Origin of the sequence: Aliifodinibius sp. S!AR15-10, from assembly GCF_031569985.1 — a bacterium.
In the GTDB taxonomy this organism is placed as follows: Bacteria; Bacteroidota; Rhodothermia; order Balneolales; family Balneolaceae; genus JAMQKA01.
Map to the genome: position 1 here is coordinate 1 of NZ_JAMQKA010000016.1, position 115,343 is coordinate 115,343.

The following is a 115,343-nucleotide window of genomic DNA, read 5'->3' on the forward strand; positions in this document are numbered from 1 at the left end:
AAGCTGACGCTGGTCGGGAGTTAGTTCTATCGTTGGGGCAACATTCATGAGCGTTTAATTGAGGGTTGGAGGGAATATACGATGTCCCCAGCTAATAATTACTATAATTTTTGAAATTAAGTACTAGTACTGTTTTGTTCTACATCCCGCCGCACGATACTTGCAAATTCATCCGGTGAATAAGAAAGCGGTTCAATAGGCAATATTTTGAGATTCCCGTTTTCGATCATCTCGTTGACCGGCACATTGATCCCCTTTGATCTTCTCTTAATGATGTCTGCTGACTCTTCGAACGTATAGATAACAGTGCGTTCATTACGCGAGGCCGCGGCCTTGGCAAATTGTACTCCCAGGGTTGTTTTGCCAACGCCGGTGGGACCGGTAATCATGGTAATAGTACCTTTCTCAAGCCCTCCGTTTGTCATTTTATCGAGCTCTGCGATATTGAATGACAGGGTGGTATTCGTGAACTTGCGATCATAATTATGAGGCTGGAGTCTCGGAAACAGTTGTATCCCCTGGTCTGTAATTTTGAATGAATGGCTGCCTGACCTGAAATCAGAACCCCTATATTTAGTTATTTCAATATTTCTCCAGTCTTGGGCGTACGACAAATTGAGTACGCCATCGACCCAAAAGGCCTCTTGGTCATCGCTGTTTGAAACTTCAGCTTCCGATATCAACATGAAAGTGGCTCCCTGGGAGCTGATATAGCGGATAAAGGAGAGCGCCAGGTTTCTATATTGGAAGACATCCTGAAAAAGATGTTTGAGCATAGTAATGGAGTCTAGCACCACCCTGTCAGGTTTTAGCGCTTCCACTTTTTCAACAATTGATTTTACAATCGACGGCGTTTCCACCTCAGAGGGAGGAAATATTTCGTACATCTCAGCATTTTTATAGACCTCTTCCTGGGGACTCAGGTCCAGGATATCCATCTCAGACATATCGATATTTACCTTGGATGCATTATGGACTACACTCTCACTGGTTTCACCCAGGGTGATGAGGAGGGTAGTCTCTCCGTTTTGAATCCCTTTTTCAAGGAAATGATACCCCATAATCGATTTCCCGGTGCCGGGCCCGCCCTTTAGTAAATAAGCTTTTTCGGGGAGCAACCCGTCGTCAAGAATTTCATCCAGCCCATCAATGCCAGAGCTGATCTTGGGTTTAGAGACGTTCATATGCTACAGTTAAGCTTTTAATAATTATCTTTTCAAAATACCCCGGCAGGAAAGGAAAACTCGAAACCCTATGCAGATAGGGAATTCGCCTTGCTTTTTTTATCTTGTTTATAATGTAAAAAGGCTATAGTGGGCAGGAGTTGCCAGAGAGAAGTTGCCACTATGTGTACGAGATTTAATAGTGAAACATCTGCAGTTGTAACAGTATTTACTTTTAAAAAAACTGAAACCTTTGTGCTATTTGAGACAGAACTTCAAGGTTTCGTAGAAGGTATAGCGCTATAGCGAAAATGCCAAACAAGACTTCCCATAGTGTGAATTACATAGGATTAGGTATCAGAGAGTTTCGTAGATCTAAGGATTTGACTCTCAAAGATTTAGCTGAGATTATTGATACCTCGGCAGGTTATATAAGCGAAATCGAGAGAGGCCAGAAGATTCCCGGGAGTAAGCTTATAAGTTCGCTTAAGCGAAATTATGAAGGGTTGGACCTGAATAAGCTGTTTAATATCCAGGGAAAAGAAGATCCTGTTTTGAAGGATCTGACACTGGATAATGATCAGGGTAACTCAGCAAAGAATGTGACAAGTTCAAAAGAGGAGGCGCTGATAAAGCTGGTTGAAAAGATAAAACAAGGCCCTTGGTCCGATAAAAAAAAGGTCAAATTAATGGATTCACTTTTTTCAATTGTTGGTACGGATCTGGATAAAGAGTGAATAGGATTATGTAGAAATGCTCAACGCAAGTTGACCGGTGTTTTTCACAGTTGGCTGCTCGCTGCCATTGTGACCCTTGGAAAGTGAGGAACTTTCTCTTCTTCTTTTTTATTCAGCCTCTTCTAATTATAGTGAATTATAGAAGCATGACTGTCCCCCCCGATCCTGCCATAGTCTTGAGTCCGCTTGCTTAAATCCGAAAAAACAATACGGCAAGGCGAGGAAGCATTGGTTACAAATAGTGAATTAAATAAGGGAAATTACCATTTATAAAAATGTGAATATGATGGCTTGAAACTGTAACAAATCTCCAAAATAATTTTGACTATGAAAATTGCAGTAATTGGTGCAACGGGTACAATAGGGAGTGCGGTTTCCAACCTTTTGGAAGAAAAGGGGCATGAGGTGATCCGCTCATCCCGCAAAACGGAACCGAAAATAAATATCGATAAGCCGGACTCGATCGATGCCTTTTACAAAACGGTTGGCAAATTGGACGGCGCCATCTGTGCGGCGGGCAACGCCAGTTTTGGTCCTCTCAAAGGACTCACCGACAAACAGTTTGATATAAGCATTAAAAGCAAGCTGATGGGACAGGTGAACCTGGTTCGCAAGGGAATGGATTATTTAAATGATGAGGGTGTTTTTGTATTGACCAGCGGCATGCTCTCCACCCAGCCGTGGCCGAAGACATCGTCAGTGGCCATGGTGAATGCCGGGCTCGAAGGGTTTACCCGTGCTGCAGCCCTGGATCTGCCGGAGGGGCAGCGTATCTGTATCGTTTCTCCACCCCTGATTCGCGAAACTGCCGCCCGGATGGGCCGAGACACTGAGCCCTGGCCGGAAGCGCCCAAAGTGGCAGAGGCTTATCTCAAAGCGGTCACCGGTGATGCCAATGGTGAGGTGGTGTATGCCGAGGGCTATGAAATGTAGTTTCCCGCTCATTTTAGTACAATATGATTAAAAGTTGCAGCATGGGAGAAATATGTTGCTACTTGTTATTTTTTTAGTCATTTCTGAATACCAAATCATCAGTGGGTGGAAATATTGAGGAGTAAATTTAGGGAGTGAACTTGTTTGGGATATACACTAAATATAAGGTATAAGTTGTTGTTTTTGCTGATCTTGCTATAGGGTTAGATGTTTGGTCAATTCCTGTTTGCAAGTGTTGTGGGATGTAGAAATAATTGTTGATGCCGATAAGGGAGACTCTAATTTTATTCTCGTAAGCTATCTGTGCCTTCCTTGTAGTCCGACTGTTAGATATCCCAAAAGATATAACGCTTAATTTTAGTGGTATGGCCCTACCTAATATCATAGCTGGACCTATTTTAAGGAGAGTTGAGAAAGATCAGATTTCCGTTTGGATTGCCTGTACCAGGGAGTTCACATTAACTCTTAAAATTTATGAGGGGGATAATATTGAGCTTAACACGGAGTCTGGCGGGTTTCCCTCTCCGGGCACGGGAGTCGTTGAGTTGATCACCAGCTCTGCCCAGGCTCCCACCGTACAATTTGGCAAGAATTTGTGGATCGGGGTGGTGAGGGCCGAAATGCAGGTTCCATTTCAGACCGGGAAAATCTACAGCTATAATGTCCGGTTTGAAAGCAAAAGTCCGCCGACTGAAAAAGGGGATTTGAAAACTGACGGACTCCTCTCCGATGACAAGCACCTTGACCGCCCCCAAAAAGCCTTGGGCTATAAAAAGAATGTGTTGCCTTCGTTTTGCCTTCCGGCTGATGATCCAGCCAAACTGTTCATTGCACAAGCATCATGCCGAAAAATTCATGGGCACGGCCTTGATGCGCTGGCTCACCTCGACAAAGTCATCAAAGACAACCTGACCAAGCCGGATACCAGGCCACAACAGCTTTTTTTAACCGGAGACCAGGTTTATGCTGATGACGTTCCCGGTGCAACCCTCAGGCACCTCGGGGCCCTCGATGGCGTTGGATTGATTACGGGAGCGGAGGGAGAAACAGTAAAGGTAGATAACGGCAACGGAGCACAGGAGATTGAGGCAGATATCGTCTCATTTCCTCCTTATCTGAGGAAGCATTTGATGTCGCATTTTGCAGGATTCAGCAGTGGAAGCGCCCACAGTCACCTGGTTACGTTCGGGGAGTTCTGTGGACTCTACCTAAACTACTGGAGTATCCGTTCGTGGAATATCAAGCTGCTGAAAGAGGTGCAGAAAATACAGGCGGATAACAAAGAATCAGTCCTGCAGGAGGTTGCCGACAGCCTGCTGGACAGCGAAGCCGTCGAGGATGATCCGAATATGAAGGTGCTTTTTACAGATGAGTTCGGAGAGCGCCCGGATGCTTTTGATTTGGTACTTACTGAGGATACGAGGCCGATTTTTGAAGAAGATCCACCCGGGGAGAAGTTTAATGCATGGCTGGAAAAGATACGTGCTAAATTGAAAAACGAGCTCCGGGAGGTGGCGGAGTTTGCAAAGACGCTGCCGGAGGTGAGCCGAGTGCTGGCCAACGTGCCCAGCTACATGATTTTTGACGATCACGAAGTTACCGATGACTGGTTCCTCTCGAAGCGATGGAACAACCAGGTGCTCTCAAAGCCGATGGGGCGGGATGTGATCCGCAATGGGCTGATGGCGTATGCCGTATTCCAGGATTGGGGAAATGTGCCCGGCGAATATGTGCCGATTCCCCCGCAAGGCGGCGATGCGGGCGATCTTTCTGAGCGAACCAAATTTATTCGGAAGATTAAGGAATATTGTAACGTCATAGCAAACGGTCTTCCCCGCGACAATCTGCGATCCGATATCATTGGGCCCATGGAACAGATGCTCGGTTTTGGCGCCGAGCCGGCCAAGGTCAAATGGCACTACGACGTCCCAACCGGTCCTACCAAAACATTTGTGTTGGATACCCGCACCCAACGCACGTACGATTCCCTGAACAGCCCGCCTGGTCTGTTGGGGGAGGATGCCCTCCGAGATCAACTTCCCAATACCATTCCCAACGGCAACGCTCCGTTTACATTCGTGGTGTCGGCAGCGCCGGTGTTGGGGTTGGCATGTATGGAAGAGCTCGTTCAGCCGGCGGCTGCTTCCGTGGTGGGCATTAAATCCACTACTGGCAAAAACCCAGGCCTGCTTGCAGGTATGCTCAAACGTGATTTTGAGGCATGGGGATTTAACCCTGCAGCATTTGAAGGTCTGATCGAGCGTTTGAGTAACCTCAAAAAGGTGATCCTGTTATCCGGCGATGTTCACTACGGTTTTTCCTCGGTGCTCGATTATTGGAAGGGAAGTGCAGCGGTCCCCGAAGCGAGGATACTCCAGTTTACCTCCAGCTCGCTAAAGAATGAGGAGTTTGGCCTGCTGCACCTGTACCGCTCAGCTATTGTTCAGAAATTGCTCACTGGCATTGGGGATAACCTTGAAAAGCTGGGATGGAAAGACCACGTGCTTTCCGTAAGTGGCGATGTGAGTATTCGAAATCGCAACCGGCTGCGTCAAAACCCGGCTGTCATCCCTATTGCGGGCTGGGAACCGGGAGCCACCGTGAGCATTGAGCCTGACTACCGCTGGCGGTTGACGGTCATAACGGATGAAAATGTGCGGTCTGGCGATCCCATACAGAATGATATCGATCTTGAAGATGAAAATGCTGTCAAGGAGGGTTACAAAAAAGTAGTGCAGCGCCATCTCGACAATTTTATCTCCGGGGTGCACCGGCGGATGGTATGGCCCTCAAACATCGGCCTGCTGAAGTTTGTGCAGGACGGCACCGAGTGGAAAGTTAAGCACAATTTCATTTTTTCGGCTGGATCCCGCGATATCTCTGCAAAGAACGTGGGAGAACATATAAAACACGAGGCACTGCTGGTGGCCACTGGCGATGAGGCCACGCGCCCTGAACTTCCCTAAAGAGGACGAGTATGGCGGATGAAATAAAAGATCGTGACTTTTTCCAGGATCTGCTGAAAGCGGTAAAAGAGCTACTCGATCCCGCGCTCGCAATATTCAGCGACGAGGAATCAAAAACGGAGCTTCTTGGCACGCTCGGGTTGGATCCCGACACCGATCCCGGTTCCCTGCCCTCCACCACCAGCCTGGATCAATATATCCAGTCGGAGGCGGAAGAAGCCGATGCCTTTATGCTCATTGCAGCGATGGCCGACCTGACGCAGGTGACACTCGCTATTGAGGGGGTGATTCGGGCCGCGATTGCAGCAGAGGAAAATCCCGATTTTGCAGTTGATGAGCTGATGGGCTCCTTTTTCAACATCCTGTTGATGGACTATGTGCGCCGGCAGTCGCCCGGTGTATTTGCTTTTGCCAACCTGGTGACCACCTTGACGGCGCAGACTGCTGCCGAGGGGGGAACACCCAATTTTGTGGAGGGCGTCATCGTCGAGTTTTTCAAGAAGCTGGGGAAAGGTCTGGAAACCGAAGAGAGTACCAAAGCCGTTTCGGACGGGGTTTTTATATTATTTGCCGCTTCCCTGTTTGGTATTAAACTGCTGCTGGATAAATTCGATATTGATGCGCTTACTCTGAAGATGGGATACGGGTACGAGGGAATTACCGAATCGTCCACTTCGGTTGCCGATACCATCACCAATCGCACGCTTTCTTATTCCGTGACCGTGAAGCCGGTAGACGACCCCGACAACCAAGGCACGGCCTTCAATTCGTTTGCATTTATCCCAGAGGATCACGGCGGTGAGGCTTTTATCACCGACCTTTCTGGTGAGATCGATATGACAATTCCGTTGACGGACGAGCTGTCCCTCAAGTTTGACCTTTCGGGTGAAGGGATATTCCGAATCGGGACGTCGCCGGAGGCATCAGCCGGTAAAAACAACAGGATCAAAATTACATTCAACCACAAGCGCGACAAGGCCGGACTTGCCTACCTGAGTCGCAAGCCGGAGATGAAGATCGGGTTCGGCACCTATTCTATTGCTATGACCGCAACCCCGGATGACTTCGAAATCGCCTATAGCGGGAAGATGCCGTTTCAGTTCAAGCGAGATAAATCGGCCGGTTTCCCGATGAGTCTGCTGCCTGAAAAAATAGATGAGAAAATACCACTGGATTTCGGCTATTCTCTGAAGCGTGATTTCTTTTTTGGAAGCGGCGGGGGTAATGCGGGTTCTTCTGCCGATCCTCAAACGGCACAGGCCATGGCCGGCCCAGAGGAGGAACCCGACTTTATTGAGAAAATTCTGGCCAAAATTATCAATATGATCGACCTCCGGATCCCAATTCACAAGGATATCGGTGGAATATTGGGGATTCAGCTACTGAATCTTAAAACGGGCGTGGTTGGTAATTTTGAGACCATCACCCTGGAAACCTCGCTCGATTTCTGGGTCAAATTCGGGCCTGTTCTGACGATCTCTGTCAGCCGCCTCGGCATAGAATTAACAATGACTGAACGGGAAGACAGCGGGGGACTGTTCGGGTATGATCTAATGCCCGAATTCAAACCGCCCAACGGGGCGGGGGTGCGTGTCAATGCCGAGGTGATAAAAGGGGGCGGATTCCTCTATCTGGACCACGAGAAGGGCGAATATTTTGGATCACTGGAGCTGGAGTTCAAAGGACTCTTTACGCTCAAGGCGGTGGGCATCATCAATACCATAATGCCGGACGGTAGCAAGGGATTTTCAATGCTTATCCTCATTACCGCAGAATTTTCACCCATTCAGCTGGGATTTGGATTTACACTTAGTGGTGTGGGTGGGCTGTTGGGAGTGGACCGGACAACAGAGGTGGAAGCACTGCGCATCGGCATTCGCACAAATGCCATCAAAAGCATTCTGTTCCCAGAAGATGTGGTGGGAAACATCAGCAGGATTATCAATGATCTGCGAGAAATATTCCCGATCAAACAGGGTCAGTTCTTGGTTGGACTGATGGCCAAGCTGGGGTGGGGATCGCCTACGCTTATTCATATTGAGCTGGGATTGATTGTCGAAATACCCGACCCGAAAATCATGCTTCTCGGGGTTATCCGGGTCAGCCTGCCGGATGAGGATGCGGCGGTTTTGAAGCTGCAGGTGAATTTCCTGGGCGTGCTCGACTTCCAAAACCAGTTTATCTACTTTGAGGCCCATCTTTTTGATTCAATTCTGGTTGGTTTCCCGTTGACCGGCAGTCTTGCTTTTGCCGTGGCATGGGGCGAACAAAGCGTGTTTGCGATCAGCGTGGGTGGTTTCCATCCCGATTTCAAGGATTATCCGGTGGTACCGACGCTTCCTGGTGCGTTCCGGGGAATGGCGCGTATCGGTTTTAGCCTGCTGAGCGGAAAGAACCCGCGGTTCACCGTAGAATGTTATATGGCGGTTACTTCCAACTCCGTGCAGTTCGGGGCTAAAGCAGAACTGCTGGCTTCCGGTCCCATGGGATTCAACCTCTATGGCATGCTGGGATTTGATGCACTCTTCATATTTGATCCCTTTAGCTTCTCGATAAAACTGGAGGCAACGCTGGCCATCCGTAAAGGGAAAAAAGTGCTGTTCGGTATTTCATTTAAGGGTGTGCTCGAAGGGCCCACACCCTGGCATATCGAGGGCAAAGTCACCTTCTCGGTACTCTTCTTTGATGTGACGATCTCATTCTCCGAGACCTGGGGTGATCCACAAGTCCAGATAGTCACAGAAACACAAGACCTGCTTGCCCTCATGCAGGCTGAGCTGGATGACATCCGCAATTGGCAAGTGGTGTTGCCTGCTCACCAACATATGAATGTGACGCATAAAGAGCTGGAAGGCCCGGAAGAGCCGCTGATTGTGTTCCCGTTCGGGCAGCTCCAGTTCAGCCAGCGTACTATTCCACTGAACTACCAGATTGAAAAGTACGGCACGCGAAAGCCGCTGAACGAGAATAAATTCCAGGTTACTGAAGTGAAAGTGGGTGAGCGGGTAGAGGCAAAGGACGACGTCAAAGAGCTTTTTGCCCCGGAACATTACACCAAGTTGAGCGAACGAGAGAAACTGTCTCGTAAATCGTTTGAGCGAATGGACAGCGGGTTCAGCCTGAGGGATACCGGCAAGCTGCTGACTGCGCAACCCCATCTTGACCCTGTGGATCTAAATTACGAACTGAACTACACTGAGGACGATGAGCAGCTCCGGCCAGTGGCTACAACGACACATATCGTGCTCCAGGCATTTGCGCATATGTCCCGTGAAGCGGCAGTTTCAAAGTCGGATCTGGGATGGAAAAAATCCATAGCAGCATCACTGAATCAACCCGGCAAGGTGGGGCTGGCGGAAGATGGGTTCGCGATCGCCAATACCAGCAACCTGCATGAATTTGACGGCGGATTCCGCGCATCCACGTACGCCGAAGCGAAGGCACAGTACGACCAGTTGGTTAAAGAAGATCCCACGCTGGAGGACAAGATACAGGTAGTAGAGAGTTTTGAGCTTAACAATTAAATAACCAGGAAAATGAGTTTTGGCAGATATCAATTTTTGTCATGGGCGCGCAGAGGAATTGCCAGCCAGATTAGCGAAAAAGATACACTGGGGCAATCCGACGGTTCCGCAGTGGAACGAGCCCAAATCCCTATAAAAGTATCCTTGAATGCCGGCGCGCCCACTGTAAAGAATTTTACCCTGTTTGGACCGGGCGATGTTACCGGTATCCAGCAGGATATGATCATCCGGACAGAGCCGATCAACGGGGTGGGGGATTTTGAGCCGAACCTGCTCCCGTATGTTGAGTTTTATGACCAAGATTTCCCCTACCGGTATACCCCTGCGTCTCCCGCGGGATCGGGGATTACGCACCTGCGACCCTGGTTGGCGCTGATTATCCTGAAAGAAAATGAATTCCTTGAGACCAAGAGAAGAGAACCGCTCAGTTCAATCAAAATTTTGAGTGAAGGAGTGTTGCCGCCGCACAATCAGCTTCACCTGTGGTGCCACATGCATTCCAATCTGCCACACGAGGAGACCGAGTTTGAGACCTTTATCGACAACCTGGAAGAGGATGTCAAAACGGATCCCGATGGTGTCTATAGCCGGCTTCTCTGCCCTAGGAAGCTCGAGGCCAAGACGCTCTACCATGCGTTTCTTGTGCCTTCGTATGAAACGGGTCGCCTGGCGGGACTGGGGCAACCAACAAGCGAGGTGAAGGCGCAAAAGCCGGCATGGCCGGGCAGCGACAACGAGTTCCCGGTGTATTACCGCTGGTATTTCCGCACCGGCAAGAATTTTGATTTTGAGTACCTTGTCAAGCTCCTCAAGCCCCGCGTGATGGACGAGCGCGTGGGTGTCCGTCCCGTGGATTGTTCCCGTCCCGCTTTTGTAAGGGCCGATGCCGATGAGGAGGTGCGTCCACCGGAGCCGAACGTGTTGCTGCTGGAGGGAGCAATGAAAGCTCCGCATGCCAAATCCTCGGTATTTCCACCGCCGGGCGTGGTACAGCCATTTTTTGAGGATGTCGAAAAGTTGGTCAACCTGAACCGGTTCCAGCAGGAGAATTCCAATGAGGATCCCTATGTCTCCATTCCGTATTACGGCATGTTCCACGCCATGCGACTGGATAACAATAATCCCGGTAAAAAGGAGATTCCGCCGTTTGTAGCCTCCGCTTCCCAGTGGTATAACGACCTGAATCGAGATCCCCGCAACCGGATACCAGCAGGTTATGGCAAGCGCGTGGTACAGGAAAACCAGGAGAAGTTTATGGACCGCGCCTGGGAGCAGCTGCAAAACGTTCTGGAAGCCAACCGAAAGATGAAGCTCACCAGGTTTACCCTGGAATTGAACCAGCGCCTGTACCAGAAAACCCTGCTCAATGAAGCTGACGAGGCCTATCTGGCAGTCACAAAGCCGATGAGCCGCCGTATCCTGTTCGGCCAGGAAACCGTCAAGACAAGCATGGACAACAGCCTGGTGGCCAACGCTACCTTCCAGGCGGCCTTCCGGCGCATAACACGTGATAATACCTCTATTATCAAGGGTTTGACTCAGCAGAGCCAGCAAGCCACCTACTCCTATGCCACGCTTTTCCAAAAAGTAAACAGGGTCAATGGACTCAGTGGCCAGGTAGAGGTAAATTTTGAGCCTATTCCGCAATTGAAAAAACTGACTACGTTTACGCCACCCACATCGATCAAGGATATCAGCGTCTGGAGTACGAAGTCGAACCTGCAGAATGATTACCTGTACAATATGCCCGGTTATACCGGGGGGATGCCCAAAGTGGATAAGTGGAAATCCCTGTTTAAAACCACTACTGTATTCCCGATCATCGGCCGGTTAACAACGCCTCTTATACCGCTTAGTCGTACCCGCATTGACTCTCCGTTGTCGCTTTCAACAGCCAGTGTCACCAGGATCCCGTCGGTTACTACAACTATCGCCGATACGATACTGACAACCGACAAGCACACCCTTGCCGCCAAACAAGCCTACAACGATGTCTCCCGGCGATTCAGTTATGAAGAAAAGATCGAGCAAGCCCCGACACTGGCGGTCTCTGGCGTAAAACAGCAGATAGATACGGCAATTACTCCCAAGAACTCCTACCGGCGACTTATTGGAGCTAAGATTGCATGGCCCGTTGGAATGTTGAAAAATCCGGTTGAACAGCTACTCCCGGCGATGGCCTACCCGGATATTCCCGATTCTATGTACAAATACTTGCTGGAGATTGATAAAGAGTTCCTGCTCCCCAATCTAAACCTGATCGAAAACAACACACTGTCGCTGCTCAAGACCAATCAAAAATTTATTGAGTCCTATCTCGTGGGACTAAACGATGAGATGGGACGAGAGCTGCTGTGGCGTGAGTATGCCACCGATATGCGGGGCAGCTATTTCCGGCAGTTTTGGGATGTCAGCGGGTTTGTTACGCCTGACACAACGCCCAAAGATGCAGATGCGCTTAAAGATATCAGGCCGATTCACACATGGTTTAGCAGCAGCGAGCTGGGGGATCACAACGCGAGGGATCCCGAAGGAGATCCAGACCAGCTGGTATTCGTCGTTCGTGGAGATCTGTTAAAAAAATTCCCCAACACGGTGATTTATGCCCAAAAGGCGTTGAAAGAGGATGATAAAAAGGTAATTCGGCGGGATATGAATGAGCAGCAGTATGAGAAGGAAGTGCGCTTCCCGCTGTACCAGGCAGAGATCGCCCCCGATATCAAGCTGCTGGGTTTTAACCTGACCATCGAGGAGGCCTCTGGAGAAGAGGCGACACCGGGCTTTAACGACAACGACAACCTGGGTTGGTTCTTTATCCTTGCTGAAGTGCCCGGCGAACCACGATTCGGTATGGATATCACTTTTAATCCCAATGAACCTGACATACATACGTGGAACGACCTGTCATGGGAAAATTTGCCGGAGAATGTGGACTTTGTCCGATCCGAAATCAACCCGAATCTCAATCTCGCTTCGGGGATTGATGAGCAGTGGGGCCGAAGTGCCTCCGATATGGCCTCGATCCTGATGCAGCGGCCCGTGATGGTGGCTATTCACGCTACCGAAATGTTGCAGCGGGAGATCCCGGTGAATGTGGCCCTCACCGAGTTCACCACCCTGTTCCAATATGTCGCCCAATTGAAAAACCCATAATTTTTTAGCTATGCCTTCTTTCCAGGAAAACCAAAAGAATATTGCCAAGGCCCGCGCGAGACTCGAAAAGGCGGAACAACAATTGTACGAAGCGAGATTGAAGGTGCAGCGGGCCAAGAGTCCAGAAACAGTAGCCTCTATAAGTCGGGAGCTGACGGCTGTGAATCAAACTTTTGCAAATGCCCAGGCAAGCCTTTCGAAGGCTATTCTCAAGCTTTATCGGCAGCACGATTTTAAGAGTGCAGTCAGTGAGCTCGATGCCCAGATCCCGGTACTGCTGCTGCCGGTGCGCCTGGAAACCCGTTTTGTGGATACCGACGTCGGATCGGAACTATGGATCCGAATTTATCCCGATGATATCCATATTCATTCATTTGAACCGATGCTGACCGATGCGGAGTGGGAAGCGGGCACGGCTTACTGGCGGCTTTTGTTGAAAGCAAACCGGGAAGAGGGGGAAGCCAAAGAGGAGATCAAAAAAGAGGAGTGGACTAAGCTGAACGAAAAACTGGGCGTGCAGCGGTCGCTTTGGGTGACGAAGCAGACCACGCCCCAGAACTGGGAACCGGATCTGGCCGTTGAGGATGATGCGCTGGAGTTCCCTGAGCACCCGGAAACCAAAACGCACGACTGGACCCGCGCTCCCCGCACGCAGATTTTGCCTGATATGTTTGTCGTAAACATTCACCGGGATGGAAAGATTGTGCACTCCGAGATCAGTAACAACATACCCGACACCGTTTTCCTGGGCCCCGATCCGTTCCAAGCGGAAGAAGCATTTAAGGAGGAAAATAAGGAGATCAAATTTCACGAGGATTTTTCCTGGACCAGCGACTTTGAAAAGGCGGTGGAACAGGGACTTGGCGTGAAAATAACCGTTTCCGACTCATTTTTTAATGGCGGAAGGATAGAACGAATTTCGGTGATGGGGCTGATGGCGAGCACCGGTCCGGATGAGAGCAAACAAATGTTGGAAGAGCACCTGCACGCCCATCACTACTCTAGCCGGGGATTCAGCTTTTTGCCGCAGGGGAGTCCCACCAACAACACCGACCAGTCGGGCTCCGCTTACACGCAAAACCACGATTACCTGCCCAAAGGATATTATGACGGCACCCCGTTTGAAGATCTCGATTCCAAGCCTCGTGCCGATGTCCACGAGTTTGCACGCGCGCTCGGCATTGGAACAGATCTAATGGATGAAGTCAACCATGCCGGGAAAGAGGAGGTTGCAGAAGCCCAGGCGATGAACAAGGCCCTTTATCCCGCTACCATCGGGTATTACCTGGAAGTGCTGACGAATCCGGCAGTTTCCAAAAGTGCCCAGCCAAAAGTCAGGGACTTTTTTACTGAACATGTTTCGGCGACCGGTCCGCTGCCTACTATTCGCGTTGGGGATCAGCCTTACGGGATCCTGCTTGCCAGCGATATCTCCAAATGGGAGGAGCCGGCCGGCGATTCTTTTGACAAAGGGTTGACCTTGGTTTTGAAGATTCTGCAATCCAGGTGGAATACGATGATGAGGAACAAAGTAGCCCACGTCGGGAAAGCGGGAGATCCCTCCAAAATACTGCTGGAAATACTGGGTTTGAGCGCGGGCTCTGTTTCCTTCAAACAGCGGCTGGGGCACCTCCCTGATTTTCATTTTAGCCTGGCGCAGTTTGCCAATATTGAAAGCAGTGTGGTGAATAAACAGGCAACTATAGTAAATCTGCTGAAGGAGACCGGCTTTGAGGGAAGTGAAAACAGTTTCCCATTGATTAGCAATCTTCTTTTTTATGATAAAGATTCAAGCATCCCTTATAACTATATGGTCGATCGCAAACCACCGTCGCCCACGCGTTTCCTGGATAAGCTTGGAGATACGAAGAAGAATTTTATTGAGTGGCTTGCCGGTGTTACAAAAGTGAAAGACATCGATGACCACGCGGCGGGTGCCCAGCCTCCCCGGTCAGTACTCTATCTGCTATTGCGACATGCACTGCTGCTTGAACTTCAGCGGGCCGCTTCGGATTTCTATACCAAAAACGGGTATACTTTTGACAGGGGAGCCAATGAGAAAAGCTTGTACAACTTTAATACGGAAGTAAAAGATCTCACAACCTGGGAGGTTCTCTATGGCATCCCACAGAAAGTAGATCTGCAAAAGCTGAAAGTCTCATCCCCGATCGGCGATCACCTGCTCGATCCCACGCTAGCTGACACGGCAGCCGAATATATCAAGGAGATGCGGAGTGCCCTGAACCTCCTGGCCGATCTGCCCACCGCACGACTGCACCAGTTGCTTTCCGATCACATCGACCTGTGTTCCTACCGGCTGGATGCCTGGCAGACCGGGCTGTTCTACCGCCGGCTGAAACAGTCTCGTTCAGAAAAGCCGAGCGGTGTGTACCTTGGAGCGTATGGCTGGGTGGAGAATCTTAGCAAACAGCCCAAACTGAAGGCTACGGTGCCAAAATCTCTGTCACCAGAAGATGGAAAGCCGGTGTTTGAATCGGCTGCCAATGCGGGCTTTGTTCATACGCCTTCGCTTAATCACGCCACAGCTGCCGGAGTTCTTCATGCCGGGTATGTTCATCATGCTTCCCGTACCTCACCAAACTCGTTTGCCGTGAATCTTTCTTCGGAACGCGTCCGGCGCGCCCTGTTTGTTTATGAAGGGATCCAGAACAACCAGCTGATTGAAGCCTTGCTCGGGTACCAGTTTGAGCGGGCGCTGCATGATATTACCTCAAAAAAACCTGACCAAAATCTTAACCGGTATATCCTGGATTTTCGTGAAAAATACCCGATCGAGAATAATGCCATTCCTCAGCAGGGCCTTTCTGCCCAGGAGACTGTGCCGGCGCATTCGGTGGTGAACGGCCTCAAACTTGTTGATGCCAAGCCTTCTGATTTCAACTCGGTAGTGACAAACAGTGCGGATCGCGACCTAATCCTCAAGGAAAGAGATCGACTGGCGGATACCCTCGATGCGCTGGCGGACTTGCTCACCTCGGAGACCGCCTTCCAGATGGTGCAGGGAAAAACAGAGCGGACTGCAGCAGTGCTCAACAGCATGAAGGATGCCGACCTGCCACCTGAGCTCGAGGTCAATAAAACACCGCGATCCACGCATCTAACATATACCAACCGGGTCAGTATTCATTTCGATTCGGACGCCAATATAGCGGAGAATTCCGGTTGGGCACAGGATCCAACACCGCGGTCGGGGATGGAACCGGGACTGAACCACTGGCTGGCGCAACTGATCGGGGATCCTAAAAAAATTATGTGCAATGCATCCCTGGTGGATGAGGAGGGCAATGAAACCGACAAGCGGGAGATTGCGCTAGCGGCCATTGATCTTCAGCCAATAGACCTGGTGTATTCGGTGGGCATTGACGTCCAGACCGGTGCGAAGGAGCTGGAACAGCTGGTGCACAGGAATTACAAAGCGCAGGTGGATATCCCGGAAGGTGCCCGGGTCAGGATCGCCTTTGATCCCGAAGGGCTGGATTCCGATCAGATGTCTTTCGCCCAGTTGCTGCCACTATTGCAATCGCTTCGCCTGTTGATTACGACTGCCCGTCCGGCCAGTGCCAAAGACTACCTGCCCAAATCGAAAAGCATCATTGAAGATGCCGACGCCCAGTTTGGCTGGGACCATGAAGAGCTGAGGGGAAGAGTTGATTCACGCATCGTGGATTTAAAAAATGAGCTTAGCACCGTGAATGCCCAGGCGCCAAACGGCATTCAGCCCAAAACGGATACGAATCCGGCGACGCTGAAGCTGCTGTTTGAGCACTATTTTGCCGAGGGTCGACCGGTTGAGCGGCTTGAGCAGACCCGGATTATGCCTTCCGCTATAGATACTCTGTTGGCATTGGTTGCGTCGGCGCCGCGCTATGGCATCAAGTGCCTGTACCCCGAACGGGTTGATGCAGATAACCAGGCTACGGTGACCGAACTGCTGGCTACGGCAGCCGAAGTATGGCGGCAGGTCAATAAAAAGCTAGCCCAGGCAGAGCAAAAGATGGCAGCAGCAGATACGGAAAACAAAATCGATACCAAGGTGACGCGGCTGACTGATACAGCCAAGGCGATCCTGGGTGACGACTTTGTGGTGCTGCCACGCTTCCGGTTTAAAAATTCCGAAGATCTCTCCTCTTCCATCAGCGAAGCAGGAGCACAGCTGCTGAAATATTTTAATGGGAAGTACAATACGAGCAGCGAGCTTGCAGTCGAAACGTGGATGGAGTCGGTGGCGGCGGTCCGACCCAATATGGACCGGCTGGAGCGGCTCAGGATCATATCGGAGTTTCAAAGCGGCAATGAGCTGAACTTCACTGCTGCACAGGTGCCTTTCCAGGAAAACGACAGCTGGCTGGCGGTTGAGTTCCCTGCCGAGGATGAGGAGACCGGTGAACCGTTTGACATCAAGCATGATACGATTGCCCTGTGCGTGCAGGGATTGGATGCGAATTCGATCGAGGAGTCCCAGTCCGCCCTGATCATTGACGATTGGACGGAGTCTGTACCAATGGACCGTGAGATTACCGGCATTTCCTACAACTATAATCAGCCGAATGCCACTGCTCCTAATGCACTGTTGCTGGCCGTCGAGCCCACGGGTGCTGACAATTGGAATTGGGATCGCCTGGTCGACATTCTTAACGATACGTTGCAGCGGGCCAAAACGCGGGCCGTAGAGCCAGCACATCTGCTGGAGGATTCCGCGCTCGACATCCTGAGTCCCATGACCATCGCCAGCTTCGACCTGGATAACTCCAACATCTCGCTGGATTACCTGATCACCAATGATGAGCTGGTGCAGCAGATGAAAGCCCATAAATACGAGCTGTACACAAAGTTTGATCTAAAATCATGACACCATGACAAAGCTGATCGCATTATCGAATCTTAAAATGACGGCCACCCGATATACCAAGCCGAGTATCCGAAATTATAACCGGCTGGAGGGGAGTCCCCGCTCGGCCGACTTTGAACAGAATTTGAGTATGGCGTGCCACGACCCGCTCTGGTTTTTGTGCCGCCAGTGGCAGTTCGGTGAGTTCCAGGCAGAAGATGCGGCTTCTGCCTACCAGGCCAAGGTGCTGGGCACCCATTCCACGCCCGGGGAGATCCGCTTGCCCGATGGTAAGAAGATACCCTATGATATCGATCAGCCATTGGAGACGGTCGTTGAGAAAAGAGAGATTGCCCCAGCACTTCGACTGCGAGCACAGATGGGTCGCCACCTGGTCCGTATTTTCAGACAGCATGGACTGAATAAGTATGTCTCGCTGTTGTCAGTTGATTTTCCACTTGATCGCAGCAGCGTGAAGAGTGATGACGAGGAGGGCATCTATTTCGCCAAGGCACTTTCGGCAACGCTGCCGGATGGTTTTGCGGTGTACGAACGGGTTGTGAACGAGACCTTTACCGAGTGGTATGAGAATCACGATGAGATCGATGCCGTCGACCACGACGCACTGTCAGTAGTAGAGCACGATTTCAGAAGCTGGTTTGAATACCTGTACCAGCAGCCCGGCGAAGGGGAGTCGGCGTGGGTGCCCAACCATCTTGAGTACAGCTTTAGCATGGTTACGAAAGACGAGCAGGAGCAAGCGCGACACCTGGTAGCGGATCAGTTTGCGAGCGGGCACCTGGACTGGAAAGATTTTGACCAGGATTTGGAACCGGCCGGGGAGGAGGCCGCGAACTTGCAGGAGCCGGAAGAGGTGGTGCAGACTTTTATCCCCAGCGAACTAAAGTTCAGCGGGATGCCGCATCCGCGTCTCTGGCAGATGGAAGACCGGGAAGTCGATTTTGGGAAATTAAACGCATCACCGACTTCACTCATGAACGTGTTGCTTGCGGAGTATGGTCTCAATTATTCCAACGACTGGTTTGTATTGCCGTATGAGCTGCCGCTAAATACCCTGTGCCAGGTCCAGGGTATCCTGCTTACCGATGTCTTTGGGCAGCATATCCATATCAAGCCGGCTATTGACGACCCCGAGACCAACTGGCATCAATTTACGATGTTCCACCAGACCGAGCGTGAGAATGAAAGCCGGGGCAAGAGTATCTTTTACCTGGTGCCGGCTATTGGACAAAAGCAGGAGAGTGAAGACCTTGAGAAGATTAATTTTATCCGGGATGAGATGTCAAATATGGTGTGGGCTATTGAGCAGGTGGTACCCTCCGATGCGGGCCCGGGACGGATATTGAAGCGCGATATTCCCTCGACAGTGGAATTTGAGCCCGTGGGGGATGAAGCGGAGATCCGTTACGTGCTCGGCAATACGGTGCCCAACAACTGGATCCCGTTCGTGCCTGTACACAAGCCGGTGTCCCCCGGAGAAGTGCCACGAGAGATACGCCTTCAGCGTGCCCGGATGCCGCGATCGCCCGGTGCCCAGGGTCATTTGCTGACTGAAGAGCAGCCGGTGTATTTTGTGGAGGAACAGGAGATTTTGCGGGCGGGCATAATTATCACGGATCGATACCAGCGAACCCGTTGGCTGAATGGGAAGACCTTCCTTTGGCGGGGACGCCAAAAGAACGCTGGACGGGGAGAAGGCATGGCCAACCTAATGTTTGACCGCATAGTTAATATTGGTGGTGAGTAGGGACAATATTGTATCATTGTCTTCAACCCGACGACTCGTAACTTAAGATCGTTAAGCACTGGTAGTTTTGGGGAACGTTTCTTGGAAATAGGTTTCTTTCCAGAAGAGCTATGGGTACGATTGAACGCTGAGGGATTCGCTAAAAAATGTCAAAAGAAGAAAAGAGAATAGCTTTTCAGCTATATTTTTTTAAATATTAAGCGTTGATGAGCATTTTCCCTAAATATTTAGTGTGAAAATCGAGAAAGTCAGTATATCTAAATATTGTTGAGGGAAAAGTAATAGGTTGAAATCTATTCTATTGCTTAGTTAGGGATTGTTAGTGCTCTTCTTTATAACTGCCAGATAAAAGTCTACTCCACTCCAATTAATAAATGTATCCATGCCGACATATTCACTTAACATAAACGGAAGTAAGTATACTGTAGATGCCGACTCCGATACGCCCATGCTGTGGGTGTTAAGAGATCAACTGGACCTTCTGGGAACTAAATTCGGTTGCGGTATTGCCATGTGCGGAGCTTGTACCATTCACCTCAATGGGAATGCCATCAGATCTTGTTCCCTGCCGGTATCATCTGTTGGGGACGCGGAAATAACCACAATAGAAGGGCTTTCTGAGAAAGGAGATCATCCCGTACAGCAAGCGTGGCTGGAAGAAGATGTAGCGCAATGCGGATATTGCCAGGCCGGTCAAATTATGACTGCTGCCGCTTTACTGGATCGCAATCCAAATCCGACGGATGAAGAAATAGAGAGTGCCATGAATGGTAATCTTTGCCGGTGCGGTACCTACAAACGTATTAAAAAAGCAATTCAAATCGCTTCTAAAAACTCGTAATTATTATGGCTAGTGTAAAAACGCATATGGACCGACGGTCCTTTTTAAAAGTATCTATGTCGGGCGGAGCGGGATTAATGGTTGGATTCAGCTGGTTGTCTTCGTTGATTGCCGAAAACGAAACCGGGCATTATCCAGACGAATGGTTTGCTATTAATGCATACATAAATATTGCAAGTAATGGGGAAGTAACGATTTTTTCACCAAACCCGGAGATCGGGCAAAACGTGAAAACATCAATGCCGCTGATTGTAGCAGAAGAGCTGGATGTCGATTGGAACGATGTGAAAGTAGAACAGGCGACGCTGGATACCGAAAAATACACGCGACAGCTGGCCGGGGGGAGTCAATCCATCAGGCAGGGTTGGGAAAGTTTGCGTATGGCCGGGGCTACAGCAAAGTATCTTCTTGTTGCAGCAGCTGCCCAAAAATGGAATGCCGATATGAATGATCTCTCCACCGAGAAAGGCATGATAACCAACACCAAAACAGGAGAACGTATTGGGTATGGTGATATCGCAACCGATGCGGCATCCATCCCGGTTCCCGATGAGGTAGAACTGAAAGATCCCAAAGATTTTAATCTAATTGGTGGCTATATCAAAAATGTGGATGGCCATGATATTGTGACGGGCAAACCGCTGTTTGGACTGGATTTTATGCGAGAAGGGACCAAAATCGCGATGATTGTACATCCGCCTGCTTTTGGCATGAAATTAAAGTCGTATGATGCTTCCGAAGTCAAGTCGATGTCGGGCGTTGATGATGTTTTTACGATCGATACGAGCATCAACGATCCCCAGTGGTCCGATGTGAATGCTTTTAACGAGCTGGTGGTGGTGACCGGCAAAACGACCTGGCAGGTGATGAAAGCCAAGAAGGCGTTAAACGTTGAATGGGAGACGGTCGATAACCTGGAAAGTAGTGAAACACACCGGCAGCGCCTGGTAGAAGCTATTACCAATCGATCCGGTGAGGTTGAACGGCAGGACGGAGATCCCGATAAGGTTTCGGGTCAGGCCACGAAAGTGATTGAACGGGTCTACACTGCTCCATTTTTGGCGCATAATACCCTGGAGCCCATGAACTTTTTTGCCAACGTAACCGACAATTCTGCTGAGCTGATTGGTCCTATCCAAACACCGGAGCAACTTAGAACATCAGCGGCAGCATTGCTTGGAATGCCAGAGTCTGCTGTTTCAGTAGACATGACCAGGATGGGCGGTGGATTTGGAAGGCGTCTTTATGGTAATTTCGGATTGGAAGCGGCAGCTATTTCCCAAAAGATAGGAGCTCCGGTGAAACTAATTTATACCCGGGAAGATGATATGACGCAAGGTACCTATCGACCAGCCTATGCCATCCGGTATAGGGCGTCGCTGGACGATGATGGAAATCTGCTCTCCTTTGAAGCAAAGGGAACAGGTATCCCGTCAAGCCCGCTGTTTGCCAACCGGTTTCCGGCCGGTACGCTGGATCACTACAAAAGTGAGAATGTTGAAATTGAAACCAGTATTACAACCGGTGCCTGGCGGGCACCCCGGTCAAATTTCGTAGCGGGTGCCGAGCAGTCTTTTATAGATGAAGTGGCTGCAGAGGCAGGAAAAGACCCGATTGAGTTCAGGCTTGAGCTTTTTGACAGGGCGATCGAAGATCCCGTGGGAACTGATAATGACTACGATCCCGAGCGATATGCCGGTGTATTAGAACTGGTCCGTGACAAATCGAACTGGGGTAAAGAGATGCCGGGTGTGTATCGTGGGGTCTCAGCCTACTACTGCCATAATTCCTACGTAGCCCAGGTGGTAGATGTGGTTATGGAAGAGGGAACGCCGAAAATCAAGAAGGTTTGGTGCGCCGTTGATTGCGGCATCGTTGTAAATATGGAGGGAGCTCTTAACCAGGTTGAAGGTGGTATTATCGATGGTATCGGACACTCCATGTATAGCCAGTTGACTTTTAAAGATGGAACGCCTGATCAGAATAATTTCGACCAATACCGCCTTATCAGGCATAGGGAAGCCCCTGACGAGATTGAAGTCTTCTTTGCGGATAACAACATCGATCCAACAGGACTGGGCGAGCCGACCCTGCCCCCGATTTCAGCCGCTGTGGCTAATGCGATGTACAAGGCAACCGGTACAAGATGGTACAATCAACCGTTTATGGACGCTGATCAAGAATTGATCGTGAGTTAACAGGCCCTAATCCTTAACCGAAGTAGTTATCGGCTGTTTTTGAGAGGTATGTAAAGGGAGTGTTGAAAATAGGATTTGGTCTACATGATTTAACGTCAGTTCAATATAAAATCTGTCATTGCGATGGATTCAGGAAAATTCGGAAGTAATCCCGCAGCAATCTCCCAGGGGCGGAACAGGATATTCGTGAGGAGATCGCCGCGTCGACTTCCTCGTTGAGCCAATAAGATTTACCAAGGCCTCCTCGCGATGACAGTTACTATTTTGAGTAATTTCTTACATCGAACTCAGGTTTATTTAGTTGCTCGAATATTCTACTGGTAGCTCATCAAGCATCCACTCGGGAAATCCTTCATCCAGTCGCTTGGCATTAAACCCTTTTTTACTGAGCAGTTCGACAGCATCGTCAGCAAATACACAAAACGGGCCTCGGCAGTATGCCACGATCTCCCGGTCCTCCGGGAGAGCATCTATCTTGTCGGAAAGCTGATCGACCGGGATATTTAGGGCGCCGGCAATATGTCCAGCGCTGAACTCTTTCTGTGGACGCACATCTATGATTGTGACCTGTTCATGCTTCATCTTATCTGCCAGTTGGGAACTTGAGAGGGTCTCAACTGATTGGCGAGATTCCCGAAACTGGCGCAATACGCGTTCGACTTCGGCTACCCGTTCTATTCCTAAATCTCGTAGCGACTTCCATGCCTTATATACACTTTCACCGGCCAGCTCGTAATATACGTGATTACCCTCACGCTGGGTACTGACCAGTTGCGCCTGTTTAAGCACTTGAAGGTGTTGGGAGGCATTGGCCCCGGACATGTCGGTTTCTTCGGCAATCTCTGCCACCGAGAATCGCCCCTGGGCCAGCAGCTCCAGGATCTCCAGGCGGTGCGGATTCGACATCCCCTTTACAATATTGGCCAGTTGCTGATAGACTTTATTTTTAAATGTCCGTTTTTCCATGTCGCAATGTTGTTTTTCCTGAATGATGAGACGTCAATATATAGATATCTATTCAACTAATCAATAAGCCTATTGAATAGTTGTTTTTAATCTGTTATACTAACAATGAATAGAAATTTCGATCATTAAAACGCTATCGATATGAGTACCCGACCACCTATCGCTTGTGACCTTTCAGCAATTGATGAGAATGAGCTTGAAGACCACCGCGAGAACGGCCAGGCGGTCTTCGATGCGATCAACAAAATTCGTGAGATACCGGACGGATATGCGTTCAGGATTCCGGCACAGACGGATACCATTCGACGAGCCGGGGCGTTCATTGCCAGGGAGCGACTGTGCTGCCCTTTCTTCGATTTTACTTTAACGATTCCGTCCGACCACCAGCCGGTATGGCTGAAGCTTACCGGACGGGAAGGTGTGAAGCCATACATAAAGGAAATGCTGCTGCCCCAATTGGATGCACCGATTGCCGGTTAACTAAAATACCCAGTTGCTATGAATACTATCGATTCTGACCAAAAAGTGGCCGACCTGGTAGAACAGCATCCCCAGACATGGGAAGTATTCAAAAGCTACGGGTGTCCGGATATGCGCCGGGGATTTTTTTCGCTTATGGCCCGCATCATGAGTATACACAATGCGGCCCGTATCCATCGTATACCGTTGGATGAGCTCATTGAAGATCTGGAAGTTGTCATTTCAGAAACGGAACCATTAACCAATAACGAATAACCAAACTGCCATGGAATCGTTACTAGCCGCTCTTCAACAATCGCAGGTGATTGCCATGCTGGCCGGCCTGCTCCTGCTATTCTTGTGGGAAAGCCTGCACCCGTTCTATGAACACTTTCGTGGGTCGTTTAAAGAAAGGGGCCGACATGCAGTGCGCAATCTGATTATGGGGGCACTCAATTCTGCTCTAATCGCTATTGTTTTTGTAGGGCTCTGGTTTGCCGCATCCGTCTGGGCCGACCAGTACCGGTTTGGCCTGATGCACTGGCTGCAGGACGGGCTCAACCTGCCCGCATGGTTCCACGCGGTCGGAGCAGTGCTGTTATTTGATGCCTGGAGTTACCTGTGGCACCGCATGAACCATGAAATTCCGTTCTTCTGGCGTTTTCACCGGGTTCATCACTCCGATTCAAAAATGGACGTTACCACTGCCAACCGGTTTCATATCGGGGAAATTTTCTTCTCTTCCCTGTTCCGTATCCCACTGATCGCATTGCTGGGCATCTATCTGTGGGAGCTGGTGCTATATGAGACGCTGATGTTTGCGGTGGTCCAGTTCCACCACTCCGATATTGACATACCGGCCAAGATTGATCGTGCTTTAAGGGCGGTCATCGTCTCTCCCAACATGCACCGGGTGCACCACTCCCGTTGGCAGCCGGAGACCGATTCCAACTACAGTTCCCTGTTTTCGTTCTGGGACCGCCTGGCCCGTACGTTCCGGCTGAATCCCAACCCGAGAAGTATTCGTCTCGGACTGGATGAGTTCGACCGTGAGGAGGATCAGACGCTTGGAGGTATGTTGAAAACACCTATCGAAAAACAGAAAAGGGATGGATAAGCATCTTGCTATTAAAAAGGGCTGCCTTTCAGGCTTGGATTGAGCAAATAGGGCTAATTAGGGCATTCTCATGAGAATTTATCCGATTGTATGCCAATGAGTTATAAGGGAGGATATAATGCGGATCAAATACAAAGATATTTTGCAAATTCTGCCTATTTACCTTGCATTTGATCCAGTTGATTCAACCCTTACTTTTTTTGGGGTCCTTTTCACTTATGGTAGTGTTCATTTTTTCAATGAGGAAAAAACGAACCAAAAAAATCAGAGAATCCCAGATGTTGATCTATCTCGTCTCCAAAAAGCCGGCTGTTTTGGAACTTTAGTCGCTTTTTCCTGAACGGATTGCAAGGATTCTCTGGACTTAGGGCAATGGCCATAGCTATCTTGGTTCATGCCACAGGCCTTGGATTTATGATCCGCCGGGCAAATGCAGCGAAGTGCTGCTAAGAGGAAAATCTAATGCAGGTGACTTTTTGGGCAAACCCTAATTACCACGTTCGTCCTACCGACAAGTAATGTACGTCATCCTGACACGTAATGTCCGCCATCCGAACCTAATAAGGTACGCCGAACCGACACGTAATGTACATCGAACGTACATAGTAAGGTTTGTCGGTCGTACGTAGTAAGGGTACGTCCTCCGTACGTAGTAGGAAAATACAGGTTAGAGGCCCTGGGAGTCTGTCGGGCTTAGGGAATTGTTAAGAGAATCAGCCAAATCCGGATGGTTCGCAGTGGATTAGGCTAAGTCCGAAACCTCAGTCAAGTCAATTTGATGTAAATGATGTCGCGTGAAGGATTCAGCTACCATCGTGTGCAAGTCCGGGGGTATTTCGGCAGGTTGAAAAGAAAATGGTGCAGCATCACCTCGATCTATCTTATGTTGAACTATGCTACAATGCAGGAATTTTAACCCGTTCGCCGCGTCCCTTCTTGGTCAACACAATCTGCCACTGGTTGTTTTTGCGTGCACGGAAGCCGCCTGCCGCCATCAGCAGGTAGTAGTCCCACATCCGCCGGAAGCGTTCCGAGTACTGGTCCTTAATTCGATCCCAGCCCTCACTGAAATTTTGGTGCCAGGCCATCAGTGTTTTGTCGTAGTCGGGGCCGTGGTTACTCCAGTCCTCCATTACAAAAAGATCCTCAATAGCCAGCCCGATATGCCGGATCGAAGGGATCCTGGAATTGGGGAATATATATTTCTCCGTCCAGGGGTCGGTCCGTCGGTTCGAGTGGTTCGCCCCGATGGTATGGAGTACAAAAATGCCCTCTTCGTCCAGGCAGCGGTCTACTACCTGGAAGTAGGTCCGGTAATTCTTGGGGCCCACATGCTCAAACATTCCCAGGGAGATGATGTGGTCAAACTTTTCATCTACTTCGCGGTAATCCTGCAGGCGAATTTCAACAGGCAACCCCTGGCACCGCTCGCGTGCCAGCTCCGCCTGCTTCTTTGAGATCGTAATCCCGACCACTTCCACCTCATATTTTTCGGCGGCAAACTGTGCAAAACTACCCCATCCGCAACCAATATCCAGGACCTTGTCGCCCGGTTGCAGGTCCAGTATGCGGCATACATGGTCCAGTTTGTTTTCCTGCGCCTCGGCCAGCGTATCCGCACCGTTCCAATAGCCACAGGTGTAGACCATCCGTGGATCCAGCATCACCTGGTAGAGGTCGTTGCCGGCATCGTAGTGGCGTTCACCCACCTCATAGGCTTTTTTGCTGTTTTGAGGGTTGCGGAACAGTGAGGTGACATTCTTCAGGATTTTAGCCAGGGTCCCGGTAAAATGCCGGTCCAGCTCAGTTCGTAAAATGCGGTTGCAAAACTCATCCAGCTTGCCGGCCTCCCACCAGCCATCCATGTAAGCTTCTCCCAGCCCTATCGAGCCTTCCTTCATGACCCGGTCAAACAGTTTATCATTATGGATCTGCATGTCCCAGGGCTCCGGTCCGTTGATGCGAACCCCCGCCTCACCCAACAGTCTCTCAACTTCAGCTCGTAATGACGTCGCCATATCTACCTCCCTCATGAATTAAGAGTAAGACTTTTCGAGAAACAGAAACATACTAGAATTTTAGTAGTTTATGGCTCGATATCCAATTTATTTCCATTGGTTGGTAAAAAACGGATGGTATCCCAGGATGTGAGCACGAAAGGGAAAGGAGGAAAGTTAAAATGCTGGTCGGAATGATGAAGCTACATATTTCAGAGCTGATGAATTGAGGAACGATTTACCTGGTGAGGTTCCTAGAATGATAAACCGAGTACGAGCAGCCGAGGAAAATGTTTGGGGGCAAACAGTTTCCTCACGCCCACCGCGGCTAAAAGAAGGGGGGGGCAGAAGTAGAATTCAGAACTCATTAATCAAAAGTTAGCTAAGATTAAGCCTCTTCAAGGCAAGGCTCATCCGTGGTAGCACCACATTGGGGACATTCAATTACTTCTCTTGCACAGTAATCCTTTTCAGGCTCTTTATGACAAGCTTCCAAGGAAGTAGCACCGCATTCAGGACACTCATCTCGTTTGCACATAACATTCCCTCCATTAATTATCGTTTATGTATTCAATTTGTTTAGAAATGATCTGAATTTCCAGATTTATAAAATAAATTTGAATGAGAGGGCTTTGCAAAGCCCTAATGAGTTAACCGGGATCTATGATTTTAGCTAGCATCAACTGCACTACTCTCTATTATTGTGCAAGGGGATCGGGGCGAAGCTGAAACTTGAAAACCTTGCTTGTTGTCCCTTTACCGCCTTCCATGTGAAAAGGGGCCCGGGTACTGACTGTTGCCCACAGTCCTCGTCCTTTCCAGCCGGCATCCGGATCATCAATCCGGCCATCCATCCATTTTGTGTAGAAGCCGAGAGGGTAGGGAACGCGCAGTACGATCCATTCCCCATCATTCAAGACCAACAGCCCCTCAGATTCATTACCGGTATTGATAGGTACATTTTCACCCAGTCCCAGCGTATTGAACTGATCCACCCACGTGTAATAGCTGGATTCAGCACTACCCGAATCTGTCACACCGCTAAGCTGGGGCAGGGGCTCCGTATAAAATGTCCACCCTTCGGGGCAATGCTGACCAGTTGCTTCCGGGCCGTTGAGCGGTCCCTCGCATTTTCGCCGGTCAAAGCTACCAAGGTGTCCACTGGCTAATGCAACCCAGGCTACCCCGTTCCGATCAATATCCATTCCACGCGGTGAGAACCCTTCAATCGGTTCCCCGTTTTCATCCAACGGTAGTTCATAAAGTTCTGTCAATGCAGTCGTCGACGGATCGGTTCCCGGTTCGAGACGGACCACGGCGCCGGGATAGCCCAACGATGATCCCCAAACCGAACCATCCGGTGCCGGGGCTACCGCATAAAGTCCATTCGTAATACGCTTGTCCATCGTCGGATCAACAGGTTCTCCCGGCTCTACATACTCGTCCCGTTGGCCGTTCCCGTTGGTATCGAGAATGAGCGGAGTCCAGCCCTGGGAGGCCTGTTCATCGCCGGTTGTATCGAACATCCTGGTGTTCAACCATCCCACAACTTCTCCACCTCCACTCGTCCAAAGGGTATTGTTGTCGTCTTCGGCAAACATCAGGTGGTGCGTACTGAAGCACGTGCTGATATGGGTATATTCCTCCGATTCCGGATTATAGACACCAAGGTGGCGATAGGCTCGATCTACAGGAAATACCTGGGCTGACGGGTGATCAGATCCTTCCCTGCAAAAACCTGGATTCTCGGGTGGTCGTACGGTAGCCGTGATCCAGACCCGTCCCTGCCCGTCAAGCATGGGATTATGCACATTCGCTTTGCTGTCCCATATAAGTTCAGTCCCCCAGTAGGGAGAAGGCTGGGGCATTGATTGTGCAGCGGCCGGCTGTGTATCCGGATCACGCACTGTCAAAGGAACACGGCTTGTATCGTGTTGTACGGGATCGAGGACGGGCAGATAATCGGCACTGAGTTCCAGGGCGCCATAGAGAGGGCCGTTGGCATTGACGGTCGGATCCCGCCGGTCGGTTGAAACCAGATCGTGCAGGTAGGCCTTTGGATCAGCCCAGTCCCACTGCGTAATGACCACGTTTCGCTCCAATCCCTGCGGCCGAGGCGGCTCAGGCGGTACCGCACCTTCTGCAATCTTGTCGGTCCAGTCGGCAAACATTTCTAGTACGCCCTCCCGGCCCATGCGATGGATACTCGAAATCATGCTGCCACCGGCCTGCCCGGATTGAACACGGCGCTCCCATGCATCTTCCGATGTAGCAAAGCTATCCAGATCAAAAGAATCGTGGAACTTCCGTGTTCCTATGCTGCCAAGTTGATGGCAGGCCATACAATTCCCCGATTTTATATTTCTCAGAAAATCGGCCTGTGTTTTGATGTCAGGTGATATTCCGTTCCCCTCTGACCCAGTACCCGGGAATTCATTCTTACCCGGTACATCGATTAGTGAAAACCAGTAACCGCCCGGATAGTATTCCGCTGCTGCACTCTCACTGGGCGCTTCCACCGCCGACAAATCCAAAACGGTTCCGGGCTTAGCCTCCTCTTTCGGAGAATCCACCAGGCCGTAGCCGCGCACCCAGACACTATAATTTGCTTCCGGAAGATCAGGCACCAGGTATCGCCCCTCGTCATCGGTAACCACAATTTTAGCGTAACGGGTGGGCAGGTCGTGTGTTTCGGCAATTACCCAGACCCCCGCCTCCGGACCTTCAGGGCCGGTAACCACACCACCAATGGCATTGTTGCCAACCTGGTTCGATTCGTCACCGGGATCACATGCACTTAATCCAGCCATTAAAAAAAATATTATCAGCAACGCCACCGGACCTCTTGAAGAGACTATTGATTTCATGGAATTGAAATTATCGTGTTCACCGATTAGTTAGAAACATCAATATATAAAAGGTCCGTATAAGTATTTGATAATATTCATCTTATAGTCAGTCATTACAGAGGGTTTGAAGTGCGCAGGATCCAAAAGGATCGGTTGCTAACATTGTATGATGTTCCCCTTAAGCACTTCTGTCCTTTCAATGTGATACCTATAATTATTCTCACTGCGTTAAGCGTGTAAAGTTCTCAATCGCATTGCGAAAACATACTGCTATTTATCTAAACGAGGAGAGAGTGTGGATTGCTGCATCTTTTGTAAATTATATTTACAAGTGATAAATAAATTTGAGTATTGATGTGCTCACCTAAAGCAGTCTTATCGGATAGCTTTGGAGTGAGTTGATATTTAATCGCCTAACCTGTCATCTAATTATTAAAGGGTATGAAAATGAAAGAGGGAGTGATGGATGAATGGTTGCATGCACTTGAGGTGATGCATATTGGCCATCACAAAGCGGCATCGTACTATTCCAAATGGCACATTTGGATGGGTATATCAGTTATTGTTATTTCTACCTTTGTAGGAACATCAATCATAACCAGTGTAGCGGAAATTTATACAGTTGCTTATGTAGAGTTGATTGCCGGGATCCTAAGCTTTATTGCTGCTTCACTTGCCGGGATACAAACATTTTTAAATTTAGAATCCAGAATACAAAAGCATCACAGTGCTGCGGCTGGTTTTGGTAAAGTGAGAAGACAGCTTGAACAGCTTGTTCATTTATCATTGCATGATGTTGATATCCAGGAGAAACTTGATGAGATAAGGAGTAGCTGGGATGAGGTATTGGGTAATGCCCCTAACCTTCCTGCCCATATACATGATCCTTTGAAGGCTGAAAAAAAGAAAGATCAGTAAATTAACGTGAACTCTATAAGCAGTAGTTAATAGGGGATCCATAAACCGGCCTTTCGAAATTTTTGTTGCTCAAGTGAGCCAAACTGGAGCGTGAAGAAACCATTTGTGTTTGAGATCCGTGTTTTCCAGCGGATCGAGTTAAATGGTTTTTCCCGACAGTTGTCGGGAGCAGCGAACGCAACAAAAATTTCAGCAGCCCGCCTACGCATAAAGCTTCGGTATATAAACCTTGTGCGTAGTAGTACGATTTTTTGGTGGAAGTTCGCTAGTCCCGACCGCCGTCGGGGTTTTCATCGTTGAAAAAATGAACACCCCTAAGTCCTCAAATTCAGTAATGAAGTGCCATTTTAGCTATCCCGTAAACCGAGTTGACGTCAAATTAGTTATTAAGGGAATATTATCTTTAAGGAATCTCGTGCAAGCCAGTGACTTACAAGGGTCGGTGCGGCATAGTGACAGCAGGTATAACTAGGACTTGCTCAAAAGTCCCGTTAACCTTTTCCGTGGTCAGAGGTGTTCCTTTTTGTGTGAACAAATCCGCCGGCAGGCGGACTAAAGAAATGTCAACCCAAAAAATCACCGTCGGGGGATTTCTTCGCCTGACTGCCCTCCACTCCGACTAAAAGAAATCAAGATATTCACGGTTTGTGCCTTTTCTGGTGAAAGCGGTTTTCCACATTCATGATCCTAAAAAATAGTTGAGAAAGATTTCTTTCTTCACACCTTCGCTACGGTTGCCCGGGACGGCTCATAAATCCCAGGCCGGACAGAGAAGGATAAATTCAGATGCTACTGGCAATTTCCCCAAGTCCAGAAAATCCTTGCGGCAGATGGGAGCAAAGATTAGTAACGGGCCAAAGCGAGCTTCATTTTACAGCAGGTCAGAACAACATCTGGGATTTTCTGGTGAGTTTCTTAGTGGAAATTCTTTAGTCCCGACCCCTGTCGGGGTTTTCCTCACCGAAAAAATGAACGCCCCCTCCAGCGGGAAAAACTCCGGGATAGGGGATGCCATTGACCCGCGGTTCAAATGCAAGGCAAATGGGCACCTTCACTAAATACCTTTGCATTTCATTCGCTTTTTTACTCTTCTAAACCATTGGTACACAATTGGTTAAAACCCTCCTGAGGACGCCCTAACTAGGTTGGGTATTAAAAAAAGCACCGAGGGGTACCCCGATGCTTTATAATTGTAAGTAGTAGGCTAAGAATCTTATCCAGTAGGTTTAAGTCTTACAGTTAGCTGAGATTCCTTGGTAACCGTTAACGTTTTTGTCCAGGTTTCATACCCATCTGCATAAATTTTGAACGTATGAGGGTCGGTCTCAATTTCTTCAAACACCAGTAGGCCTTCAGGATTGGTGGTATTGGGTTCATATATACCCAGGATTTCAATTGTGGCATTCGGTAATGCTTCTCCGGATTCAGCATCCACTACTTTCAGTGTAAGTTTATATGTTTCGGTATTTTGGTTGCTGTCCTGTGCATAGGCAGTGGACAGGCCTAAACCGAGAATAAGTGCAAAAAATGTGGTAAGACGTGTTAACTTTTTAAAATTAAACATAACAATATCTCTATTGGGTTAAATGTCTGTGAAACTATACGTTTATTATTATTTATGATGAAATCATAAAGTTGTTCCGTAATAAGTGTAAAATCACAAATACCATGCTTCCCGGGCACTCATTTATGTCAAAAACAGTGACATGAAAACAATTAAATCGATAAGTAGACTCAAGATATCACTGTGGCTGTCTCTGGCCATCAGTATTCTGGTACACTTCATTTCATCGGTGAATCAAATCCTAGCGATTGATTCAGAAACCATCACCGCCTTACCACAGTCTCTTATTTTTTGAACGGTGAGAGTGAGATCAAGCTTTTCGGGCTGTACGAATTTCTACCGGAAATTAACGAAAGCTGGACGTTCTACAGCCGCTTGCAGTTCATCGTCAATCAAAATTTAAGTGAGAAGACGCACAACAAAAGCTACCTGTACCTGCGGGCCAGAGCTCAAAAAGGGCCCGTTATTTTTGGGCTTGCAGCCAACTTCAACTGGTCCGGGCCGAATAAAATATTTGGAGAGAATTACGGACCGTTTGTGAGGTGGGAGTTTTGAACCAACTGTTACAAGTAGTTACCCGAAAAAAATCGAGATCTAAAAGGGAGTGTAGGTTGCTGCATTCCCTTTTGTGTATTAAAAAGCAACCCAATGACTTAAAGAATTAAAGTACGCCCGAAGAGATTCGAATCCTAAACCTTTTTGATCCTAAGACAGTATCGCGTTTTTAATTTTTAAAGATCAATATCTTAAAGCTTGCCTTGTGGTTCCATGAAATAAGCAACCTTTTTTGTATTAGCAGTTTCGAGATGAGTGGATCGTACAAAAATTTCTTTATCATCCATTATTTGGATAAATATTTTACCCAATGATTCCCTTTCTAAATATTCAAAAGTACCCTCACCTGTTCTTGGTCTATACTCGTCCATTACAACAGTTCCATCCCAGTCATTTTTAGTTTTGTCTTTGGATCGAGTTTTAATTGAAAGAATATTAGGAGGTTCAAACTCAATGACAGAGTAATTTTCTATTGGCTCTCCCTTTACACTTTTGTGGTCGTAGACGCCAACTATTTTATCAAATACGAAACACTTGTTATAAATTTCATTCCCTTTTCTTAAGGCGAAATACCAAGCAACCGAGCCGATTAAACTTGCTAATAATCCAACAAAAAAGCTGTCCATAATAAGTGATTCAATTAAATATAGGGGAGAATATTAAAAACAATATGAAGGTTATCGAAATGTAATAGAAATTATCACTTAGCAGTTTAGGTCAGCATTGTGTTAACCCAAGTTGGATTTCGGTGAGATGCAGGATGCAATATCTAAAAAGAATAACCCCTATGACTCATTGCGAGACATAGGGGTTATAGAAGTATACCAGAAATGATTCAGTTCAAAAGATTTACAATTAGAGTCCTAGTCGAAGAAATGTTTGCACCAATAATAGAATACTCTTGCATCCGCCAGTTGTAGGATGCAAGGGTTTGTGTGCCCAAGAGAGGACTCGAACCTCCACGGGACTAGGTCCCACTAGCTCCTGAAGCTAGCGCGTCTACCAATTCCGCCACTTGGGCAAGTAGATAATGATTGAGTGGTTGAGGGATTGAATGATGGATTTTAAATGCTCATCATGAATCATTCAACCCTTCCATCCTTCAAAACCGACTGCAAATATAGGCATCTTGTTGGTGAAAGTTCAATAGATATTCGGATAAAATTTTTCTCTTCCACCAAAACTGGTTTTCTTATCGACTGCATCTAAAATAAAATCAAACTGTTGGGATGGAAAACGGTTCATTTGGGAAACGGCATCAGTTCGGACTTTTTGCAGGTATCGCTCTTTTCATCGTTTTACTGATGATGCCGCCACCCGAGGGGCTTGCGGCCGGGGCCTGGGATACTGCCGCTGTTGCCCTGTTGATGGCCGTCTGGTGGATTACGGAGGCATTGCCAATACCCGCCACGGCGCTGCTGCCCATCGTGTTGCTCCCCCTGTTTGATGTCGCCAGCGTAGCCGATGCCACATCGCCCTACGCCAATCCACTTATCTTCCTCTTTATGGGCGGCTTTGTGATCGCCATCGCCATGGAGCGGTGGAACCTGCATCGGCGCATTGCGCTGAATATCGTGAGCTTTGTCGGCACCAGGCCCTCCTCCATCATCATCGGCTTTATTATTGCCGGCGCCTTCCTCAGCATGTGGGTCAGCAATACCGCCACCGCTCTCATGATGCTGCCGATCGGGCTGTCGGTGCTGGATCTCGTCGAACGTCGTACCTCTGGAACGGAAAAGCTGAATTTCGAGATCGTGCTGGTACTCTGCATCGCCTATGCCTGCAATATCGGCGGGATGGCCACTATCATCGGCACGCCGCCGAACGCCCTGCTTGTGGGATACATGAGCGAAAACTACGGCGTGGAGATCAGTTTCCTGCAGTGGCTGACCGTGGGGCTGCCGCTGGTGGCCGTAGCTCTCCCCGTCATGTACTTTGTGCTCACCAAGGTGGTCTACCCGATACACCTGGAGGAGCTACCCGGTGGACGAGAATTCATTACATCGGAACTACGGGACCTTGGTCCCATCACTTCGGCGGAGAAAAAAGTCGCTGCCGTGTTCTGCGTAACCGCCCTGCTCTGGGTGACACGCCCGCTGTTGACAGGTCTGCTGCCGGGGCTGTCAGATACGGGTATCGCTATCGGGGCCGCAGTTTCCCTGTTTATCATTCCAGTGGATTTTAAGGAGGGAAAGTTTCTGTTGTCGTGGTCGGATCTCACGGACCTGCCCTGGGGTGTGCTTATTCTTTTCGGCGGGGGACTAAGCCTGGCTTCGGCCATAAACGACACGGGTCTTGCAGGGTGGATAGGGCAGGGCGTAAGCGGGCTGCAGGCCTGGCCGATGGTGCTGCTCGTGGGAGCTGTTATTCTGCTGGTGGTGTTTCTTACCGAGATGACCAGCAACACCGCTACGACTGCTGCCTTCCTGCCGATCCTGGCATCGGTGGCGGTGGGAATCGGGGAAAATCCGCTGCTGTTTATCCTGCCCGCGGCGCTGGCTGCCAGCTGTGCGTTCATGCTGCCGGTCGCTACCCCGCCAAACGCCATCGTCTATGGAAGTGGCAAGATCTCCATCCCGGAGATGTCAAAAGCCGGGCTCTGGCTGAACATGATTTTTATTGTACTTTTGACTGCTTTCTCATTTACGCTGCTCAGCTGGTTTTTTGGCGTGGAGATTGGCGTGCTGCCCGAGTGGGTGAAGTAGCAAACCAGTGAACAGTGTGTCAGTGATCAGGGAACAGTGAGCAATGTGCAATTGGGAATTTTTGCCAGATCTAGGAGGGGCACTCAGGACCGATACGTAATGCGTGATACGTAAGGATAGGATTATTGTTGAAAGCTTTAAAGTTCCGCATCACGTATTACGCATTACGCAAAAGTAATCCTTGACGTGGACCTCAGAAATAAACAGCCTCTAATAACTAATAACTAATAACTAATAACTAATAACTAATAACTAATAACCCTACTGCGCTAAAGCTTCGAAGGGCAAGCTGATAACTGTCCGCTCTCCGAAGCCTTGTGCGTAGGAGAGATAACTGACACACTGATAACTGACTTAGTTCCTGCTTCGATCTGACAGCTTTTTCATCAACTTTTCGTATTCCTCTGTCATCTCCACATCGCGTCGTTTCATGACTGCTTTCATCGTTTCCACCGCCTTGTCGAACTTGTAGGGTTGCATCACGTTGGTTCCAACCCAGGTGAATGAGGAGATAAACTTGGGTGGAAAGTCGGAGGTAAAAATATTGCACGACACGCCGCAAACGGTCCCGGTGTTGAGCTGCACGTTGATCGCTGTTTTGGAATGGTCGCCCATAATGGTGCCGATAAACTGCTGGTCGGTTTCAATCTGCTGCATCGACTTCCAGTCTGTTATCCTGATGGTACTGTAGTTGTTCTTTAGGTTGGAGGTGTTGGTGTCGGCCCCAAAATTGCACCACTGCCCAATCAGCGAGTTGCCTACGAACCCTTCATGCCCTTTGTTGGAATAGGAGTGAAAGATCGAGTTGTTGATTTCACCGCCCGCCTTGCAAACCGGTCCAATAGTGGTGGCATTCGAGATCCGTGCTCCCATGTTGATCGTTGCTTTTTCACAAACAGCCACCGGCCCTTTGATGATGGCACCCGCGCTGACTGTGGCATTCGGCCCGATATAGATCGGCCCGTCATTTGCGATCAGGATGGCGCCCGGTTCAATTTTGACACCTTCTTCAATGAAAATTTGCTCCCTGTTTTCGAACATTACATCGGGTGAAATGGAATGGTTACGAGAGGTGGATATTTCAAATCGCTCAATATCAGCCCGTATCTCCTCCCCGTTCATTTTAAACAGATCCCATAAATAGCGGATCGGGGTGAATTCCTCGGTTTCCAGGACAAGAAGTGTATTAAAATCCGTAGATCCGTTGTCAAGCCATTCCCGGCTTTTTTCTCCCTCCACTTTGGCTGCAATCACTACATCCCCGCTTTTCAGGCAACTCCCCACTTCCAGGTCATTAATCTGCTCTACAAGTGATTTTTTCGGAACATAACGCGAGTTTATCCATAAACAGGGTTCTGAGGAATTGATCTCCCCCTGTGAAAATACACCCTGAAGATCATTACGCAGCAATCGTGCCGTGCCCGAAGGATTAAACCGGGCCTGCCATTTTTCTGAAATTGTGCCGATACCCACCCGCAGGTCGTCAATGGGCCGGGTTAAGGTCAGCGGATGAAAGCGCGGGAGCAGATGATCTTCAAAAAAGCTGATTTGCATATTCACTTTGGGATTTTATTAGAATATTTTATTACTAGAATTATATATTGGCGGACTAAATTTAAGTGTTTATTATATTTAAAAATAAACTAAGATAACGAGAGAATTACATGTGCGGAATTGTTGGATATATTGGAGAAAAGCAAGCTAGTGATATCATCGTAAAAGGACTGCAGCGGCTGGAATACCGGGGTTATGATTCTGCTGGCATCGCTTTGGTAAACGGTTCACTTTGCGTTGAAAAAGGCAAAGGTAAAGTTATTAATCTCAAAAAGAGACTCAAAAAAGGCCAGTTCAAAGGCACCGTGGGGATTGGGCACACACGCTGGGCGACTCACGGCCAGCCCAACGACATTAATTCACATCCTCATGTGAGCAGTTCGGGTAAAATTGCTCTTGTTCACAACGGTATCATCGAAAATTATGCTTCCCTGAAAAAAGGGCTGATGAAAGATGGTCGCGAGTTTAAATCGGATACCGATACCGAGGTTATCGTTCAGCTCATCGAAAAGATTTATGAAAACGGCGGTGGCGACGAGAAGATGACATTCGAACATGCCGTGCAGCTGGCACTGCAACAAATTGTGGGTACCTACGGGTTAGCCATTGTGAACCGGGAAGAGCCCGACCAGATTATTGTGGCCCGGCACGGGTCGCCCCTGCTGATCGGTGTGGGAGAAAACGAGATGTTCGTGGCCTCTGACGGGGCTCCGATTGTGGAATATACCAAAAAAGTGGTCTACCTTGACGACGGTGAGATGGCCGTAATCAGCAAAAATGGATATGAGGTCAAGACCATCAAGGATGTGCCACTCACAAAAGAAGTACACGAGCTGGCCCTGAGCGTTGAAGAGATCGAAAAGGCGGGGTATCCCCACTTCATGTTGAAAGAGATTTTTGAACAGCCGCGTGCTATCGCTGACTGCCTGCGCGGCCGACTGGACCCCGAAAATAATACCATCCAGCTCGGGGGACTTGTGGATGTGATGGACCAGTTTGTTAATGCGAAACGGTTAGTAATTGCCGCCTGTGGAACCAGTTGGCACTCCGGCCTGGTGGGTGAATACCTGTTTGAGAGCCTGGCTAAAATGCCGGTGGAGGTGGAGTATGCCTCGGAGTTTCGGTACCGCGAGCCACTGATTGGTGAAGGCGACGTGATGATTGTCGTTTCCCAAAGTGGGGAGACGGCGGACACGCTGGCCGCTCTTCGTGAGGCCAAAAAACGGGGCGCGCTCGTGCTTGGTGTCTGCAACGTCGTGGGCTCTACTATCGCCAGGGAGACAGATGCGGGTGTATACATTCATGCCGGACCGGAAATTGGGGTGGCTTCAACCAAGGCGTTTACCGGCCAGGTTACCGTTCTTGCCATGATGGCCTTGTTGCTGGCACAAAAGAAAGGAACCATTGATGAGGAAGAACGCCGAAAGCTTATCAAGGCGCTCAACAAAATACCCGGGAGCGTTGAAAAGATCCTGGAGCAGAGCGACAAGATCAAAGAGGTCGCCAACCTGTTTAGCTATGCCCCGAACTTTCTATACCTGGGACGAACACTGAACTTTCCCGTTGCCCTTGAAGGAGCGTTGAAGCTGAAAGAGATCTCCTACATCCATGCCGAGGGTTACCCGGCCGCTGAAATGAAGCACGGACCAATCGCCCTGATTGATGAGATGATGCCGGTTGTCGTTATTGCGCATACCGAGCACACCAACGACAAGATGATCAGCAACATTGAAGAGGTGAAGGCCCGGAAAGGTCGTATTATCTCAATTACAGGTGAGGAAAACCACGATGTCATTGACCTGGCAGAGTTTTCTATTACAATCCCGGAAACCGAAGACAGCTTTTCTCCACTGCTCACTGTCATCCCACTGCAGCTGCTCTCCTACTATATCGCTGTGAACAGGGGGTGCGATGTAGACCAGCCTCGAAACCTGGCAAAAAGCGTGACTGTGGAATAAATGTTGATAAATTTGTGGAAAACTTTTGAGAGCAGTTGAGGTGCAGCCGATTTCATCCCAAAAAGCGCCTTAGCTGTTCTAGAGTAAAGAAATGGAATCTGTTTACTCGGGTTATTTTAAGAAAAATATGTGGATAACTTGAAATTGGTTCCGCATTTAGTTACATATGGAATCCTGTCTAAAAATATAAGTAATAACGGGATTCTAATAATGAACAACTGGAAGGCATTGATTTTTAAAATAACCCTGCTGGTTCTAATTGGTATTGTAATCTTGACCGGTTGAACCCCAATGGCTCGCCGCTTCGTGAGTTAGGTTCATTTAGACTTAGAATATATATTAGTGTTATAGTTTAACCTTCTTTATGTACTTGGTACTGTAAAGAGGTGGATTTCCTGTATTTAGAAAAAGATTAATTTTGATCTAAGAAAAAATTACAGGATAATAAATTTATAACATATTGCACTGTAAAATCTATTCTAATGTCAGAGCAGCGGCTAACAAATTTATCATACCTGGAAGAAGTGGGGATGAACGATGAGGACCTTCTCATCGAGATGGTAGAGATGTTTTTAAAAAATACCCCCGACTCAATTGAGCAGCTCCGCCAGCATCACAAAGAGGATAATTGGAAGAAGTTGTCGGCGGAAGCACACAAACTAAAGCCAAATCTTTCGTACGTCGGCCTGGAACAAGCGCGTGAAATTGTCATTAATATTGAAAAGACGGCAAAAACGGAGCCGAATCCCGATGAGTTGCTTCAACAGATCGATGAGGTGGATGAAATATGTCAAATTGCTTATGAGGAATTGAAGGAACGTCTTCGGGAGTTAAAAAATTAGCCCACCGGCATAACAAAGGTCTTCTAGTCTGCGTAAAGACAGGTGTTGATAAACACTAAAAAAAGTTGAAGACCAATGATCTACACACTTCTTATTAATACTGTTGCTGTATATCTTACCGCCAAGCTGCTTGACGGTGTGGAAATAAAAAGCTTTTTCAGTGCCCTCGTTGTGGCTGTTCTCCTGGCGTTGGTAAATACCTTTATTAAACCGGTTATCGTTTTCCTGACGCTGCCGATCACAATTTTGACGCTGGGGCTTTTTATCTTTGTAATCAATGCTTTGATGCTGATGCTGGTGGATGCGATCTCTGACGGGTTGAAAATAAGAAGTTTTGGCTGGGCATTGATCTTCAGTATTGTTCTCTCAATTATTAATGGTTTGCTATTCTGGATCTTCTAGTTCTTCCGGGAATGGAACTATACGGGGCGTTAGTTTATTTAAGAACTTTTTACAAGGTCGGTAGCGCAATGTGTTGATACATTTAAAAGTATCTGGCACATTTGGCTTTATTAAAAAAAATATCAGCTAATACAACAAAATCTAATGAGATTGTATAAAAGGTCTATCTATACGGTACTATTAGTATCACTTTCAGTCAGTCTTATCGCTGGTTGTTCGGTGTTTAAACAATCTGCAAAAAAGAAAAGTGCGGGATCAGAAACCTCTCAAGCCAAATCTGAATATGAGCCCTATGATGAAGTCATAACAGATGAGGCCCAGACTGACGAAGGTCTCTTTGACGTCCACAAGATTGACGGGAAATATTACTTTGAAATACCTGACAGTCTGCTGGAGCGGGAACTTCTGCTTGTCAGCCGCATTGCCGGGAGTACCCAAAACCTGAGCTTTGGTGGCGCGGGGATGAAAGCCCGTTCTCAGCAGGTTGTTCGCTGGCAGCGCAAAGATGACAAGGTTTTACTCCGCCACGTCTCCTATGAAAATGTCGCCGATCCGGACCAGCCGATCTACAAGTCTGTTCGGAATAACAATTTTGAGCCGGTGGTCTACACGTTTGATATCGAAGCGATCGGTCCTGACAAATCTACCAAGGTGATTGAGGTTACCGACCTTTTTACCTCGGATGTAGCCTTGATTAGCGGCCTTTCCGAAAGTCAACGGCGTGAATTCCAGGTCCGCCGCCTGGACAGAGAGCGCAGCATGATTGACAGTGTGCGCAGTTATCCGAAAAATCTCGAAACCCGTCATATCCTTACCTATGATGCCAATAATCCACCGGATGACGGGGCGACCAATACGATTTCACTGGAGATGAATCAATCGATGATTTTGCTACCAGAAGAAGAGATGGATCGCCGGATTGAGGACCAGCGCGTGGGCTATTTTTCCATCCAACAGTATGATTACGGGGTGGATGCGCAAAAAGCGGCCGAGTTTAATTATGTGACACGCTGGGAACTGGTGCCGAAGGACAAAGAAGCCTACATGAACGGGGAGCTTGTGGAACCGGTAGAGCCGATTGTGTATTACGTTGATCCCGCAACGCCCCCGCGCTGGCGCAAATATATCAAGCAGGGGGTTGAAGATTGGGAAAAAGCTTTTGAAGAAGCGGGATTTAAAAACGCTATTATAGCAAAAGACCCTCCTACTGAAGAGGAAAATCCGGAGTTTAGTCCCGAGGATGTGCGGTATTCAGTGATTCGCTACATCACCACGCCGATTCAAAATGCCCAGGGACCTCACGTGCATGATCCCCGAACGGGTCAGATCCTGGAGAGTGATATCCTTTGGTATCACAATGTGATGAACCTGCTTCGAAACTGGTTTTTCGTGCAGACGGCCGCGGCGAATCCCGATGCACGCGGGGTTAAATTTGAAGAAGATGTGATGGGACGGCTGATTCGCTTTGTATCTGCACACGAGGTGGGACACACGCTAGGACTACCCCATAACTACGGCTCGAGCTATGCCTACCCCGTGGATTCTCTTCGTTCCCCGTCGTTTACCTCTACTCATGGAACGGCCCCTTCCATCATGGATTACGCCCGTTTTAACTACATTGCCCAGCCCGGCGATGGGGTGACAAGTTTTTATCCCGAAGTAGGGGAGTATGACGAATGGGCGATCAAATGGGGCTACACATGGTTCCCGGAAAGCATGAGCGAAGAAGCACGCCGCGATACGCTAAACAGCTGGATTCGAGAGCGGGCGGACGATCCGCACTATTTCTTCGGTCGTCAAACGATCAATAAAATTGACCCGCGCTCACAGAATGAAGACCTGGGCGATGACGCGATGAAAGCGGGTGAGCTGGGAATCAAAAACCTCCAGCGAATTACAAATAACCTCGTGGAGTGGACCGAGCGAAAGGGCGAGAACTTTGAAGAGCTGGAAGAGCTCCACCAGTATGTCTTGACGCAGTGGAACCGTTACGTTGGTCATGTAATCCGAAATATCGGTGGCGTTTACGAGACCCACAAAACCTATGAGCAGGAAGGTCCGGTCTATGAATTTGTACCTGAAGAGACGCAGCGACGTGCGATGAGTTGGCTCAACGAATACTCCTTTTCGACGCCTTCCTGGCTGCTCGACCGACAAGTACTGGGGCTGACGAACCAGTCGACCGCCGTGGAAACGATGCGCAACTACCAGGAAACCCAGCTTAATACGCTCCTGGATCCACAGCGCCTGGCACGACTCATCGAATTTGAGCTGCGTACTGAGGGAGATACGTATACCGCAATTGAATTTATGGACGATACCCGGCAGGGAGTCTGGAGTGAGCTCGAAGATAACACGCCCATTGACGTGCACCGGCGGAACTTGCAGCGGGTCTACCTGGAGCGCATGCACCACCTGATGACGGAAGAGCTGCCGGATATTCCTGATCAGTACAAAGAGATCTATGGCTGGACCGAAGTCGATGTGAGCCAGTCTGATATCCGGGCGCTGGTGCGCGAGCAGCTTACCATTTTGCAGGAGGATATCGATCAGAGTTTGTCGGCAATCGATGATCGAGCTACTGTAGCGCACCTGCGGGATGTGCAGTCACGCATTGATCGCATACTTGAAGCGGAAGTTGATGAGTAATGCGTGATGGTTAGTGGCAAACGCGTTCCTTTAAACTCTAAAAAACCAGTTTCTTTTCGACTCTGATGGCCTTTACGGAATTCTGTCAGATGAGGGACGGGCTAAGTATTCACGCAACAGCTTAACACTTCAACAATTCAACATTTCAACTTCAGCAAACATCGTGTCTGAATCTTCCGACCTTGGACTTTTGAACCTTTGACCTTCTGACCCTTTTTGATATCCGGTTGATTAAAAACAGGGGATTCTATAAGCTATCTAATTCTCCTCAATCAGATTCAACATAAATAAGTCGGCATGATGAATTTAGAAAGGTCAGCTACTAAGAAAGCATTGAGTATAGGTATCATGTCAGTTTTTGTGTTCCTGCCCCTTTGGGTAATGAGCCAAGAGCTCGATATGAATAAATTTAAAGAGATGAAGCCGCGCAATATCGGTCCGGCCGGTATGAGTGGACGGGTAACTGCAATCGATGTTGAACGGGACAATCCCGATGTGATTTATGCGGGGACGGCATCCGGTGGCTTGTGGAAGTCTGAGAGTGGTGGGGTTGACTGGAAACCGATCTTTGACGACCAGCAGGCAGCATCCATCGGGGCAGTGGATATTTATCAAAATAATCCCAGTATTATCTGGGTGGGGACCGGGGAAGGGAACCCGCGCAACAGCCAGACTAGTGGCGCCGGTGTCTTTAAGAGCATAGACGGTGGCCGCACTTGGACCTATATGGGACTGGAACAGACCCGGGTTATTCACCGCGTCATTGTGCATCCCAATAATCCCGATATCGTGTACGTGGGTGCCCAGGGTGATGCATGGTCGGACAGCGAGCACCGAGGGCTGTATAAAACAACAGACGGCGGTGAAACGTGGGAAAAGATTTTGTATAACAACAATCGCACCGGCATAGCCGACCTGGTGATGGATCCGAACAACCCCAACAAGCTGTTTGCCGCCATGTGGGAATTTCGGCGCTGGCCCTGGTTTTTTGAGTCCGGCGGCGAAGGATCCGGCCTGTATATGACGTTGAATGGCGGTGAAAACTGGCAGGAGATTACCCACGAGGATGGACTCACTGAAGGAGAGCTGGGACGTATCGGCCTGGCGATTGCTCGCAGTAACACCGATCGGGTATACGCCTGGGTGGAGTCGAAAGAGAATGCCATCTACCGTAGCGATGACGGGGGATATCGCTGGGAAAAAACAGTGGATGTAGAAGATGATGAGGATGCCGGGAATCGCCCGTTCTACTATGCGGATATTTATGTGGATCCCAAGAATGAAAACCGTGTGTACAGCCTGTACTCCTTTTTGTCGGTAAGCCAGGATGGAGCAAAGTCTTTTGAAAGCATATATCCCTATTACAACTATATCCATCCCGATCATCACGCTTTCTATATCCACCCAGATGATCCCTCATACATCATCGACGGCAATGACGGGGGACTGAATATTTCTCACGATCGGGGCGAAACCTGGCGCTTTGTGGAAAATCTTCCGGTGGCGCAGTACTACCACATCAATGTGGACATGGACTATCCCTACAACGTGTATGGTGGCATGCAGGACAACGGTTCCTGGCAGGGTCCGGCCTACGTGTGGCACAACGGCGGCATCCGAAACAGCTATTTCCAGGAGCTCTATTTTGGGGATGGGTTTGATGTGGTGGTCGACTCCAGTAACTCCCGCTATGCCTACGCAATGTCGCAACGTGGCAATGTGGGACGCGTTGACCTGCAAACGGGGCACGCCAATTTTATTCGGCCTGCCAATCCCACGGGCGAAGAACTGCGCTTCAACTGGAATGCCGCGATTGCCGTCAGTCCGTTTGATGATGAAACAGTCTACTTTGGCAGCCAGTTTGTACACAAGAGCACGAACCGGGGCGACAGCTGGCAGATTATTTCACCCGACCTGACGACCGACGATCCCGAAAAGCAGCGGCAGGAGGACAGTGGCGGGCTTACCATCGATGCGACTGGTGCTGAAAATTTTACCACGATCACAGCCATCGCCCCCAGCCCGCTCCAGCGGAATATTATCTGGGCAGGTACTGATGATGGGAATGTGCAGCTTACCCGCAACGGGGGAAAGAGTTGGAATAATGTGGCCGACAATATTGAAGGCGTCCCCGAAGGAAGCTGGGTGGCCCAGGTCCACGCCTCCAAATACGATCCGGCGGAAACTGTGGTGGTGATCAACAACTACCGGCGCGGCGACTGGACACCCTATATCATGCGGACCGAGAATTATGGTGAGGACTGGGAAAATGTCGTTGAGGACAAGGGACTATATGGATACGCCTTGTCCTTTGTGCAGGACCCGGTAGAGCCGAACCTGATGTTTGCGGGGACGGAGATGGGACTTTACCTAAGCATAGATCGTGGAGAGACCTGGAGCAAGTGGACCCAGGGATATCCCACTGTTTCCACCTATGATATGACGATCCATCCGCGGGAGCACGACCTGGTGATCGGCACGTTTGGGCGCTCGGCGTGGGTACTTGATGACATACGTCCCCTGCGGGAGATGGCAGTCAACGGAGTCGGGGAGCTGGATGAAACGGTTAACCTGTATCCCGCACCGGATGCCTACCTGGCGTCCATCAACGAGGCCTCGGGTACCCGGTTTGCAGCGGATGCAATTTTCAAAGGCAAGAATCGCCCTTTTGGTGCCCGCCTGACCTATTCTGTCGTAAAGCCCGAGAAAAAAGAGGATAAAGAGGGTGAAGAAGAGGATGGAGAAAAGCAGGAAGAGGAAAAGGTTAAGATTGAGATTTTCAACCAGCGTGGCGACCTGATTCGTACGCTGGAGGAAGTGCCGGAGTTCGATGGCATCAATCGTACTACCTGGGATCTTACCGAGAAAGGCGTTCGTGAGCCCAGCCGCACCAAGCCTGATCCTGATGCGCCCGAACCCTCCGGGCCTGAGGTTCTGCCAGGTACGTACAAAGTGAAGATGACCTACCGGGGCGCTTCTGATTCGGCTAATGTGGCTGTTCGCTTTGATCCCCGCATCGACGTACGGATGGCTGACCTTCGTGCCCGAAAAAGGATGATGGAAGAGCTGATGCGCTTGCAAAAATCGACAGCCGAGGCTACCAATAATTTGCTGGATGCATTGGAGATGATCGCGTCTGCTGAAAAGATGATTGAGGCTGAAAAAGGGAATGATAACGAGCGAGTCCAAAAACTGAAAGATGAGACAAAGGCCGTGAAAGATTCTGTAAACGCCCTGCTGGACTATGTGTTCGGTGAAGAGGACGAGCGGCAGGGAATTACCCTTGATCCCGACACAACGATTGCTGCACACCTGGAGCGTCCTGAATCCTACATCTCATCGGGATTGGGTGGCCCTGGTCCCACGGAACGGGCATTGATGAAAAAAGCGCGTGAAGCAGCCAGCGCGGCGATTCCCAAAATAAACCGCTTTTTCGAAACAAGGTGGCCGGAATATGTGGATTTCATTGAATCGGCTGAGTTGAGTCCGTTCAGGGATTTTGAGACTGTTCGGGTGGAGTAAGGCTAAATGCGTGATGAGTGATGCGGGACAAGGATTGCGTACTGCGTATTTCGTATTGATTCGAGTGTCTTGGGTTAACCACAAAGTCTCACAGAGAAGGCACAAAGACACACTGAGACACTCGCTTTGGGATTCTCTGTGTCTGCTTTGTGCCACTTTGTGTTAAAATATGGTGGCTATCCAATACAGATAGGTTATGATAAGGATAAATGGCAGGCTTACGATTTTATCTTCAATCCCAGTCTTGGAATCAGCATAGTAGTCTCGGTTTCAGCCATATCAAAGCGTATACCTCCATTCTCCCGAAGAATAGAATCTTTTAAAAGGTATTCAGCCTTCGATCCGTAGAGATAGCGGACATCAAGTTGTAGAAGAATTGAGGTCTGGCGTGTTTGGATACCCAACGGGCCATCAAAGAGAAGGAATTCAATGCCTGTCCCGACACCGCTGCTCAGGGAGAAAGAGTCAAAGTTGGCCGAGGTGAATAGGTGGCTAGCATCATTATCCCTGTCGAAGAAATCATTTTCAGCTAAAAATGCACTGCTCTCAATACTCGTACGGGTAGAGAAATACCGTATTCCTGCAACTGCATCCAGGTAGGGTCGAATAACTCCTTTTGAAGGCACAATCCTGGCTTTTAGATGTCCCATAAAGGAACTGTTCGTGGAGGTAACTCCGATGGACTGAACAGGTACAGTGTTATCATTGAGTCGGAGCTCGAGCAGGTCATCGGTACCGAAACTCATGAACCCAAGTTCGGTGGTTAGTTCAAGAGGCAGGTTGGGGACTTTACCACCGAAAGCGACAGTTATTCCCGGCATGGGTTGGTCCACATTTTCTTCAAAATCTCCCAGTGGTAATCCTAAAACGATATTAACTTCCGCCGCTAAATCCACCTTGTGCTGCTCATTAATCTGGCCTTTAGCTGAAAGTATGCTACAAAATAAAAGTCCCACTAAAACACCATATGTAACCAGCCTTTTCATAACGAAAGGTTTTCCCTGTGCCGACCATATTATTTGTTACAAGTCTAATCTTTATAACACTTTATTTGCTCTTGCGAATTCCCGGGCTAACTAATTTATTTTTTGAAAAAAGACTGAAGTTGTTAAGAATCAGGATGCTTCCAGGAAAATCATGTCTGTTAATTTATAAAAGGCCGGAGTTGAACTTATTTTTTTCCTCCGGCCTATAAATGTAATGCTATATAAAGTTGATATGTATGGGAATATTAGAAACTAATTCCTGCAACAATAGACAGGACGCCGTTTTTTCCATCGAAGGCATTATTTTCAGCAATTTCTGTAAGACCGGCAGAATATCGAATGCCAACATTAAATTTGGTGATGTCGGCACCGGCTCCTACCACTACACCGAAATCAGTACTTTTAACCTGGTCCTCAATATCGAACGTGCCGGAGTTATCGCCTCCTGAGATCTCTTGTTCAGCACTGATATTGAAGCCAGCATAGGGACCAAAATAGACATGGGGCGTCAGCATGGGGTTATCCAGGATAAAATCGAACTTTGCCACTACAGGTATTTCGATGTAGTCCAATTTGCTCGTAGTCTCTATGGAACCTTCGGTCGCTTTGGTTCCTTTCTGCACATAGAACACGCCGGGCTGAATGGTGATGGGACTCATTGGAACGCTAACGCCGTAGGTAAGTCCGGCCATTAAGCCTGTCCTGGCGTCAGTGGAGGCATCAGTATCGTTGAAGTTGGCAAAGTTAGCGCCGGCACTGATACCAAACCCCTGCGCTTTTATATTGGATGTATTGATTAGCAATAGTCCTGAGATGATGAAAATGGGTAGTAATAATTTTTTCAAGATAATATGGGTTGATTAAAGTTTATTGGCCCATTTTTACACAGATTGATGGAATAGGTTTCATGGAAATAAGGAGTAATCCAAACGGGTAGAACTCAACTGATAAGTACATTTCTATGAATTTCCCCGGTAGGGAGTTGGAATCTCATACTAAGGAGAATCGACTTCTCATAGTAAGGGGAGTCGAAGTCCCGTACTAAGGGGAATTGAAATCCCATACTAAGGGGAATCGGATTCTCATAGTAATGAGAGTTGAATTATCATAGTAAGGAGAATCGGAACTTCATAGTAATGAGGATTCAATTGTCATAGTAACCTCTTTTCGAAGCTGATAGTAATCTGGATGGAAAGCAGAAGTAATCTTAATCAGATTAAGATTGAATTGAGGGTGAGGTGGTATAAATGGATTTTAAATAATGATTTCATTTCATTACAGATGGATCAATTTTAAATCAATTCCATCAAGTAATGAATTTATTTTCAAAACCATTAAATGAAATCACAAAACAAGATTTAGAGCTATTCATAAAAGAGGGATACCCAGAAGATCTGCACCTAGAAATAAAAAGAGACTTATCAGGTGGTAGCTGGTCAAAATCTCAAAAAAATATATCTGATAAATCCAAAAATAGACTTGTTAAGGAAATTGTAGCTTTTGCCAATTCAGATGGTGGAATATTACTTGTTGGAATTGGGGAAACAGAGGACAAACCACATAGACCAGAAGGGATTTACCCAATTGAAGAAGTAGCAGAATTAGCCGAAAGAATTAGGCGTTCAATGCACAATACTATTGAACCTAGAATACCTAATTTAAAGGTTGTAGGGATTCCAACAGATGGAAAATCAGGGGTGCTAATAGCAAAAGTTGAAAAATCATATCAAGCACCACACCGAGCAGATTATAATAAAGAATGTTACATCCGAAGAAATGCAGATAGTACATCTATGACAATGAGAGAAATCAAGGATCTTACGTTAAGAAGTGTTGATACATACGAGAACCTACAGAAAAGGCTGAAAAAGCGTTCTAAGAAGTTTAAAGATGATTTTGAGGCTAGGAATATACCTTTTAAATACAATTTAGATGAAGATAGACGTATTGGAATGAGGATAAGTTTGTTACCGATTGTAGATCAGGTTTTATTTCCAAATATATATAAAAAAGCAAATAGAAAAGATTCGGTTACAAGGCTTAGATTATTACTTGGTGAAGATAACAAGACAATAGATACTCCATTTGACGTAAACAATGATAGGCCAATTTTGAGGGGTGTTATATTTTATGGAGATTATCTAAATATTAGAATTATGGAGAATGGATTATTGGAATATACATTAATTACAAGTGATAAATTTTATAGAGATGATTCTTCTCTTGCTTTTCATGGAGATTGGATAATTGGTTACATCTACAGGGCTTTATCACTTTTAGAAAAGATCAAGAAATCATATGAATTGTTTGATAATGAATATGTGGTGGATGTAGAATTACTATCAAACGTGGATAAATTTTTCACTCAACCAGTAGGTTGGAGCAATCGAAAAGTAGAAGCACTTGTTAATGAAAGTAATCTTAGGTTTCCTCAATATACATACAAAGGAAATGATATAGAGGACTTACTTAACTTGGTAAATGATGATTTATTTAATATTTGTGGTCACAGCAACAGTAGGAAATTTGAGATAGTAAAAAGTTAACAATGGTAGTCAAGGGGAAGGGGTTAACCCCTTATAATTCAATTCTTACGCACAGAAAACCCATAAAGTGGTTATAAAGTAGCCTCAAACTTGTGTGTATAATCGGTGTAAATCAGGGCAAATATTAAAGAATAAGACTTGTCCTTGTGTTGTCCTTACTATTTTTTGGCAAAATCAGGTAAAACCATAAATATATGGCAGACAATAGTTTGTAGTAATTTTTATTTCTCATTTTGGTTATGAAAAAACTCACCAAAAAATCCTAGATGTTGTTCTAACTTGCTATAAAACGAAGCTTGCTTTGGCTCATTAATAATCTTTGATACCATTTGTTACAAGGATTTTCTGGACTTGGGGGAGCAGCGTAGTATTAAACAATACTCATCCCGCATTAAGCATTACGTATCACTCATCACTCATCACGCATCTTCAATACGCAATCCTAACCACTCTTCTTCCAAATAGAACTGATCACTATTCCCACCACCACAACCACTGCAGTGCCGACCGGGTTAAGCCACAGGTATTCAATGGTTTTTTCGAAGCCTCCCGGAATTTGATTCCAGGGGGCTATCAGTATCCATTCGCCGGTCGCGGGATTGTCATAGATGCGGTCGAACAGGAATACGGTTGCCATTCCTGAAATGAGTCCCGTCAGAGCTCCATATCCGTTGGCACGTTTTACCCAGAGAAGCAGGATGAACACACCGAGAATTGACCCATAGAAATAGCTGCCGATCATGTTGACCAGCTCAATAATGGAGCGCGTTTCACCCAGCGCCAGTGCCGCCAGCGTTGCCAGCAATCCCCAGCACACTGTTGCAATACGCGAAGATTTCAGGTACCAGGCCTCGCTGCGATCTTTGGTATCCAGCCGTTTGTACCAGTCGACAATAAACACCGTAGAAAGTGAATTGAGCTCACTGTCGATACTGGAGAGTGCTGCCGCAAAAATGCCCGCTACAATGAGCCCGATAATGCCTACCGGTATCTGGTTTAGGATAAAGTAGGGAAAGATGTAATTGGTGTCGTTGAGGCTGGAGCCGGTGACGCGTTCCTGGCGCTGCAGCTCGGATTGCCGGACCTCATTCAGGTGGCTGTCAGCTTTGCGAAAGGCTTCCGCTTGCTCTGGCGAACGGGTTTCAAGCAGCTGCTGGGCGGCCTGCCTGCGGTTTTGGTGGGCCGACTGGTATTCCTGCTGCAGCATCTCCCCGGCAATAACTTCCTCCTGTTGCTGCGCCTGGACATCCACCGCCCGGAATGTTATTGGGGCGGAGCCAAAAATATAGAACACGTAGAGCATAACGCCGAGCAATAGGATAAAAAACTGCATCGGCACTTTGGCATAGGCACTGAGCAGCAGCGACTGCCGGGCATCCTTTAAAGATTTGGCCGTCAGGTAGCGCTGCACTTGGCTCTGGTCGGTCCCAAAGTAGGAGAGCATTAGGAAGAGCGCCGCAATAACGCCGGTCCATATGTTGTATTTCTCACTGATGTCGAAGCTGATATCCAGTGCATCAAGTTTGCCGATATTTCCGGCCAGGTAAAGCGCGTCGGAGAATCCCACTTCCGGAGGCAGGCTGGTGATGATCCAGTAGAAACTGAAGATGAGTCCAAACGCCATCACCGCCATCTGCTTGACATCGGTGCGGATAACCCCGGAGATACCGCCCACCATGGTGTAGAGGGTAGCTGTGATCCCGATAATGATGATGGTAGGTGACAGTGGGAAATTGAGGAGCAGGGCCAGCACATAGGAGGGGGCGGCGATAATCATTCCCAGTCCCAGTCCACGTGAAATGAGAAACAGCAGGCTGGTGAAGAGACGGGTGGAGAGCCCAAAACGTTCTTCCAGTACCTCGTAGGCACTGAAATTTTGCAGTTTATGGAAGAAAGGGACCAGCGTGGTGCAGAGAATAATCATGGCAAACGGCACGGCCAGGTAGATCTGCACAAACCGCATATCTTCTACATACGACTGCCCCGTAGTGCCAATAAAGGTGATTGCCGAAGCCTGAGTAGCCATCACAGATAGCCCCATGGCCCACCACGGCATGGCACGGTTAGCCAGGAAAAATCCTTCGATATTGTCAGAATGGTAGCCCCGGCGACTCCCGTCCCATATGGTATAGCCCAAAAATAGAATAAGGATTACCCAGTCGATCCAGTGCATATGCTACAGGGGATTATTGAAAAGGAAGGTGAATAGCCCGAGCAGTAGGATATAAATGATTCCGATCCCAAATACCAGCCAGTAGCGTGGTTTCCATTCCCTTTTTTTGGGGTTGGATGATTCATTCTTCATGACAGGTAGTCATAATTTCAGGTTGCTATGGGTAGAATTTTAAATGAAGAAGCTTCCAGTTCTTAAACTAACATTTAAAGTATAACCTTCAACTTTTAACTCAAGTTGAACCGCTGGTTGAATGGGGATTCCGATTCTTGCCAATCGTTGGCTAATTGTTTGGATGACTGGTCATCAATACTCTTTTTAATCTGTTCGATCTCTGAGAGTAACTCTTTCCGCATGCTTGTGGAGGTATCATGTTCAAAGTCCATATCACTGAAGCCACTGTCACTATAGAAGAGATCCTGTTTTAGCAGGTATATTTCTTCAATCTCTGAACGAGAGGGTTCCGCAATGTGTAAAAAGCTTAGCAGGTTGAGCGCATCAGGGTACTCAATCCATTTGAGAGACATAATATCGAGGTAGGAATAGGCTATTTCCGGGAATTCATAGTTGGTTCCGTGCCAAATTTGATAATCGATAAGCGGAAGCTTTCCACGTAGTAAATCTGAAATATAGATATTGGCACATATCCCCTTCCGAAAAAACTTGGCTGCCTTGGTGTAGTTCTGCCTGCTAAAATGTAAAAGTCCATAGCTATAAAGGTAGGGTGGATAGTCGAGGTTCTTTTTATAAACAGCGCCGGCTTTTTGTGTATCTCCGATAACAAAATTGAGATCTCCAATAAGCAGCCGAACACCCTGGTTGTCTTGAGGATTATAGTTTAGGATTTTATCAAAAAGCTGAACAGCTTTTTCCAGCTCACCCTGGTCAAGCAGGTCATGGGCCCGTGCATTCAGTGCCCGCAAAAAAGGTCTGTTTTCTGTGAAGCCCCAGCGTATTTTTCCGTCAAATGAACGGGGAATAATTTGTTCACCAATTTCTGCTGCTTTTTTGTGATGGGTATACGCTTTTTGTGGATTTCCTGATTGCAGTTCAATATTGCCCAGCAGGTTATGGCCATCAATGAAATGGGGATCTTCTTTAAGAATATCTTTTAGCATTCGCTTGGCTTTAGCCATCTCTCCCATATAATAGGTGTCAGAGGCCTCAAAGTAGCGATCAAAGATCTCATCACGCGCATTACCCCATACAAAAACTCCTTCAGGCTCGGTTTGGTCATCGTATATTTTGAACTTTGGAACAGTCTGCATCGTCTCATCGTTTTAGTTGAAGGCTTATTTTCCAAAGTACAAACTTTTGCAATACAAACCGACTTGGTTTAGCTCAAAGGGTACTGGTTTTTTAAATTTAGCTGTGGAATAAAGCTTTTAATATTTGGGTTGTTAACCACAATGCTGTGACACAAAGTGATTCAAAGATTAAACCCTTATACAATCTGCAACCCGCAACCCGTAACCTTCAATCTTCAACCTTCAACTGGTCCGTAATACGAAAACTCTCCGGCCCGAACTGGAACAGCAAATCCAAAACACTGCACCACGGCTCGAATCCTTCAAAATGTTGATGATAGGTCGGGTGTTCAAATACGAGATCCACTTTGGTTTCTGCCTGTCGTAGGTAGTGTCGGCTGTCGTGCTCTTGGTACAGTGTGTCTGCTCCAAGTTGCTTGGCCAGTTCATCAGGATTGGATGTGTAGTTATCCAGTTCACTGCTTAGTTCCCATTCTACTTTTAGCTCCATAAATCGAAACAGGCGCTTCTGGATATACAGGATAAAGGGCAGCAGATACTCGTAATCAGTGGCACTTTCAAAATCTGCTTTAATTTCAGGTTCGTAGAAGTCGTAGTAGATGCTGTTCCGGTAGTTGTATTCCAGGCTGCGCAGCAGCGGGGTGATCCACTCCTCCTCGTGATCAATGCGCACTTCCCTGATGGCTTTCTTCCGATCCTCTGTTCGGATTGGGATGTTAATCCAAAGGGTGCCCTTCGGTTTGCGGACTTTGGCCCGGTGCACCCGGCTCTTACGCGACCATTGTTCACAGTCCTGCAAGATGATGCGGTCGGCATTCAGCATGATAGCCAGGTCGTACAGGTTCGGAGCGAATTGGGGAAGGAGAAGGGCTAGTTTCATTAATGCGTAATGAGTAATTCGTGATAAGTGAAAATATGAGATTCTAATAAATCAGGATGAATTATTTGCAGTCGGGACTTTATTCAAGAGTTTGTCAAGTGAACTAGAAGTGTAAGGATGTTTGGATTCTTTTACTTGGTGTGAAGCTCTACGTTCTTTGATCATAACCAGAAGTAATTTGGCGATGGAAGATAAAATCTTTAAATGATGATTTATCAGTTTTTCCCTTAGAATATGCCTGCTTTTAAAATACCAATCTTTGGCTTCCCTTGTAGATCCGAGCGAAATCTCATAAAATCGTGCTTGTTCTTTTCTGGAATTCCTGGAATAGCCTTCTGCTATATTAGCACTTATCGAACCTGTTGCTCTGTAAAGTTGGTCTGATAGGGAATACAAATGTTTATTATTAATTGATTTAATATCCGTCCAGCAAAGATCTGATAAATACAGTGAAACTCGATACACCTTGACACTCCAAACCGCGTCTTTGGTTATCTGATTCGGTACTTCATTCAACCAATCAGCATATTTCATAGTCATCATATTTAATTGTTTTTCTAACAAGACCGTTTAAAAGTAAATCCCATACAAAATAATTTTACGCATTAAACATTACGAATTACTCATTACGAATCACGTATTACTCATTAGCACTACTCCCAAAGAAGCTTTATTTTTGACCAAATTCGAAAACAACCCCAAATTATTTCAACATTCATGTCCGATTCTGTTCGCGTACGTTTTGCCCCTTCGCCCACAGGGCTTTTGCACATTGGTGGGCTCCGAACCGCACTTTATAACTACCTGTTTGCGAAGCATCATAATGGCACTTTTGTGCTTCGTATTGAGGATACCGACCAGAGCCGCTACGTTGAAGGTGCGGAAGAAGATATTGTAGACTCACTGCAGTGGTCAGGTCTCGATTTTGATGAGGGGCCGGGCAAAGACGGAGAATTCGGACCGTATCGCCAGAGCGAACGGCAGGATCTGTACCAAGAATATGCCGAGCAGCTGATCGAAGACGGCCACGCCTACTATGCTTTTGATACCACAGAAGAGTTGAATGATATGCGTGAACGCCTCGAAAAATCGGGCAATCCATCGCCGAAATATGATGCCGTCACCCGCATGTCGATGCAGAACAGCCTGACACTTCCGCAGGAAGAGGTAGAACAGCGACTGGAAGATGGCGAAGAATACGTAGTGAGACTGAAAGTGCCGCGGCGCGAGACGATCCGCTTTGAGGATGAGATTCGTGGGTTTGTCTCTTTTGAGAGCAAAGGGCTGGACGACCAGGTGCTGCTCAAATCCGACGGCATGCCCACCTACCACCTGGCCAACGTAGTGGATGATCACCTGATGGAGATTTCACACGTAATTCGAGGTGAAGAGTGGCTCAGCAGTACACCAAAACATATGCTGCTGTACAAATACCTCGGATGGGAAGCTCCCAGGATGGCACACCTGCCTTTGATTATGTCGCCCAGTGGTGGAAAGCTCTCCAAGCGCAAAGCCGAAACCGAGGGAATTCCAATCAACGCCAAAGATTACCGCGAGCAGCGCTATGAGCCGGATGCACTGGTAAACTTCTTGGCCTACCTGGGATGGAGCCCCGGCGACGATACTGAAATTCACTCATTGGAGGAGCTCGTCGAGCTGTTTACGTTGGATCGCGTCAGCAAAAGTGGAGCCGTTTTCAATCACAAGAAACTGCTTTGGTATAACGAAAACTACCTGCGCGAAAAGCCGGCGGAAGAACTCTATCCACGAGTGCAGGCTATTGCCAAAGAGCACGGGGTCAATCCTGAAAAAGAGTATTTGCTGAATATAATTGAACTGATGAAAGACCGTGTCAGCAAGGTGGAAGATTTTATCACCCAGGGTAAGTTCTTCTTTGAGGATCCCGAAGAATACGAAGAGAAGGCCCTGAAGAAGTGGAAAGACGGCAGCGGTGAGATTGTCAGTGCCTACCTCGAAAAAATATCCGACCTGGACGAAGATGCATTTACCGTCGATAACCTGAAGGCAGCCGTTAACGAACTGACCGACAAGATGGATGTCGGCTTCGGTAAAGTGGCGATGCCGCTGCGCGTAGCTGTTACCGGGCAGGGCTTTGGTCCCGACCTGTTTCCGGCGATTGAGCTTCTGGGCAAGGAAACGACTGTTGAGCGAATTAAGAAAGCGTTGGATAAGTTGGCATAAGAAGTAAAATGCGTAATGCGTGATACGTCATGCGGAATAAGCCAGCCTTTCAGGCATCACGAATTACGTATTACGTTTTGCACCCAGAGATTGTATCTTCTTGCTTTAACTACGTGAGAAATGGTCAGCAATACCTGTTAAAAAACTAGTAATTCTATGAAGCATAAGAGCACTATTTTCGTTCTTGCTCTGGGAGTTATCGCATCTGTTTTTATACTGGGATTTGGTACTGCTGAAACAGCTGGACTTGCGCAATCAACCGCCGAGCAGGCGCAGTCGACAACAGCTTCATGGACCAGCATCCTGCCCCCGCTTGTGGCCATCGGTATTGCGCTGGTATTTCGCCAGGTGTTGTTTGCCTTGTTTCTCGGCATTTGGTGTGGCGCTTTCCTGGCCGGGGATATGAGTTTTATTGGGATATTTACCAGCTTTTTTACAGCCCTGAGCCAGTATATCGTAGATGCCACTGCTGATGCCAGCCATATGAGCATCATCATTTTTACCCTGCTCATCGGTGGGATGGTTGGCGTCATCACCGATAACGGGGGCACACGCGGGGTGATTAAAGCGATTACACGTTACGTACGTACTAAGGTCCACGGGCAGCTGATTACCGCACTGATGGGTTTTATCGTTTTCTTTGACGATTATGCCAACACCATGGTGGTGGGTAATACCATGCGGCCACTCACCGACAAGCTCCGTATCTCCCGCGCCAAGCTCGCCTACCTGGTAGACGCAACCGCTGCCCCGATCGCTACGGTAGCATTGGTAAGCACCTGGATCGGGGCGATGGTCGGGTTTATCTCTGATGCCGAAGCCAAGATGCCCAACTTTAACGAGGCAGCCTACTCGGTGTTTTTTAACTCCCTTCCCTATAACTTTTACGCCTTTTTCACCATCCTGTTTGTCATCTTGATTGCGTGGTCGGGCCGCGATTTTGGGACCATGCTCAAAGCGCGCATCAACCTGTACAAAGCCAAACACGATTCCGACCTCGATCGCTATAACTTGTATAAAGAGAAGATCAGGGAGGATGAAGAGAAAAAGAAGGAATCTCACTGGATCAACGCCGCCCTCCCAATTTTTACCTTGGTATTCGGTTGTATTGGCGGGTTGGTGATTACGGGTGAAGGCAGTACGATCCAGGAGATCATCGAAACTGCAGACTCATACAAGGCCCTTCTTTGGGGCGGATTCCTTTCGATGGTTGTCGCCATCATTATGACATTGTCCGAAAAACTTCTGGACATCGAAGATACTTTGGAAGGTATGATGGACGGCATGCACACCATGTTCGACGGGCTGCTGATCCTCGTACTGGCCTGGGCACTGAGTGCCATAACGGTGGAGCTGAACACGGCCGATTTCCTGGTCTCGGTATTCGGCGACCTGCTAAACCCGTTCTGGCTGCCGGCCATCATCCTGTTCCTGTCGGCACTCACCTCCTTTGCTACCGGCTCCAGCTGGGGCACCATGGGCATCCTGATGCCGCTGGTGGTTCCGCTTGCCTGGGAGATCGGGAACAGCGGTGGGCTTGAGTTCGAGGTTGTGCACGAAATTATTTACGCCAGTGTCAGTGCGGTACTGGCCGGTTCGGTGTGGGGCGACCATTGTTCCCCGATATCGGATACCACGATTTTGAGCTCTATTGCCACACAGTGTGATCACGTAGAGCATGTGAATACACAGCTTCCTTATGCTATGATTGTTGGCAGTATCAGTATTTTAGCGATGATTGGCATGCTGGTGCTGAGCATTCCCTGGTGGATTATCTACCCGCTGGGTGTGGTCCTGATCGTGGCCATTATCTTCAAGTTTGGCAAGGTTCCGGATCCCGCTGACTATGCTCCTGAGGGCAGAGAGCCTGCCTTAACGAATTTGGATGGGTAGTTTCTAAGTGGATTGTTGTCCCTCTTTGTGCCTTCCAACGAAAGACAATGTCAGCGTAACAAACAATTAGCCTCATCACATAAGGAACGTTTATTTTTTTAGCGATGAAAAAACAAACGAAAAAAATCGCCGGCTGGGATTTATTCGCCTGACAGCACTCCACTTCGGCTAAAAGAAATCTAGATTTTCACAGCTTGTGGCTTTTCTGATTGAAGAGGTTTTCCACATCTATGTTCCTAAACAAATAATTGAGCAGGATTTCTTTCTTCACGCCTCCGCTTCGTTTGCCCGGGACGGCTCATAAATCGCTAGGCCGGGAGGGGGAGGATATATTCATGAATTAGGAAGGAATTGTTTTCAAGACCGTATCCAAATAAAATCTGGAAGTATCATTGCAAGAGATGAAAACACGAAGCATTTCTGTTTGACGAGGTACTGGCTTATACTTCAACCAGCGTCTCATATAGTTTTCAGCACCGAGGAGTTAAATGCTTCTTGATTTTTTTGTCCCTTTTGTAGCGCCTCCGACTTCCGGCGGATCAAGACAAAAGGGACACCTCCTTAAGAGAAAGAAGAATATAACTGTTGAAGAAGAGCCTCAGGATTCCTGGTCAAGAGATTTTAAACTCATACTTATTCCTTTCTTTTACTTCCGTGCTTCGGGTTTTATACCGCCGTTCCTCAAATGTTACTTCACCATTTTTACTGACCAAGAGTACCGTTGAGCAACGTGTACCATAATTCTCTGTCTTGATAAAAATGGGAGATACCGCTCGCTCCAGTTCTTTGGGAATGCCGGTATTCGGAAGTTCTGAATCGGGGGCTTCCTGGTCATTTTGTAACAGTTTAAAGAAGGCTGGTAAATTAATTTCATCCTGTTGGATGACCTGGTAGAGTTTTTGCTTGGACTGCTCCGTTTTGGGCCAGGGTGTGTCCAGCAGGTGATTGCTTAAACCATACAAGCCGGAATCTAGCGATTGAGGTGTATCAGTTTTATTGGAATAGTACATCAATTGGTTTACCGATCCGACCAATAGATTGAAGCCGTTGAATTGATCAGCTTTGGGTTGAATCTTCTGAAGGTAATGGTGTGGATCTGTTTCTTTATCAAGATAATCTAGAACAAGTTGACCACGTGAAGGGGCCTTCTCAGAATGATTTTCCATATCGCGATAGTTCGTCAGGGCAGAGAGATGGCCGCTTCTTGTAATTCCCATCCAGGTACCGCCCGCTTTGAGGTCTTTACCCGCCAGGATATCCGGCTTTTCATCCCAGAACTGCGCCTTTCGTGTTGGACGTTCGTAGAATTCATCCCGGTTGGCCACAAAAATAAGGTCATACTCGGGATGCTGTTTATATGAAAAAGCAATCAGGCACATAGGGTTTGTTTGATTTAGAGGAAATCAATGACTTTGAAGCACCAATGGTAACGATTTATCAGCTGGGATTCATCTCGCTTAAGTTACCCTCCCAGTGTTTAATAACTTGAGTTCTACTATAGAGGGCATAATTCAGATATTTCTTACTTATACTTGCAACAAGTGCAATGGCTGGATGATTTATTGCAAGAAACTTTATTTAATGTCTTATCTGTGTAAATATATACCTAGAAGGCTTTGCAAAACTGTGGTATGTAAGACTGTCATCGCGAGGCCCGTTTGTTTTGGGGCGTGGCGATCCCCCTTTGTTGTCTCAGGCAACGTTTGCGGGGGGAGATTGCCGCACTTCATTCACTTCGTTCATTCCGCAATGACACCATGGTATTTCAAAGCCTTCTACTTAATAAGTTATGCCATCGAAGTATAGCTTGTTATTTAAGCAGAAGAATATTTTAAATTTGAATTTAGTATTTAAATTTAAAATATATAGCTTCTGCAAATACTAAACCCAGGGAATGAGAAAATTATAAGGGAAGAACATTTTGAAATATCTACTCCGTTTATTTTTACTAGCCTTCATAGCAAGCCCAATAACAACCGATGTCCTGGCACAAAAATCGGATCTAAAGCTGTGGTACGATGAGCCCGCCGAGCGCTGGGAAGAAGCGCTGCCCATAGGCAATGGCCGCATTGGGGCAATGATCTACGGGAATCCTGCACACGAGGAAATCCAGCTTAATGAGGAGACAATCTATGCCGGGGGACCGAATAACAACGTAGCGCCATCCCAAAAAGAGGTAATGATACAGATTCGGGAGTTACTGTTTGAAGGCAAATATGCCGAAGCACAGAGACTGGCAAATACAAAAGCGAGTGGAACCGGTAACAACGGCATGCCGTACCAGCTGGTCGGAAGCCTGCGGCTGGATTGTCCCGGTCATGACAATTATTCCAATTACTACCGCGATCTGGATATCTCTGATGCAACCAGCTCGGTTCGGTACCAGGTGGATGGGGTAGAATATAACCGGGAGTACTTTTCATCACTTACCGATCAGGTGGCCGTCGTGCGCCTTACCGCAAGTGACCCCGGGAGCATAAACTGTGCGCTCAACTTTGAAACACCACAACTGCATGTAATTTCAACTGAAGATGATAAACTGTTTCTGCGGGGGGAAAGTACCGACTGGGAAAATATGGAAGGCAATGTCGAGTTCCAGGCCATAGCCAAACCCCGGATCACTGGAGGAAGTATTGAAACGGATGAGAAAAGACTTACTATCAACGGGGCCGACACTGCCACAATTTTTATTTCGATCGGTACCAACTTTAAAAGCTACAAGGATATCAGCGGTGATGCTGAAAAGGTGGCACGCAAGCATCTTGAAGGCATCAAAGATCGATCCTACAACCAGATGAAACGGGACCATATCAATGCTTATAAACAATACTTTGACCGCGTTTCATTGGATCTGGGTACAACAGAACAGGCCGGGAAAACAACGGACGTCCGGGTGGAAGAGTTTAAAAAAGCTGACGACCCCCAGATGGCCGAGCTCTATTTCCAGTTTGGGCGCTACCTGCTGATTTCGAGTTCGCAGCCGGGTGGACAGCCCGCAAACCTGCAGGGGATCTGGAACGACCGCCTTGATCCGCCGTGGGAGAGCAAGTACACCCTGAACATCAACGCCGAGATGAACTACTGGCCCGCCGAGGTAACCAATCTTTCTGAGCTTTCTGAACCGTTCATCCAGATGGTGAAAGAGCTGTCGGTCACCGGGCGGGAATCGGCGCAACAGATCTACGGAGCCCGTGGATGGATGGTGCATCACAACACCGATATCTGGCGTATTACGGGCGTGCTGGACCGCGCTTTTTACGGCCTGTGGCAGGGCGGCGGTGCCTGGGTGAGCAAACACCTGTGGCAGCACTACTTGTATAATGGAGACGAGGAATTCCTTGAGGAGGTCTATCCTGCGCTAAAAGGTGCATCCCAATTTTTTGTGGATGAACTTGTAAAGCATCCCGATTTCCCCTGGCTGGTGGTGGGACCCTCAAACTCCCCGGAGAACAGCTACATGGAGGAGGGGGAACTGTCGGTATCAGTCTCAACCGGAACGACAATGGACAACCAGCTCATCTCTAACCTGTTTTCCAATACCATTCGGGCGGCCAATATTTTAGGGAAAGACAAAGCCTTTGCGGATACGCTGCGTATGAAGCAAGACTCCCTCCCGCCCATGCAGGTCGGGCAGTATTCGCAGCTTCAGGAGTGGCTGCACGACTGGGATGATCCCGATGATCACCATCGCCACGTCTCCCATCTTTTCGGGCTGCATCCGGGAAGCCAAATTTCACCCTACCGGACGCCCGGGTTGTTCGAAGCCTCCCGGAATTCGCTGGTGTACCGCGGGGATGAGTCCACCGGCTGGTCGATGGGCTGGAAAGTAAATCTCTGGGCCCGCTTGCTGGATGGAAATCACGCCTACAAACTGATCACTGACCAGATCAACCCGGCGATTCTCCCAAATGGCGAGGAGAAGGGTGGAACCTATCCGAACCTGCTGGATGCCCATCCCCCGTTCCAGATCGATGGCAATTTTGGCTGCACGCGCGGTATTGCCGAGATGCTGATGCAAAGTCACGATGGGGCCATTCACCTGCTGCCGGCACTCCCGGATGCTTGGCCCGAGGGTTCGGTTAATGGACTCAAAGCGCGAGGCGGATTTGTTATAGACCTGGAATGGGATGGTGAAAAACTGAGCAAGGCCACGATCCATTCCAGGCTGGGAGGAAATGTGAGAATTCGTTCGTACTGGGAGCCGGTCTCCACCAGTTCAAATGTTGAGTTGGCATCCGCAGAAGGAGAAAATCCCAACGATTTTTACTACGTGCCAAACATTAAAGAGCCGATTATATCCAGAGATGCGGATCTGAAGGGACTTGATCTGCGTGAAGTGTATGAATATGATTTTGATACCAAGGCGGGCGAAACGTATGTGATTGAATTTTGAGACACATTGAGGTAGAAGGGATTTAAGTTAAACACAGAGAATCACAAAGAACCTCAGAGTTTCCTTAGTGTAACTTTGTGAGTTCTTTGTGTAGCTCTGTGTAATAAATTTCCTATCGATAGCTGATCATTCCCAAGACGACTTTTCCAACCTGGTAGGATAAGAACAGGTCAAATAGTATTTGTATAACCTGTAGTGTTTTCTTATATAAATATAGAATTTAAATATAAAAAATTTATCGGCGTACTTAGTTTGAGGGATTTGCCGAATTAAAATTGAATCGATAAACGGGATTTTATCTGGTTCATACTTTGGAACTCTACACTAACCTAAAAAGGAATTCTCCTTTTCTGGTTCATCATCAAAAAAACAGAATTAAACCAGTGTTGATAAAAAAATACATTATTCTTTTTTGTTTACTGTTATTTGGTAACGTAATGATTGCCCAGTCTCAGGAGCAGGTCGAGCAGTGGGCGATGTACGAAGTAGAGCTGGCCGGTCCATCAGAGGGAAATCCGTTTGTGGGCACGGCGTTATCAGCGGTTTTCACACACGCGGAAACTGGCAAAACCTATGAGCCTGAAGGCTTTTATGACGGCAATGGGGCCTACAAAATTCGGTTCATGCCCGACGAGCAGGGTCAATGGACCTACCATACAAAAAGTAATCGCGATACGCTGGCCGGTAAGAAAGGGACATTGACCTGTCTTCCTCCATCTGAGGGAAATCACGGTCCAGTGGGTGTCAGAGACCGGTATCATTTTGAATATGCCGACGGCACGAACTATTTTCCTTTTGGGACAACCATTTATGAGTGGGCCTTCCAGGACAAGAAAGATCAGACGATCGAAACGCTGAAAAATTCTCCCTTCAACAAAGTACGGATGTTGGCCGTGCCGCCTGCCGGTGGTGAATATGAAAATGGGGGCTCCGATGAGTTGGAGCACTTCCCGTTTGAAGGAAGTCCCGAGACCCACTGGAATTTTGCACGCTTTAATCCCACCTTTTTCCAACAACTGGAAGAGCAGATAATGCGACTCCAGGATATCGGGATGCAGGTTGACCTGATCCTGTTTCGTCCCTACGACTACGGCCGCTGGGGATTCGACGAGATGGATCCTGAAACGAACGCACGCTTTACCCGCTATATGGTGGCACGTTTTGCAGCTTTTAAGAATATATGGTGGAGCCTGGCCAATGAGAATAGTTTTATGGAAAGCATTACCGATGAAGAGTGGTCAAGCCTGTTCAAACTGGTCAAGGAGAAAGATCCGTACAATCATCTCCGCTCTATCCACAACGCTGACCGCTTATATGATTACAACAAGCCGTGGGTCACCCATGCTAGCCTCCAGTACTATAATGCGGTGCGGGCCCCGGGAGTCCCGGCTATGCTAAGAGATATCTACCGCAAGCCGATTGTGTTGGATGAAATCCATTATGAAGGAAATATCAGCAGCCGATGGGGACAGCTTTCGGGTGAGGAGATGACCTACCGATTTTGGACCGCTTATTCCGGAGGGGCCTATGCCACCCATGGGGAAGCTGTAAATGATGGCTGGATAGCCAATGGTGGCAAGTTAACAATGGAAAGCCCGGAGCGAATCGCTTTCTTGAAGCAGATTTTAGAAGATGGTCCTGAACAGGGACTTGAGCCGATCGACCACTGGTACTGGCGGAACCTTGCGGGCAAAGAGGGTGACTACTACCTCTATTATTTGGGGAAGCGTACACCTGATAATTGGAAATTTGAGCTGCCGGAAGATGGGCTGGAAGAAGGGGACCAGTTCAGGGTAGATGTCATCGATACATGGAATATGACCATCACTCCGACTGAAAAAGTGTATGAAGTCGAACGCAAGGATGGCTACCGTTTTGTTGATATCGACGGCAAGGAAGTAGAGTTACCTGGGAAGCCTTATATTGCGATTCGTATACAAAGAGTTGCTGAGTAACGAACTGGTTAGCTTAAAAAGAAAGTCTGTGCCTATCCATAGCGCGGGGATTAATTCCCGCGCAAGTGAATGGCATCGCTAACAGGGTTTGCAGGTATTCTTGTACCATTCTTTAAAGTAAAATCAGCGTCTTGCTACTCTTTGTATAGAATGAATAGTACAGTGACAAAAAGGAACTGTCTTTAACTAAATTTCTTAAGGAAACAGGGGAAATACGTGAAATTACCTTTTACTGACCTTGTCGTATTACTGGTCTACCTGGGAGGAATCGTACTGTTCGGTTCATGGTTCGTCCGGAAAAGCAAAAAGCCGGATGCCTTTATGGCGGCTAACCGCTCACTTTCGGGGTGGATTGTGGGACTGTCGATTATTGGTACCTATATCAGCAGCATCAGCTTTCTTGCTAATCCTGGCAAAGCCTTTATGTCCAACTGGAACCCGATGGTGTTTAGCTTCTCCCTGCCTTTGGCGGCTTGGCTGGCCACCCGTTATTTTGTTCCGTTTTACCGTAAGGGAGGAGAGATTTCTGCCTATCACCACCTTGAGTTCCGGTTCGGTCCCTGGGCGCGGCTCTATGCCGTTGTAATGTACCTGCTTACCCAGATGGCCCGCATCGGTACGATTTTGTACCTGGTTGCCCTCACCATGACCACCTTTACGGGATTCAGTATCCAAACCATCATTATTGTGACTGGTGTGCTGGTGATCATCTATACGATTTTGGGAGGGATTGAAGCTGTAATTTGGACGGATGCCATACAAACGGTGGTCCTTGTGGTGGGAGCGATCATCTCAATCGGTATTCTGCTTGTTGATATTCCGGGTGGCTTTGGCAGGATTATGGACATCGCCTCTGCGAATGCCAAGTTCAGCCTTGGCAGTTTCGGGAGCAGCCTGGCAGAGCCCACATTTTGGGTTGTCTTGGTTTATGGGGTGACAATCAACCTGCAAAACTTCGGGATTGACCAGGGATATATTCAACGCTATATCGCAGCCCGCTCCGACAAAGATGCACGGCTGAGTGTCTGGATGGGAGCTCTTTCGTACATTCCTATATCTGCAATGTTCTTCTTTATCGGGACGGCACTCTTTGCGTTTTACAGTATTCAGCCAGATCTACTGCCTGCATCCATCGAAGGTGATTCAGTTTTTCCCTATTTTATTGTCAATGAGCTGCCGGTGGGGTTGACCGGCCTCATCATTGCCGCTTTATTTGCGGCCGCTATGAGTACCATCGACTCCAGTCTCAATAGTTCTGCGACGATTATCCTGCAGGATATCTATAAGCGCTATGTTCGTCCCGGTGCCGGAGACAAAGAATCGATGCGAGTGCTTTACGGGGCTACGTTGCTATGGGGTGTCATCGGCACCGGCATGGCCCTGGCGATGATCGGGGCGGAAAGTGCGCTGGATACCTGGTGGGAATATGCCAGTATATTTAGCGGAGGAATGTTGGGACTATTTCTGCTTGGCCTGATCTCACGAGCTGAAAATCCAGCGGCCGTTACCGGTGTTAGCTGTGGCGTCCTGATTATCCTTTGGATGAGCGTTTCGTCGGGCTGGGGAACATTCAGTAGCCCGTTTCATAATTTCCTGGCCATTGTGTTTGGAACATTGGCAATATTACTGGTAGGAATCATCGTCAGTAGAATTAGAAAGAAATTACAGTTAGAAGAGGAAGTAGTATGAAAGATTATCCAACAAAAGGAATTGTGCCGCCAATGGTAACACCGCTCTTGGATCAGGACACCCTGGATGTGGGTGGGTTGGAAAAGCTGGTTGACCATTTGGTTACAGGTGGGGTGCACGGGCTCTTTATTATGGGTACCACCGGCGAAGGTCCGAGTTTGAGTTATAGATTGCGGGAAGAGCTGATTCAGCGTACCTGCAGTTTGGCAAAAAACCGTGTTCCTGTGCTGGTTGGTATTACAGATACCTCGATGGTTGAAGCCCTGCGTATTGCAAAAACCGCAGAGAAGGAAGGCGCAGCAGCCTTGGTATTGGCCCCGCCATTTTATTTCAATATTACTGATCAGGAACTGCGGGAATACATGGATGAGGTGCTGGAGCAGATTCAGTTACCGCTGTTCCTGTATAACATGCCTCCGCTTACAAAAAAATCTATTCCACTCCCGATGATAAATGAGCTTGCTCACCGTCCAGAAGTAGTTGGTGTAAAAGATAGCTCAGGCGACCTCTTTTACTTCCACAAACTAAACAGGCTGGGCAACAGGCAGCAGTATTCCCTTTTAGTAGGTCCCGAAGAGTTACTCATGGAAACCCTGTTGTTGGGAGCAGACGGCGGTGTGCCGGGCGGGGCAAATATATTTCCCCAATTGTATGTAGACCTTTTTGAAACTATTGGGGAGGGAAATATAGATCGGGGCAGGAAGCTGCATAACCGGATTGTTGAACTTTGTTCTGTAGTATACGACGGTACGGAACAGAGTTCAGGTAACATTATTTCGGGAATAAAACAGGCACTCAGTTATAGAAATATCTGCAGTAGTGCTGTCGCCCATCCACTCCAAAAAGTTTCAAAAAAGAAAGCCAATCGCATTAAGTCATTTATCGAAGAGTACACCGACTGATGCTAAAAATCCTATCTGATTAGACCATTTAACCTGTAGAAGGGGATCAGATGGTTTGTTATTTAAAAATTAATTTTATATATAAAAGAAGAAGTTAATTAACCGGTAAAGGGATTTAAGTCAATTCCATATAGGGAAAAGGGATTAAAAAGTTGTTAGAGGCCCTTCACATTTTTGTATACCCGGTAAGGTGAGAAATCATGCTGCATGGAACCACTTGCAGTTCCAAAATAGTTTGTTGTGATGTCGTATACAGAAAAATCCGATAGCGAATTACTTTTACATTTAACGAAAGAGGACCAGGAAGCCTTGGAGGCCCTGTTTGAGAGATACTACTACAGGCTGTGTGACTTCGCTTTCCAATATGTGAGGAATTTTGACCTCTGTGAAGAAGTGGTTTCGGATGTATTTTTGAAGATCTGGAAACGAAGAAAAAAAATGTACCGGGTTCAGAGCTTTAAATCCTATCTCTATACGGCAACACGTAACCAGGCATTGAACTATGTGGACAAGAAAGATGCTGAGACGACCTTTATGGACGACATTCAGACCGAGGTCAGATCCAAAAAATACCACCCGGATGAGGAACTCATATTCAAAGAGTTCGAAAATCGTATGGAGGCGTTGATCAACACCTTGCCACCCCGCCGTAAAGTTATATTCAAGCTCAGCCGCCTTGAGGGGTTTACCTACAAAGAGATCGCCGAAATCCTTTCTATTTCAGTGCGTACCGTGCAGAACCAAATGGTGGAGGCGGTTAAGCAGCTCGGATCCTACGCCACGGCGAACAAATGATTGGAAACTAAATTTTTCCCTTCTGAAGGCTTATCCTACGGTCTTTTACACTTTTTACTAGTTTAAGTACACTGTACTACATTCACCTAATATCCCCACAGTCCGCCCTTTCTTGGGTAATCCTAACAATTCAACCCACCATCTCATCTCTCATTATTTTTCAACTTCCAACTTATAGCTTCCAATTTCTAATTTTTACATCGTTTTACATTTTAGAGTAGTAGGTCCCCCACCCGGTTTACTGTCTATGGGATGTTAAGTCTTAAAGGAAATCCATTTTTAATGACACAGTACGAAGACAGAGTTTGGGTATTGATAACCCGGGTGCTTTCTGGAGAAGCCACACGGGAAGAGAAAGAGGATTTTGACAGGTGGCTTAGTGAGGATCCCGACCATCAGTCATTTTACGAAGAAGTAAAGAAGGATTGGGAGCAAGAGCCCGAGAATATTGAAGAGGTGGGAAGTACTCCATACCTGTTCGATTATGAAAGTGGTCTTTCTCGGCTGGAAATAAAGTTGGAAAAGGAGAAGGATAGGGGTTTCAATGTGCCGGCTACTGTAAAGAGTCGTAGGAGTGCGGCCTGGAAAATTGCTGCTTCCGTTCTTCTGGTTATCACTGCACTTTCGGCTTATGTGACTTCAAAACATTGGAATCCCCCGGTTACCACCTATGCCACCACCCAGATTGAGCAGCGTATTATCACTTTACCCGATGGTTCCGAAGTGAGGCTCAACAAGGGTTCCGAAATTTCATTTACAGAAGGCCTTTCCGGCAGTGTAAGGGCGGTGAATCTAGAGGGAGAGGCCTTCTTCGATGTAAAGAGAAATCCCCAGCGCCCATTTGTAATTCATGTGGATGACGCTGAGGTGCGGGTCTTGGGCACCTCTTTTAATGTGAAGGAACTTGATGGTGAAAAGGACCGGCAAATATTAGTGGCGGTAAAAGAGGGAACAGTCTCTCTGGCCAGGCAAAATTCAGAAAAGAAAAATGATGCAGCCCGAATTACTGCCGGTCACCTGGGAATGCTTGCCAGCAATGGGAATAAAGTGGAGGTGGAAGAGGCGAACATTGAGAACTACCTGGGCTGGATAAAAGGTTACCTGGAATTTGACGGTATGCCGTTCGATAGGGTGGTGCGACAACTCGAGAGGATTTATGGAATTGATTGTGAATTGAGCTCACCTGGTTTGGCTGAATTGAGGCTAACAGTACGCACTGAACGCCTTCAGAAAGAGGAGGTGCTGCAAAGCATTGCTACGGCACTGAATCTAGCCTACCGGGAGAGCGAAGGAAAAATAATTTGGAGTAAAAAATAATAAGCCTTGAGGTTCAAAATGCCAGCAATAGTTGAAGATGGAAACGACGGAATGGGGAAGCCGAACATTTCCCGGCTATTCATTACCAGTACGATTAAGAGAGAGAAAATAAGAACAGCAAATATTAATAAACACGGTGTGAGGATGGATGAAACAATGACAAATATTGTTACGAGGTCAGTCTATATCATATGCATCTGCTTGCTTATAAATGCTACAGGCTGGGCTCAGTCAACAAGCAAGGATACAAAGCGAACCTTATCGTATAATCAAAATGCAGAGGTTCTGTCCAGTTCCAATCCCTCGATAACGGTTGACTTTGACGAGGTAAACCTGGATGAGGCTCTAAAAAAAATAGGGGAAAAAGCCCGGGCAGGGATCTATTTCAATACAGACCTCTTGCCTGATAAAAAGGTTACCCTGCAACTAAATCAGGTGCCTTTGGGGCAGGCACTCCGCGAAGTTATAGCCGGAACGAAGCTTGAAGTTTACACTACTGGGCGGAATATATTCCTCAGGGAAAAGAAAGTGGAATCGACTCCAGAGCCTGTTGAAAAAGAAACTGTTATTGAGACAGTTACCGGTCAAGTAGTTGATGCTCAAACGCAGGATCCGCTTCCCGGGGTAAACGTTCTGATTAAAGGCACTAGTCAGGGTACAGCCACCAACCCCAACGGGACCTTTGAACTTTCGGTCTCTTCGCTGCAGGACACATTGGTGTTTTCATTTATCGGTTACCAGACCAAAGAGGTGCCGTTGAATGGCCGTACCAGCGTTGATATAATCCTAAGCGCTCAATCTATCAAGGGTGAAGAGCTCGTGGTGGTAGGTTACGGAGAGCAGCGACGGGCAAATCTTACTGGCTCGGTTTCTAGCATGGAGGTTCAGGAAGTTGAAGAGATACCCGCAGCAAATATGTCAACCCTTCTGGAGGGTCGCTTGCCGGGGGTGGGCATAAGCCAAACCTCGGGAAAGCCTGGGGCACCAACTTCGCTGAGTATCAGGGCGGAAGGGTCTTTAAATAATGAACCGGTGATATTTGTAATTGACGGTTTTATACAGGATAAACAATCCTTTGATGCACTTGATCCAAGTGAAATTGATGACCTTTCAATTCTTAAGGGGCCCTCAGCAGCTATTTACGGAGCGCGTGCTGCCGGTGGTGTCGTATTAGTTGAAACCAAAAGAGGAGCTCAGGGCGATGTCAGTCTTAGTTATTCTGGCTCTGCCGGCTTTGCCAATGCCACCAAGGTTTCTGATATGTTGAGTGCTACCCAGCATGCACAACTGAGAAATGACATGCTGAGGACCCAATTCCCGGATAATTACCAGACGCAACCCGGCTATTTTACCCAGGATGAATTGGATTATTTCCAGCAGCATAATTACAACTGGCTGGATTCCTGGTGGAAGACATCCCCCACCTTGCGTCATGCCCTGAATGTAAGTGGAGGTACCGATCGGGTTCGTTATTTTGCTGGTGGTTCCTACTATAACGAAAAAGGAAATCTGCCGGGCACGAAGTATAAAAAATATACCCTGCGTCTTGGGCTCGATGCCGACATTACGGACGCTCTTACAGCTTCGTTGTCGTTGAGTTACAACGACGGGCTCGACCGGCGGCCTTACGACTACAATGATCGCAACCAAGCTCCTTTTGAGAGCACGTTTACAAACCTGTTGCAAACGCCCAGGTGGATTCCACCCTACATCGGAGGAAATCCCGTCGGGCAGTATCAGCAGGCGTTGGGTAACCCTATAGCTATTGTGCAAACCGGTAATAATTACCGGACAACTGATAGTTATGGGTTTACGCTGAATAGCGCGCTGGAATACACATTTCCTTCCGTCGATGGGCTTGAAGCACGCGTCACTTATAGTCGGAACCAAAACCAGGGAGCCGGTATGCAATACTCGCAGGATTACCGCCTGTACAATTTTGAGACGACCGGCGGAAATAATCATATCCTGACGAACCAGGTGGCCGGTAGCTACATGGTAGACAACGACGAGAAAATTGAGATGTCCGATACCTACTCTCAGAATTACCAATTGAATGCCGAGCTCTCGTATCAAAACTCATTCGGAAAGCATTCTATTAGTGGAATGGCTGGCGTTGAGCAGGCAGAAAACTATTCCTTCAACAGGAATATGCAGCGTGAAAATCAACTGTTTCCCGGCGTGGTTGAGCAATCGGCCTATAGCCAGGAATTTGACCGAACCTATAGTTTCTCCGGCAATGGATCCAGGTTGTCATTCATTAGTCGTTTAAACTACAATTATGACGAGCGGTACCTGTTGGATGCTACGTTCCGATATGACGGTTCTATCAACTTTTCTCCTGAAGAACGCTGGGGACTCTTTCCTTCGGTAGGGCTTGGGTGGAGGATCTCCAATGAATCGTTTTTCAATGTTTCATTTATAGAAGATCTCAAGATTCGCGCAACAGCCGCACGGTTGGGTAATGATGCCATCAGCCGTCGGCAGTACGAACTGGTCTACGGCCTGGCTGATCCGGTCTATCTCGGTGGTTCGGACGTTGTCACCAGCGTACGTGCCGATAACAGCGGTATTACCCTGGAGGGTGCCACATGGGAAAAATCAAACTCCTATAACGGTGGAGTTGATGTAACATTCTCTAACAACATCAGCCTTTCTGTCGATGGGTTTTATCGCTATACCTATGATATTCTTACTACGCGCGAGTCTGCTATCCCGACTTCCGTAGGGATTAGTGAATTACCAGACGAAAACTTCGGCCGGGTCGCTTCCTGGGGATACGAAGTATCAGTAGGGTATACCGGCAATGTTGGTAACGAATTTGCCTATAACGTTGATGTTAACACGGGCTTTTCACGAAATAAAGTTCTGGAAGTCTACCAGAATCCGGAGGTAATAGGTACCTGGAGAGATCGCATCGGTACTACCGAACGAGAGCCGGGCTACATATCGACAGGTATTATCCGGACCCAGGAACAGGTGGATGAGATACTTGCCGACAATCCCGATTACACCATCTTCGGTCAAACGCCTGAGCCCGGTATGCTCAACTACAAGGACGTTGGAGGCCCGGACTTTTCTGGCCCGGATGGAAAGATTGATGGTTGGGATGAGCGATATATTGACCGGGAACCCCGAATGCTCGATTTCAACGGGCTGGACATGAATCTTGGGGCTTCTTGGAAAGGGTTGCGGGTCAATGCGAGCTTTCAGTTGAGTGGTATTGGTCAGTATGTTTTCTACGATAAAGCAGCCACTGAGACCAACGAAGACGGTTTGAACGTTCCGGCATTCTGGACCGATTACTGGACCCCTGAAAACAGGGATGCCGTTTACCCACGTCCCTATCGTTACGGAGGTATGGGACAGCAGTCCACGTTCTGGAGAAGAGATGGATTGACGCTGGAACTTAACATGGCTTCAGCCTCCTACTCGTTGCCGACAAACATTACCTCTCGCCTTGGTCTTTCACAAATGAGGGTCTATTTCTCAGGCCGAAATTTGCTGACGCTCATCAATCCATATGGGTACAAAGATCCGGAAGTGAATTCATTTAACAGCTACCCGGTGATGAGAACATTCAACTTCGGCTTGAATTTAGAAATTTAATATAAAAGGGATCTATTTTGATTATGAATAAACAAATAATATATGCAGTGGCACTGTGTTTGGTGACAGGCATCGTGGGCTGTACTGATATTTTGGATAAGAACGAACCCGGAAATATTAATCCCGAAGACATATGGAGCAATGAGGAGTCTGCCAATCTCTATATCAACTCCTTGTATGGTATACGACCGGATGGTGGTTTTGGCAACAACGCTGGAAACTCCGATGAATCTGACGGGAACAGTGCGTTCATTTACGGTGAATTGACTGCAGACGATGTTGGAACCTATAGCCAGAGTTACTATGCTGGCATACGTGATATTAATATCGCCATCAAAGAAGCAAAGCGCGGTGATATGCAACCGGAGGCAAGGGAACGCGTGCTTGGTCAGGCCCATTTTCTGCGGGCCTGGGAATATTGGGGCTTACTTAAGCGATACGGTGGTGTGCCCCACATAAAGAAGCCGGTTAATCCTTTTTCTGATGAACTCAGCTTTCCCCGCGAGGCCACCTCTCAGGTAATAAATGAGATTGTTGCCGATCTCGATACCGCACGCTCCTACCTTCCGGCGTCATGGCCCGAGAATGAGCTTGGTCGTGTCACCCGGGGTGCCGCTGCAGCTCTGAAAGGTCGGATCCTGTTGTATTGGGCAAGTCCGCAGTTTAATCCGGACGGCGACCAGCAACGATGGCAGCGTGCCTATACCGCCAATAAAGAGGCCAAGCAGTTGCTGGATCAGGACGGGTATGGTCTGTACCCAAATTTCGGGCGTATCTTCCTGGATGAAGGTAACCAGTCCTACATTTTTGGGGAACTCTTCAGCAATACAACGGGAGAACAAATTGTTCACGGTTGGGAGTCGAGCCTTCGTCCACCCGCCGTTAACGGCAGTGGTTCCGTGACCCCAACCTGGGAGCTGGTAAAAGCATTTCCTACAGCAAACGGGCTATCCATTGACGACCCCGCTGCTACCTATGATTCGACCAAGTTTTACAAAAACCGGGATCCCCGCTTTTACCAGACAATTGCATTTAACGCCATGAACTGGACCTTTTCTGATTATGCTGATGATCGCCGCCAGTACCAGTATTATGTAGACGGGTCAACAGTTGAACCTTCTGGCGGGACCGACACCGGCTTCTATACCCGAAAGGCCTCCAACCCGGATATCCCGACCTCACAAATCGGAAATACGGGTACGGACTGGATTGAGATGCGCTATGCAGAAGTACTGCTTAATCTCGCGGAAGCTGCCAACGCTACCGAGCGCCGCCAGGAAGCCTACAACCAGATCACAGCCATCCGTCAACGGGCAGGCATCAATCCCGGCTTTGACGGTTTGTACGGTCTGGAGGCCAATATGAACCGGGAGCAGATGGTTGATGCCATCATGCGTGAACGTCAGATTGAGTTTGCCTTTGAAAATAAGCGGTACTGGGATCTGCGGCGTCGAAACCTATTCAAAGAAAAACTGAACGGGACACGGCGTCACGGACTTCGGATTAATTTCACCGGTAGCGACCATGACCAGTTCATCTCTGCCCGGGACACCATGAGCCTGGACTATATGTATGACAATTATTTTGAAGGTGAAATGGTTAGCGTGGATCAGGAGCAGGCGATTAATTATCCCCAGCCTAAGTATAACTTCTTTGCCATTCCGACGAGTGTGTTACAGCGAAGTCCGGAGGTTGAGCAGACCATGGGATGGCAAAATGGAACGTTTGATCCGCTTCAATAGAAATCTTCTTTGAATACACCCGATTCACTGAAGGTGTTATCCAAATTTTTAATTACTAACAGGGTTAATTATGAAATTTAAGTTATCTGGAATATTCGTTTTGATAACCATCGTATTATTGTGGAGTTCCTGCCAGGATGCCACAGCGCCCGATATGAATCCATCCATTGCCTCTCCAAGCAATGTAGAAATGTCTATTTCGGGGAGCACGGTCAAAACCAGCTGGGAATTCTCGGCTGAAAAACCGATCGATTATTTAATTGCGGAGTTGGCTACTGATGACGACTTCCAAAACATCATCGAGCGCGATACCCTGCAACCGGATGTTAAGGAGGTTTCCTTTGAGGAGGCCGCCGTGAGCCTGCAGTACTATTTTCGGATACGGGCGGTAACCCCAAACAGGGCTACCAGCTCGCAGTATGCTACGCAAAAGCTCGAGCTGCCCAACGTAATGCAGCCGGTACGCGATTCGGACATCGGCGGCTCCTCAGCAGTCGTAAATTGGGAACAACCGGAAGAAGGGGAGGTGACCCGGATTGAACTTACGTCTGAGACCGGTTCCAGTTCAACTGTGGAACTCACTCAGGAAGAGATCAACAACCGGTCAATCACCCTTGAGAACCTGATGGAGGGCACTGAGTATACCGCCGTAATGTATGCCGGTGACCTGAGGGTTGGCCTCGTAACTTTTACGACTGTCGACACAAGTGCCATCATCACGATCAACGACCAGGAGGAGTTATATAAATCACTGCACCGAGCTGTTGACAATGCTGTGGCCGGTGACACTATTCACGTTAAAGGTGAACATGACTTTACTGAGGGCGGTGCCGTACGCGTTGATAAACCACTGATAATCGAAGGGGTTGAGGATCCCGGTAACCCGTCTATCATTACCTTTGTGGGCTTTGAGCTGACGGGCGAAGTATCCGAGTTATCCGTTTCTGGATTGGAGATGCGGGGAGCCGGTAGTTACACCTTTAGCCTTGACGCAGGAAGCCATGTTATTGTGAAGGATAGCGAGGTCTCTGGTTTTACCGCAGGGTTGTACAAAGCCGGCACGGGTAACTACGCGTTTACGATGGGTAACAGCCTGATACACGATTTCGGAAACTCAGAAAATGCCGATAAAGGTTTGTTTGAGCTCACTGGTGGAGAGCCTGTCCACTTCGAGATCACCAATTCAACATTCTGGAATCTTACCGGTAAGTTCATCTACGCCAGCACTGAAGTGGTATATCAGGATTATGAGAACAACTACCCGATCATAGATCAGTGTACAATCAACAATGTCTCCGAAAATGAGTTCACACATATTCGCTCAGGTAATACATTCAAATTACGGATGTGGCACAGTATCCTGACAAATAAAAAGTCTGATGTGAAAAACATCATGTGGGTTGAGGCATTTGCTAATCACAACAATGTCTACGGTTCTAACTCTGATAGGTTCTTTGAGTACTGGTGGGGCTGGAAAAATCAAGGACGAGAGTATTCCATAAATGAGATGAACCAGGATCCGATGTATGCCGATCCCGCCAACGGTGACTTTACGGTGGGTAACCAAACGCTGATAGATTCCACATTTGGCGATCCGCGCTGGTTACCTTCGGAATAAGGCAAAATCCTGCGTTTAAGAAACGATTACATCCGATTCCAGTCTCCCGGAATTACTTCCGGGGGCTGGATTCCTAAATACCAGAGATATTTTCAATAAAGTTTAAAACCCTAATCATGAAAAAGTTTGCCGGATTTCTATTTGTATTGATAACTCTGTTCGTGTTTGTGCACACTTCTGCCGCACAGATTGCCGATGTTCCCATCCCCGAGCGACAAGCGGAACGAATGACAGAAGTGATGAGCAAGCGGCTTGATTTGTCTGAACAGCAAACGCAACAAGTGCTGGATCTCAATCTTAAACTGGCACAAAAGGAGACGGGTTTGCTGGATAATGAAGAACTCGATTTTTTCGAAAGACTCGAAAAACTAAAAGGTATAAGCACCACGAGAGAAGATAAGCTGCAAGATATATTGAACGACCAGCAATATGAAAAATACCACTCGCTGAATCACAGAACGAGAAAATAAGAAGTTCAGCAGCAATTACTCATACAGATCACACTAGAAAATGGAATTGATTAATAGCATTTTCGGAATGGATAAGAAATTTACTAATTACGGTTTTCTTGCTTCTCTCTTTGTATTGTTTGCGTTGTTCAGTATGCCTGTCACTTCATTGGCTCAGTATCCCGATGTGCCCAGCGATGTGAGGAAAGAAGCGGAGCAGGCAAAGCAAGCAGCATGGGAAAGCGTCAATGCCAAGTGGGAAGCGGCCCACGAATTACGTGACAGCCTTGAGGCGAATGGTAAACCTTTTATCCCCTGGGCTTCTGACCCCAACGATCTACCCCAGGCAAAAATCCCGGCATTTCCCGGGGCGGAAGGAGGAGGAGCCCACTCCTTTGGAGGCCGTGGCGGTGATGTCTACGTTGTTACAAGCCTTGAGGACAGCGGTCCTGGCACATTCCGTGAGGCCCTGGAGTCGGTGGGACCCCGCATCGTTGTGTTCAACGTGTCGGGCATCATACGATTGGAGAAGCCTTTAATCATTAAAGCCCCTTACATTACTATTGCGGGCCAAACAGCACCTGGTGATGGCGTGGTGGTAGCCGGCGAAACAGTATGGATAAACACCCACGATGTGGTAATTCGCCATATGCGGTTCCGGCGCGGAGAAACGAATGTGGGGCGGCGAGATGACTCTATTGGTGGTAATCCTATCGGAAATATTATGATCGACCACGTCTCTGCGAGCTGGGGGCTGGATGAAAACATGTCGATGTACCGTCATAACTACATGGCCGGTGCCGATTATGACGAAGTGAAGCTGCCGACAGTCAATATCACCATCCAGAATAGTATTTTTTCGGAAGGACTGGACACGTATAACCATGCCTTTGGAAGTACCCTGGGTGGAGAGAATTGTACCTTTGTGCGTAATTTATGGGCCTCCAACACAGGGCGAAATCCCTCTGTGGGATGGAATGGATTATTTAATTTTGTGAACAATGTGGTGTTCAACTGGAGGCACCGATCCACTGATGGTGGCGATTATCGTGCCACCTTCAATATCATTAATAACTACTATAAACCAGGTCCCATTACGCCGCCGGATGAACCCGTGGGACACCGAATTCTCAAGCCCGAAGCAGGCCGAAGCGATCTCGATTTTATGGTATTTGGCCGCGCTTATGTCAGTGGAAATGTGATGGAAGGATATCCAGGGGTTACTGCCGATAACTGGGACGGTGGCGTACAAATTGAGGGCAAAGACGGGGAGTTGCTGACGTACTGGGAGTCGACGGCTTATTTCCCGAATATGAAAATGAAAAGCCCGTTTCCCATGCAATCACCCATCGATATTATGCCCGCCCGCAAGGCGTATGAGTATGTATTGAAAAATGCTGGGGCCACGCTTCCCAAGAGAGACCCGGTAGACCACCGAATAGTCCGTCAAGTACGTACTGGCAAGATAGAGTATGTCGAGGGGCTCGATCCGGACCAGTTCTACCAGTTTGAGCACCGTCGCCTTGGACCAGAATCCTACAAAAAAGGAATTATCACCAATATAAAACAGGTGGGCGGTTACCCGGAATATGAAGGTATGCGGTACAAAGATGAGGACATGGACGGCATGCCCAACGCCTGGGAAAACAAGCATGGCCTGAATCCCAAAGACCCTTCCGATGCCAACGGCGATATGAATGAGGATGGATACACGAATATTGAGATGTACATTAATGGCATAAACCCGGAGACCGAAATTGACTGGACCAAGCCTTCCAATAATTATGATACACTGGCCGGTGAGGAAACGAAAGGTGGTCTGTTGAAAAGATAATTATCCCCGGGCAACCGGAGCCTTTGAACCCTTGGCATCCGGTTGCCCTCCCTTCCCAAATGGAAGAGTAATAACCCCATAACTTTTTAAATTTTTGGTAATGAAACAGCATCACAGAATTTACATCCTTTCCACTGTACTGCTAATTTTGGGAATTACACCAGCTGTGTGCCAGGAGCTGGAGACAATCGTCCCGGAGAAAGAATTTCCGCAAGAGTATATTGAAGTAACCCACAACCGGGCGTACGATTTTGTGAAGGAGATGGATTTGAGCAGTGAGAAAATTGATCGCGTGACTGAGATTGTAGCCCAGCAATATCGCGATCTGAGCGCCATCCAGGATACGCGGGACGCCAAGATTGAGATGATCGAAGAGCAGTTCGACGAGGATGACACTATCGAGCAGATGACCCGCGAAATAAAAATTAAAGCCCAACTGCGGGAGGATGCCCTGCACCGACAGTTTATTGCAAAGCTGACTGCCGAAATATCCGCTGAGCAGGTGAACGAGGTCAAGAATGGAATGACCTACGGCGTTGTACCTATCACATTTAAGGGCTATCTAAAACTGTTGCCTGGACTAACGGAGGAACAGCAAACCCAAATTAAGGCGTGGCTTATCGAAGCTCGTGAATATGCAATGGATGCCGGCTCATCCCGACAAAAGCATCACATTTTTAACGATTACAAAGGTAAGATTAATAATTATGTCTCTTCACTGGGCTATGACTTGGAAGAAGCGGAAAAAAGACTGCAGGAACGCCAACAGAAATCCGAATAGATTGGAACGCGGATAACACGGATTTTGCAGATCTGCGCAGATAAATATACGATACCTGTGATTTCTCCTCTAAATCAGCTTCATCCGCGTTCTGCTTCACCTGAAAATTGATAATTGCCATGAAAAAGAGTAATACTCCTTCGAACATCATTGACCGTCGTGATTTCTTGGAAAAGACAATGGCAGCCGCAGCTGGTGCATTTTTAGGCCTCCCGGGTTTATCACAAGCTTCAAAAAACACCGATTATCGCTATAAAATTAGTGTTTGTGACTGGATGATTTTACAGCGCCAGGATCTGGATGCCTTTCCGCTGGCGGATAAAATTGGCGTTGACGGCGTGGAGGTGGATATGGGTGGACTTGGCGATCGCAAGACATTTGCCAGTGAATTAGATGACCCGGCCACGCGAAAGAAATTTCTGGAAAGCGCATCAAAGCATGATCTTGAGATCTCATCTATTGCGATGTCAGGCTTTTACGCGCAGTCTTTTGCCGAGCGTCCTACATATCAACGGATGCTGCAGGATTGTATCGATACGATGACTGCCATGAATGTGGAAGTGGCGTTTCTGCCCCTCGGCGTTCAGGGCGATTTGGTCAAACACCCTGAGTTGCGACCTACAATAGTGAAAAGACTAAAAAAGATTGCACCGCGAGCAGAGGAAGCCGGTGTGGTTATCGGCCTTGAGACGGCACTCGATGCCGCAGGAGAAGTGGAGCTGTTGGAAGACATCGGCTCACCAACAATTCAGAGCTATTTCAACTTTGCCAACGCCCTCCAAAACGGTCGGGATCTGCACAAAGAGCTGCGAACGCTTGGCAAAGACCGGATCTGCCAGATCCACTGCACTGATGAAGATGGTGTGCTGCTCGAAAATAACTCACGCATCGATATGCCCAAAGTAAAACAGACACTTGACGATATGGGCTGGAGCGGGTGGTTGGTACTGGAACGCTCGCGCAACGCCGACAATCCCCACGATATCGTTGGAAATTTTGGAGTAAATGCCGAGTACATGAAGTCGATCTTCCAACCGGGATAAATTAATACACTTTTCAATTTTATAAGAGAGCACTCTACTGAATGGCAAAACCCGGTGGAGTATCCCACCCGGTCGCTGGCTTCTTGATCGGGTGGATTTTTTATAGTCTTCTTAAATATATTCTCATATAAAAATAACTTTTATATATAAATTAAATGTGTTTTATTGAATACTCCGGCTGGTATTGTCGGCTGGCAAATGTAAGGGATAAAAGTTTTATAGCGATTAAGGGGCAAAAGATGGTTCAATTGGGAAAAAATGCGATAGTCTTTATTGCTATTTATTTTTTTGGTTTGAATTGTGCGATTGCTCAGCAGCAGGATACGGCACATTTCGTAGGTGATGCCACCGCAAATCTTGATTATCACCATGGCCAGCTTCCCCCTGTGCTGGGAGTGCATAATATCCAGGTGCTTCGCGCGAACCGTGAAAACCCAGAGATGGCTGAGGGCACTGGGTGGACCTACAACCACGCCCCAAACATGGCATATTGGAACGGGAAATATTATGTGCAATACTTGAGCGATCCCGTCAGCGAGCACGAGCCGCCGGGGCAGACGCTAATGGCGACTTCAAAAGACGGTTACAACTGGTCGACGCCGGAAGTGATCTTCCCTCCCTACAAAGTGCCGGATGGTACCAGGAAAAACGGGGGCGTTGCCAAGGATGTTCGATCGGTGATGCACCAGCGAATGGGTTTTTACAAGGCAGACAACGGAACGATGCTGACTTTAGCATATCACGGGTTGGTTATTACCGATGAGGGCGATCCCAATGATGGAAAAGGAATCGGGCGGGTTGTGCGTGAAATTAAAAAAGATGGCAGTTATGGCTCAATCTATTTCATCAATTACAACAACGGCTGGGACAACGACAACACCTACTATCCCTATTACACTGAAAGTGACAATCAGAAATTTGTGGAAGCCTGCAATGAGTTGCGCAATACTCCTTTGATGACCCAGCAGTGGGTGGAAGAGGCCGACCGAGATGACCCGTTGATTCCTCTTCAAGAACAGTTTAAAGCCTTGAGTTACTATCACCTGCCAGACGACCGGGTCGTAGGATTCTGGAAGCATGCCGTTACCTCTATTAGTGAGGATGAAGGCAGAAGCTGGGAGTATCACCCCGGCCGGGCACCCGGATTCCGCACCGCCAATGCCAAACAGTGGGCCCAGCGCACTTCGGATGGCCGGTACACGCTTGTCTATAATCCTGCTGAAGAATACCGATGGCCGCTGGCGCTGTCGGTCAGTAATGACGGGCTGGAATTTCGAAAAGTGCTATTGGTGAATGGAGAGATTCCTCCAAGAAGATATATCGGTGATTACAAATCATACGGTCCGCAGTATGTCAGGGGAATTTTGCCCGGCAATGGAAACCCTCCCGGCGATAATATGTGGCTGAGCTACAGCATGAACAAGGAGGATATCTGGGTGGGATCGGTACCCGTCCCTATTACAGATGGAGCTTCAATGCATGTAAGCCAGGGTTTTGAGGCAGTTTCAGACATCAAGGATTTGCAGAAATGGAATATCTATAGTCCACTTTGGGCGCCGGTGAAGATTGAGGAAGCCCCAACGGGAGGAAAGGGTCTGACCCTGTCCGATCGCGACCGTTATGATTACAGCAGGGTAGATCGCCTTTTTCCTCAATCAGTAAAAGCTGCCACAGAATTTACGGTTGTTCCAGGTCAGGCTGATCACGGGCAGTTGGACATTGAACTGCAGGATGCCAAGGGCACCGGTGCAATACGGATCATGTTCGCCGAGGATGGCAACCTGAAGTTGAAACTGGGTCCGAAAAACGGCAATATTCTTAAGTATGAAGCTGGCAAGGAGTACCGGTTCAGGATTGAGTACGATGCCACTAACTGGGAGTACGCGGTGTACCTGAATGGAGAGCAAATTACATTTCGCCGTTTTTATGCTGCTGTTGATAATTTAAGCCGGGTGGTGTTTCGTACCGGAGAGCGGCGGTATTTCCCTACAATTGATACGATGGAGGACAAGGGAAAAGATCTTGAACAAGCAGGTGTGCCGGTCCGGGAAGCAACATTTCATATACCATCATTTAAAACAGAGACTTTCGAAGGATTTTAACATCCACATATCGTTGCCAAAAACGTAATGAAAAATGAAAACCCTGAAATATTTTAGTCTTTTATTGTTTCTAGTGCCGTTATTTGTTTCATGCGGTTCTGAAAATGAGGCGGTATCGCTTAAAGATGCCTTTGAGCAGGTAGAAAACCAGTATCAAGTCACTGTGACCTATCCTGATTCCCTGGTTAACGGTCTTCAGGCTTTCGCTGGAGACTGGCAAAACCAATCTTCATTGGAACAAAGTCTGGTAGCCCTCCTGGTCCCGCATCACCTGATGTTTGAGGAAACAGAAAACGGTAGTTACAGAATCACATCTTTTGACACAGGCAGGCGAACCGCCGTTGAAGGCCGTGCACAGTTGAATTACCTATCTCATTTTTACCAGGACAAACAAAGCTGGGAGGAGCGGAAAAAGGAACTGAGAGAATGCATGTATCAAACCCTTGAACTTTCTCCCCTTCCACCAAAGCCCGACTCTGAACCTATTATCACCAATAAACGGACGATGAACGGCTATACCGTTGAAAATGTGGCGATCGAAACGTTGCCCGGCCTCTTTGTCACCGGTTCGCTGTACAGTCCTACCACGCTGGAAGGCAAGGTACCCGTGGTGTTGAGTCCCAATGGACATTTCGAGGATGGCCGTTATCGACCGGATCAGCAGTTCCGCATGGCTACCCTGGCGCGGATGGGTGCGATGGTCTTTAGCTATGATCTTTTTGGATGGGGTGAATCAGAATTACAAGTTGGTACCGAAGCCCATCGTACCCCGATAGCGATGACCGTACAGGTGCTCAATGGAATACGAATACTGGATTTTTTGACCGGTTTGGAGCACGCCGATCCGGATCGGATTGGAATTACGGGCGGTTCCGGTGGTGGCAGCCAGACAATGCTGCTCACAGCACTTGACGAGCGTATTAATGTCAGCGTTCCCGTGGTGATGCTTTCTTCCTACTTCAACGGGGGGTGCCCTTGTGAAAGTGGTCGACCGGTGCACCTATGTGCCGGCGGTACGAATAATGTGGAAGTTGCAGCGATGGCAGCTCCCCGGCCCCAACTCGTTATTTCGGACGGCGGCGACTGGACGGCTGATGTTCCGGAAATCGCCTTTCCATACCTGCAAAAGATTTATGACTACTATGGGGAAAGGTCGATGGTGGAGAATGTGCATCTTCCAACAGAAGGACACGATTATGGTTTTTCCAAACGAAAGGCGATGTACCCATTCCTGGCCCGCCACCTTGGACTCAATCTCGATACCGTAAAAGATGCTGAAGGCAATATTGATGAGTCAGATGTGATCATTGAAGAGGAATCCGCCCTTTATGTGTTCGGTGAAAACGGAGTCCAGCTACCCGACCAGGCTATTCGTGATTTTCAATCTCTGAAGAACGTATTTCAATAATACTCCAACTGATGTCTATTCTATACTGAAACAAACTTAATACGTGATGCCATGATAAACCGAATTGAATCAATTGTTGCCGTAATAATTTGTTTATTGTTATCCAACGGGGCTGCCACCGCCCAGCAGCGTGCATTGGTGAATACCTCCGAAAGTCCCCACGCAAAAATAACCAGTCTTGACATGGACGATGTGCAGTGGACGGATGGTTTTTGGGCTGATCGTTTCCGGGTTGCACGAGAAACGATGGTGCCGCATATGGGACAATTGTACCAAGACCCGGAAATCAGTCACGCGTTCAGGAATTTTGAGATTGCTGCCGGACTGAAGGAGGGGGAGCACGAGGGGCCGACGTTCCACGATGGCGACTTCTACAAGTGGTTCGAAGGATTGGCGTCGGTGTATGCGGTTACCAAAGAGGATTCCCTGGATCGGGCAATGGACCACATTATTGAGGTGATCGCCAAAGCCCAGCGACCTGATGGCTACATTTTTACTGCACTGACCATTGCCCGCGAAAATGGAGACAAGGATGCCCAGCCACTGGATCGTGATTTCGAGACATACAACATCGGGCATCTGATGACTGCGGCGGCCGTTCACTACCGGGCTACCGGCAAACGCTCATTGCTGGATGTGGCAATTGGAGCCACTGATTACCTCTACGAGGTATATAAAAATGAGCCTTTAAAACTGGTCAGCAATGCGATCTGTCCTTCTCACTATATGGGCGTGGCCGAAATGTATCGCACGACCGGCGATCCCAAGTATCTTGAACTGGCCAAGGGATTTATCGAGCTGCGTAATGAAGTAGAGAAGGGGACTTTCCACAACCAGGATCACAAGCCGTTCAGGGAGCAGACGAAGGCGGTTGGACATGCTGTGCGGGCCAATTATTTGTACGCCGGGGTAGCCGATCTGTACATGGAAACGGGTGATCCCACGCTGCTGGAACCGCTACAGAAGATTTGGGAGGATGTCGTAAAAACCAAGATGTATATCACCGGTGCTACAGGTGCACTTTATGATGGCGTCACCCCAGATGGTACGACCTATAATCCGTCAGAAATTCAACAGGTACACCAGGCGTACGGAAACGCGTACGAATTGCCCAACATAACGGCCCACAACGAAACCTGTGCCAATATCGGGAACGTTCTCTGGAACTGGCGTATGCTACTTGCCACCGGGGAAGCCAAGTATGCTGATATCATGGAATTGGCCCTCCACAACAGCGTGCTCTCGGGCGTGAGCCTGGACGGACTGCGTTATTGCTACACCAATCCGCTTCGGGTGGATCGTGACCTGCCGTTCAACCTGCGCTGGTCGAAAGATCGAGAGGAGTATATCAGCCTCTCCAATTGCTGCCCGCCCAACCTGATTCGGATCGTAACCGAGGTTCACAATTTTGCCTACGGCGTATCGGATGAGGGGCTTTATGTGAATATTTATGGCGGCAACAGGATGTCAACCACCCTGCAGGATGGCAGCAAACTTAGTGTGACACAGCAGACTGACTATCCATGGGAGGGCACCATCAGTTTGAAGATGGAAGAAGTACCTGACAATGAATTTTCATTTTTCCTGCGCATTCCCGGCTGGGCTGATAAAGCCGACATCAAGGTCAATGGCCAGTCAATTGATACAAAAGCTAATCCGGGAACCTATGCCGAGATAAATCGCCAATGGTCGCCCGGCGATCAGATTACGTTGCAGCTTCCGATGGAGGTAAAGCTGCTTGAATCGAATCCATTAGTGGAAGCGAACCGCAACCAGGTGGCCGTAAAGCGGGGCCCGATAGTCTACAGTATGGAATCGGTTGATGCCCCGGATGATGAATCCATTTTTAACATTGCCATTCCTTCGGATATCGAATTCAACCAGGTACGCAGTAAAATAGGATCCAGTCGGGTCGTGGCCCTGGAGGGACAGGCCCGGTCAATCCCCGAACAGGAATGGAAGGGACAGCTGTATCGAGAAGTCTCCCAAAAAGAACCCAAACCCGTTGATGTAAAGCTGGTACCCTACTACGCCTGGGGCAACCGAGGTAACCAGACGGATATGACGGTTTGGATGCCGATCATTCGATAGGGCAGTGGTGTTATAACGTATTGCGTACTGCACATTAGACGCTGCTTATAAAACAACGACTAGACCAATACGCAATACGCACTACGAAATACTTTGACTCAGATTTTAGAATTGAGTAACAAATTGTTTTAAAGATGGAACGAGTTACTGCAAGATACTACATAGAAACTCCGCTTGAGATCGAGCAGGCCGCCGAAGTACTGGCCGGGGAGCAATCTTCCGGGACCTTTACCTCTGTACCGGGAGAGACCGAGGAGCTGAAAAAGCGTTTCGCAGCCCGGGTGGAATCCATCGAATCACTTGATACAGTTCAGGAGCCCAGTTTGCCGGGTGTGGTTTCCGATGAAGAAACATACCAGCGGGCCAATGTAGAGGTTTCATGGTCTATTGAGAACTTCGGCTACAATCTGCCGGTGATGATCTCGACGCTGCAGGGCAACCTGTACGAGTTGCGGCAGTTCACTGGTCTGAAGCTGATGGACCTGGAGGTTTCGCCATCATTTGCTGACCATTTTGCGGGACCGAACTTTGGAATTGAAGGAAGTCGACGCGTGGCCAAGGTGCAAGACCGTCCCCTGATAGGTACCATTATGAAACCAAGCGTAGGCATGACACCGACGCAGACCGCCGAACTGGTGGATACGCTGGTGGATACCGGCATCGATTTTATCAAGGATGATGAGCTGATGGGATCGACTGCAAACTCCCCGTTCGAGGATCGCCTGGAGGCTGTGATGAAGGTCATTAACAGGCATGCCGACAGGACCGGAAAGAAAGTGATGTACGCCTTCAATATCAGCGGGGAGATGGATGAGATGCTCCGCCGCTACGACGCTATTGTGAAAGCTGGAGGCACCTGTGCAATGATCAGTCTCAACAGCGTGGGACTGTCCGGGGTGAAGAAAATATGCGACCAGGGAGAGCTGGTGATTCACGGGCACCGAAACGGCTGGGGCATGCTGAACAGGTACCCGCTGCTGGGAATTGAATTTCCCGCTTACCAAAAGCTATGGCGGCTGGCTGGTGTGGATCAGATTCACGTAAATGGTATTGACAACAAATTCTGGGAATCCGACGACTCGGTCGTCAAATCGATAAAATCCTGCCTTACACCCATGCTTGACGGCTATTCTATTTTGCCGGTAGTCTCATCCGGTCAGTGGGGAGGACAGGCCCCCGAAACCTATCGCCGAACTCAAACGACAGACTTGCTTTATATGGCAGGTGGTGGCATTATGGGTCATCCCGGCGGTCCGGCGGAGGGCGTAAAAGCTCTGAAACAGGCCTGGCAAGGTACGGTAGAAGGAAAATCCGTTGACGAGATGGCTGAGATCTATCCCGAATTTGCCAAGTCAGTTGACAAGTTTGGAGGAGCCCGGTCATGACGAAACAAGACAACCGGTTGCTCGCTTTTTACGGGGACGACTTTACCGGCTCCACCGATGCTCTGGAATTTATGAGCAGTGTAGGGGCTAAAACGGTGCTGTTCATGGAGCCGCCGACACGGGAGCTGCTTGCCAAATATGAGCCGTTGGATGCCTTTGGAGTGGCTGGCAGAAGTCGTTCGATGACGCCCGAGGAGATGGAGCAGGAGCTTCGACCGGACCTTGAGGCGATGAAAACATTAAAGGCTTCCCATGTACACTATAAGGTATGCTCTACCTTTGATTCCTCCCCGACCATCGGCAGCATTGGAAAAGTGATAGACATGGCGATGGAATTTTTTGATTCACCGTTTGTGCCGTTGTTGGTCGCCGCACCTGCACTGGGACGATATTGCACGTTTGGCAATCTGTTCGCCCAGATGGGCATCGGGAGTGATGGTGACATTTTCCGGTTGGACCGCCATCCCTCTATGAAGAATCACCCGATTACACCTGCCGACGAAAGCGATCTTCGGTTACATCTCGGGCGGCAAACCAACAAGAAGATTGGACTACTCAATATCCTGGAAGTTGTGAAGGAGGAGAGTAAAGCCCGGGCAAAGTTGGAAGAACAAATTACAGACGGTATTAAAGTGATACTGTTCGATACGCTGCAGGAAGAGCATATGACATCTATTGGTAGGCTGATTGACAGGTATGGAACTCCTGAAGAGCCGCTCTTCTCAGTCGGTTCATCCGGAATAGAAATGGCACTTGGACAGAATTGGATAAACGAAGGTCGACTGCAGCCAAAAGAAAACTGGCAAACTCCGGGCAAAGCTGAGCCTTTGCTTGTGGCCTCAGGAAGTCGTTCTCCGGTAACTTCTGAGCAGATTAGTTGGGCGGTATCGAATGGGTTTAAAGAGATAGCACTGGACACCGAAGCCATAGCAAAGAAGGGCATTACCAAAGCAATTATTTACAAATTTTCTGACTGTGTTACTAAGCAAATAACCCAGGGCAATAGCGTCATCATACACACCAGCTTTTGGGAAGATGATGCCCGTATAGAAGCAACCAAGGTAGTTTTTAAACGGCAGGGACTGAATGATTTTGAGATGCGTACCCGTACGGCCCGCTTGTTCGGTATGGCTTTGGGGAAGATTATCAGAACAGTAGCCGATCAAACCGACCTGCAGCGTATCGTGCTCGCAGGCGGGGATACTTCCAGCCATGCTGCCCGTGCGTTGGATATTGAGGCTCTGGAGATGATAGCACCGATCACCCCGGGCGCCCCACTTTGTAAGGTGGCTGCCCCTGGAAGTCCGATGGATGGGCTTGAAATGAATATCAAAGGCGGGCAGGTGGGTGACAAAACATTTTTTGGAAAAGTATTGGAAGGAAAAGAAGCAATATGATCGGATAAAGCCTTATGACTAGCGCGGGAATTAATTCCCGCGCTAGCTGGTAGGTTGACGCAGAGCGACTGAAATAAGATGGATTAAAGCGTTCAATACTCAAAAATATTAACCACAAATGCTTTTAGTAGGTTGAAAAAGTCTCTCAGTCATGCCGGACCCCGATCCGGGATCTCGCGGAGATCAGTAGCGTGATTCGTTGGTCTCTTTATCAACGTTTGTTCGCCTTGCGAGATCCTGAATCAAGTTCAGGATGACTGAAAGTTGGTAAAGGTTTTCCAGCCACTAAAAGCGAGCATGACGATTTGAAAACCAAAAAGTAAGAACAAAATTATGAGCAACAAGACTTTAGGACTTATTCACACTTCGGCCACACTTGTGCCGATTTTTGATAAACTGTGTAACGAGCATCTGGATTGCGTCGATCGATTCAATATCGTTGATGACAGCCTGATCAGCATCTGTATTGATGAGGGCGAACTCACTCCGCCAACCGCCCGGCGTGTGGTGGAGTATGTGGGCTCTGCTGAAGATGCGGGTGCAGATTACATTTTGGTCACCTGTTCCTCAATTGGGGCGGCCGTGGAGACTGCTGCCACACTTACGGACGTTCCGGTGCTTCGCGTCGACCAGCCGATGGCGGACAAGGCGGTGGGGATGGGAGAAAAGATAGGTGTCATAGCTACGCTTCCCACCACGCTTAATCCGACGAGTGATCTTGTGGAGCGACGAGCTGCCAAAGCGGGAAAAGAGATCGAATTGACCTCCAGGCTGTGTGAGGGAGCTTTTGATGCCCTGATGGGCGGCAATCCCGAAAAACACGACCAGATGGTGGCAAAAGCACTGAAAGAGCTTTCTGATAAAGTCGACGTCATACTGCTGGCACAAGCATCGATGGCACGAGTGGTTGATCAGCTTGATGAATCTGAAAAGAGTGTCCCAATCCTGGCTAGTCCTCCAAACGCCGTAGAATACCTGGCTTCCGTACTTTAATCGACGCTTATGCAATTATTCCGAAAAATATGCCTGGGACTAGGTGGAATCAGTCTGCTTCTTTTGGTCATTGGGCTTATCGGGAGTAGCCCGGGACTGTGGCAAGCATCGGCTGTGGGACTGGCGGTCTTCCTGTCCATTGGGATCGGGGCAATTCCCTCCCTGCAAAACTACCAATACACCGGCTGGATCATCGCTGCAGTGGTGGCGGGCATGATCTACCCTTCCGCGTTCCTGGAGTGGGGCGACTTCGACCTGCGTAACCAGTGGGTGATCCTCATTGTGGTGCAGCTGGTGATGTTTGGGATGGGAACCCAGATGAGTCTCGACGATTTTTCGGGATTGGCTTCATCAGGTCGTGGCGTGCTGATTGGCCTACTGGCTCATTTTTCGGTGATGCCGTTAGTGGGATTTGGCCTGACACAGCTGTTTGGCTTTGAACCAGAAATCGCAGCCGGTGTCATCCTGATCGGCTCCTGTTCCGGTGGGCTTGCCTCCAATGTGATGGTTTACCTGGCCCGCTCAAACCTGGTGTTGTCGGTAACGATGACGGCAATGTCAACCCTGGTAGCTCCACTGATGACACCTCTGCTGATGAAACTGCTTTCCGGCACGTTGATCGAGGTGCTGTTTGTGGATATGATGATGCAGATTATCAAGATCGTGATTATTCCCATCGGTGCAGCGCTCCTTTATGATTACCTGAAAAAGGCATCAGACAAGGGATGGAGAACAGTGAGGATATTGTCTTGGATTAGTGCCGTTTGGCTGCTGGCACTACCCCTGGGATGGTGGAGCCTGTTGGAAACCGTACTTCCCGCCGTGTTGTTGCAATCGGCCGGGATGGTTGGATTTGTTGGAAGTGCGATTCTTGCAGGTGTGGGATATCATTGGCTCACTATCCGATTTCCCAAAACCGATGATTTTATGCCTTATATCTCGATGTTCGGCATCGTCTATTTTACCACGGTGACTACTGCAGCCGGCAGGGAGCACTTGCTGACGATCGGGCTACTCCTGTTCCTGGCAGCGGTAATCCACAATACGGCCGGCTACGTGTTTGGCTATGGGCTGGCACGTCTTACAGGACTCGATAAAAACTCGGCCCGAGCCATCGCTTTTGAAGTGGGCATGCAGAACGGCGGCATGGCGTCGGGGCTGGCTGGAAGCATGGGAAAGCTGGGGACCGTGGGTTTGGCCTCAGCTGTATTTAGTCCTTGGATGAATATCACCGGCTCTATTTTGGCCAACTACTGGAAGAAACGTCCGGTCACAGAAGAAGAGAGCGAACTGGAAACAGAGAGACAAACTCTTGCTTCGGCTCCTTCAAAATGAAAGTAATTAAAATAAATATGAATATTAGTTGCAAAGAGAATGTAAATATGATACTGAAGCGTTTTTGTTTGTTATCCATCTTCCTGTTGATCTCATCATGTGGTTTACTATGGGCACAGAACGCAGACCCAACAGAAATGCCTCCCCCCGTAGAAGAGGTGAAAGATGAGCCGATCAGGTTTGTCGGAGATACTTATTCCGATAAACATTACTACGATGGTCGTCTTCGCTATGCCGTGGGAGTACACAACTACCAGGCGATGCGGGCAAACCGGAGTCAACCGCCTGAGGCCACAGCCGATAAAGTGGGCTGGACCTATAGCCATCAACCGTATTTGGCCTACTGGAACGGCAAGTATCACCTGCAGTACCTCAGTAATGTTTACAGCGAGCACATTCCGCCCGGTCGGACGCTGCTGATGACCTCCGACGACGGTTTCCACTGGTCGCCGCCCGAGGTCGTATTTCCCAAATATTCCCTCCCCCAAATAGATCGCTATTTTGAGACGATCGGCGATGTGGATCTGGCGGACGGCACTTTTGGCGTAATGCATCAGCGGATGGGATTTTATGTAGCTCCAAACGGGCGGCTGCTGACATCAGGATTTTACAGCTTCTCTCCCCCGCCGGAATATACGAGTCCCAACGACGGGCAGGGTATTGGGCGCGTGGTGCGTGAAGTTTATGAGGATGGTACCTATGGACCAATCTATTTTATCCGGTACAACCGTTCGGCGGGCTGGGATGAGAGCAATACCCGATACCCGTTCTATACAGAGAGCGACGACGAAGGATTTATTGCAGCATGCGATTCTCTCTTAGCCAATAAACTAATGACCTTGCAGTGGCAGGAGGAAGACATGTATGATCCCGATTTCTATGAGTTTGATGCGGGCGAAACGTTCAGCTCATTCATGTGGACGCAGCGACCGGATGACAGCTATCTTGGAGTGATGAAGGATGAGATCGCATCTCTCAGCAAAGATGGTGTGCATTGGACCGAACCGGGCAGTATTCCCACATTCAACACCACGAGGGCAAAAATATGGGTGCAGCAAACCGAGGATGACCGTTATGCCCTAGTCTATAACCATTCAGGCACCAGTGCAAACCGCTTCCCGATGGTGGCTCTCACCAGCAATGATGCCTACGAGTTTGACAATCCTCTTCTTCTGAATGGTGAAGTTCCCCCGATGCGCTACATGGGTTTTGAGAAGAATACCGGCAGCCAGTATTTCAGGGGTTTTGCCCCAGGTAATGGGAATCCCCCGGGCGACTACATGTGGAACACTTACAGCATGAACAAGGAGGATATCTGGGTCTCACGAACCCCGGTGCCGATTCGTGGAACAGTTGACGAGCATGTATCCCAGGATTTTGAAAATGTTGACTACGATGTATCAAACCTGGAGTTGTGGAACCTGTATGTCCCCAAGTGGGCGCCGGTTTCAATCGATAATGATCCGGTAAAGCAAGATAACAAGGTGCTGAAACTGGAAGACGAGGAACCCTACGATTATGCAATTGCCCAGCGTACTTTTCCCGAAAGCAAACAGCAGGTGACCGTGGAATTCGACGTGTATGTTGAGAAGGTGGGCAATGCCTACCTGTTGGTGGAAGTGCAGGACAAGCACGGCGCGCGGCCCAATGCCCTGCGTTTTGACGGCGCACGCGTGGGAATGGACCGCGGGGGCGTGGAACCGGCTCCGTTACCGTATCCTTCTGGAAAATGGATGCACGTTCGGATGGACCTGGATCTGGAAAAACAGGGGTATACTCTCTACATCGATGGGGAGAAGATCCATGACCTGCCGTTTGATGAGGAGGTTGAATCGCTGGAACGACTGGTATTTCGAACCGGTCCGTGGAGAGGCGATGTTCGCCAGTTTATAGTGGATGGGGAGCCCGGCGCAAAAGGCATTTATAAAGAAGACCTCCCCGGGGCCGACTCAAAAGTTGATGGCAGCACGTACCTCATTGACAATGTGAAAACATATTAGGATTACTATCCACCGGGTGGCACATGCAACCGCCCGGTGGAGTTGACTCTTTTTCTACCCAGTCGCTGTTCTCGCTACCGGGTGGATGATACCAACTGATAAGAAATCAGAATACGACAAAACAGTTACTTAACCGGTAAAACGAATTTGATTTATGAATACGCTAATGTTCAAGGATAAAAAGGAAACCAAAGTGATGAAGATCTGCCGCGCAATTCTGCTTTTGATGGTAACGACAGTCGTAACCATAACAGCCAATGCACAAAACAAGGAGGTGCCGCAGGAGATAGCACCGATCGATGCCCCGTTTGAAGTAGCCGAGCTCGAGCGGCCTTCATTCCCGGACAGGACTTTTGATATCAGGGATTATGGAGCTCAGCCGATGTCAGATGACAGCACGTTTAAGAATACCGACGCCATCCACCGTGCCATTGAAGCTGCGCATCAAGCGGGGGGTGGACGTGTCCTGATTCCAGAAGGGGAGTGGCTGACCGGTCCCATCCATATGATGAGCAACATTAACTTGCATATTGCAAAAGGAGCAGTACTTGAATTTAGCACTGACAAACAGGATTACCTTCCGGTGGTACGCCAGCGCCATGAGGGCGTTGAGGCGTACAACTATTCACCCATGATTTATGCCTTCAAACTCAAGAACGTTGCCGTGACAGGAAAAGGCACACTTGACGGTCAGGGTGATCACTGGTGGGCCTGGGCGGATGAACATAATCACAGTTATGGGGAGCGCACCGAGGCCACAAAAGTGCCTCTTTCCCGGCGCGAATACGGCAAGGGAGCTGGCCTTGAGGGCATGCGACCCAATTTCATGATTTTCTGGAAGTCGGAGAATATCCTCGTCGAAGGCATTACACTGAAGGATTCGCCCATGTGGAATGTTCACCTGGTGTACAGCAACAAGGCGATTGTTCGGGATGTAACTGTCAACAGTCTGCGGGCTCCCAACGGCGATGGCGTAGTACTGGATTCAGCGAGTGATGTTCTGGTGGAATACAATCACTTTCAAACCGGTGATGATGCCGTTGTGCTCAAGTCCGGTGTGAACGAGGAGGCACTCAAAATTGATATGCCGACACAGAATATCGTGGTCCGGAATTTTGAGGCGCGCAACGTTCGTACCGGCAGTGGCGGGATCGTTTTCGGCAGCGAGACTTCCGGTGGCATCAGGAACGTGTATGTGCACGACGCCTACTTCGAGGGTACCGATCGCGGTATCCGCTTCAAGACCGAACGAGGGCGCGGAAATGTGATTGAGAATATCTACGTGCGGGATATCCGCATGAAGGATATCGACAGCCAGGCGATCAACTTCAACACCTACTACTCAGGGCCCGGCATTACAGGTCCCGCCCCGCTGATCCGCAACATCGATATCCGAAATATCCACATTGACGGCGTTCCAGAACCGATTGTGCTGGTGGGCCTGCCGGAGAAGTGGCTTGAAAATATCCTTCTGCAGGATGTTACAGTCGTCAATGCCAAGGAGGGGGCGCTGGTCACCCGCGTTAAGAATCTGACAATGAGAAATGTGGAAATCAGTTCGGAGAATCGCGCCATGGAAGTCAACGATTCTTATGAACTTACGCTGGATAATGTGACACTAACGGACAATGCAGAGGGTCCACCCATGCTTTTAAAAGGAGAATATACCGGTGCGATCTTTACGGATGATTTCCCCCTCAACCGGATCGAATTTGGCGACCAGGTCTCCAAAGAGATGGTCAGTGAAAAGCCGGAGCAGCAGGTTTGGTAGTTGATTACTGGATTTAGTAGAAGTGACTCCGTGGATCATTAGGGAGATAGATGTTCTTAATCTTCCTTTTGTCCATACAAAGAGTCTGAGGGTGTCCCAAAAGTTCAAACCAAAAAATTGGTGCCATAATAATTAAGGTAATATCAATCTCCCTCAACTTTGCCAAGGCTTCGCTGAGCAAGCTAAATCCCTCTACCGCCGGAGTCGGTCACGGCTCCAAATCCTGTCCCGAACACTTTCGGGAAGGACAGGAGGATTGACCGATCGATTGGAACCATAGGCCTTATTTTTTAGGGATCTGATTGTTGAACGTGACTTTTTGGACAGCCTTAACAAGGATGGGGTATCCTTAACTCATAAAATTACGAACTGAAATTCTTTCTTTATGATTGATGCAACGAAGGCACTTCTTGAAAGAGAAGTCGAAATACTTCGACCACCAAAACTGAAGTTTGGCAATGGTACGGCTCCCCAATGCGTACGAGATTTTGTGGGTCGCGGCTGCCAGCGGGTGTTTGTAGTACTCAGTTTATCGGTGAAGCCTCATGTCGCGTCACTTCTCAATGAGTTGGAGTCCAGGATTGAGGCCATCTGTCTCTATACTGAAATTGACCGTGAACCCACCATCGGGATGCTTGGGGAAACGCTCGATGCAGCCAGGGAATTTGAAGCGGATGCGGTCTTGGGAATTGGAGGGGGAAGCGTGCTCGACGCAGCGAAGCTGGTGGCTGCATTGCTGGATGGCGAGCAGCAAGTAAAAGAAGTGCTCGGAATCGGGAATCTTTCGGGTCGTTTAACATTCATGGTTTGCCTGCCTACAACGGCGGGGACCGGCAGCGAGGTTTCGCCGAATGCAATCCTCCTGGATGAGGAAGAGAATCTGAAAAAGGGCGCCGTCAGTCCTCACCTGGTCTCGGATGCCACTTACGTCGATCCCGAACTGACCAAAACGGTGCCCCCCGACGTCACTGCTGCCACCGGCTTGGATGCACTTACGCACTGTATCGAGGCCTATGCCAACCGTTTTGCACACCCGATGGTTGACCTGTATGCCTTGGAGGGAGTTCGACTTATCGGGGCCAACCTCGAGCGGGCGGTCGATGATGGCAATGACACTGAGGCGCGGACAAAGGTGGCACTTGGAAGCATGTATGGTGGGCTCTGCCTGGGACCGGTCAATACGGCGGCGGTTCACGCCCTCTCGTATCCGCTGGGCAGTGAGTTTCACCTGCCGCACGGTATCTCAAATGCGGTTCTGCTGCCTTTTGTGCTGGAATACAACTTCGAAGCGGCGCCAGAACGCCATGCCGAAATCGCCGAAGCTCTTGGGGTTCAGGGTAGGGAATCGACCCTGGAAAAAGCCGAGGCGGGTGTCGAAAAAATCCGGCAGCTGATGAAGCGTTGTGATGTGCCGCTGAGCATGGAAGCCCTGGGAGTACCAAAGAGCGCGATAAAGCCGATGGCAGAATCAGCGGTCTCAATTGATCGCCTGTTGAAAAACAACGTCCGAGAACTGTCACGTGAGGATGCAGTAAAGATTTACGAGGCTGCTTTTTAATCCAATGAAAACTGAGGTACGGTCACATTTAATTGTCACAAAAAGTGATTGAACAGATCCATAGCGCGGGAATTAATTCCCGCGCAAATGATGGTGAATTTGTAAAAACGAATTTGAAATTAAACTGATAACATGAAGAAAAAACAGAAAATACAAGGCGTTATAGTCCCAATGGTAACCCCGTTTACCGCAGAGGGAAAAGTTGATACCCGGGCTGCGCGGAAAATTGCAAACCATTTGGTAGAAGGTGGCGCTACCCCATTCCTGCAGGGGACGACCGGGGAGGGACTTTCCATCCCGAACGAGGAGCGGCTGAATTTTGCGGAAGCAGTTGTGGATGAATGCAGTGGGAGCTCCCCGGTGATCGCGGCCATCTCGCATCATGCATTTGGAGACTCTGTCATGTTGGCTCGCCGTTTTTTAGAGATGGGTGTAGAAGCCGTTGCCGCCCATCTGCCAACGTTCTACCCAATGTCGGACAAACAGGTTATCAGCTATTACGAAAAACTAGCCGATGCCCTGGACGGACCCCTGATCCTCTACAATATTCCACAAACCGTGGGCCGCTCGATTCCACTGGATGCGGTCGACAAGCTAAGTCGCCATCCGAATATTATAGGAATTAAGGATTCCGAAAATGATATCGACCGGCTTGAGAATGCAATCGATCTGCGGTCGGGAAGAGATGATTTTGTCCACTTGGTAGGCTGTGCGGCCCTGTCGGCACATGGTGTTGCCAAAGGATCTGACGGAATTGTGCCAAGTGCCGGAAATATCGTGCCTGATCTCTACATGGCACTCTACGAAGCCGCCTTGAAAGGCGATATGGAACGGGCCAACAGGCTGCAGGAAGAGACCAACGAAGTCGGCCAGTTATACCAGGAGGGCAGAAACCTTCCGGATTCACTGGCTGCTCTGAAGGTGATTATGAATCACTTCGGTTTTTGTCAGCGGCATGTACTTCCTCCCTTAACGGCGTGCATTGATAAAGAGGTCGAACAAATTGTATCCAGAATTTTATTCAACAAACACCTGCAGGTGTTGACGCAGTAATTCAAAAGAATATTCAAGATAGATATGAGTAACTCAAAACCAATTTTAGGAATAACGATGGGCGATCCCGCAGGCGTGGGACCGGAGATTATCCTGAAAGCCCTGGCCGGGGATAAAGTCCATGCATTATGTCGACCCATTGTATTCGGAGATGCAGGAGTCATACGAAAAGCGCAGGAAGTAGTGGGTGACGAATTAGAAATCCATTCCGTATCGGATGTTTCTGATGCCCGTTTTGAGCGGGGGACAGTCGATGTGTTCGACCTGCAAAACATTTCCACAGACCAGTACAGCTATGGCGAAATTTCCCCGGAAGCGGGTAACGCGGCGTTTGAATCGATTCTAAAAGCGATTGAGCTAGCAAATGAGAATGTGATCGATGGTACGGTAACGGCACCAATCCACAAGGAATCACTGAACAAAGCAGGACATCACTTTGCAGGACACACCGAAATTTACGCCCATTATACCAACACCGATGATGTGGCGATGCTGCTGGTGGAAGACGAAATGAAAGTGGTTCACGTCTCCACTCACGTAGCCCTGCGAAAGGCGTGCGACCTAGTCAAGAAAGACCGGGTGCTGAAAGTGATTCGCCTGGTAAATGATGCCTGTAAAAAATTAGGGATCCAGGAGCCCGAGATCGGGGTAGCGGGACTGAATCCTCATGCCAGCGACGGTGGACTGTTTGGGACCGAAGAGAAAGAGGAGATCATTCCTGCCATGGAAGCAGCCGAAGCTGAGGGGATTAACGTTGCAGGTCCCATGGCTCCGGATACGCTGTTTCCAAAAGCAAAGGGTGGCTTTTTTGATGCCGTAGTCGCGATGTATCACGACCAGGGACATATCCCGTTTAAAATGAAAGGATTTGTTTGGGACAAGGAGTCGCAGTCCTGGGGCAAGATAACCGGTGTGAATATTACCCTGGGACTGCCCATTGTCCGGACCTCGGTAGACCACGGAACGGCATTTGATATTGCCGGAACCGGTCAGGCTGACCACGAAAGCCTGGTAAATGCCGTGGAGTATGCGTCCATGCTGACGGGGAAACGGGGGGAGACATGATTACAGCCATTGCCGATGATCTTACCGGTGCCGCTGAGTTAGCTGGAGTTGGACTGCGGTTTGGGCTGGATGTGGAGTTTTCGATTTCTGTTCCCAAACACCCGCCGTATGCCGACCTGCTCATTATTGCCACCGATACACGAGCCAAGAGCAGGAAAGAGGCTATGACCACTATTTCCGAGATTATACAACAACTGGAAATCAAAAATATTCGGAAGCTTTTCAAGAAAACGGATTCCGTTCTGCGGGGACATGTCGTTGCCGAACTGGAGGCAATTCAGGCTTTCTTCCCCAAACAGAAATTTCTTTTGGTGCCGTGTAATCCTTCCCTGGAAAGAATAATAAAGGACGGCATTTATTACGTAAAGAATCAGCCGATCCATGAAACTTCCTTTGTGCATGAATACCATCATGAGCCACAGAGCTCAAAGGTGATGGAGCTGTTGCACACCGATCGGCAGGATATTTCCGTATTGCGGCCCGACCAGCCATTTACTTCCCGACCGTTTGTCGTTGGTGAGGCGGAGACGACACAGCAGATCGAACAGTGGGCTAAAGATGGGATCTCGGAACAACGCGTGCTGGGGGGAGGTGCTGATTTCTTCGCCGCTTTCCTGGAAGCGTGGGGTTATAAACCGAGGAGCCAGGATCAAAACCATACTTATAATGCGCAAGGAAGTAGATCCCCCAAACTGTTTGTCTGTGGAAGTGCTTCAGAAAACAGTCAGAGACAAATTGAGCAGGCCAAATCCAGCGGTCAGGCAGTTTGCAGTATGCCAGAAGAGCTTCTGAAGAAATCAGCGGATACCAAAAAATATATCGATCAGTGGGGCAGGGAAGTGGCAGAAGCATTTCAACAGAACTCCAGCGTTATTGCAGCGATTGACAAACCCTTGGTGAAGGATCCGGATGTCTCCAATAATTTACGTCGATATCTCGCTGCGTTGGTTAAAAATGTGCTGTCCAGGGTGGACTTGAAAGAGTTGTGCATCGAAGGTGGATCAACGGCTGCTACGATAATTTGGGAACTTAAATTTGGTGGGTTTACCCCGGTGCAGGAGTTGGCGCCCGGTGTCATACGGATGCAGGTAGCCGACCATCCGAACCTGCACGTAACCTTGAAACCGGGCAGTTACGACTGGCCTGAAAATATTTGGAACGCTGAAAAAAGGGATTAATTCATGGATACAAATGCCGCTCTGCATACGATAGATTACGTTATACTGCTTGGCTACCTCGCGGTGATTGTAGGGATCGGGGTATCGTTTTCCAAAAGAGTCAAAACTGAGGAGAACTATTTTACCGGCAGTGGAGGGATCCCTTCATGGGCTGTGGGCTTTTCAATCCTGGCCACGTTGATCAGTAGCGTTACTTTCCTGGCCTATCCCGGTGAAGGCTTCAACGCCAACTGGATTCGTCTTGTACAGGGCCTGATGGTGCCTCTCGTGCTTATCTTTGTGATAGGATTTATCGTCCCGTTATATCGGAAAGTGATCGGGGTGAGCACCTATGAATTCTTTGAAAAGCGGTTTGGGTACGGCGCCCGGCTCTACACCTCGCTGGCTTTTATGTTTGCCATATTTTCGTCGATGGGCACGGTGTTTTTCCTGATCGCCCTGACGCTTTCACAAATGCTGGGTTTTAACACTTATATGGTGATCTGGGTACTCGGACTGGCAGTTATCCTCTACTCCATGACGGGTGGCTTTGAGGCCATTATCTGGCTGGATGTTATACAAGGGATTCTGCTGATTACCGGCGGGATTGTGAGTGTTGCCTTTCTATTGACCTTGCCGGAGATGGGACCGTTCGAAATTATTGGCACCGCGTTTGAGCAGGAAAAGATCAGTTTTGCACCGTATGAATGGGATTTTACCAACCTTACGTTTTGGGTGATGGCCATTAACGGCGTCTTTTACGCGATCCACAAGTACGGAACCGACCAGACAGTTGTGCAGCGGTACCTGGCTTCCGATACTGACAAGGAAGCGATAAAAGCGTCACTGATGGGAATTCTCATGAGCGTGCCGGTGTGGACGCTCTTCATGTTTATCGGGACGGCGCTCTGGTCCTATTATACCGTGAGCCCCAATACGCTGCCGGGTGATATGCGTCCCGATGCTGTGTTCCCTCACTTTATCATGACAGTTCTGCCACCAGGCCTCACCGGCATCCTCATCGCTGGATTGGTGGCTGCCGCCCTTTCGAGCCTGGATTCCGAACTCAACAGCCTTTCGGCGGTGTGCGTGGAGGACTACTACCTGCGTCTCCGTCCCGGAAGCAGCGATCGGGAGCGCCTGTTTGCCGGGAAAATGATCACCTTTATAGCCGGTGTGGGAGCCATAGGCATCGCCAACCTCTATCTGTATGCCGGGGATGACACTGTCCTCAGTATCCTGTTTGAGCTTTATGCCATTTTTTCCGGTGGAATTGTAGGCCTTTTCCTCCTGGGCGTCCTTAAAACCCGGGCCAATCGAAAAGGCGTTTATGTTGGAATCATTACCTGCATCCTGTTTACGGGTTATGCCTTTTTGACTTCCACTCCAATTTCATTTGGTGGAGAGGAACAGCTGCTGCTGGACCTGGGGGAGCTGAACTATTCCCACCACAAGTATATGCTGGGGGTATACAGCCATATCGTGCTTTTTGTGACGGGTTATGGTGCCAGTCTATTATTTGATGCCGAAAAGGATACACGGGACTTGACGGTGTATCACTGGTATAAAGAGCGTAGCAGGAAAAAAAATGAAAAACCACATCCAATAGAGGTTAAGTAGAGAAGGCGACATCTTCGAGGAAATTTTATTAAGGAAGAGAGATAAAAAGCTGTTCAGGGAACGATAAAATGATAAATAATGAAGAGAAACGAGATATCGAAGAACGTTGGATCCAGGGAGTTCAGAGTGGGGATGAAGAAGCTTTTGAAGAGATGTTTAAAGAGTATTACAAAGTCCTTACCCGTTTTTCCTGGCGTTATGTTAATTCAAAGGCTATAGCAGAAGAACTGGTCCAGGAAGTGTTTAGTCGCATTTGGGCGGACCGCAAACATTGGGATCCGAACGGTCCACTTCGTTCTTACCTTTTTACGGCCGTAAAACACCACTCGCTTGATCACCTGAAGCATATAAAAGTACAGCGGAAGTACAGTTCCAAGGTAAAAAAACAGGAATCTGCCACCTATATAAATTATGATGATCCATTAAGGAAAAAACTGGTAAGAGAAGAGATGGCCAGAGCGATTGAAGAACTTCCCCCAAGAGGTAAGCAAGCCTTCAAACTGCATCGCTATGATGGCTTGACTTATAAAGAGATCGCCCAGGTGATGGATGTTTCAGTGAAAACAGTTGAATCACAAATGATGCGAACACTGAAAAAGTTACGTGCCAGCCTTTCCCACCTTTTGCCGATCATTGTGTTGGCCATTACAGGGTAATTCATCTTGTAAAAACTGCTTTTAAAAGAGATGTGATTTCCTTGCCAGCATTCCCATACTTAACGTTGGCTCTGTAAAATCCGATAGATCCCAAATCGTAATCACCGACTGCAAGGCAAAGCGTCATCTCGACCGGAGTTTGCGCAGGGAGAGATCTTCCACCGAGGAGGGCAAAGCCGAGAGAAGAGCCGCTGATCCCAAATAAAGCTCATATAAATCCCTCCCCCGGAGGGGTGCCGCAGCGCAGCAAGGCGGGGTGGGTTCCCAGGGCAGTAATGTTGAGACCCTTTTGCATATTGATTGTCCATTCAAAACCGAGCCTTTCCAGGAAAGATTTCTCCCCCACGCTCGAAATGACGATGAGGTGAAGGGCTCGGTTGTAGATAGCGGGCCTGCCCTCTAATATCATGGTCCTACCCCAAACCGTCATCTCGACTGCAGCCTGTGGAATGAGAGGTCTTTCCAGCTAAGAGCGATCACAGTTGAACGTGCAGCCTGCCGGTCTAAGGCTTGTCGTTGAGACGTTGAGCGTTGAACTGTTGAAGTCCTTACCTTCTAATATCGAGCAATAATTCTACTCTTCTGGCCTTTGATTCATGAACCGCCCGGGGTAAACGGAGCGTAGGAATGCCCCCCCTGAACCCCTCCCTCCAGCGGAAAAACACCACTGCATGGAGGGGAACGCATGTAAACTTGACAAGCTTTTGTCCAACAGAAATGTTTCGGTTTCTTCTTGTTACTGTGAAACCGGAAGTCCAGGCAGGGGAAAACAGTTGTGCTGGTCACATCCCCCCCCAAGCCCCCTTCGAACATCACCCCACGCTTTTTACCAAAGAGTTGCCCAAAGGGGGACTCCACTGCATTTCGTGTTTTCCCAAATTCATAATTCATAATTTTTTATTCATAATTCTGCCCTTTCCGCCCTTCGTAAAGGTGACCGCCCGGAAGGAAACGGAGTGAAGCGTAAAGAAAAAATCTGTGATTTTTTTAGCGGAACGCAGAGCCCTTCAGGTCCCCTTTACATCCGGCGGTGATTTTTTTGATTCATTTTTTTATCACTAAAAAAATGAATACCACAATATGGATAAATATCACCTAATGTGAATTACGAGCTTACCTCTTGATGGTAATCATTTGTGCCCTGGTCACACGCCGGTGCACGAATGTCCCCCCCTTTGATTCGAGGGGGGCGAGACCTTTCCAGGAAAGATTTCTCCCTCACGCTCGAAATGACGATGAGGTGAAGGGCTCGGTTGTAGATAGCGGGCCCTCTAATATCATGACCCTACCCCAAACCGTCATTTCGACTGCAGCCTGCGGAATGAGAGATCTTTCCAGCCAAGGGCGATCATAGCTGAAGGTGCAGCCCACCGTGGAGGTGGACCGCACCAGTAATTTTGTTAATCTAATCTATACAGAGGGTTAAAGTATCTCAGAGTACAAGGAACAAGAACCCTGCAGGGTTAAAGGTCTAGACCCTATAGGGTTAAGGTATCAAACTCTATAGGGTCTAGGTGCCAAACCCTATAGGGATAATCTTCTAAACCCTATGGGGTTTATCCTCTAAGCCCTATAGGGATAAGACCTTCATAACCATAGGTATGAGACCTATATAACTATAGTTATGAGACCTTTATAGTTATAATACAAGACTCTTATAGCTATAACTATGAGACTTTTATAGCTATAGGGATATTTCTCTTATAACTATAGGGGTGTAATTTGGTAGGCCCTCAGTGAGCTAAAAAAGTACTTAAGCCACCTATTCCAGCTAGCCTTAAATAGCACCACTATTCGTCTAAAAAGCCCCAATATTCAGCTCAAAGTAGCTGATTCTCGTAACGATTCCCTGGGTCAGAAAGACTTCTGCAAAAAAATAAAAAAAATTACAGGGTAGCCTTTTTTTCAATCGCTTTTATAGTAGAAGAAATTTGAAAACAGGATAGAAGCGATGGATGATCCTTCAATGTGGAGATTAGTACTGCAATACGCACGTGGTGAGGGTTCCCCGGAAGACCGGGAAAAAGTTGAGCAATGGCTGCGTGAAAATCCAGCAAATGAAAAGCTGGTACAAGATTTAGAGCAGATGTGGGAATTGGCTCCTGAGGAAAATTTTGATGTCAATGAACAGGAGGCGTGGGAGAAATTTCATCACAGGGAAATTGATCGCAAAAGGCAGTTGAGCCATGCCAATGCGCGGAAAGATAGCAACAAACTGCGATCGTTTTTCTTAAAAGCTGCAGCTGTGATTCTTATTGCTACGCTGTCAGGCTTGTTGGTTTGGCAGTATACCAATGAAACCAAGCCGGATACGGTACAGCACGGTGATTTTTATGTAATGCAGGACCTGGTTACCCAAAAAGGGGAGAAAGCCAGGGTCAAATTTTCGGATGGCACATCAGTTATATTGAATGCCGCAAGTTCTCTCCGATTTCCCAAAAAATTTAACGGGCCCAAGAGGGAAGTATACCTGGATGGCGAAGCTTTTTTTACCGTAGCCCACAACAGCGAACGCCCATTTATAGTGCATACACAAGGAGGCGAGGTAAGAGTGTTGGGCACGGAGTTTAATGTTCGGGCGTGGGACGAGGACTCCTCTATGGGAGTAGCAGTTCGCCAGGGTAAAGTGTCTGTTGAAGCAACCCCTTCTAATACCGGTCCACAGCAGAAAGTGATCTTAACCCGTGGGCAATACAGCAGGATTATCAAAGGTGAAGCTCCATCTCCCGCCCAAAATATAGATGTCAACAAGCACCTGCTATGGTTGAATGGTGGGATGCATTTTGATAACGCCCCATTCTCCCAGGTAGTGCGCCATATAGAGCGTCGCTTCGACGTCCAGGTTGTCGTGCACAATAAGAATCTTTTCAACATTTCATTTACAGGGGAAATGCAAAATGCAAACCTGGAGGAGGTGCTAAAACTTATCTCCGCCTCCATGGAAATTGAATACAGGAAGGAGGGAAGAAAGGTCGAATTTCGAACAGCAGTAAATAAGAATACTAATCGAAATACAAGACGGCAGTAACTACTCATTGAAACGCTAATAAGGGAAAATTGAAAAATGAATAAAACTTTAGGGATACGAAATCACATACATAAAACTAAAAAACAAGGGCATTGATGATGGATATGAATAACATTCTAAAACGTATGTCTACGAGGTCGAAATTTATAGTACTACTGAGTACGATCTTGCTTTTTAGTACATCGATTTTAGCTCCTGACTCAGAAGCGATACAGTCTACAAATAAATATAGCTGGGTGAATTCTTATGACTATGATCCCGGTGAGAACGGCATGTTTTATAAGACTTATTTAAAGAAGAAGATCAGCCTTAATATGAATGACGTGTCGCTGGAGAAGGCGCTTCGGGTAGTGGCCCAGAAAGCTGGTCTCAGGCTCACGTATCGTAAAGACAGGATTACGGAGAAAACAGTAACGGTGAACAAGAGCCGGATCAGTGTTAGTGATGCACTTCAGCTTTTGCTGAAAGGAACCGGCCTGGATTACATGTTTTCCAGGGACAGCCACCTGGTGATTAATTCAGCAAGGCAGCAATTCGAACAAAGTATGGCCCAGGTTGAAGGTACGGTCACAGATGCCGAAACCGGGGACCCGCTGCCGGGTGTGAATATTGTAATCAAGGGTACCACAACTGGTACATCTACCAACACAAACGGGCATTTTGAGCTGACCGTATCGTCGCTTTCCGATACGCTCATATTCTCTTTCATCGGGTATCAGAATCGCGAGGTGCCGCTTAACGGCCGCAGTAATCTTAATATAGCACTGTCTCCGGCTGCTATTTCCGGGGAAGAACTCGTGGTTGTGGGATATGGATCGGCCCAGAAAAAAGATTTAACCGGTGCCGTGGGCACAATCGGTTCTGAAGATATCTCCAGTAAGGGAACAACCAACCCTATATCCGCCTTGCAAGGCCAGGTAGCGGGTGTAGATATCAGTGCGAATACCGGTCTGCCGGGCAGTAGTTTTGATATCGATATACGCGGTGTGAACTCCCTGAGCGGAGGCGATCCCTTGTACGTGGTGGATGGTGTTATGACAAACAATATTGACTTTTTGAATTCCAACCAGATTAAGCGCATCGATATTTTAAAAGATGCTTCTGCAACCGCTATATACGGTTCTCGTGGGTCAAACGGTGTTGTTTTGGTTACCACAAAGTCTGGTGAAATGCAGGGTGAACCGCGATTCAACTACTCAAGTCATGTGGGAATTAGAACGATTGCCAATATGCCGGATTTCGTCAATGCCGAGGAAGGCATTACCTATACAAAGAATAGGGGAATTACCGAGAAATTGGTTCAAGGCGAATCCCTGAATGCACCTGACAATCTGTTCGGATTTCCCACTGGAGAGGATCATGATTACTGGATGAATGTGATCGAAAACGAAAATTATACAGACTGGGTAGATCTGATGATGAGGCCGGGTATTCAGACCAATCACTTTCTTTCGGCTACAGGTGGAACCGAGAGCCTGAGTTATCTGATCGGAGCCGGTATTTTATCAGATAACGGGAATATAGAAGGACAAAAGTATAACAAGTACAATTTTAAAGCGAATATAGATGCCGATGTTTCCGACAAGTGGGCCATGGGTGCAAATATCAATTTATCTTATACCGACAAAGACTGGATGAGTGAGAGGATCATGCAGCAAATTTTCCGTATGCCAGAATGGACACCTGCTTTCAACGAAGACGGCGAAATGATCCAGATACCTATGAAGGGAATATCCGGGAATGTGAGTCCCCTGGCCGAATCGAAGTACAATGTGTATGAGACACGGGAAAACTATGTTATCTCGAACTTTTATCTCCAGTTCGATCCGGTCCCCTGGATTACGTTAAAGTCCACATTTTCCCCGAACGTGCGAATCGGGCAGGTCGGGTACTACTGGGACAAACTTGCCTATGGTGGGCAGGCCGGAGGTCAAATGACCAAAACTCAGGATTTTTCTTATGTATGGGATAACCAGTTGAGCGCCATTCAAGAGTTCGGTGATCACCGGTTTGACTATGATTTCATCTATTCTATGCAGATGGATCGCAATAACAGCCTGTTCGGCTTTGGCTGGGATCTCCCCTTTAACTCCGAGTTCTATAACCTGGGTAGCGCTACGTATCCGGCTGTTTCCAGTGACTACCGGAAAACTTCGCTGATGTCCCTGACAAACAGGTTGAATTACTCTTACAAAGATCGCTACCTGTTTACAGCTACCGGTCGCTGGGATGGATCCTCTAAGTTAGCGCCGGGTAATAAATGGGCCTTTTTCCCATCGGCAGCTGTAGCTTGGAGAATTTCTGAGGAAAGAGCTATTCAAAATATCCCGGCAATATCCAACTTAAAGCTGCGTCTCAGCTACGGGCATACAGGTAACGACAATATCAATCCCTATTCAACACAGTTTTCCGTCGATCAGCAAACCTACTACGATTGGAACGGCTCTGTGGCCACTGGTTTCAGACCGAATTCAATTTCCAATAAAGAACTGACCTGGGAGCGTACCCGGGAATGGAACCTGGGGCTGGACTTCGGCTTCCTTCGTAACCGTATTACCAGTGAATTTAACGTGTACGACAAGTTGTCGAAAAGCCTGCTGTTATCGCGTAAACTGGCTGTACCAACCGGCTGGGGAAGTATGAATGATAACATCGGGTCGTTAAGTAATAAAGGTCTGGAGATTCAGCTGAGGACCGTAAACATCCAGACCAACGATTTCAGATGGCAAACCAACTTCACCTTCTCGACCAACGAGAACGAGATTGTTGAACTTTACGGGGGCAAAGAAGATGATGTAGCCAACCGCTGGTTCATAGGCGAACCCGTAAATGTGGTATATGCCGCAGTATTTGATGGTATCTGGCAAAAGGATGAACTGGATCCAGGCCAACGTCAAGAACTAGAAGGAACTGCCAAGGTTAAAGACCTGAATGGCGACGGGAAAATTGATGTGGATAATGACATGAAGGTGCTTGGCTCTCCTCAGCCAAAATGGACCGGCAGCTTCTCAACCACATTTAACTATAAGAACTGGGATCTGTCTGCAACACTGTATACCAAGCAAGGGGTATTCCTGTTTAGTGATTTCCACCAGGAATTTACGGACTTCAACAGTAAGCAGATTCTGGACGTACCGTATTACATGCGTGAGAATCCACACACCGAGGCCCGGTACAGCAATACTTATCCCCAACCAGCTTACCAGGGACAGTATTGGGGTGAGGATGCAGAGGATTATGGATATCCAGGGTTCAATAAAGATGCCTCTTTTGTGAGATTGAAAAATATCACGCTGGGGTACAACATGAGTACTTCGCTGCTGGACAAAATTGGTATCCGAAAAATGCGGTTATATGCAAATGTTTTGAATCCCTTTGTATGGACAAAATATGACGGTTTTGACCCTGAGTGGGCTGGTGCCGGTATCAGTGGCTCCGTGTCTAACTCCACCTCATTCAGAGTATTTCAATTTGGAACCAACATTACATTTTAAGGATTATGAAGAAATTACATTATATAGTTGTATTTGTTTGTCTTCTGCTTGCAAGCGGCTGCTCTGATTTCTTGCTTGAGGATAATAAATCAAGTAAAACAGCCGAAAATTTTTATAATATCAAACGAGGCTACGAATCATTAATTAATTCGACTTATACCACTCTCAGAGAGGTACGCCAGTCTCCATATATGTACTCTGCGGGAACCGACCTGTTTTTTGGATCCCACCAGGATGCGCCACAGGGACTCACCACCTACCAAACCCTGACGCCCGGTAGTCCCCAGGTGAGCGGTTTCTTCCAAAACCTGTACGAAAGTATCCAGGTGGCCAATACCGCCCTGCATTATGCAGACAAAACCGAACCCTTCCCGGAACTGGAGTCGCGCAAGGGCGAGGCACGTTTCCTGAGAGCGTATTACTATTTCTTGCTGGTGCAGTCGTTTGGGGATGTCACCATGGTTGAAAAAATGGTGGCTGAACCGATCACTCATTTTGAGCGGACTCCTGCAAGTGAAGTCTATCAGTTCATTATCTCTGAATTGGAAACGGCAATCGAAGAATTGCCGGTAACTCAGTCAGACTACGGCAGGGTAACGGAACGGGCCGCGCGGCATCTTCTGGCCAAAGTCTATCTGACTCGAGGATATGAAGACTACGGGGAGTCCACCGATTTCGAAAACGCCGCCTCATACGCGGATGAAGCTATCGGAGGTGAACCACTTTCAATGCCGTATAAAGACATTTTTGCCTATGACAATGATGCTAACAGTGAGGTGATAATGTCGATCCAGTATGACCAGGAATCGTTGGTTAACGGTGGGCGCCACAGCTGGGACTATCCCTGGGGACCGCTGATTCAGGCACAGGGAGAAGGGGTATCCAAGAAAAATATTCTTCATCCTACAGAACATCTTTTCAAACTGTATGGAGAGTATGATGACCGGTTTGAAGGTACCTTCAGGAATATGCATACGTCCCCATACGTGGGAGCAGTGCTGAATCCGGAGAACTCTCCCGTTGAGTACTACTACCCGCGGACGAGTGAGCAACTCTCTGATACCACACAGTGGAGGGCTGAAGATCCGGAAAACCGAAATGAGACCGATATTGTGCCAATTGGGCCGACTTGGTGGGATGGTGACAACCAGGGAAGTTTCCCGGGCCTTATGAAGTATGACCGGATCCAAACCAGCGATGTAAACTATACGCACGACGTGTTTTTAGCCCGTCTTGGAGAAACCTATCTGATTGCAGCTGAGGCCTACTTCAAAATGGGAGATAATGCCACTGCTGCAGACCGGATTAACGAAGTTCGGCGACGCGCTGCCATGCCGGGACACGAGTCGGATATGCTGATAAGCGCCGGGGATGTGACGATAGATTTCATCCTGGATGAACGTGCAAGGGAACTGGCAGGAGAGGGATTCCGCTGGTTTGACCTTAAACGCACCGGGAAGCTTATGGAGCGTACAAAGGAATACAATCCCCAGATCAGATCACTTGCTGAAAGTGGATCGGATCCGTTTTTGGGAGCGGGTGGGAACTACAAGATCCTTCGTCCAATCCCACTAAGCGCTATCTCACTCGATAGCGGTGAGTATCCGCAAAATCCTGCTTATAACTGATTACAAAGAGTATTCTCAGCAAGCTCAGAAAGACTTGTAACTAAAAATCTACCTTCATCACTATTTCACACAGGCCGGTTGATAACTGGCCTGTGTGTTTTTTATATTAAAAATTATTTTTTATATATGAATAAAATGACGGGATAGGTCCTGCCTATATCAATAATGATATAGACGCATGGGAAGGATAACGTTGCACCCACCTTTGGTGCCAGGGATTCTACCTGTCTGCACAAACTGAAATATTATATACTCATTGAATTTTGTATGGATTTTAATGTTAAAAACCTGGTGCTATGCGTTTTTTTAGGAGTAATACTGACAAATTGTGCACGCGAATCAGATTCTGCGGGCTCTTTGCTTTCTGATGAGATCCTCCGGGAGCACGTCTCCTATTTTAACCAGATGGAGGAGGAAGGCATTGTTAACCATATCTCCAATGCGGAGTCGGCCGATTGGCTGTCCAATAACGTGCCGCTGTTTGAGGCCCCTGACTCCACCATAGAGCAGATCTACTACTTCCGCTGGTGGACCTTTCGCAAGCATATCAAGCAGACGCCGGCAGGATTTGTACTCACAGAATTCATCCGGCCAGTGGGACATGACGGGAATTTCAATACGATTAGCTCCGCATTGGGACACCATCTCTACGAGGGCCGATGGCTGACCGATCCAAGCTATATGGACCAGTACACCAATTTTTGGCTGATATGGGAGGACTATGCCGAGGATGCGGATCTGCACAAATACAGCCAGTGGACAGCCGATGCGATTTATAAACGTTACCTGGTCAACAAGGACCAGGGTTTTGTGACAGCGCTTCTTAATGAATTGGACAAGGATTACCTGCAGTGGAAGCGCGAAAAGCAGTTGCCCAACGAAATGTACTGGCAATATGATGTGCGCGATGCGATGGAGGAATCGATAAGCGGCTCGCGGACCGACAAAAACGCCCGGCCGACCATCAACAGCTACATGTATGGCAATGCTAAAGCGATCGCAAAAATTGCCGGGATGATCGGGATCGACAGCTTGCAATCGGTTTACACCCAGCGTGCCGAACGCCTGAAGCAGCAAGTCCATGAAAACCTTTGGGACGCTGAAGAATCCTTTTTCAAAGTGCTCCACCCCAATGGCAAACTTGACGGTGCCCGCGAGGCGATCGGCTTTATCCCATGGTATTTCGGTTTGCCGGAAGACAGCGCCACCTATGGAAAAGCATGGCAACAGCTGCGCGACCCGGAAGGCTTCGATGCGCCAATGGGACTTACCACCGCCGAGCGCCGTCACCCCGAGTTTCGAACTGCGGGAGTGGGTACTTCTGAGTGGGATGGTGCCGTTTGGCCCTTTGCAACTACGCAGACACTGAAAGGATTGGCGCGTTTACTGAAATACTATGAAAATCACGACATGACCGAGCATGATTTTTTCGACGAATTGAAGACGTATGCTGGTGCTCACGAGAAATATGGACGACCCTATATCGGGGAATACCATGACGAGGTCAACGGCAAGTGGCTGCATGGCGATAATCCCCGAAGCATCTATTACAACCACTCTGGCTTCGCAGACTTGATAATCAGCGATCTGGTGGGGATTCGTCCACGCGCAGATGAAACCCTGGAAGTGAAACCATTGATACCAGAAGGAGAATGGGATTGGTTTGCGCTGGATAATGTAAACTATCACGGGCGCGAGCTTACAATAGCCTGGGATCGTGATGGCAGCAAATACAATCGTGGACCCGGTTTTCAAATTTGGGTGGACGGCGAACGTATTCACCAATCTGAGTCCATTGAGTCTGTAAATGTACCATTGCCGGCATCGGGAATGTAAAAGTATCTCCAAATCCGTATGCTGTGAAGTCTTTATAGTACAGGGAATTAGGCCTGGAAGAGTTGTAAAAAACCTAATAAATTCTTATTTAAAAATAGTTTTTATATATAAAATCAAGCTTCTGCCTTAAAAGAGGCTTGCGGGATTCGATAATTCATTTAAGTAAATAATCAAAAATCAATAAGGGAAAATACGACATGGGAGTAACCGGTAAAGGTATATGCCAAATATGTTTATTTGTTATCACTTTGCTTTTCGTTTTAGCAGCATTTGAAACGCCGGCTAAGGCACAGTATCCAACGGTGCCGGAATCATTGGAGCAGCAGGCTGACAGGAAGATGCAGCGGATCCAGGCGCGGTCGGACAGCATCTGGAAGCAAGTGGCTCCTACCGTAATGGAGCAGCATCAGAACGGGCGACCCTACATTCCATACGCCTCCATTCCCAGCCATCTGCCCCAGGCCGATATCCCTGCATTTCCCGGTGCCGAGGGAGGTGGCGCCTATACCCCTGGGGGTCGTGGCGGAGATGTCTATGTAGTCACCAGCCTGGCCGACAGTGGGCCTGGAACCTTCCGCGAAGCCCTCGAGTCCGGCGGGGCGCGCATTGTGGTTTTTAACGTTTCCGGCATTATCAGGCTGAAAACCCCGATATATATCCGGGCTCCCTACATCACAATTGCCGGGCAGACCGCACCGGGCGATGGCGTGTGTATTGCCGGGGAATCTGTAAAGATCAATACCCATGATGTGGTTATCCGTCACATGCGGTTCCGGCGCGGCATTACGGATGTCACCCGGCGCGACGATGCCCTTGGTGGACCCGCGGTCGGCAATGTGATCATCGACCATGTTTCGGCTAGCTGGGGCTTGGATGAGAATATATCGATTTACAGAAATATTTTTGATACCGGGCATGATGAACAGAAATTTCCCGCGGTAAACATCACGATTCAGAATACGATCTCATCGGAGGCGCTGGATACCTACAACCACGCCTTCGGCAGTACGTTGGGCGGACTCAACAGCACCTTTATGCGGAATCTTTGGGCCAATAATGTGGGAAGGAATCCATCCGTTGGGATGTGGGGCGATTTTACATTTGCCAACAACGTGTTGTTTAACTGGTGGAACCGGTCGGTTGACGGCGGAGATTACCGCTCAATGTTTAATATGATCAATAACTACTATAAGCCAGGACCCATAACACCCAAGGGCGATCCGGTAGCCCATCGAATTATTGAGCCCGAACGTGGCAATATCGATTCCCTGGCGTGGGGACGTGCGTATGTAGATGGAAATCATATTGTGGGATATCCCGAAATAACCCGGGATAACTGGGCTGGCGGAGTTCAGCTTGACGACATGGACTTTGAAGAAGAACAAAAGTACCTGCCATACCTGAAAAGAGAAAAGCCGTTTCCCTTACCCGAAAATTTTACCCTGATGCCGGCAAAGGAAGCCTATGAATTTGTACTCAATAACGCGGGCGCTACCATTCCCAAGCGAGATGCGGTGGACCAGCGCGTGATTGAGCAGGTGAGAACCGGTGAGATCAATAATACCAATGGAAAAATCGTGGATACCGGGAGTCAATATGTCTCTCGTCGGATGCCGGATGATTCATATAAAAAAGGAATCATCATGGATATCAGCCAGGTGGGCGGTTACCCGGAATACAACGGAGAGCCATACACCGATTCGGACAGTGATGGCATGCCGGATAGATGGGAAGAAAAATACGGATTGAATCCTGAAAATTCTTCTGACGCCACCGGCGATCTGAATGGAGATGGCTACACGAATATCGAGATGTATATCAACGGCATTGATCCAACAACAAATGTGGACTGGACCGATCCAAACAACAATTATGACACCCTGGCCGAAAAGGGTAAGTTGATGGGAAATTAATCTTAATAGAACACGGATTACACAGATGATGCTGATCGGACACGGAGTCCAATATTCATCGGTGATTATCCGCCCAATCAGTGTTATCTGTGTTCAGTTTAGCATTTTAGAAATTGAAAGAGAACAGATGCGAAGAATTGATTGGTTGAGATGTGGTATCGCCAGTATACTGGTGATTTCTATCCTGTCAGGGTTACCTGGTGTGGGATGGGGCCAGGATAGGCCGGCTCGCCCCATATCGGAAAATGAGCAGGGTGAGCTCGTATATTCCAAAGATGAGCGCGGTAATCGCATCCCCGATTTCTCTTATGCCGGGTATATGGCGGGAGAACAGCCCATTCCTGACGTGCCGATTCGCATCGTAGTGCCGGTTAAAAAGGGAGATGATACGCGACGGATCCAGGCTGCGATCGATTATGTGGCCTCCCTTCCCGCCGATGATCAGGGCGTTCGCGGGGCCGTGTTACTGGAAAAAGGTACTTACAAAGTGGGTGGACACCTTACGCTTTCCGCTTCCGGGGTTGTTCTGCGGGGTAGCGGAATGGGTGAAGATGGAACGGTCTTGGTGGGAGCCGGGCAATCGCGAGAAACCCTGATAAGGATTGCCGGCATAAACGATCGAAAACTGCAGAAAAAAGTTGAGATAACTGATCCCTATGTGCCCGTGAATGCCATGCAGTTTAAGGTGGCAGAAAACCATCACCTTCAGCAGGGAGATCGCGTGCAGGTACGACGCCCAAGTACGGAAGCGTGGATTGAGGAGCTGGACATGGCAGAGTTCGGCGGTAAAATTGATTGGATCGGCTGGAAGCCCGGCGAACGTGATATTGTGTGGGATCGTACTATTACGGAGGTTGAAGGTAACACGATCACTATTGACGCCCCGATTACCACGGCACTGGATTCCGCCTACGGAAGTGGTTCAATTGCGGAATACCACTGGCCGAGCCGGATTCGACAGGTGGGTGTAGAAAATATCAGGCTGGAATCTGCTTATGCCGAAAGTAGCCCCAAAGATGAATCGCACCGCTGGATGGCGATTTCTATGGAGAATGTCTTGGACGGCTGGGTTCGCCAGGTCGTATTCGAGCATTTTGCGGGTTCGGCTGTGATGATACGGCGCACCGGCAGACGAATCACTGTTGAGGATAGCAAGTCGCTGAATCCGGTCTCAGAAATTGGCGGACAGCGTCGCTACACATTTTGGACCAGGGGTCAGCAGACGCTTTTCCAGCGCTTGTACGCCAAAGATGGCTACCACGATTTTTCCGCCGGGTATCTTTCTACGTTAAATGCTTTTGTGCAATGTACATCCGACCAGCCGCATAGCTTCAGCGGGGCGATAAACAGCTGGGCGTCGGGCGCCCTTTTTGACATCGTCAATGTGGATGGAGGAGCACTTCGATTTTTTAACCGGGCCCAGGGTGCCCGCGGGGCTGGCTGGACCGCCGCCAACAGCATGATCTGGCAGTGCAGTGCTTCAAAAATTGAATGTGACAAGCCACCCACTGCTCAAAACTGGGCGATCGGCATTTGGGCGCAGTATTACGGCGACGGCTACTGGGGCAATGTAAACGACCACGTCCAGC

76 protein-coding genes and 1 tRNA gene (1 of these 77 running past the window's edge) are annotated in these 115,343 nt (G+C 48.3%); 58 read left to right on the top strand and 19 right to left on the bottom strand.

Annotated features, from left to right (window positions below):
* Positions 1-116 precede the first annotated feature (116 nt).
* On the bottom strand, positions 117-1,184 hold the full coding sequence (locus NC796_RS12120; protein WP_310684712.1) for an ATPase domain-containing protein: 1,068 nt from the start codon (positions 1,182-1,184) through the stop codon (positions 117-119).
* Positions 1,185-1,474: 290 nt separating this feature from the next.
* Between NC796_RS12120 and NC796_RS12125 the strand changes: the two genes are divergently transcribed.
* The 9 genes from NC796_RS12125 (at position 1,475) to NC796_RS12165 (ending at position 22,132) form a co-directional block, all read left to right on the top strand.
* Positions 1,475-1,900 carry a helix-turn-helix transcriptional regulator gene (locus NC796_RS12125; protein WP_310684713.1) on the top strand — a complete coding sequence of 142 codons (426 nt, stop codon included), beginning with the start codon at positions 1,475-1,477 and terminating at the stop codon, positions 1,898-1,900.
* A gap of 327 nt (positions 1,901-2,227) precedes the next feature.
* Positions 2,228-2,833, top strand: a complete 606-nt coding sequence (locus tag NC796_RS12130; protein ID WP_310684714.1) for a short chain dehydrogenase — start codon at positions 2,228-2,230, stop codon at positions 2,831-2,833.
* 365 nt (positions 2,834-3,198) lie between these two features.
* Positions 3,199-5,799: an alkaline phosphatase D family protein gene (locus tag NC796_RS12135; RefSeq protein WP_310684716.1), complete on the top strand. Its 2,601-nt coding sequence runs from the start codon at positions 3,199-3,201 to the stop codon at positions 5,797-5,799.
* Positions 5,800-5,810: 11 nt separating this feature from the next.
* Positions 5,811-9,323, top strand: coding sequence for a DUF6603 domain-containing protein (locus tag NC796_RS12140; RefSeq protein WP_310684717.1), 3,513 nt, complete (start codon positions 5,811-5,813; stop codon positions 9,321-9,323).
* Positions 9,324-9,335: 12 nt separating this feature from the next.
* A complete protein-coding gene (locus NC796_RS12145) occupies positions 9,336-12,476 on the top strand; it encodes a hypothetical protein (RefSeq protein WP_310684719.1) in 3,141 nt (1,046 codons plus the stop codon).
* Positions 12,477-12,486: 10 nt separating this feature from the next.
* On the top strand, positions 12,487-17,346 hold the full coding sequence (locus NC796_RS12150; protein ID WP_310684720.1) for a hypothetical protein: 4,860 nt from the start codon (positions 12,487-12,489) through the stop codon (positions 17,344-17,346).
* A 4-nt stretch (positions 17,347-17,350) separates the two neighbouring features.
* Positions 17,351-19,093 carry a hypothetical protein gene (locus NC796_RS12155; RefSeq protein WP_310684721.1) on the top strand — a complete coding sequence of 581 codons (1,743 nt, stop codon included), beginning with the start codon at positions 17,351-17,353 and terminating at the stop codon, positions 19,091-19,093.
* Between the two features lie 382 nt (positions 19,094-19,475).
* Positions 19,476-19,934 carry a 2Fe-2S iron-sulfur cluster-binding protein gene (locus NC796_RS12160; RefSeq protein WP_310684723.1) on the top strand — a complete coding sequence of 153 codons (459 nt, stop codon included), beginning with the start codon at positions 19,476-19,478 and terminating at the stop codon, positions 19,932-19,934.
* A gap of 5 nt (positions 19,935-19,939) precedes the next feature.
* Complete coding sequence (locus tag NC796_RS12165; protein ID WP_310684724.1) at positions 19,940-22,132, top strand: molybdopterin cofactor-binding domain-containing protein; 2,193 nt, start codon at positions 19,940-19,942, stop codon at positions 22,130-22,132.
* Positions 22,133-22,429: 297 nt separating this feature from the next.
* Here the strand turns inward: NC796_RS12165 and NC796_RS12170 are convergent, their stop codons facing one another.
* Positions 22,430-23,098, bottom strand: coding sequence for a metalloregulator ArsR/SmtB family transcription factor (locus NC796_RS12170; RefSeq protein WP_310684725.1), 669 nt, complete (start codon positions 23,096-23,098; stop codon positions 22,430-22,432).
* A 141-nt stretch (positions 23,099-23,239) separates the two neighbouring features.
* Here NC796_RS12170 and NC796_RS12175 point away from each other — a divergent pair, with 141 nt between their 5' ends.
* The 4 genes from NC796_RS12175 to NC796_RS12190 all read left to right on the top strand — a co-directional run bounded on the left by NC796_RS12175 (position 23,240) and on the right by NC796_RS12190 (position 25,014).
* On the top strand, positions 23,240-23,578 hold the full coding sequence (locus tag NC796_RS12175; RefSeq protein ID WP_310684726.1) for a hypothetical protein: 339 nt from the start codon (positions 23,240-23,242) through the stop codon (positions 23,576-23,578).
* A gap of 18 nt (positions 23,579-23,596) precedes the next feature.
* Complete coding sequence (locus tag NC796_RS12180; RefSeq protein ID WP_310684727.1) at positions 23,597-23,833, top strand: DUF1858 domain-containing protein; 237 nt, start codon at positions 23,597-23,599, stop codon at positions 23,831-23,833.
* Positions 23,834-23,843: 10 nt separating this feature from the next.
* Positions 23,844-24,674 (top strand): sterol desaturase family protein, encoded by an 831-nt coding sequence (locus tag NC796_RS12185; RefSeq protein ID WP_310684730.1) that lies wholly within the window; start codon positions 23,844-23,846, stop codon positions 24,672-24,674.
* A 118-nt stretch (positions 24,675-24,792) separates the two neighbouring features.
* The gene (locus NC796_RS12190; protein WP_310684732.1) at positions 24,793-25,014 is read left to right on the top strand and encodes a hypothetical protein; all 222 of its coding nucleotides are present in this window, start codon (positions 24,793-24,795) and stop codon (positions 25,012-25,014) included.
* 556 nt (positions 25,015-25,570) lie between these two features.
* On the opposite strand, the gene cfa is transcribed toward NC796_RS12190, so the two are convergent.
* The 3 genes from cfa to NC796_RS12205 form a co-directional block, all read right to left on the bottom strand.
* Entirely contained in the window at positions 25,571-26,692 is a 1,122-nt protein-coding gene (cfa, locus tag NC796_RS12195) for a cyclopropane fatty acyl phospholipid synthase (protein ID WP_310684733.1), read from the bottom strand.
* Between the two features lie 367 nt (positions 26,693-27,059).
* Positions 27,060-27,209 carry a hypothetical protein gene (locus NC796_RS12200; protein ID WP_310684734.1) on the bottom strand — a complete coding sequence of 50 codons (150 nt, stop codon included), beginning with the start codon at positions 27,207-27,209 and terminating at the stop codon, positions 27,060-27,062.
* 160 nt (positions 27,210-27,369) lie between these two features.
* Entirely contained in the window at positions 27,370-29,481 is a 2,112-nt protein-coding gene (locus NC796_RS12205; RefSeq protein WP_310684735.1) for a hypothetical protein, read from the bottom strand.
* Between the two features lie 480 nt (positions 29,482-29,961).
* Here NC796_RS12205 and NC796_RS12210 point away from each other — a divergent pair, with 480 nt between their 5' ends.
* Positions 29,962-30,438: an SLATT domain-containing protein gene (locus NC796_RS12210; RefSeq protein ID WP_310684737.1), complete on the top strand. Its 477-nt coding sequence runs from the start codon at positions 29,962-29,964 to the stop codon at positions 30,436-30,438.
* A gap of 929 nt (positions 30,439-31,367) precedes the next feature.
* On the opposite strand, the gene NC796_RS12215 is transcribed toward NC796_RS12210, so the two are convergent.
* Both NC796_RS12215 and NC796_RS12220 read right to left on the bottom strand, forming a co-directional pair.
* Positions 31,368-31,508, bottom strand: coding sequence for a hypothetical protein (locus NC796_RS12215; RefSeq protein ID WP_310684738.1), 141 nt, complete (start codon positions 31,506-31,508; stop codon positions 31,368-31,370).
* A gap of 143 nt (positions 31,509-31,651) precedes the next feature.
* Entirely contained in the window at positions 31,652-32,002 is a 351-nt protein-coding gene (locus NC796_RS12220) for a carboxypeptidase regulatory-like domain-containing protein (RefSeq protein WP_310684739.1), read from the bottom strand.
* A gap of 291 nt (positions 32,003-32,293) precedes the next feature.
* Between NC796_RS12220 and NC796_RS12225 the strand changes: the two genes are divergently transcribed.
* Positions 32,294-32,557, top strand: a complete 264-nt coding sequence (locus tag NC796_RS12225; RefSeq protein ID WP_310684740.1) for a hypothetical protein — start codon at positions 32,294-32,296, stop codon at positions 32,555-32,557.
* 191 nt (positions 32,558-32,748) lie between these two features.
* Here the strand turns inward: NC796_RS12225 and NC796_RS12230 are convergent, their stop codons facing one another.
* Positions 32,749-33,183 carry a hypothetical protein gene (locus NC796_RS12230; protein ID WP_310684742.1) on the bottom strand — a complete coding sequence of 145 codons (435 nt, stop codon included), beginning with the start codon at positions 33,181-33,183 and terminating at the stop codon, positions 32,749-32,751.
* Positions 33,184-33,493: 310 nt separating this feature from the next.
* Positions 33,494-33,578 (bottom strand) — tRNA-Leu (locus NC796_RS12235).
* 286 nt (positions 33,579-33,864) lie between these two features.
* Between NC796_RS12235 and NC796_RS12240 the strand changes: the two genes are divergently transcribed.
* A complete protein-coding gene (locus NC796_RS12240; protein WP_310684828.1) occupies positions 33,865-35,262 on the top strand; it encodes a DASS family sodium-coupled anion symporter in 1,398 nt (465 codons plus the stop codon).
* A gap of 354 nt (positions 35,263-35,616) precedes the next feature.
* Here the strand turns inward: NC796_RS12240 and NC796_RS12245 are convergent, their stop codons facing one another.
* Positions 35,617-36,816, bottom strand: coding sequence for a putative sugar nucleotidyl transferase (locus NC796_RS12245; protein WP_310684743.1), 1,200 nt, complete (start codon positions 36,814-36,816; stop codon positions 35,617-35,619).
* Between the two features lie 110 nt (positions 36,817-36,926).
* Between NC796_RS12245 and glmS the strand changes: the two genes are divergently transcribed.
* From glmS to NC796_RS12270, 5 genes are all read left to right on the top strand, one after another.
* The gene (gene glmS, locus NC796_RS12250) at positions 36,927-38,774 is read left to right on the top strand and encodes a glutamine--fructose-6-phosphate transaminase (isomerizing) (protein ID WP_310684744.1); all 1,848 of its coding nucleotides are present in this window, start codon (positions 36,927-36,929) and stop codon (positions 38,772-38,774) included.
* 482 nt (positions 38,775-39,256) lie between these two features.
* On the top strand, positions 39,257-39,616 hold the full coding sequence (locus NC796_RS12255; protein WP_310684745.1) for an Hpt domain-containing protein: 360 nt from the start codon (positions 39,257-39,259) through the stop codon (positions 39,614-39,616).
* A 75-nt stretch (positions 39,617-39,691) separates the two neighbouring features.
* A complete protein-coding gene (locus NC796_RS12260) occupies positions 39,692-40,018 on the top strand; it encodes a phage holin family protein (RefSeq protein ID WP_310684746.1) in 327 nt (108 codons plus the stop codon).
* 144 nt (positions 40,019-40,162) lie between these two features.
* Positions 40,163-42,667 carry a zinc-dependent metalloprotease gene (locus tag NC796_RS12265; protein WP_310684748.1) on the top strand — a complete coding sequence of 835 codons (2,505 nt, stop codon included), beginning with the start codon at positions 40,163-40,165 and terminating at the stop codon, positions 42,665-42,667.
* 297 nt (positions 42,668-42,964) lie between these two features.
* Positions 42,965-46,189 (top strand): VPS10 domain-containing protein, encoded by a 3,225-nt coding sequence (locus NC796_RS12270; RefSeq protein ID WP_310684750.1) that lies wholly within the window; start codon positions 42,965-42,967, stop codon positions 46,187-46,189.
* A 218-nt stretch (positions 46,190-46,407) separates the two neighbouring features.
* Here NC796_RS12270 and NC796_RS12275 read toward each other — a convergent pair whose 3' ends face one another.
* Together NC796_RS12275 and NC796_RS12280 are read right to left on the bottom strand one after the other, a co-directional pair.
* Positions 46,408-47,175 carry a hypothetical protein gene (locus NC796_RS12275; RefSeq protein WP_310684751.1) on the bottom strand — a complete coding sequence of 256 codons (768 nt, stop codon included), beginning with the start codon at positions 47,173-47,175 and terminating at the stop codon, positions 46,408-46,410.
* 245 nt (positions 47,176-47,420) lie between these two features.
* A complete protein-coding gene (locus NC796_RS12280; RefSeq protein WP_310684753.1) occupies positions 47,421-48,020 on the bottom strand; it encodes a porin family protein in 600 nt (199 codons plus the stop codon).
* A 468-nt stretch (positions 48,021-48,488) separates the two neighbouring features.
* Between NC796_RS12280 and NC796_RS12285 the strand changes: the two genes are divergently transcribed.
* A complete protein-coding gene (locus NC796_RS12285) occupies positions 48,489-49,721 on the top strand; it encodes an ATP-binding protein (protein WP_310684755.1) in 1,233 nt (410 codons plus the stop codon).
* Between the two features lie 442 nt (positions 49,722-50,163).
* On the opposite strand, the gene NC796_RS12290 is transcribed toward NC796_RS12285, so the two are convergent.
* The 5 genes from NC796_RS12290 to NC796_RS12310 all read right to left on the bottom strand — a co-directional run bounded on the left by NC796_RS12290 (position 50,164) and on the right by NC796_RS12310 (position 54,576).
* On the bottom strand, positions 50,164-51,894 hold the full coding sequence (locus tag NC796_RS12290; RefSeq protein ID WP_310684756.1) for a sodium:solute symporter family transporter: 1,731 nt from the start codon (positions 51,892-51,894) through the stop codon (positions 50,164-50,166).
* A gap of 3 nt (positions 51,895-51,897) precedes the next feature.
* Positions 51,898-52,026 (bottom strand): hypothetical protein, encoded by a 129-nt coding sequence (locus NC796_RS12295; protein WP_310684757.1) that lies wholly within the window; start codon positions 52,024-52,026, stop codon positions 51,898-51,900.
* A 95-nt stretch (positions 52,027-52,121) separates the two neighbouring features.
* Positions 52,122-53,162 (bottom strand): tetratricopeptide repeat protein, encoded by a 1,041-nt coding sequence (locus NC796_RS12300; protein ID WP_310684758.1) that lies wholly within the window; start codon positions 53,160-53,162, stop codon positions 52,122-52,124.
* Positions 53,163-53,370: 208 nt separating this feature from the next.
* On the bottom strand, positions 53,371-54,042 hold the full coding sequence (locus tag NC796_RS12305; RefSeq protein ID WP_310684760.1) for a WbqC family protein: 672 nt from the start codon (positions 54,040-54,042) through the stop codon (positions 53,371-53,373).
* A gap of 51 nt (positions 54,043-54,093) precedes the next feature.
* On the bottom strand, positions 54,094-54,576 hold the full coding sequence (locus NC796_RS12310) for a four helix bundle protein (RefSeq protein WP_310684761.1): 483 nt from the start codon (positions 54,574-54,576) through the stop codon (positions 54,094-54,096).
* Positions 54,577-54,759: 183 nt separating this feature from the next.
* Here NC796_RS12310 and gltX point away from each other — a divergent pair, with 183 nt between their 5' ends.
* Both gltX and NC796_RS12320 read left to right on the top strand, forming a co-directional pair.
* Complete coding sequence (gene gltX / locus NC796_RS12315; protein ID WP_310684762.1) at positions 54,760-56,244, top strand: glutamate--tRNA ligase; 1,485 nt, start codon at positions 54,760-54,762, stop codon at positions 56,242-56,244.
* A gap of 156 nt (positions 56,245-56,400) precedes the next feature.
* Complete coding sequence (locus NC796_RS12320) at positions 56,401-58,137, top strand: Na+/H+ antiporter NhaC family protein (protein WP_310684764.1); 1,737 nt, start codon at positions 56,401-56,403, stop codon at positions 58,135-58,137.
* Between the two features lie 611 nt (positions 58,138-58,748).
* Here NC796_RS12320 and NC796_RS12325 read toward each other — a convergent pair.
* Positions 58,749-59,516: an NRDE family protein gene (locus NC796_RS12325; RefSeq protein ID WP_310684765.1), complete on the bottom strand. Its 768-nt coding sequence runs from the start codon at positions 59,514-59,516 to the stop codon at positions 58,749-58,751.
* A gap of 578 nt (positions 59,517-60,094) precedes the next feature.
* Here NC796_RS12325 and NC796_RS12330 point away from each other — a divergent pair.
* The 28 genes from NC796_RS12330 to NC796_RS12465 all read left to right on the top strand — a co-directional run bounded on the left by NC796_RS12330 (position 60,095) and on the right by NC796_RS12465 (position 101,855).
* On the top strand, positions 60,095-62,530 hold the full coding sequence (locus tag NC796_RS12330) for a glycosyl hydrolase family 95 catalytic domain-containing protein (protein ID WP_409070374.1): 2,436 nt from the start codon (positions 60,095-60,097) through the stop codon (positions 62,528-62,530).
* Positions 62,531-62,967: 437 nt separating this feature from the next.
* A complete protein-coding gene (locus NC796_RS12335; RefSeq protein WP_310684769.1) occupies positions 62,968-64,485 on the top strand; it encodes a DUF5060 domain-containing protein in 1,518 nt (505 codons plus the stop codon).
* Positions 64,486-64,701: 216 nt separating this feature from the next.
* Entirely contained in the window at positions 64,702-66,174 is a 1,473-nt protein-coding gene (locus NC796_RS12340) for a sodium:solute symporter (RefSeq protein ID WP_310684771.1), read from the top strand.
* Entirely contained in the window at positions 66,171-67,076 is a 906-nt protein-coding gene (locus NC796_RS12345; protein ID WP_310684772.1) for a dihydrodipicolinate synthase family protein, read from the top strand. The genes NC796_RS12340 and NC796_RS12345 overlap by 4 nt, the downstream gene beginning before the upstream one ends.
* Positions 67,077-67,319: 243 nt before the next feature.
* Positions 67,320-67,871 carry an RNA polymerase sigma-70 factor gene (locus NC796_RS12350; protein WP_310684773.1) on the top strand — a complete coding sequence of 184 codons (552 nt, stop codon included), beginning with the start codon at positions 67,320-67,322 and terminating at the stop codon, positions 67,869-67,871.
* A 282-nt stretch (positions 67,872-68,153) separates the two neighbouring features.
* Positions 68,154-69,188, top strand: a complete 1,035-nt coding sequence (locus NC796_RS12355; RefSeq protein WP_310684774.1) for a FecR domain-containing protein — start codon at positions 68,154-68,156, stop codon at positions 69,186-69,188.
* Positions 69,189-69,206: 18 nt separating this feature from the next.
* Positions 69,207-72,797 carry a SusC/RagA family TonB-linked outer membrane protein gene (locus tag NC796_RS12360; RefSeq protein ID WP_310684776.1) on the top strand — a complete coding sequence of 1,197 codons (3,591 nt, stop codon included), beginning with the start codon at positions 69,207-69,209 and terminating at the stop codon, positions 72,795-72,797.
* 23 nt (positions 72,798-72,820) lie between these two features.
* Complete coding sequence (locus tag NC796_RS12365) at positions 72,821-74,539, top strand: RagB/SusD family nutrient uptake outer membrane protein (RefSeq protein ID WP_310684777.1); 1,719 nt, start codon at positions 72,821-72,823, stop codon at positions 74,537-74,539.
* Between the two features lie 70 nt (positions 74,540-74,609).
* Positions 74,610-76,157: a DUF5123 domain-containing protein gene (locus NC796_RS12370; protein ID WP_310684779.1), complete on the top strand. Its 1,548-nt coding sequence runs from the start codon at positions 74,610-74,612 to the stop codon at positions 76,155-76,157.
* Positions 76,158-76,273: 116 nt separating this feature from the next.
* Positions 76,274-76,627: a DUF4890 domain-containing protein gene (locus tag NC796_RS12375; protein ID WP_310684781.1), complete on the top strand. Its 354-nt coding sequence runs from the start codon at positions 76,274-76,276 to the stop codon at positions 76,625-76,627.
* Positions 76,628-76,694: 67 nt separating this feature from the next.
* A complete protein-coding gene (locus NC796_RS12380) occupies positions 76,695-78,440 on the top strand; it encodes a hypothetical protein (RefSeq protein ID WP_310684783.1) in 1,746 nt (581 codons plus the stop codon).
* A 100-nt stretch (positions 78,441-78,540) separates the two neighbouring features.
* The gene (locus NC796_RS12385; RefSeq protein WP_310684784.1) at positions 78,541-79,221 is read left to right on the top strand and encodes a DUF3826 domain-containing protein; all 681 of its coding nucleotides are present in this window, start codon (positions 78,541-78,543) and stop codon (positions 79,219-79,221) included.
* A gap of 119 nt (positions 79,222-79,340) precedes the next feature.
* Positions 79,341-80,264, top strand: a complete 924-nt coding sequence (locus NC796_RS12390) for a sugar phosphate isomerase/epimerase family protein (protein ID WP_310684786.1) — start codon at positions 79,341-79,343, stop codon at positions 80,262-80,264.
* 155 nt (positions 80,265-80,419) lie between these two features.
* Positions 80,420-82,366, top strand: coding sequence for a hypothetical protein (locus tag NC796_RS12395; protein WP_310684787.1), 1,947 nt, complete (start codon positions 80,420-80,422; stop codon positions 82,364-82,366).
* A 34-nt stretch (positions 82,367-82,400) separates the two neighbouring features.
* Positions 82,401-83,774 carry an acetylxylan esterase gene (locus tag NC796_RS12400; RefSeq protein WP_310684789.1) on the top strand — a complete coding sequence of 458 codons (1,374 nt, stop codon included), beginning with the start codon at positions 82,401-82,403 and terminating at the stop codon, positions 83,772-83,774.
* A 51-nt stretch (positions 83,775-83,825) separates the two neighbouring features.
* Positions 83,826-85,865, top strand: a complete 2,040-nt coding sequence (locus NC796_RS12405) for a glycoside hydrolase family 127 protein (RefSeq protein ID WP_310684791.1) — start codon at positions 83,826-83,828, stop codon at positions 85,863-85,865.
* Positions 85,866-85,999: 134 nt separating this feature from the next.
* Positions 86,000-87,250 carry a ribulose-bisphosphate carboxylase large subunit family protein gene (locus NC796_RS12410; RefSeq protein WP_310684792.1) on the top strand — a complete coding sequence of 417 codons (1,251 nt, stop codon included), beginning with the start codon at positions 86,000-86,002 and terminating at the stop codon, positions 87,248-87,250.
* Positions 87,247-88,647: a four-carbon acid sugar kinase family protein gene (locus NC796_RS12415; RefSeq protein WP_310684793.1), complete on the top strand. Its 1,401-nt coding sequence runs from the start codon at positions 87,247-87,249 to the stop codon at positions 88,645-88,647. The genes NC796_RS12410 and NC796_RS12415 overlap by 4 nt, the downstream gene beginning before the upstream one ends.
* Positions 88,648-88,980: 333 nt before the next feature.
* Entirely contained in the window at positions 88,981-89,640 is a 660-nt protein-coding gene (locus NC796_RS12420; RefSeq protein ID WP_310684795.1) for an aspartate/glutamate racemase family protein, read from the top strand.
* A gap of 9 nt (positions 89,641-89,649) precedes the next feature.
* Entirely contained in the window at positions 89,650-90,975 is a 1,326-nt protein-coding gene (locus NC796_RS12425) for a bile acid:sodium symporter family protein (protein WP_310684796.1), read from the top strand.
* Positions 90,976-91,112: 137 nt separating this feature from the next.
* The gene (locus NC796_RS12430; RefSeq protein ID WP_310684797.1) at positions 91,113-92,975 is read left to right on the top strand and encodes a hypothetical protein; all 1,863 of its coding nucleotides are present in this window, start codon (positions 91,113-91,115) and stop codon (positions 92,973-92,975) included.
* Between the two features lie 154 nt (positions 92,976-93,129).
* Positions 93,130-94,746: a glycoside hydrolase family 28 protein gene (locus tag NC796_RS12435; protein WP_310684799.1), complete on the top strand. Its 1,617-nt coding sequence runs from the start codon at positions 93,130-93,132 to the stop codon at positions 94,744-94,746.
* A gap of 385 nt (positions 94,747-95,131) precedes the next feature.
* Entirely contained in the window at positions 95,132-96,304 is a 1,173-nt protein-coding gene (locus NC796_RS12440) for an iron-containing alcohol dehydrogenase (protein WP_310684800.1), read from the top strand.
* A 132-nt stretch (positions 96,305-96,436) separates the two neighbouring features.
* The gene (locus tag NC796_RS12445; protein WP_310684801.1) at positions 96,437-97,357 is read left to right on the top strand and encodes a dihydrodipicolinate synthase family protein; all 921 of its coding nucleotides are present in this window, start codon (positions 96,437-96,439) and stop codon (positions 97,355-97,357) included.
* A 24-nt stretch (positions 97,358-97,381) separates the two neighbouring features.
* Entirely contained in the window at positions 97,382-98,422 is a 1,041-nt protein-coding gene (gene pdxA, locus NC796_RS12450) for a 4-hydroxythreonine-4-phosphate dehydrogenase PdxA (protein WP_310684803.1), read from the top strand.
* Entirely contained in the window at positions 98,419-99,600 is a 1,182-nt protein-coding gene (locus NC796_RS12455) for a four-carbon acid sugar kinase family protein (protein WP_310684804.1), read from the top strand. The genes pdxA and NC796_RS12455 overlap by 4 nt, the downstream gene beginning before the upstream one ends.
* Before the next feature lie 3 nt (positions 99,601-99,603).
* Entirely contained in the window at positions 99,604-101,199 is a 1,596-nt protein-coding gene (locus tag NC796_RS12460) for a sodium:solute symporter (RefSeq protein WP_310684806.1), read from the top strand.
* Between the two features lie 68 nt (positions 101,200-101,267).
* The gene (locus NC796_RS12465; RefSeq protein WP_310684807.1) at positions 101,268-101,855 is read left to right on the top strand and encodes an RNA polymerase sigma-70 factor; all 588 of its coding nucleotides are present in this window, start codon (positions 101,268-101,270) and stop codon (positions 101,853-101,855) included.
* A gap of 594 nt (positions 101,856-102,449) precedes the next feature.
* On the opposite strand, the gene NC796_RS12470 is transcribed toward NC796_RS12465, so the two are convergent.
* Positions 102,450-102,746 carry a hypothetical protein gene (locus tag NC796_RS12470; protein WP_310684809.1) on the bottom strand — a complete coding sequence of 99 codons (297 nt, stop codon included), beginning with the start codon at positions 102,744-102,746 and terminating at the stop codon, positions 102,450-102,452.
* A gap of 1,060 nt (positions 102,747-103,806) precedes the next feature.
* Here NC796_RS12470 and NC796_RS12475 point away from each other — a divergent pair.
* The 6 genes from NC796_RS12475 to NC796_RS12500 form a co-directional block, all read left to right on the top strand.
* A complete protein-coding gene (locus NC796_RS12475; protein ID WP_310684810.1) occupies positions 103,807-104,883 on the top strand; it encodes a FecR domain-containing protein in 1,077 nt (358 codons plus the stop codon).
* 236 nt (positions 104,884-105,119) lie between these two features.
* Positions 105,120-108,377, top strand: coding sequence for a SusC/RagA family TonB-linked outer membrane protein (locus NC796_RS12480; protein WP_310684812.1), 3,258 nt, complete (start codon positions 105,120-105,122; stop codon positions 108,375-108,377).
* 5 nt (positions 108,378-108,382) lie between these two features.
* Positions 108,383-110,005, top strand: coding sequence for a RagB/SusD family nutrient uptake outer membrane protein (locus NC796_RS12485; protein ID WP_310684813.1), 1,623 nt, complete (start codon positions 108,383-108,385; stop codon positions 110,003-110,005).
* A gap of 267 nt (positions 110,006-110,272) precedes the next feature.
* Entirely contained in the window at positions 110,273-111,841 is a 1,569-nt protein-coding gene (locus tag NC796_RS12490; RefSeq protein ID WP_310684814.1) for an MGH1-like glycoside hydrolase domain-containing protein, read from the top strand.
* Between the two features lie 197 nt (positions 111,842-112,038).
* Positions 112,039-113,754 (top strand): polysaccharide lyase family 1 protein, encoded by a 1,716-nt coding sequence (locus NC796_RS12495; RefSeq protein ID WP_409070373.1) that lies wholly within the window; start codon positions 112,039-112,041, stop codon positions 113,752-113,754.
* A gap of 127 nt (positions 113,755-113,881) precedes the next feature.
* Positions 113,882-115,343, top strand: the start of a protein-coding gene (locus NC796_RS12500) for a DUF6298 domain-containing protein (protein WP_310684817.1). 1,682 nt of this gene lie beyond the right edge of the window; 1,462 of the gene's 3,144 nt are visible here — the first part of the coding sequence; it begins with the start codon at positions 113,882-113,884; its stop codon lies off the right edge, out of view.

Coding starts and splice junctions, on each gene's coding strand:
- NC796_RS12215 (WP_310684738.1), bottom strand. CDS start 31,508: ATGCAAAGGTATTTAGTGAAGGTGCCCATTTGCCTTGCATTTGAACCG.
- NC796_RS12360 (WP_310684776.1), top strand. CDS start 69,207: ATGCCAGCAATAGTTGAAGATGGAAACGACGGAATGGGGAAGCCGAAC.
- NC796_RS12485 (WP_310684813.1), top strand. CDS start 108,383: ATGAAGAAATTACATTATATAGTTGTATTTGTTTGTCTTCTGCTTGCA.
- NC796_RS12355 (WP_310684774.1), top strand. CDS start 68,154: ATGACACAGTACGAAGACAGAGTTTGGGTATTGATAACCCGGGTGCTT.
- glmS (WP_310684744.1), top strand. CDS start 36,927: ATGTGCGGAATTGTTGGATATATTGGAGAAAAGCAAGCTAGTGATATC.
- NC796_RS12120 (WP_310684712.1), bottom strand. CDS start 1,184: ATGAACGTCTCTAAACCCAAGATCAGCTCTGGCATTGATGGGCTGGAT.
- NC796_RS12320 (WP_310684764.1), top strand. CDS start 56,401: ATGAAGCATAAGAGCACTATTTTCGTTCTTGCTCTGGGAGTTATCGCA.
- cfa (WP_310684733.1), bottom strand. CDS start 26,692: ATGGCGACGTCATTACGAGCTGAAGTTGAGAGACTGTTGGGTGAGGCG.
- NC796_RS12230 (WP_310684742.1), bottom strand. CDS start 33,183: ATGGACAGCTTTTTTGTTGGATTATTAGCAAGTTTAATCGGCTCGGTT.
- NC796_RS12265 (WP_310684748.1), top strand. CDS start 40,163: ATGAGATTGTATAAAAGGTCTATCTATACGGTACTATTAGTATCACTT.
- NC796_RS12295 (WP_310684757.1), bottom strand. CDS start 52,026: ATGAAGAATGAATCATCCAACCCCAAAAAAAGGGAATGGAAACCACGC.
- NC796_RS12185 (WP_310684730.1), top strand. CDS start 23,844: ATGGAATCGTTACTAGCCGCTCTTCAACAATCGCAGGTGATTGCCATG.
- NC796_RS12245 (WP_310684743.1), bottom strand. CDS start 36,816: ATGCAAATCAGCTTTTTTGAAGATCATCTGCTCCCGCGCTTTCATCCG.
- NC796_RS12165 (WP_310684724.1), top strand. CDS start 19,940: ATGGCTAGTGTAAAAACGCATATGGACCGACGGTCCTTTTTAAAAGTA.
- NC796_RS12210 (WP_310684737.1), top strand. CDS start 29,962: ATGAAAATGAAAGAGGGAGTGATGGATGAATGGTTGCATGCACTTGAG.
- gltX (WP_310684762.1), top strand. CDS start 54,760: ATGTCCGATTCTGTTCGCGTACGTTTTGCCCCTTCGCCCACAGGGCTT.
- NC796_RS12130 (WP_310684714.1), top strand. CDS start 2,228: ATGAAAATTGCAGTAATTGGTGCAACGGGTACAATAGGGAGTGCGGTT.
- NC796_RS12255 (WP_310684745.1), top strand. CDS start 39,257: ATGTCAGAGCAGCGGCTAACAAATTTATCATACCTGGAAGAAGTGGGG.
- pdxA (WP_310684803.1), top strand. CDS start 97,382: ATGAGTAACTCAAAACCAATTTTAGGAATAACGATGGGCGATCCCGCA.
- NC796_RS12365 (WP_310684777.1), top strand. CDS start 72,821: ATGAATAAACAAATAATATATGCAGTGGCACTGTGTTTGGTGACAGGC.
- NC796_RS12465 (WP_310684807.1), top strand. CDS start 101,268: ATGATAAATAATGAAGAGAAACGAGATATCGAAGAACGTTGGATCCAG.
- NC796_RS12400 (WP_310684789.1), top strand. CDS start 82,401: ATGAAAACCCTGAAATATTTTAGTCTTTTATTGTTTCTAGTGCCGTTA.
- NC796_RS12125 (WP_310684713.1), top strand. CDS start 1,475: ATGCCAAACAAGACTTCCCATAGTGTGAATTACATAGGATTAGGTATC.
- NC796_RS12305 (WP_310684760.1), bottom strand. CDS start 54,042: ATGAAACTAGCCCTTCTCCTTCCCCAATTCGCTCCGAACCTGTACGAC.
- NC796_RS12240 (WP_310684828.1), top strand. CDS start 33,865: ATGCCGCCACCCGAGGGGCTTGCGGCCGGGGCCTGGGATACTGCCGCT.
- NC796_RS12205 (WP_310684735.1), bottom strand. CDS start 29,481: ATGGCTGGATTAAGTGCATGTGATCCCGGTGACGAATCGAACCAGGTT.
- NC796_RS12160 (WP_310684723.1), top strand. CDS start 19,476: ATGCCGACATATTCACTTAACATAAACGGAAGTAAGTATACTGTAGAT.
- NC796_RS12495 (WP_409070373.1), top strand. CDS start 112,039: ATGGGAGTAACCGGTAAAGGTATATGCCAAATATGTTTATTTGTTATC.
- NC796_RS12470 (WP_310684809.1), bottom strand. CDS start 102,746: ATGAATTATGAATTTGGGAAAACACGAAATGCAGTGGAGTCCCCCTTT.
- NC796_RS12385 (WP_310684784.1), top strand. CDS start 78,541: ATGAAACAGCATCACAGAATTTACATCCTTTCCACTGTACTGCTAATT.
- NC796_RS12415 (WP_310684793.1), top strand. CDS start 87,247: ATGACGAAACAAGACAACCGGTTGCTCGCTTTTTACGGGGACGACTTT.
- NC796_RS12350 (WP_310684773.1), top strand. CDS start 67,320: ATGTCGTATACAGAAAAATCCGATAGCGAATTACTTTTACATTTAACG.
- NC796_RS12475 (WP_310684810.1), top strand. CDS start 103,807: ATGGATGATCCTTCAATGTGGAGATTAGTACTGCAATACGCACGTGGT.
- NC796_RS12310 (WP_310684761.1), bottom strand. CDS start 54,576: ATGAAATATGCTGATTGGTTGAATGAAGTACCGAATCAGATAACCAAA.
- NC796_RS12390 (WP_310684786.1), top strand. CDS start 79,341: ATGAAAAAGAGTAATACTCCTTCGAACATCATTGACCGTCGTGATTTC.
- NC796_RS12420 (WP_310684795.1), top strand. CDS start 88,981: ATGAGCAACAAGACTTTAGGACTTATTCACACTTCGGCCACACTTGTG.
- NC796_RS12260 (WP_310684746.1), top strand. CDS start 39,692: ATGATCTACACACTTCTTATTAATACTGTTGCTGTATATCTTACCGCC.
- NC796_RS12410 (WP_310684792.1), top strand. CDS start 86,000: ATGGAACGAGTTACTGCAAGATACTACATAGAAACTCCGCTTGAGATC.
- NC796_RS12325 (WP_310684765.1), bottom strand. CDS start 59,516: ATGTGCCTGATTGCTTTTTCATATAAACAGCATCCCGAGTATGACCTT.
- NC796_RS12375 (WP_310684781.1), top strand. CDS start 76,274: ATGAAAAAGTTTGCCGGATTTCTATTTGTATTGATAACTCTGTTCGTG.
- NC796_RS12370 (WP_310684779.1), top strand. CDS start 74,610: ATGAAATTTAAGTTATCTGGAATATTCGTTTTGATAACCATCGTATTA.
- NC796_RS12170 (WP_310684725.1), bottom strand. CDS start 23,098: ATGGAAAAACGGACATTTAAAAATAAAGTCTATCAGCAACTGGCCAAT.
- NC796_RS12155 (WP_310684721.1), top strand. CDS start 17,351: ATGACAAAGCTGATCGCATTATCGAATCTTAAAATGACGGCCACCCGA.
- NC796_RS12290 (WP_310684756.1), bottom strand. CDS start 51,894: ATGCACTGGATCGACTGGGTAATCCTTATTCTATTTTTGGGCTATACC.
- NC796_RS12140 (WP_310684717.1), top strand. CDS start 5,811: ATGGCGGATGAAATAAAAGATCGTGACTTTTTCCAGGATCTGCTGAAA.
- NC796_RS12180 (WP_310684727.1), top strand. CDS start 23,597: ATGAATACTATCGATTCTGACCAAAAAGTGGCCGACCTGGTAGAACAG.
- NC796_RS12460 (WP_310684806.1), top strand. CDS start 99,604: ATGGATACAAATGCCGCTCTGCATACGATAGATTACGTTATACTGCTT.
- NC796_RS12445 (WP_310684801.1), top strand. CDS start 96,437: ATGAAGAAAAAACAGAAAATACAAGGCGTTATAGTCCCAATGGTAACC.
- NC796_RS12435 (WP_310684799.1), top strand. CDS start 93,130: ATGAATACGCTAATGTTCAAGGATAAAAAGGAAACCAAAGTGATGAAG.
- NC796_RS12150 (WP_310684720.1), top strand. CDS start 12,487: ATGCCTTCTTTCCAGGAAAACCAAAAGAATATTGCCAAGGCCCGCGCG.
- NC796_RS12380 (WP_310684783.1), top strand. CDS start 76,695: ATGGATAAGAAATTTACTAATTACGGTTTTCTTGCTTCTCTCTTTGTA.
- NC796_RS12135 (WP_310684716.1), top strand. CDS start 3,199: ATGGCCCTACCTAATATCATAGCTGGACCTATTTTAAGGAGAGTTGAG.
- NC796_RS12190 (WP_310684732.1), top strand. CDS start 24,793: ATGCGGATCAAATACAAAGATATTTTGCAAATTCTGCCTATTTACCTT.
- NC796_RS12425 (WP_310684796.1), top strand. CDS start 89,650: ATGCAATTATTCCGAAAAATATGCCTGGGACTAGGTGGAATCAGTCTG.
- NC796_RS12395 (WP_310684787.1), top strand. CDS start 80,420: ATGTGTTTTATTGAATACTCCGGCTGGTATTGTCGGCTGGCAAATGTA.
- NC796_RS12285 (WP_310684755.1), top strand. CDS start 48,489: ATGAATTTATTTTCAAAACCATTAAATGAAATCACAAAACAAGATTTA.
- NC796_RS12300 (WP_310684758.1), bottom strand. CDS start 53,162: ATGCAGACTGTTCCAAAGTTCAAAATATACGATGACCAAACCGAGCCT.
- NC796_RS12175 (WP_310684726.1), top strand. CDS start 23,240: ATGAGTACCCGACCACCTATCGCTTGTGACCTTTCAGCAATTGATGAG.
- NC796_RS12455 (WP_310684804.1), top strand. CDS start 98,419: ATGATTACAGCCATTGCCGATGATCTTACCGGTGCCGCTGAGTTAGCT.
- NC796_RS12430 (WP_310684797.1), top strand. CDS start 91,113: ATGCCTCCCCCCGTAGAAGAGGTGAAAGATGAGCCGATCAGGTTTGTC.
- NC796_RS12145 (WP_310684719.1), top strand. CDS start 9,336: ATGAGTTTTGGCAGATATCAATTTTTGTCATGGGCGCGCAGAGGAATT.
- NC796_RS12275 (WP_310684751.1), bottom strand. CDS start 47,175: ATGAAAAGGCTGGTTACATATGGTGTTTTAGTGGGACTTTTATTTTGT.
- NC796_RS12490 (WP_310684814.1), top strand. CDS start 110,273: ATGGATTTTAATGTTAAAAACCTGGTGCTATGCGTTTTTTTAGGAGTA.
- NC796_RS12335 (WP_310684769.1), top strand. CDS start 62,968: ATGATTGCCCAGTCTCAGGAGCAGGTCGAGCAGTGGGCGATGTACGAA.
- NC796_RS12405 (WP_310684791.1), top strand. CDS start 83,826: ATGATAAACCGAATTGAATCAATTGTTGCCGTAATAATTTGTTTATTG.
- NC796_RS12270 (WP_310684750.1), top strand. CDS start 42,965: ATGATGAATTTAGAAAGGTCAGCTACTAAGAAAGCATTGAGTATAGGT.
- NC796_RS12220 (WP_310684739.1), bottom strand. CDS start 32,002: ATGTTTAATTTTAAAAAGTTAACACGTCTTACCACATTTTTTGCACTT.
- NC796_RS12200 (WP_310684734.1), bottom strand. CDS start 27,209: ATGTGCAAACGAGATGAGTGTCCTGAATGCGGTGCTACTTCCTTGGAA.
- NC796_RS12345 (WP_310684772.1), top strand. CDS start 66,171: ATGAAAGATTATCCAACAAAAGGAATTGTGCCGCCAATGGTAACACCG.
- NC796_RS12440 (WP_310684800.1), top strand. CDS start 95,132: ATGATTGATGCAACGAAGGCACTTCTTGAAAGAGAAGTCGAAATACTT.